This is a genomic window from Frankia sp. AgB1.9 (assembly GCF_016786355.1).
In the GTDB taxonomy this organism is placed as follows: domain Bacteria; phylum Actinomycetota; class Actinomycetes; order Frankiales; family Frankiaceae; genus Pseudofrankia.
This window is the reverse complement of the sequence record NZ_JADWYX010000033.1, coordinates 1-90,019: the sequence shown is the minus strand read 5'-3', so window position 1 is coordinate 90,019 and position 90,019 is coordinate 1. Positions and strand designations below refer to the sequence as shown.

78 protein-coding genes are annotated in these 90,019 nt (G+C 72.0%); 29 read left to right on the top strand and 49 right to left on the bottom strand.

Features of this window, described 5'->3' with window-relative positions; all coding sequences use genetic code 11:
* Positions 1–141 precede the first annotated feature (141 nt).
* From I6A60_RS15460 to I6A60_RS15430, 7 genes are all read right to left on the bottom strand, one after another.
* Entirely contained in the window at positions 142–1,593 is a 1,452-nt protein-coding gene (locus I6A60_RS15460) for a DHA2 family efflux MFS transporter permease subunit (protein WP_203021786.1), read from the bottom strand.
* A 198-nt stretch (positions 1,594–1,791) separates the two neighbouring features.
* Positions 1,792–2,421: a TetR/AcrR family transcriptional regulator gene (locus I6A60_RS15455; RefSeq protein WP_203021787.1), complete on the bottom strand. Its 630-nt coding sequence runs from the start codon at positions 2,419–2,421 to the stop codon at positions 1,792–1,794.
* A 67-nt stretch (positions 2,422–2,488) separates the two neighbouring features.
* Positions 2,489–4,012 carry a hypothetical protein gene (locus I6A60_RS15450; protein WP_203021788.1) on the bottom strand — a complete coding sequence of 508 codons (1,524 nt, stop codon included), beginning with the start codon at positions 4,010–4,012 and terminating at the stop codon, positions 2,489–2,491.
* A gap of 77 nt (positions 4,013–4,089) precedes the next feature.
* On the bottom strand, positions 4,090–4,518 hold the full coding sequence (locus I6A60_RS15445) for a hypothetical protein (RefSeq protein WP_203021789.1): 429 nt from the start codon (positions 4,516–4,518) through the stop codon (positions 4,090–4,092).
* Between the two features lie 239 nt (positions 4,519–4,757).
* On the bottom strand, positions 4,758–5,018 hold the full coding sequence (locus tag I6A60_RS15440; protein ID WP_203021790.1) for a hypothetical protein: 261 nt from the start codon (positions 5,016–5,018) through the stop codon (positions 4,758–4,760).
* Between the two features lie 329 nt (positions 5,019–5,347).
* Positions 5,348–6,172: an SDR family oxidoreductase gene (locus I6A60_RS15435; protein ID WP_203021791.1), complete on the bottom strand. Its 825-nt coding sequence runs from the start codon at positions 6,170–6,172 to the stop codon at positions 5,348–5,350.
* Positions 6,173–6,327: 155 nt separating this feature from the next.
* Positions 6,328–7,443 (bottom strand): S9 family peptidase, encoded by a 1,116-nt coding sequence (locus I6A60_RS15430; protein ID WP_203055642.1) that lies wholly within the window; start codon positions 7,441–7,443, stop codon positions 6,328–6,330.
* Between the two features lie 113 nt (positions 7,444–7,556).
* Here I6A60_RS15430 and I6A60_RS15425 point away from each other — a divergent pair, with 113 nt between their 5' ends.
* A complete protein-coding gene (locus tag I6A60_RS15425; protein ID WP_203024737.1) occupies positions 7,557–7,961 on the top strand; it encodes a helix-turn-helix domain-containing protein in 405 nt (134 codons plus the stop codon).
* 22 nt (positions 7,962–7,983) lie between these two features.
* On the opposite strand, the gene I6A60_RS15420 is transcribed toward I6A60_RS15425, so the two are convergent.
* The 8 genes from I6A60_RS15420 to I6A60_RS15385 all read right to left on the bottom strand — a co-directional run bounded on the left by I6A60_RS15420 (position 7,984) and on the right by I6A60_RS15385 (position 25,756).
* Entirely contained in the window at positions 7,984–9,234 is a 1,251-nt protein-coding gene (locus I6A60_RS15420; RefSeq protein ID WP_203024738.1) for an RNA polymerase sigma factor, read from the bottom strand.
* On the bottom strand, positions 9,231–9,554 hold the full coding sequence (locus tag I6A60_RS15415; protein ID WP_203024739.1) for a YciI family protein: 324 nt from the start codon (positions 9,552–9,554) through the stop codon (positions 9,231–9,233). Before I6A60_RS15415 ends, I6A60_RS15420 begins: the two co-directional genes overlap by 4 nt.
* Before the next feature lie 180 nt (positions 9,555–9,734).
* The gene (locus tag I6A60_RS15410) at positions 9,735–11,633 is read right to left on the bottom strand and encodes an ABC transporter ATP-binding protein (protein ID WP_203024740.1); all 1,899 of its coding nucleotides are present in this window, start codon (positions 11,631–11,633) and stop codon (positions 9,735–9,737) included.
* Positions 11,630–12,814, bottom strand: coding sequence for a nucleotide disphospho-sugar-binding domain-containing protein (locus tag I6A60_RS15405; RefSeq protein ID WP_203055641.1), 1,185 nt, complete (start codon positions 12,812–12,814; stop codon positions 11,630–11,632). Before I6A60_RS15405 ends, I6A60_RS15410 begins: the two co-directional genes overlap by 4 nt.
* Positions 12,811–13,626, bottom strand: coding sequence for an alpha/beta fold hydrolase (locus I6A60_RS15400; protein ID WP_203024742.1), 816 nt, complete (start codon positions 13,624–13,626; stop codon positions 12,811–12,813). Before I6A60_RS15400 ends, I6A60_RS15405 begins: the two co-directional genes overlap by 4 nt.
* Positions 13,627–13,628: 2 nt before the next feature.
* A complete protein-coding gene (locus I6A60_RS15395) occupies positions 13,629–13,937 on the bottom strand; it encodes an acyl carrier protein (protein ID WP_203024743.1) in 309 nt (102 codons plus the stop codon).
* Positions 13,934–18,406, bottom strand: coding sequence for a type I polyketide synthase (locus I6A60_RS15390; protein ID WP_203024744.1), 4,473 nt, complete (start codon positions 18,404–18,406; stop codon positions 13,934–13,936). The genes I6A60_RS15395 and I6A60_RS15390 overlap by 4 nt, the downstream gene beginning before the upstream one ends.
* 3 nt (positions 18,407–18,409) lie before the next feature.
* Positions 18,410–25,756, bottom strand: coding sequence for a type I polyketide synthase (locus tag I6A60_RS15385; protein ID WP_203055640.1), 7,347 nt, complete (start codon positions 25,754–25,756; stop codon positions 18,410–18,412).
* Between the two features lie 1,487 nt (positions 25,757–27,243).
* Here I6A60_RS15385 and I6A60_RS15380 point away from each other — a divergent pair.
* Positions 27,244–28,890: a GMC oxidoreductase gene (locus I6A60_RS15380; RefSeq protein ID WP_203024747.1), complete on the top strand. Its 1,647-nt coding sequence runs from the start codon at positions 27,244–27,246 to the stop codon at positions 28,888–28,890.
* A 143-nt stretch (positions 28,891–29,033) separates the two neighbouring features.
* On the opposite strand, the gene I6A60_RS15375 is transcribed toward I6A60_RS15380, so the two are convergent.
* From I6A60_RS15375 to I6A60_RS15365, 3 genes are all read right to left on the bottom strand, one after another.
* Entirely contained in the window at positions 29,034–29,516 is a 483-nt protein-coding gene (locus tag I6A60_RS15375; protein WP_203024748.1) for a potassium channel family protein, read from the bottom strand.
* A 71-nt stretch (positions 29,517–29,587) separates the two neighbouring features.
* The gene (locus I6A60_RS15370) at positions 29,588–30,268 is read right to left on the bottom strand and encodes a class I SAM-dependent methyltransferase (protein ID WP_307873694.1); all 681 of its coding nucleotides are present in this window, start codon (positions 30,266–30,268) and stop codon (positions 29,588–29,590) included.
* A 154-nt stretch (positions 30,269–30,422) separates the two neighbouring features.
* Positions 30,423–31,772 (bottom strand): 4Fe-4S binding protein, encoded by a 1,350-nt coding sequence (locus I6A60_RS15365; RefSeq protein ID WP_203024750.1) that lies wholly within the window; start codon positions 31,770–31,772, stop codon positions 30,423–30,425.
* A gap of 54 nt (positions 31,773–31,826) precedes the next feature.
* On the opposite strand from I6A60_RS15365, the gene I6A60_RS15360 reads away from it, so the two are divergent.
* Positions 31,827–32,513, top strand: coding sequence for a helix-turn-helix domain-containing protein (locus I6A60_RS15360; protein ID WP_203024751.1), 687 nt, complete (start codon positions 31,827–31,829; stop codon positions 32,511–32,513).
* 68 nt (positions 32,514–32,581) lie between these two features.
* Here I6A60_RS15360 and I6A60_RS15355 read toward each other — a convergent pair whose 3' ends face one another.
* Positions 32,582–33,196 carry a TetR/AcrR family transcriptional regulator gene (locus tag I6A60_RS15355; RefSeq protein WP_203024752.1) on the bottom strand — a complete coding sequence of 205 codons (615 nt, stop codon included), beginning with the start codon at positions 33,194–33,196 and terminating at the stop codon, positions 32,582–32,584.
* Between the two features lie 90 nt (positions 33,197–33,286).
* On the opposite strand from I6A60_RS15355, the gene I6A60_RS15350 reads away from it, so the two are divergent.
* The 4 genes from I6A60_RS15350 (at position 33,287) to I6A60_RS44020 (ending at position 36,685) form a co-directional block, all read left to right on the top strand.
* The gene (locus tag I6A60_RS15350) at positions 33,287–33,625 is read left to right on the top strand and encodes a hypothetical protein (RefSeq protein WP_203024753.1); all 339 of its coding nucleotides are present in this window, start codon (positions 33,287–33,289) and stop codon (positions 33,623–33,625) included.
* 229 nt (positions 33,626–33,854) lie between these two features.
* Positions 33,855–34,322: a hypothetical protein gene (locus I6A60_RS15345; protein WP_203024754.1), complete on the top strand. Its 468-nt coding sequence runs from the start codon at positions 33,855–33,857 to the stop codon at positions 34,320–34,322.
* Positions 34,323–34,427: 105 nt separating this feature from the next.
* On the top strand, positions 34,428–35,177 hold the full coding sequence (locus I6A60_RS15340; protein WP_307873693.1) for a hemerythrin domain-containing protein: 750 nt from the start codon (positions 34,428–34,430) through the stop codon (positions 35,175–35,177).
* 152 nt (positions 35,178–35,329) lie between these two features.
* Positions 35,330–36,685, top strand: a complete 1,356-nt coding sequence (locus I6A60_RS44020; protein WP_374113360.1) for an OmpA family protein — start codon at positions 35,330–35,332, stop codon at positions 36,683–36,685.
* 38 nt (positions 36,686–36,723) lie between these two features.
* Here I6A60_RS44020 and I6A60_RS15330 read toward each other — a convergent pair whose 3' ends face one another.
* Both I6A60_RS15330 and I6A60_RS15325 read right to left on the bottom strand, forming a co-directional pair.
* Entirely contained in the window at positions 36,724–37,563 is an 840-nt protein-coding gene (locus I6A60_RS15330) for a DNA-formamidopyrimidine glycosylase family protein (protein ID WP_203024756.1), read from the bottom strand.
* 79 nt (positions 37,564–37,642) lie between these two features.
* Positions 37,643–39,085 (bottom strand): MFS transporter, encoded by a 1,443-nt coding sequence (locus tag I6A60_RS15325; RefSeq protein ID WP_238435493.1) that lies wholly within the window; start codon positions 39,083–39,085, stop codon positions 37,643–37,645.
* 60 nt (positions 39,086–39,145) lie between these two features.
* Here I6A60_RS15325 and I6A60_RS15320 point away from each other — a divergent pair, with 60 nt between their 5' ends.
* Entirely contained in the window at positions 39,146–39,826 is a 681-nt protein-coding gene (locus I6A60_RS15320; RefSeq protein WP_203024757.1) for a TetR/AcrR family transcriptional regulator, read from the top strand.
* A gap of 55 nt (positions 39,827–39,881) precedes the next feature.
* On the opposite strand, the gene I6A60_RS15315 is transcribed toward I6A60_RS15320, so the two are convergent.
* The 3 genes from I6A60_RS15315 to I6A60_RS15305 form a co-directional block, all read right to left on the bottom strand.
* Entirely contained in the window at positions 39,882–40,448 is a 567-nt protein-coding gene (locus I6A60_RS15315; protein WP_203024758.1) for a DUF5698 domain-containing protein, read from the bottom strand.
* Positions 40,445–40,798, bottom strand: coding sequence for a hypothetical protein (locus I6A60_RS15310; protein WP_203024759.1), 354 nt, complete (start codon positions 40,796–40,798; stop codon positions 40,445–40,447). Before I6A60_RS15310 ends, I6A60_RS15315 begins: the two co-directional genes overlap by 4 nt.
* 63 nt (positions 40,799–40,861) lie before the next feature.
* A complete protein-coding gene (locus tag I6A60_RS15305) occupies positions 40,862–41,707 on the bottom strand; it encodes a class I SAM-dependent methyltransferase (protein ID WP_203042279.1) in 846 nt (281 codons plus the stop codon).
* Positions 41,708–41,921: 214 nt separating this feature from the next.
* Here I6A60_RS15305 and I6A60_RS15300 point away from each other — a divergent pair, with 214 nt between their 5' ends.
* The gene (locus I6A60_RS15300; protein ID WP_203023144.1) at positions 41,922–42,734 is read left to right on the top strand and encodes a helix-turn-helix domain-containing protein; all 813 of its coding nucleotides are present in this window, start codon (positions 41,922–41,924) and stop codon (positions 42,732–42,734) included.
* Here the strand turns inward: I6A60_RS15300 and I6A60_RS15295 are convergent.
* Genes I6A60_RS15295 through I6A60_RS15280 form a run of 4 tightly spaced genes read right to left on the bottom strand, consistent with a single transcriptional unit; the run spans position 42,645 to position 46,557 of the window.
* Positions 42,645–43,553 (bottom strand): bile acid:sodium symporter family protein, encoded by a 909-nt coding sequence (locus I6A60_RS15295; protein WP_203023145.1) that lies wholly within the window; start codon positions 43,551–43,553, stop codon positions 42,645–42,647. The genes I6A60_RS15300 and I6A60_RS15295 overlap by 90 nt on opposite strands.
* A 58-nt stretch (positions 43,554–43,611) precedes the next feature.
* Entirely contained in the window at positions 43,612–44,946 is a 1,335-nt protein-coding gene (locus I6A60_RS15290) for a Dyp-type peroxidase (RefSeq protein WP_203023146.1), read from the bottom strand.
* 20 nt (positions 44,947–44,966) lie between these two features.
* On the bottom strand, positions 44,967–45,980 hold the full coding sequence (locus I6A60_RS15285) for a hypothetical protein (RefSeq protein ID WP_203023147.1): 1,014 nt from the start codon (positions 45,978–45,980) through the stop codon (positions 44,967–44,969).
* 43 nt (positions 45,981–46,023) lie between these two features.
* Complete coding sequence (locus I6A60_RS15280; protein WP_203023148.1) at positions 46,024–46,557, bottom strand: hypothetical protein; 534 nt, start codon at positions 46,555–46,557, stop codon at positions 46,024–46,026.
* 270 nt (positions 46,558–46,827) lie between these two features.
* On the opposite strand from I6A60_RS15280, the gene I6A60_RS15275 reads away from it, so the two are divergent.
* The gene (locus I6A60_RS15275) at positions 46,828–47,391 is read left to right on the top strand and encodes a dihydrofolate reductase family protein (RefSeq protein WP_203023149.1); all 564 of its coding nucleotides are present in this window, start codon (positions 46,828–46,830) and stop codon (positions 47,389–47,391) included.
* 27 nt (positions 47,392–47,418) lie between these two features.
* Here the strand turns inward: I6A60_RS15275 and I6A60_RS15270 are convergent, their stop codons facing one another.
* Positions 47,419–47,991: a TetR/AcrR family transcriptional regulator gene (locus I6A60_RS15270; RefSeq protein WP_203023150.1), complete on the bottom strand. Its 573-nt coding sequence runs from the start codon at positions 47,989–47,991 to the stop codon at positions 47,419–47,421.
* 94 nt (positions 47,992–48,085) lie between these two features.
* Between I6A60_RS15270 and I6A60_RS15265 the strand changes: the two genes are divergently transcribed.
* The 4 genes from I6A60_RS15265 (at position 48,086) to I6A60_RS15250 (ending at position 51,608) form a co-directional block, all read left to right on the top strand.
* Complete coding sequence (locus I6A60_RS15265; protein ID WP_203023181.1) at positions 48,086–49,045, top strand: NADP-dependent oxidoreductase; 960 nt, start codon at positions 48,086–48,088, stop codon at positions 49,043–49,045.
* A gap of 204 nt (positions 49,046–49,249) precedes the next feature.
* Positions 49,250–50,821: a S9 family peptidase gene (locus I6A60_RS15260; RefSeq protein ID WP_203023182.1), complete on the top strand. Its 1,572-nt coding sequence runs from the start codon at positions 49,250–49,252 to the stop codon at positions 50,819–50,821.
* A gap of 258 nt (positions 50,822–51,079) precedes the next feature.
* A complete protein-coding gene (locus I6A60_RS15255; protein ID WP_203023151.1) occupies positions 51,080–51,256 on the top strand; it encodes a hypothetical protein in 177 nt (58 codons plus the stop codon).
* Positions 51,257–51,329: 73 nt separating this feature from the next.
* Entirely contained in the window at positions 51,330–51,608 is a 279-nt protein-coding gene (locus tag I6A60_RS15250) for a hypothetical protein (RefSeq protein ID WP_203023152.1), read from the top strand.
* 14 nt (positions 51,609–51,622) lie between these two features.
* On the opposite strand, the gene I6A60_RS15245 is transcribed toward I6A60_RS15250, so the two are convergent.
* Entirely contained in the window at positions 51,623–52,375 is a 753-nt protein-coding gene (locus I6A60_RS15245; RefSeq protein ID WP_203023153.1) for a helix-turn-helix transcriptional regulator, read from the bottom strand.
* Positions 52,376–52,429: 54 nt separating this feature from the next.
* Between I6A60_RS15245 and I6A60_RS15240 the strand changes: the two genes are divergently transcribed.
* A complete protein-coding gene (locus I6A60_RS15240; protein ID WP_307873692.1) occupies positions 52,430–52,813 on the top strand; it encodes a VOC family protein in 384 nt (127 codons plus the stop codon).
* 2 nt (positions 52,814–52,815) lie between these two features.
* Positions 52,816–53,403, top strand: a complete 588-nt coding sequence (locus I6A60_RS15235; protein ID WP_203023155.1) for a class I SAM-dependent methyltransferase — start codon at positions 52,816–52,818, stop codon at positions 53,401–53,403.
* Positions 53,404–53,438: 35 nt separating this feature from the next.
* On the opposite strand, the gene I6A60_RS15230 is transcribed toward I6A60_RS15235, so the two are convergent.
* Positions 53,439–53,741, bottom strand: a complete 303-nt coding sequence (locus I6A60_RS15230; RefSeq protein ID WP_374113359.1) for a hypothetical protein — start codon at positions 53,739–53,741, stop codon at positions 53,439–53,441.
* A gap of 234 nt (positions 53,742–53,975) precedes the next feature.
* Positions 53,976–54,842 carry an SMP-30/gluconolactonase/LRE family protein gene (locus tag I6A60_RS15225; protein WP_203023157.1) on the bottom strand — a complete coding sequence of 289 codons (867 nt, stop codon included), beginning with the start codon at positions 54,840–54,842 and terminating at the stop codon, positions 53,976–53,978.
* 180 nt (positions 54,843–55,022) lie between these two features.
* On the opposite strand from I6A60_RS15225, the gene I6A60_RS15220 reads away from it, so the two are divergent.
* From I6A60_RS15220 to I6A60_RS15205, 4 genes are all read left to right on the top strand, one after another.
* Positions 55,023–55,793: a YoaK family protein gene (locus I6A60_RS15220; protein WP_203023158.1), complete on the top strand. Its 771-nt coding sequence runs from the start codon at positions 55,023–55,025 to the stop codon at positions 55,791–55,793.
* A gap of 130 nt (positions 55,794–55,923) precedes the next feature.
* Positions 55,924–56,538 (top strand): TMEM175 family protein, encoded by a 615-nt coding sequence (locus I6A60_RS15215; RefSeq protein WP_203023159.1) that lies wholly within the window; start codon positions 55,924–55,926, stop codon positions 56,536–56,538.
* Positions 56,539–56,541: 3 nt separating this feature from the next.
* On the top strand, positions 56,542–56,991 hold the full coding sequence (locus tag I6A60_RS15210) for a helix-turn-helix transcriptional regulator (RefSeq protein WP_203023160.1): 450 nt from the start codon (positions 56,542–56,544) through the stop codon (positions 56,989–56,991).
* Positions 56,992–57,060: 69 nt separating this feature from the next.
* Positions 57,061–57,489: a VOC family protein gene (locus I6A60_RS15205; protein WP_203023161.1), complete on the top strand. Its 429-nt coding sequence runs from the start codon at positions 57,061–57,063 to the stop codon at positions 57,487–57,489.
* Here the strand turns inward: I6A60_RS15205 and I6A60_RS15200 are convergent.
* A complete protein-coding gene (locus I6A60_RS15200; protein WP_203042277.1) occupies positions 57,399–58,643 on the bottom strand; it encodes a DMT family transporter in 1,245 nt (414 codons plus the stop codon). The two genes, I6A60_RS15205 and I6A60_RS15200, sit on opposite strands and share 91 nt — an antisense overlap.
* Positions 58,644–58,732: 89 nt before the next feature.
* Here I6A60_RS15200 and I6A60_RS15195 point away from each other — a divergent pair, with 89 nt between their 5' ends.
* Entirely contained in the window at positions 58,733–59,284 is a 552-nt protein-coding gene (locus I6A60_RS15195; RefSeq protein ID WP_203023163.1) for a CGNR zinc finger domain-containing protein, read from the top strand.
* Between the two features lie 82 nt (positions 59,285–59,366).
* Positions 59,367–60,350 (top strand): DMT family transporter, encoded by a 984-nt coding sequence (locus tag I6A60_RS15190; protein WP_203023164.1) that lies wholly within the window; start codon positions 59,367–59,369, stop codon positions 60,348–60,350.
* Positions 60,351–60,354: 4 nt separating this feature from the next.
* Here the strand turns inward: I6A60_RS15190 and I6A60_RS15185 are convergent, their stop codons facing one another.
* The 7 genes from I6A60_RS15185 to I6A60_RS15155 all read right to left on the bottom strand — a co-directional run bounded on the left by I6A60_RS15185 (position 60,355) and on the right by I6A60_RS15155 (position 67,695).
* Positions 60,355–62,040, bottom strand: a complete 1,686-nt coding sequence (locus tag I6A60_RS15185) for an AMP-binding protein (RefSeq protein WP_203042276.1) — start codon at positions 62,038–62,040, stop codon at positions 60,355–60,357.
* Positions 62,041–62,149: 109 nt separating this feature from the next.
* Positions 62,150–62,413 (bottom strand): DUF2277 domain-containing protein, encoded by a 264-nt coding sequence (locus I6A60_RS15180; protein ID WP_203023166.1) that lies wholly within the window; start codon positions 62,411–62,413, stop codon positions 62,150–62,152.
* A 44-nt stretch (positions 62,414–62,457) separates the two neighbouring features.
* Positions 62,458–63,327, bottom strand: coding sequence for a PIG-L deacetylase family protein (locus tag I6A60_RS15175; protein ID WP_203023167.1), 870 nt, complete (start codon positions 63,325–63,327; stop codon positions 62,458–62,460).
* A 74-nt stretch (positions 63,328–63,401) separates the two neighbouring features.
* Positions 63,402–64,196 carry an SAM-dependent methyltransferase gene (locus tag I6A60_RS15170; RefSeq protein ID WP_307873691.1) on the bottom strand — a complete coding sequence of 265 codons (795 nt, stop codon included), beginning with the start codon at positions 64,194–64,196 and terminating at the stop codon, positions 63,402–63,404.
* A gap of 102 nt (positions 64,197–64,298) precedes the next feature.
* On the bottom strand, positions 64,299–65,096 hold the full coding sequence (locus tag I6A60_RS15165) for an acetoacetate decarboxylase family protein (protein WP_203023168.1): 798 nt from the start codon (positions 65,094–65,096) through the stop codon (positions 64,299–64,301).
* Positions 65,097–65,146: 50 nt separating this feature from the next.
* Complete coding sequence (locus I6A60_RS15160; protein ID WP_203023169.1) at positions 65,147–66,403, bottom strand: amidohydrolase family protein; 1,257 nt, start codon at positions 66,401–66,403, stop codon at positions 65,147–65,149.
* Positions 66,400–67,695, bottom strand: coding sequence for an amidohydrolase family protein (locus I6A60_RS15155; protein WP_203023170.1), 1,296 nt, complete (start codon positions 67,693–67,695; stop codon positions 66,400–66,402). The genes I6A60_RS15160 and I6A60_RS15155 overlap by 4 nt, the downstream gene beginning before the upstream one ends.
* A gap of 133 nt (positions 67,696–67,828) precedes the next feature.
* On the opposite strand from I6A60_RS15155, the gene I6A60_RS15150 reads away from it, so the two are divergent.
* The 3 genes from I6A60_RS15150 (at position 67,829) to I6A60_RS15140 (ending at position 69,824) form a co-directional block, all read left to right on the top strand.
* Positions 67,829–68,755 (top strand): helix-turn-helix domain-containing protein, encoded by a 927-nt coding sequence (locus I6A60_RS15150; RefSeq protein ID WP_203023171.1) that lies wholly within the window; start codon positions 67,829–67,831, stop codon positions 68,753–68,755.
* A 428-nt stretch (positions 68,756–69,183) separates the two neighbouring features.
* Positions 69,184–69,441, top strand: coding sequence for a type II toxin-antitoxin system prevent-host-death family antitoxin (locus I6A60_RS44015; protein WP_203023184.1), 258 nt, complete (start codon positions 69,184–69,186; stop codon positions 69,439–69,441).
* Complete coding sequence (locus I6A60_RS15140; protein WP_203023172.1) at positions 69,426–69,824, top strand: PIN domain-containing protein; 399 nt, start codon at positions 69,426–69,428, stop codon at positions 69,822–69,824. Before I6A60_RS44015 ends, I6A60_RS15140 begins: the two co-directional genes overlap by 16 nt.
* 57 nt (positions 69,825–69,881) lie before the next feature.
* Here the strand turns inward: I6A60_RS15140 and I6A60_RS15135 are convergent, their stop codons facing one another.
* Positions 69,882–70,184: a hypothetical protein gene (locus tag I6A60_RS15135; RefSeq protein ID WP_238435491.1), complete on the bottom strand. Its 303-nt coding sequence runs from the start codon at positions 70,182–70,184 to the stop codon at positions 69,882–69,884.
* Positions 70,185–70,194: 10 nt separating this feature from the next.
* Positions 70,195–70,785, bottom strand: coding sequence for an NUDIX hydrolase (locus tag I6A60_RS15130; RefSeq protein ID WP_203023173.1), 591 nt, complete (start codon positions 70,783–70,785; stop codon positions 70,195–70,197).
* Positions 70,786–71,322: 537 nt separating this feature from the next.
* Between I6A60_RS15130 and I6A60_RS15125 the strand changes: the two genes are divergently transcribed.
* On the top strand, positions 71,323–76,341 hold the full coding sequence (locus tag I6A60_RS15125) for a diguanylate cyclase (RefSeq protein WP_238435495.1): 5,019 nt from the start codon (positions 71,323–71,325) through the stop codon (positions 76,339–76,341).
* A gap of 13 nt (positions 76,342–76,354) precedes the next feature.
* Here I6A60_RS15125 and I6A60_RS15120 read toward each other — a convergent pair whose 3' ends face one another.
* From I6A60_RS15120 to I6A60_RS15100, 5 genes are all read right to left on the bottom strand, one after another.
* Positions 76,355–77,506 (bottom strand): acyl-CoA dehydrogenase family protein, encoded by a 1,152-nt coding sequence (locus I6A60_RS15120; protein WP_203023175.1) that lies wholly within the window; start codon positions 77,504–77,506, stop codon positions 76,355–76,357.
* A 91-nt stretch (positions 77,507–77,597) separates the two neighbouring features.
* A complete protein-coding gene (locus I6A60_RS15115; RefSeq protein ID WP_203055639.1) occupies positions 77,598–79,709 on the bottom strand; it encodes an acetyl-CoA carboxylase biotin carboxylase subunit in 2,112 nt (703 codons plus the stop codon).
* Positions 79,710–79,744: 35 nt separating this feature from the next.
* Positions 79,745–81,394 (bottom strand): carboxyl transferase domain-containing protein, encoded by a 1,650-nt coding sequence (locus tag I6A60_RS15110; RefSeq protein ID WP_203023177.1) that lies wholly within the window; start codon positions 81,392–81,394, stop codon positions 79,745–79,747.
* A 177-nt stretch (positions 81,395–81,571) separates the two neighbouring features.
* Positions 81,572–81,883, bottom strand: coding sequence for a MazF family transcriptional regulator (locus I6A60_RS15105; protein ID WP_203023178.1), 312 nt, complete (start codon positions 81,881–81,883; stop codon positions 81,572–81,574).
* The gene (locus I6A60_RS15100) at positions 81,880–82,140 is read right to left on the bottom strand and encodes a pilus assembly protein HicB (protein ID WP_203023179.1); all 261 of its coding nucleotides are present in this window, start codon (positions 82,138–82,140) and stop codon (positions 81,880–81,882) included. The genes I6A60_RS15105 and I6A60_RS15100 overlap by 4 nt, the downstream gene beginning before the upstream one ends.
* Before the next feature lie 397 nt (positions 82,141–82,537).
* Between I6A60_RS15100 and I6A60_RS15095 the strand changes: the two genes are divergently transcribed.
* Entirely contained in the window at positions 82,538–84,298 is a 1,761-nt protein-coding gene (locus tag I6A60_RS15095; protein ID WP_203023180.1) for a proline--tRNA ligase, read from the top strand.
* 229 nt (positions 84,299–84,527) lie between these two features.
* Here I6A60_RS15095 and I6A60_RS15090 read toward each other — a convergent pair whose 3' ends face one another.
* A complete protein-coding gene (locus I6A60_RS15090; RefSeq protein ID WP_203011892.1) occupies positions 84,528–85,406 on the bottom strand; it encodes an acyl-CoA thioesterase domain-containing protein in 879 nt (292 codons plus the stop codon).
* Between the two features lie 68 nt (positions 85,407–85,474).
* On the bottom strand, positions 85,475–86,236 hold the full coding sequence (locus tag I6A60_RS15085; RefSeq protein WP_203011891.1) for a crotonase/enoyl-CoA hydratase family protein: 762 nt from the start codon (positions 86,234–86,236) through the stop codon (positions 85,475–85,477).
* A gap of 377 nt (positions 86,237–86,613) precedes the next feature.
* Between I6A60_RS15085 and I6A60_RS15080 the strand changes: the two genes are divergently transcribed.
* On the top strand, positions 86,614–87,639 hold the full coding sequence (locus I6A60_RS15080; RefSeq protein ID WP_203011890.1) for an MBL fold metallo-hydrolase: 1,026 nt from the start codon (positions 86,614–86,616) through the stop codon (positions 87,637–87,639).
* A 60-nt stretch (positions 87,640–87,699) separates the two neighbouring features.
* The gene (locus I6A60_RS15075; RefSeq protein WP_203055638.1) at positions 87,700–89,859 is read left to right on the top strand and encodes an acyl-CoA dehydrogenase; all 2,160 of its coding nucleotides are present in this window, start codon (positions 87,700–87,702) and stop codon (positions 89,857–89,859) included.
* Positions 89,860–90,019 lie beyond the last annotated feature (160 nt).

Sequence of the window (90,019 nt, the reverse complement as noted above, 5' to 3'; positions counted from 1 at the left end):
CAAACCGGGCCCCCCGGGGGGCGGCCGCGACCCCCCCCCCCCCCCCCGCCCCGGGACTGCCGGGGGGGCGAGGCTGAGTCCGCGTTCTTCCGGGCGGGCCGCCCGTCGAGATGGTCGAACGGTGCTCTGGTGGCGGAACGGTCAGGAGCTGGCGGGCTCCAGATCAATCCGGAGTGCCGGTTCGGTGGCGGGGGCGTCGACGGACTCGGTGGTCGGCCGGCGGCGGGGGACGAGCAGGGAGCCGAGTGCTCCGGCGGCGGTCACGGCGGCGCCGACGACGAGGGCGGCGCGCAGTCCGTGGGTGAAGTCGACCGCGTTGGTGTAGCCGCCGGCCGCGGCGAAGACCGAGGCGAGGACCGCGATGCCGAACACCCCGCCGGCCTCGCGGACGGCGTTGTTGGTCCCGGACGCCACCCCCTCGTACTCGGGAGGTACCGAGCCCATGACCACGTTGGCGACGGGGATGAAGAACAGGGCCATCCCGATCCCGGCGATGATGAAGGAGGGCACCAGTGTCAGGAATGTCGCGTCGGGGGCGATAACGGCGCGCATCCACAGCAGACCGCCGGTCATCAGAGTCAGCCCGGTGATCATGAGTGGCCGCCCGCCGATGCGGTCGGACAGCGGGCCGGCGATCGGGGCCACGATCAGCGGCATGACCGTCCAGGGCAGGGTGCGCAGTCCGGCACCGAGCGGCGAGTAGCCCATGACGTTCTGCAGGTACTGGGAGAGCAGGAAGATCGAGCCGAACATGCCGAAGGAGAAGAAGACCGAGACGGCGTTGACGGCGGCGAACCCGCGGCGGCGGAACAGGCTGACCGGCAGCATCGGCCGTCCGCCGGATCGCTCGGACCGGATCTCCCAGGCGACGAAGGCGGCCAGCCCGACCGCGCCGGCCACGATCGCGCCGAGGACGCCGGCGCTGGTCCAGCCGTGGTCCTGGCCGCGGACGAGGCCGAGCACGACTCCGAACAGACCGAGGCTGACCAGGACGGTGCCGGGAGTGTCCAGCCGGCTGGAGGCCTCGCGGCTCTCGGTGAGCCGGGCGAACGCCAGCGGGATCGCGGCGAGGCCGAGGGGGACGTTCAGCCAGAAGATCCACTGCCAGGCGGCGCCCTCGGTGATGGCTCCGCCGACGAGCGGTCCGAGGGCGATGGCCAGGCCGGAAACGCCGCCCCAGATACCCAGGGCAGCCCCGCGGCGTTCGGCGGGAACCGCCGCCGACAGCAGGGTCATCGACAACGGCAGCACGATCGCCCCGCCCACGCCCTGTACGGCCCGGGCGGCGATGAGCACGCCGACGTCAGGGGCCAGCGCGGCGCAGGCACTGGCCACGGTGAAGATGGCCAGGCCGGCGGCGAAGACGCGACGCCGGCCGAGTCGGTCACCCAGCGCCGCGGCGGGCAGCAGCAGGACGGCGAAGGACAGGGTGTACGCGTTCACGGTCCATTCCAGCCCGGCCAGGCTGGCGTGCAGGTGTTCCCGGATCGACGGCAGCGCCATCGTGACCACCAGGTTGTCCAGGGAGGTCATGAACGCGGCGATGCACGTGATGATGATGGTCCAGGTGAGCCGGTTCCGGTCGGTGGCCATCTGAGTCCTTCCGAGGTAGTGACTGACCACTTCCTTGCATGGGCAAAAAACTGGCCGTGCGACCCCTCAGAACTCTCCGTCGAGACGGAGCGAACTGTCGCGGTCGGCACGAGCCGTCGGCCAGCCGAGCACCACGAAAGTAGTGACTGGCCACTTCCTAGTCGGGGCAAAAAAAGAGGATCTCAGGCGCCGACGGGATCAACCATCGGCATCGTGATCAGCTTCGGTGGCCGGGCCGCCGAAGCCGCGCGCGACGGCCTCCTTGCTCGCCTTGATGCCCGAGCTGTTCTCGTCGGAAGGGCAGATCAGCTGGGCCCAACGCTCGTCCACAGCGGGAAGGTCCATGGCGGCCGTGACGTTGCAGAGCATCCCCATGGCGAAGAACGCGCGTAGGACGTCCGGGTCCACCCCGGCCAGGCGTTCGACGGTGTACCACAGATCGCGGAAGCCCCGCCGGGTCACGGCCCGGATGTCCAGGTCGGCGCAGGCCGCGTAGGCCTGCATCTGCATCAGCAGGTAGCTGGGCTCGGCGAGCAGGCCGTTGTAGGCATTGGCCATGGCGGTCAGAGCCTCCTCGCCGGACAGCTCTCCCGCCGCGCTCTCGAAGGCCGCTACCGTCCGGGCGAAGGTCTCCTTCACCGCGGCCAGGAACAGGCCCTTCTTCGAGCCGAACAACCGGAACAGATAGGGCTGGGAAATCCCGACCGCCGCGGCGATCGTCTCGGTCGACGTGCCCTCCAGCCCGCCCCGGGCGAACTCGGAGACGGCCGCCGCGAGGACGGACACGCGACGCTCGTCCGCCGTCTGTCTCGTCCCTGTCGCAGCCATGGCTCGAAGGTAGTGGCCAATCACTTCCTCGTCAAGGCCGTCAATCGCCGACGTCCCGTGGGTCCGCCTACTCGTGGGGCAGCGCGGCCCCGACGGCACCGGCGGCAAGGTCATCGTTGGGCGTCGCGCTACCACCGGCGAGCCGCAGCCTCGTCAGGAGCGCCACCGCGACTCCTACCACCCGGCGGCCGATGCGGATGAGCAGGTAGAGCATCCCGGCCGCCGGCATCGCGACCAACAGCGTGCTGACGGCCCCGGCGAGCGCCCTGATCAGATCTCCGTTGGCCAGGGCTCGGCTCGCCTGGCCGAACTCGCCGCTTACCGCCGAGGCTGTCCGGGGCAGCACGAAGGGCGCGTAGACCACCAGCATGACGAGGTTCACGACAATTACCGGCGCCGCGCACAGCGCCCAGGCGGTCACCATGAGCTGGGCTCGTCTGGTCAGACCGGCCATCCGCGGATCCTGCGCCGGTCCGGCGGATGGCCGGGTTCGCCGCCGGAACGGGATCGCGAGCGCCGCCCCGCGCAGGGCCGACCGCACGGCTGGACCCATCCGGTCGAACAGGTCGGGCACCCCGACGAGGTCGCTGACGATGTAGTAGCCGTCCAGCCGGACGAAGGGCGCGAGCTGCCGAAAGGCGTCCAGGTGGACGAGGACCGCGGCCGTCACGAGCACCTCGGCCCGGGTGACGGCGAACGTCCCCACCAAGAGCAGCGCGAAGATCCCGTTGAAGTAGATGCCCCCCAGGTCGGTGCGCAGCCGCCCCCAGCGGCGCAACCGGTAGGAGTCGGTGACGTCGGTGAAGAAGGCCGGCCAGACGAGGTACATGCCGACACCGATCACACCCGGCCGCGCGCCGCCGTAGCGGCAGGCCGCCGCGTGACCGCATTCGTGAAACAGCGCGCTGACGAGCGTTACGCCGACCAGCGTCAGGATCATCGACGGGGTGGCCAGCACCGCGGCGGCGCTGTCACGCGCGCTGTGCCGGCCGAACAGCCAGACATCGCCGGCCACCAGGCCGCCCAGTAGTACGGCCATGGCCGCCGGACGGAACAGCACCGCGAGCGCCCCGCTGATCCGGTACACGACCGACGCGGGCAGCAGGGTCCGCCGGCCGGTGAGCTGGAGGAGCGACCTCGCCCGTGGCGCGGGCGTGACGCCGTTCGGGGCGGCGATCAGGCCGAGGGGCATGAGCCGGTGGGCCAGCAGGTACGCGATGTCGGCGCCGCTGACCTGGCGGGCGCAGCGGTCCCCGGCGTGCTCGGCGATCGCGGCGACGTCGCGGCTGCCGTCCGCCGCTTCGAGAACGCGCGCGAGCAGCTCGGTGAGCGCCACCACCTGACCGTCGGCGCGACGCGCCAGGAAGACCGGACGCGCGAGGCCCGATCCGGCGAACTCGCCGAGCAGTGCCAGGCCGTCGGCTCGGGTCGGCCGGGAGGGCAGCTCGCCCCCGCTCGACTCGGCGGGGCCCGGGTCGACGTCGACCGACGCGTCGTCCAGCTGCTGGCCGGGTATCAGGGTGCCCTGCGACTGCCGGGTGGGACCGGGGGCCGGGCGGGCCGGCGTCCGCGGGCGCGCGGGCTCGGTCATCGAACGTCCTCTCGGCGCCTGGGTTATCTACCCGGCCGGCCGCGCCCGGATCCGGTGCCTGTCCGGCTAGGCAGAACTCACATTCCGAACAACCGGCGGAGAAAATCCATCCACTGGCCGCCGTCCGCGGACGAGCCGGCTCCGGGGACATCCTTGCCGGCGGCGCTGTCCGCGAGACCGTCGCCGGCGTGGTGCCCGACGCCGAGGCTTTCCGGGCTCGACCCCTGGACGATGAAGTTGAATGTCGGCATGAAAGTGATCACGACCGGCATGTAGCCGCCGCTGACCTGCGGCTGCGAAACGGAGTTGACGACCGCGTTGTTTGACGCGGGCGAGCCGATGGGGATGTTGCTCGACGTAGGTGAGTCGACCACGGCATTGGTGGGGGTGAACCCGTATCTGTTGGTCCCGATCGCGGCGAGGGTGGTCCGATCGGGAAGCAGCTCCGCGCGCTCCTCGGACAGCTCCATCTGATCGCCCCACCGACTCACGCCCGCGTCACTCATCTTGCGTCTCCCCCGTACAGTGCCTCCACGAATACCCTTGAGCGGAGACGCTAGTCGCACCGGGAAGCTATTCAAAACATTTTCGCGGGCGTGTCGTCGCCGCGAGAAAAAGGATCAGGATCATTCAATGCGCCGCGGGGCGCGATGAATTCGGCCGGCCGGCAGTCGAAGATCGACGGGAGAGACGGCTCGGATGAAGGGGATGCCCGCGCGTGCAGGCGGAACCGCCTGCGCGGCGGTCACCACTGGTTGAGGAAGGTATCGCCGCTGGCGATGGAGTTGATGAACGCTCCGTAGTTGCCGACCGTCTGCACCATCGAGCTGTTACCGGTGACGACGTTGTTGCTGCCCGGCGAGTTGACCGGAGAGTTGTTCCCGGTACCCACGGACTGTCCGTTCTGGAACAACATCAACGTAATGCGTTCAGGTAGCAGCTCGACATACTCGGCCGCCAGCTCGGCGAAATCCATTCCCGAGTGGCAAGTCTCCGTCAGATCCATTACCCCACCATCCCTCGTTCTGTCCCCGGGCGGAACCCGCGATGAAGCACCGCGGGTTCCGCCCGGTTGCACGCGACGGTTTGTGACGCACGTACATCGGCGCGGCGGCGCGGCTCCACCACGTGCGCTCCCTAACAGACCGGACTTCGCCACCCGCGGCGGCCAGCCGGCATATCTGCACCCTAGGGCCGCCCACGACCGGCCGCAATGCGATGTTGAACGTCGCCATATGCCGGTCCCGTACGTGTTTCGGGCCGCCGTCGAGTTCGGTGGACAGTCGTGACTGGCGGAGATTCTCGGTTATGGCACGGGCTCGTCCGGTCTGGCCGTCAGGTGTTGGTGGAGCCGGCCGGATCGTCCGCGCGGCTGACGGAGAAGCCCCGGCTCATCGCGAGTACGGCGTCGCGGCGGGGGGCCCCACCGAACGGAGAGCCGCCGGTGGGGGCGGGGCTGCCGAAGATCCAGGTAGGCCCGTCGGCGAGGTGGTCGATCGCCTCGCGCGCGACATCGGCGGGATCGGCCGTCTCGCCGTAGGGCTCGCCCTTGGCGTCGAAGACCCGGCGCATCGACGGGGTGTCGGTCTTGCCGAGCACGAGGCCCAGGACGTCGACCCCGCTGGAGCGCCATTCCGCCCACAGCGCCTCGGCGAGGATGAGGTCGAAGGCCTTGGTGGCGCCGTAGGTGGCGAGCGTGGCGCCACCCGCCCAGGCCGCGCCCGAGGTCACGAGCACCACGCCACCGCGCCCGCGGGCCACCATCGGCCCGCCGAAGCGGTAGGCCGCTTCGAGCACGCTGTCGCAGTTGCGGTGGACCAGGGCCAGATGGGTGGCGAGGTCCTTGTCGAGGAAGGGCGTGCTGAAGTCGTCGCCGCCGGCGTTGTAGACGAAGAGGCCGACCTCGACGTCGGCGGTCGCCTCCGCGAGCTCCGCCAGCGCGCCCGGGGCGCTGAGGTCGAGGGCCAGCGTGCGGACCTCGACGCCGTGCTTCGCGCGGATCTCCGCGGCGAACGCCGCCAGTACGGGGACTCGCCGCGCCACCAGCACGACGTTCAGTCCCCGGGAAGCCAGCTCGTGGGCGAACGCGGCCCCGACGCCGTCGGACCCGCCGGCCACGACACCCCACGGCCCGTAGGTGATCGCCGTTCCTGTAGCCACCTGTACTCCTCGTCTCGCAGGATCTGGATCTCCGACGGGCTGGGCCCGTGCTGAGGTTACAGAAGAGACTGTCCTAGAACTTTATAGAACAGCACGTCCTGGAAAGTGGAGTCGGCCGAGACCTCGCGCACCGCGCCCCCGTCGGCGCGGACCCGTCATCGCCCGGTTCTCGCCTGTTCGGCCAGCCAGTCGGCGGTGCGGTCCAGCCACTGCCAGCGGGTGTTGCCGAGCAGGTGGTCGCCGTCCGGAACGAGCAGTAGCTCTCCGGCGGGCGCGGTGGTGGCGATGTGCCGGGCCTGGGCCGGTGACGGGAGTTCGTCCGCGCCGCCGGAGACGACGAGCAGGGGCTGGTGGATGGCGGCGAGCAGGCCTGGCTGCGCGAGCGCGGCGACCACGCCCTGGGCGTGGTCCGCGCTGCCGCATCGGATCGTCAGGGTGTCGACGGCGAACGGGGGCAGTGTGTCCCACGCCGGCATCGGATAGGGCCCGCTGACCGTCGCGACCGCGCGGATGCGGGGATCGGCGGCCGCTGACCGCATCGCGTACAACCCGCCGAGACTGAGACCGATGAGCACGACCCGGGCGGGATCGATCACTCCGCCGGCGGTCAGACGGTCGATCACCGCGCTGGTGACCTGCTCGTAGGCCGGCTGGGGCGGCTCGTCCGCGAGCGCGCCCTGGCCGGGCCCGTCGATGGCGGCGACGGCGACACCGCGGTCGAGCAGGGCGTCGGCGAGGTCGAGGAACTCGGCACGCCCGGAGTCGAGACCCGGGACGATGACGGCCACCGGCGGCAGGGCGTTGGCAGTGCCTGCCGGCAGGCCGTTGACAGTGCCTGCCGCCAGGCCGTTGACGTTGCCTGCCGGCAGTCGCAGCTCACCTTCGAACCGTGGCCCGTCCGTTCCCGGCGCCAGGTCGTGCACCGGTCCCCACAGCGCGGCGTAACGGCGCAGCGCGTCGACCGCCTGCCGGTCCGCGGCGACGGCCGCCTTCAGATCGGGGTTGGGCAGCGTGTGCGCGAGGTGGGCCGCCGCTGCCGCCGCCCGCCACGCCTGGCGGGCGGTGGCGGGGCGCCGAGCCCGCTCGGCGGCCTCGGCGGTCCCGGCGTCCTGCTCCGCGGCCGCGACGAAGGCGGGCAGCCAGTCCCGCAGCGTGGCGAGACCGGCGGTGAGGCTGTCATAGCGGAACGGGTCGACGCCGGCCCCGATCGCTCGGGACCGGCAGACCGCCGCGGTCGTGGCGACGTCCGCGTCATCGACGAACCAGGACATGGTTGGCGCACTCCTCGCAGGTGGGTCCTTCGAGATTGGCGCAGCTAGGCTCGTTCCGACAGTAGGCAGCAAATGGTGCCGTAGGAACCTTTTCGAAACCAATGAGGAGACCGATGGTCTCGGCTGCGGCCTCGGCGGACGGACGCTACGACGTCCTCGCCGCCGCCTGCCCGACCCGCCAGATCGTCGACCGCATCGGAGACAGGTGGAGCCTGCTGGTGCTCTACGCACTGGAGGGTGGCACGCTGCGGTTCCAGGAACTGCGCCGAACCGTCGACGGCATCAGCCAGAAGATGCTCACCCAGACGGTCCGCGGCCTCGAACGGGACGGCCTGGTCGAACGCACCGTCCACGCGGTCATCCCACCCCGAGTCGACTACTGCCTGACCCCGCTCGGACGCGGCCTGTCCTCGCGGATCGCCGAGCTGCGGATCTGGGCCTACACCCACATCGACGAGGTGAACGACGCTCGCACCGCCTTCGACGAGCGCGTCGGGCAGCCGCCACCTCGTCGGTGACCGCCACCAGCCGGTCACCAGGTCAGGGGCGCTGCCCGAGCTGGTCGCGGCGGCGTCTCAGGGAGGCGGTCTCGGCGGTGTTGCCGGCCAGCTCGATAGCTCTGTCGTAGGCGCCGCGGGACTCCTGGCTCTGGCCCAGTCGGCGCAGCAGGTCGGCGCGGGCCGCGTGGTAGGCGTGGTAGCCGGCCAGCTTGCCTTCGAGGCGGTCGACGGCCGCCAGCGCCACCCGCGGGCCGTCGAGCTCCGCGACCGCGACGGCTCGGTTGAGGGCGACGACCGGCGAGGGATCCAGGCGGACGAGCTGGTCATACAGGGCCACGACCTGCGACCAGTCGGTGTCGCGCATGTCGCGGGCGCTGGTGTGCACGGCGTTGATCGCCGCCAGGATCTGGTAGCGGCCCGGAGCGACCCCGGCTGCGGCGGCCACGAGGCGCTCGCGCACCAGCCGATGACCCTCGGCGATCAGCGCCGCGTCCCAGGCCCCGCGATCCTGCTCGTCAAGGGTGACCAGCTCGCCGCTCGCCGAGAACCGGGCGTCGCGGCGGGCCTCGGTCAGCAGCATCAGCGCCAGCAGACCGGCCACCTCGCCGTCGGCCGGCAGGAGGGCGCGGATCAGCCGAGCGAGCCGGATGGCCTCGGCGGTCAGGTCCTGGCGCACGGGATCGGTGCCGGCGCCGGTCGCCAGGTAGCCCTCGTTGAAGACGAAGTAGAGGACGGCCAGCACGCCGGAGACACGAGTGGGGAGATCCGCTGCGGCCGGTGCCCGGTAGGGAATCCGAGCCGCCTTGATCTTGGCCTTCGCACGGGTGATCCGCTGTCCCATGGCGGTCTCCCCGACCAGGAAGGCGCGGGCGATCTCGGGCACGGTCAGGCCGGCGACCAGGCGCAGCGTCAGCGCCACCCGGGCCTCGATCGCGAGCGCCGGGTGACAGCAGGTGAAGATCAGTCTGAGCCGGTCGTCGTCGACGGCACCGAGCGGCTCGGGTGGGTCGTCGTCGTACAACAGCGCAGCCTCCTGCTGCTTGACGTCGCGCTTGCTCTCGCGCCGAATCCGGTCGATGGCCCTGCGGCTCCCGGTCGTGGTCAGCCAGGCGCCGGGATTGGGCGGCACGCCGTCGGCCGGCCAGCGCTCGACGGCGGTCGCGAACGCCTCGGCCGCCGCCTCCTCGGCGAGGTCGAGGTCACCGAAACGCCTGGTCAGGGCGGCGATCACCCGGGCCCACTCCTCGCGATGGGCCCGGGCGATCGCCTCCGGGACGAAGGCTCGGTTCACAGGAACGGCCGGACCTCGACCTTCCGGTTGCAGGCCTTCGACCCCGCGGTCGCCAGCCTGAGCGCCACGTCGAGATCGGCGGCCTCGATGATCCAGAAGCCGGCGAGGAACTCCTTCGTCTCCACGAAGGGCCCGTCGGCGATCAGCGCCTCGTCGCCCCGGTTGTCGATCACGGTGGCGGTGTCGGGCCCGCCGAGGCCGCCGGCGAAGACCCAGTGGCCGTCGGCGACCAGCCCTGCGTTGAACACGTCGATCGCGGCCTCCTCGTCAGGCGAGGCCAGGACGCTGTCGTCAAAGATCACGGAAACCAGGTACTGCATCTCGGATCACTCCCGTGTCGCGCGGCGCCCCTCGTGGGCGGCCTCTCACCACTACTACGAACGCCTCCGCCCCGATCCGACACAGGCTCCCGAAGTCTTTCCCCGCGGGACGGCGATGAACATGCCAGCGGTTTCGGCGCCACGTTGGACGAGCAGGCGCCGGCGCCACGGCTCACGTCGTCAGGGGCTGGCGGCGAGGAGCTGGTTGGTCGCGAGCTCGCGATAGGTGGGGTCGGCGTCGAGCAGCTCGCTGTGGGTGCCGACGGCCCGCACCCGGCCCGCCTCCAGGACGACGATCTGACGCGCGTTGACGACCGTCGACAACCGGTGGGCGACGACGATCACCGTGGTGGTCTTGGCCGCCGTCTCCAGGGTGGTGCGCAGCGCGGCCTCGTTGACCGCGTCCAGCGCCGAGGTCGCCTCGTCGAGCAGGAGCAGCCGGGGCCGGCGCAGGAATGCCCGGCCGATCGCGATGCGCTGGCGCTGGCCACCGGACAGGGTGCCGCCACGATGGCCGATCCAACCGTCGAGCCCGCCCGGCAGGGTCTGGACCAGGTCTTCCAGCCGCGCGAGGGCCACGACCTCCCAGAGCCGCTCGTCGGTGACCTCGGACAGGCCGAGCGTGAGGTTGTCGCGCAGCGTGCCGGCGAGCACGGGTGAGTCCTGTTCGACGTAGCCGATCGCCCGGCGCAGCTCGGCGAGCGGCCAGTCGCGGACGTCCCGGCCGTCGAGGAGCACCCGGCCCGAGGTGACCTCGTGGAAGCGTTCGAGGAGGGCGAACAGGCTCGACTTGCCCGCACCGGACGGTCCGACGACGGCGGTCGTGCCGCCCGGCGGAACGGTGAACGTCACGCCCTGGTGCACCAGCGGCAGGTCGGGCCGGTAGCCGAACACGACGTGTTCGAAGGCCACGGTCGCGCTGAGACCGGCCCGGCCTGGGTCGGCGCGCGGACGAACGGTCCCGTTCCCGCCGCTCGGGAAGGGCCCGTGACCGCGTTCGCCGAACCGGGTTCTCGTCCTGGCCGCCAGGGCGGCGAGGGCCCGACCGTCCACCGTGCCGACGGTCGCCGCCGCGGTCGCGGGCTCGGGCTCGGCGGCGAGCCTCAGCACCTCCTGGATGCGTTCGGCCGCGGCTCCGCCGACCTTGAGCTGGCCCCAGGCGCCGACCAGCGTCGTGACGGGCTGGGTCAGGAAGAACATGTACAGCAGGTAGGCGATCAGGTCGGCGAGCGGCAGCCGTCCGGCGGCGACCCGGGCACCGCCGACGCCGAGCACGGCGAGGAACGAGGTCTGCATCAGCAGGCCCGCGGACGCTCCGCTGGCCGCCTGCCAGCCGGCGACGCGCAGGCCGCGCCGCCACGCGGTGTCGGCCGCGTCGGTCAGCAGGCCGATCTCGTGGGCTTCGGCTCCGGCCGCCTTGACGGTCTGGAAGGCCCCGAGGTCGCGGTCGAGCAGCATGGCCAGGTAGGCCACGGCTTCCTGCGCCTTGCCGGTGGCCGCCCCGATCCTGGCCGCGGCCCACCGCACCGAGACGCTCATCGTCACGACAGCGCTCAGCGTGACCGCGAGCAGCACGTAGTCGATCAGGCCCATCAGGACGAGCGAACCGAGCAGGGCGAGCACCGCGGTGACGGAGGCGACCATCGCCTGGGTCGTCACCTGGCGCAGCAGGGTCGTGTCGGCGACCAGCCGGGACAGGAGGTCCGCGGGCGGGATCCGATCGGCGACCGCCGGGCGCATCCGCAGGATGCGGGTCACCAGCAGCCGGCGCACCGTGCGGACGAGGGACTCGCCGACCGACTCGACGAAGAAGTAGCCGACACCCCCGACCGCGGTCCCGAGCACGACGGCCCCGGCCAGGATGAGCAGCAGCGCGCCGGTCGGCTGGTGTCGGGCGAGACGGTTCAGGATGCGCTGCGCGACGATCGGCTGGGACAGCGACAGCGCAGTGCCCGCGAGCGTCAGCACGCTGCCGAGCGCCAGCCTGGCCCGGAAGCCGGCGGTGTACCAGAGGATCAGCCGCAGCCGGTTGTGTGGCCGGTGCCGGGGAGCTGGACCGGCGAGCTCGCTCGCGCTCATCCGCGCCGGCCGGTTTCCCTGACGACTCTCTCGACGTGGTCCGCGGCGGCGACCGCGCCGCCCGCGGCCCGCAGCGAGGCACCGACGGCTTCGGCGGCCTGGCGGTAGCGGGCCCGGCCCAGGACGTCGATGAGCGCGCCGGCGACGAGGTCGGCCGTCGCACGGCCGAAGTGCAGCCGGATCCCCGCACCGGCGTCGGCCACCTGCTGGGCGACGATCGGCTGGTCGGCGCGGATCGGCGCGACGACCAGCGGCACGTCGTGCGCGAGTGCCTCGCACACCGTGTTGTGCCCGCCGTGGCACACGACGGCGGCCGCGTGCGACAGGAGGCGAATCATCGGCAGGCGCGGTCGGACGAGCACGTTGTCCGGGACCGCCGTCAGCGCTCCCGACGGGTCGGCGACCGCAGCCTGCGCGCCGCGCAGCTGACCCACCGCGTCCACGCAGGTCCGCAGGAAGGACCCGCCGACGGGACCGTTGACGGTACCCAGGGTCACGACGACGAGTGCCGCCGCCGGGTCCAGCCAGGCCCAGGGGAACTGGTCGTCCGGCCCGGCCGCCGGCCGGCGCAGCGCGGGGCCCACCCAGGCGGTCGGCGGGCCGGACACCTGCGCCGGCCCGGCGAGTGCCTCCGTGGTGAAGGCCAGAACGAGAAACGGGGAGCGTTCGAGCGCCGCGGGCGTCAGCGTCGCGGGCCGCGGGCAGCGCCGGGCGATCAGGCCCGCGAACAGGTCGTCCAGCCAGCGCCGGACCCTGGGCGTCGCGGCGAACGGGTCCCGCAACGAGCCGGAGGTGCTGGCCGAGGTGACCCAGGGAATCCCCAGCCGGGCGGCGGCGAGGGGGCCGGCCAGCGCCTGCATGTCGCAGATCAGGAGGTCGGCGTCGACGCGCTTGGCCGCGTCGGCGACCGACTCGTGGGTGGCCTCGGCGAGCGGGACGAGGAAGTCCTCCCAGAGGAACTGGGCGGCCGCGTAGCCGCGAAGCCCGAGGCCTCGGTCGGCGCCGAGCGGCGGGCCGAGGGCGGGATGCACCTCGGCCTCCGGTCCGGCGAGTGCGCGGATCAGCGACGGTTCACCCGACCAGGCGACGCGGTGGCCCCGGGCCCGCAGCTCGTCGGCCACCGCGACCAGCGGCGTGATGTGCCCGGTGAGCGGCGGGACGACGAGCAGGAAGCTGCTCATGCCTGCCCTCCCGGCGCCACCGCGATGGTGTGGTGCGAGAAGATCCAGTCGAGGAGCAGCTCCCGGACCTGCCGATGGGCCTCGACGAGCACCGAGTGGTCCTGGTCCGGGATCACGACGGTCCGGCAGTCGGGCAGCAGGCTCTCGAGGAGATAGGGATCGTCGGCCTGGAACCCGTCGCTGCCGATGATGCTCAGCACCGGGACGGTGATCTGGCTGAGGTCGGTCAGGTCGAGCATCGGCCCGGTCGGGATCTCCTCGACCATCGAGGTCGCCTCCAGCCGCCGGTAGGCCTGCCGGGAGAGCCGGGCGTGATGGTCACCGAACTGCACCGCGATCCACTGGTAGGCCTCGTCGGTGGACAGCTCGCGCTTGGTGTTCGCCAACACCTCGCCCACCCGCGCCGCCCACGTCTCGGTCGGCGGCTCGGACTCGATGCAGACCAGGCTGGCGACCATCTCGGGGTACGCGGCGGCGAACCCGAAGGCGATCGTGCCCCCGAAGCTGTTGCCGATCAGGTGCACCGGCGCCCGGACGCCGAGCGCACCGAGAAGCCCGTCGAGGTCGGCCACGAAGTCGCCGACCTGGTAGCCGCTGGCGGGTCGGGCGCTGTTGCCGTGGCCCCGCAGGTCGTAGAACAGCAGGTCGACGCCGGCGGCGGCCAGCGGGGCGGCCAGGGTCAGGTAGAAGCTCGCGAGGCTGTCGGTCCCGAGACCGTGGATGCACACGAGCGTCGGTGCCGGGTCGTCCGACCCCCGGCCTGACGTGTGCAGGTAGTGGATGTCTGCGCCGTTGACGTGGATGGTCGGCATGCTCAGTCGACGGCCGTCGCGACATCGAGGCGGGACACGACGTAGTCGACGACCTGGCCGACGCGCAGGCCGATGACGTCCGCGAGCTCCTTGTCGGAGAGGAACTCCGCCATGCTCACCTGGTCCCCGTACCGCGCCGCGAGCATCACCCCGAGGGTGACCAGGTCGATGCTCTCCAGCTCCAGCTCGCTGTGGAACAGCGTGTCCATCGTGACGTTCACGGGCGGTGACCCGTACTTCTGGACGATCTCGTTGATCAGGTTGTTGGTCTCGGTCAGGACGGCGCTGGTCTGGTCGTCGTCTGCGGTCATGCTTCGATTCCTCTCGGTTCCAGCTGGTGTTGGTCGTGGCGGTAGCTGTCCGGCGCGGTGGGTTCGGTCCGCGCCGGCAGCGGCCGGGCGACCGCCGCCGCGCGATCCGGCTGGCTCGCGACGTGGATCTCGAACGGTGGCAGCGCATAGCCGTGGGCACCGGAGACCACCACGGGGCCCGCGACGTCGCGTCGGTGTGCCCCGGCCGGCCGGTCGGCGGTGCCGAACGGGTCCGACACCCGCAGCTGGGCCGGGAAGATCGCCTGACGGTGCGGCCCCCAGAGCTGGGCGCGGACGGCGTCCTTCACGGCGATCCGCCGCAGCAGCCATTCACGCCGCAGCGTCGGGGGAGTGGCGTCGTACTGCGCGCGTTCCGTCGCGCCGAGGTAGCGGCTGAGCACCATCTCGCGGACGGCGAGGTCGGACCACCGCTCGGTCGCCACCATCCAGCCGTCGGCGCGGCGCTCGGCGAACGGATGCAGCTCCGGCCAGCGGAACGCCTCGTCGAGCTGGACGGGCAGGTCGAAACGGCGGTTGACCCAGCCGTAGACGACGGCCCAGACCTGGTTGCCCTCGACGAGCTGCAGGTACGCCTCGACCCACTGGTCGTCGAACTGCCGCACCCAGGCGTGGCACGTGACTGGGCTACCGGGCGCCGGGTCGGGACCGAGGAACTCGATGCCACCGATCCGCACCGGGAACATCACGTAGCGGTCCGTCTCGCGCAGGCGCACCCAGTAGCCGAGCAGCTGGCCGGCGGCGTCGAGGAGCGCCCCTGGCGTCCGGGAGGCCGTGAGCACGGCGCGGACGTGCGCGGGCCCGTGGCCGAGGAGGCTGGTCACGCCCTGGAAGGCGGGACCGTGGAACATCCACCGTTCGCGGTAGAGGTCGCGGCCGGTCATGGCCGGCGGCTGCTCGGCTTCGGTGTCGACCGGCCAGCGTGGCGGGCGCCCGGCGGGGTAGGCGTCCGCCACCCGGACCAGGCCGCTGGCGTAACCGGCGAAGGTGACCCGGTAGCGGTCCGGCCCCTCCGGCCGCACGGTGACAGCCACGTCGGTGGCCGGTTCCGCCGTCAGCCAGTGGTCGAAACGCACGTCGTGGACGCCGACGGCGATCCGGCCGCAGGCCGCCCGGGCGTAGTCGGCCATCAGCGCGACGGTGGTCGTCGCGGCCACCACCGGCCGTCGGTCGGCGAGGTCCGGCCAGTCCGGCGGCTGGGGTGTCAGGGCATGGTCGAGCAGATACGGCATGGCCGCCGTCGAGACGTGCAGCGTCGCCGACCAGCCCGTCCCGCCAGGCTCCGCCCGCAGCTCCAGGCCGGGGGGCTTCGAGACCGCCGCCGCGTGGATCACGTCGGTGGTCGTCGCCTGGGTGGCCGGCTCCCGCTCGTGGCGGTGGGCCTGGCCGGGCGAGGCCAACAGGGTCGCGGCCGTGTCGGCGGTCTCGGTCAACAGTGCGACGAGCTCCTGGGCGAGCGGGTCCTGGGCCGCCGTGGCGACGAGCGGATGATCGCCGGACAACGGCCAGCTCGGGCCCTGCTCGGCCCTCGGACGCCCGGCGACGGTGCCGGGAGTCCGGAGGCCGCTGCCGGTCAGGTCCAGCCGGGGAAGACTCGCCGGGTCGAGGACGATGGAGGCCGCGCCCAGGTCGAGCCGCACGGGAGACTCGCGCTGAGCGGGCTCCGCGGCTGTCGTGTGGCCGGTATCAAGGCCGCCGCCAGACACACCGGGAGCGTCGAGCACGGCGAAGTCCGGGTCGGCGTTCTCGACCCAGAGCGCGACGGCCAGCCGGCGCAGCTGGCCGAGCCCGTCGCGGTGCGCCGAGTTCGCCGCGATGGTCAGATGGGGTGCGTCCTCCAGCACGCCGTCGATGAGGCCGCCGAGCCGGCCCGGCCCGACCTGGATGAACACCCGGGTGCCGGCGGCGTACATCGCCTGGATGGTCTGGCGGAAGAGCACCGGTTCGACCAGGTGGCGGACGAACAGCTCGCGGACCTCGGCCAGGCCGGCCGGGTAGGGCGTGGCCGTGGTCGCCGACCACAGCGGGACCTGGGCGGGGCGGCGCAGCTGGAGCCGGTCGGTCCTGGCCCGCAGCGCCGCGAGGTGGGGCCGCAGCATCGGCGTGTGGAAGCCGGACCGGAACGGCATGATCTGCACGACGATGTTCTTGCGGCGCAGCGCGGCCGCCAGGTCGGCTACCGCGGCGGGCGGGCCGCAGACGACGGTGCTCGACGGCGCGTTGTCGTGGGACAGGACGATGCCCGGGTGGCCGCGCAGGTACTCCCTGGCCTGGTCGGCCGAGCAGGCCAGCGAGGCGTACTCGACGTCGGGGACGGCGCCCTCGTAGGGGTCGGCGGCGAAGATGTCGGCGTCGACGGCGTCGTCGTCGAACATGCCGGCGGCGAACATCGCGCTCCATTCGCCGATGCTGTGCCCGGCCAGTGCGTCCGGCTCGATGCGCAGCCGGCGCAGCACCCGGTCCAGGACGCGGCTGACCAGCAGCACGCTCGTGCCGTGGCGGCCGAGGTCGGCGTTGGACAGGTCGGCGCTCAGGGCGATGCCGAAGTGCTGGACGACGTCGTCGAGCTGGGGGGAGAACTCGGCCTCCAACCCCGGGAACACGAACGCGGTGCGCCCGGGTGCCGGCCCGGCGAGCAGCGGTTGGGCGCTCGCCCAGACCTCGCCGCGGCCTCGCCACGCCTCCCAGGCACCCAGGCGCATCCCGCCGACGGCGTGGCGCGCGGCGGCCAGCCGTCGTCCGGTGGGGTTCACCAGGCCGAGCCGCGCGCCGACGGCGGCGTCCGCGGGCGGTCCGGTCGCGGGGTTGCGCAGCGCGGCGTCGTCGACCTCCAGCAGGACGCCCAGCTCGTCCGGGGTCGACGCCGCGAGGCGCAGCACCAGCTCGGGTTCGGCGGCGGCCGCCACTGGTGCGCTTCGGTGCTCGGCCGTGGCAGGCACCACCTCGTCTGGTGAGGCGAGCGACGTGGCCGCCTTCCCCGGTCTTTGGGGGGCGAGCACCGCGCGGGTCGCCGCGGTGGCCGGTGGAGCCTCCTCCAGCAGCACGTGGGCGTTGGTGCCGCCGAAGCCGAACGCGTTGACGCCGGCCCGGCGCGGGCCGCTGGACTCCCAGGGGACGGCGGCCGGCAACAGCCGGAACCGGGTCTCGGCGACCGTGGGATGGGGGTCCTCGCAGTTCACCGCGGGCAGCAGTACCCGGTTGTGCAGCGCCAGGGCGGCCTTGACCAGGCCCGCGACGCCGGCGGCCGCCATCGTGTGGCCGATCATCGCCTTGACCGAGCCGAGCGCGCCGGTGTCGGCCGGGTCGCCGGAGCCTGGGCCGAAGACCCGGGCGAGGGTCGTCAGCTCGGCCGTGTCGCCGGACGGCGTCGCCGTGCCGTGGGCCTCGATCAGGCCGACGGCGCCGGGTGTGCGTGGGTCGAGTCCTGCGGCGTGCCAGGCGCGTTCGATCGCGGCCTGCTGACCGTCCGGGTCCGGGCTGATCAGGCCGCCCGCCCGGCCGTCGCTGGACACGCCGGTCCCGCGGATCACCGCGTAGATCCGGTTTCCGTCGCGCCGCGCGTCCGCCAGGCGTTTCAGGACGACGACGCCGGTGCCCTCGCCGATCAGGAGGCCGTCGGCGTTCCGGTCGAACGGCCGGCTGCGCTGCGACTTCGACAGCGCGCGGATCTGGGCGAACACGCTCCAGAGGGTGATGTCGTGGCAGTGGTGGACCCCGCCGGCCAGCACCGCGTCACAACGGCCCGAGGCGAGCTCGGTCACCGCGCTGTCGACGGCGATCAGCGAGGAGGCGCAGGCCGCGTCGACGGTGAACGCGGGTCCGCCGAGGTCGAGGCGCCCCGCGATCCGGGCCGCGGCCAGATTCGGCACGACGCCCATGGCCGCGTCGGGTGTCTCGGGGCCGAGCTGGTCGGTGAAGGCGGTCCGGACCTTCTCGAGGTCGTCGGAGCCGAGTCCAGGGAGCAGCGTCCCGAGGGTCTCGACCAGCTGGCGGGCGGTGCGCAGCCGCTGGTCGAGACGCGCGAGACCCGGACCGAGGTAGCCGCCGCGGCCGAGGATCACACCGACCCGGCGGGGGTCTCCCAGCGCGGCGGCGCCCCCGGCGTCGTCGATCGCGGCGGCGGCGACGCGCAGCGCGAGGAGCTGGTCCGGTTCGATGCTGGGCACGTCGCGGGGCGGGATGCCGAAACGCAACGGGTCGATCCAGGCGAGCTCGTCGACGAACCCGCCGCGCCGGCAGTAGATCCGGTCGGCGCGGGCGGGCCCCGAGGCGCCGAGCGGGTCGTAGAACGCCGGGTCCCAACGGCCGGGCGGCACCTCGGTGATCGCGTCGGAGCCGCTGATCAGGTTCTGCCAGTACGTCGCCAGGTCGGGTGCCCCGGGCAGGAGCACCGCCATGCCGACGATGGCGACCGGCGCGGGGCGCCAGCCCGCGGTGGAGTGGGTGGTCATCGGCTACCAGCCGGCTGCCGTGTAGACGACGCCACGCAGGTCCCTGGGTCCCCAGGCGAGCTCGCGCAGCAGGCAGTGGTGGCCTTCCTCCGGGTCGATCAGGTCGACCCCGCGCCGGGCGAAGTCCCACTCCAGGCTGGCGCTGACCATGCCGGGGTGGCTCTCGTCCGGTGCCCACGGGCCCCAGTGCGCGGTCAGGGCCCGAGATCCGGTCCGTCGGGCCCAGTCCGCGCCGAGGGTCTCCAGTGCGTCGTTCGCCGCGGCGTAGTCGCTCTGCCCACGGCTACCGAGGACGCCGGCGATGCTGCCGAAGAACACCAGGGTGTGGGGCGGTGTGGGCAGCTCGTCGAGGGCCGCGAGCATGGCCCGCGCCCCGGCCACCTTCGTGTCGAACACGCGGCGGAAGGACTCCAGGTCCTTGTCGGCGACGAGGCGGTCCTCGATGACACCGGCCGCGTAGACGACGGCGTCGATCCTGCCGTGCAGGGCGAACACCTGCTTGACGAAGTGGTGGACCGCCTCGGTGTCCAGCACGTCGAGCGAGTGGTAGCGCGCGTCGCCACCGCGGGCCGCGACGGCGTCCAGCGTGGCACGGATCTCCCGCTGGGCGAGGACCCGCTCCACGGCGCGGCTCGCGTCGCGCGGGGTCGTGTCGCCGAGCGCCTGGACGGCGCCGAGGAGGGCCCTGCGGTCGAGGGCGCCCGCCAGCCGGGGGTCCTCGTCGCCGCCGGTATCGGGGGTGCGGCCGGCCAGTTCGAGGTGGCAACGCGCGGCGCCGGCCAGCAGGACGCTGAATCCGGCGGTGATCCCGCGGGCCCCGCCGACCACGACGACGACGGAGTCCCGGCCCAGGCCGAGGGCCGCGGCTTCGGCGGCCCCGTCGCCGGCCGGACCAGCCCCTGCCGTCGCGAGCGGGCCGGTGGGAGTGGCGGTCAGCTCCTCGGTCAGGCGGGCGCCGTCGCGGTGGACGACGACGACGGGTCCGCCCGGAGGTTCGGCCAGCTCGGCCGTGACCAGGTCGGCCAGGGTGGAGCCTGCCTGAGCGTCGGTCTCCACCAGCTTGATCAAGGTGTCGGGATACTCGCGGCCCAGGGTGCGGAACAGGCCTCGCAGGCCGGCGGCCGACGGGGCGTCGGGCGGTGTGACCGCCAGCAGCCAGCGAGGTCCGCCGCGCAGTACCGCGCGCACCGCGCCGAACGCCTCGGGCAGGTCCGGGGTGTCGCTACCGGCCGCGGCGGCCAGGTAGATGCCGCCGGTGAGGTCCGACTGCTCGACCTGTGCCAGCTCGTCGACCAGGTGGAAGCGCGCCTCGGCGCCGAGTTCCGCGAGCCGGCGCAGCACCGCTTCGCGGCCCGGAACGTTGACCGTGCGGCCGATCACCGCCCAGGTTGTGCCCGTCAGGTCGACCTCGCGGGTGGCGAGTGGGCTGTGCCGTCGGGCGAGGATGAACCGCTTCGGGCTGTGGCCACGGGCGCCCTGGGTCTGCCGGGCCCGGCCGGCCAGGACCTCCGCCGTGCCGGCCGGGACCTCCGGGACGGAAAGTTCGCTCGGTGGGGTGGGACGGGGCTGGCCGCCGCCGGTGTGTTCGCCGAGCCAGCGGACGATGCCCCGGACCGTCCGCAGGCGGCTGAGCTCGTCGACGCCGCCTGCGTCGGTCAGCTCGAACCGGTCGACGAGGAGGCCGGCGAGCTCGGTGCGTTTCAGCGAGTTGACCGACAGGTCGGTCTCGAGGTCCAGGTCGGCGTCGATCATGTCGGTCGGGTAGCCCGTGCTCTCGGCGATGAGGTCGAGCACCTGCGTCGTCACGTCTACCGGCGCCTGGGACGGCGGCGCTGCCGTGGCGCCGATAGACGTGGCGCCGATAGACGTGGCGCCGATAGACGTGGCGCCGGTGGACGTGACGCCAGTGGGCGCGTCGGCAGGGAGTGCGGCGGCGAACGGTGGGCCGGCGAGCAGGTCGGCGGGAAGGCCGCCGTGGGCGGCGGCGCCGGCCCGCTCGGCCAGCAGGACGTCGGCGGCCGGCTGGCGTGCTGTCACGACCGGCGCCGCGACCTGGTCGCGCCCGGCGCCCAGGTAGGACAGCAGCACGTCGCGCTGCGCGGCCAGGTTGTCCCGCGAGGTTCGCAGGAACTCGCTGACCAGCGCCTCCCGGTTCGCGGGCTGGGTCTGACCCGCGACCTGGTCGAACGAGGGCCAACCGGCCGGCGCGGCACCCGTGGCGACAGGCTGGTCGGCCCTGAGCGCGACCGAAGGGCTTTGGCGCGGCGCCGGGACGCCGTCCGGGTTCCCGGCCACCGTCGCGGCTGTCTGGCGTATCCGCCTGGCCGACGGAAGGCCTCCGGACAGCGGCTCGCCGTCCGCGCGGCAGATGCTGCGCCCGTCCACGCTCCACCGCGGTGGCGCGATCGGCACCGACGACGCGTGGTCGACGGCGTCGCGGCCGTCGAGCAGCCAGCCGGTGCCGAGCGGCACCCCGGCCACGAGGAGGGCCGCGACCGCGTCCAGGAAGCCGGTCAGCCCGCCGCGTCGGCCGTCGCACGCGACCGCCCGATGCGGCCGGTCGCCGAGGATGGCATCGACCAGGCCGGTCAGCACCCGGCCGGGGCCGGCCTCGACGAAGACCCGCGCGCCGGCCGCGTACATCGCCTCGATCTGCTCGACGAACCGCACCGGAGCCGCCACCTGCGCGGCGAGCTCGGCGCGCACGGCGTCGCCTCGGTCGGCGGCGCCGTCCGTCGCCGCGTACGGGGAGGCGGTGCGGTTCGCCCAGACCGGCAGCCGTGGCATGGTCAGCCGGGCGGCGGCGAGGGCCCGGGCGAACGAGACGCCGGCGTCGGCGATCAACGGGCTGTGGAACGCGCAGGCCACGGACAGCGGGACGGAACTGTGGCCGGCGTCCCGCAGCAGCCGGACCGCCGTCTCGACCGCGACCGTCGGCCCCGAGATCACGATCTGGTCCGGCGCGTTGTGGTTGGCGATCACGACCGGGCCGTTGACCCGCGGATCGGCCAGGATTCGGTCCGCGTCCGACGGCGTCGCGCGCACCGCCGCCATCGCGCCCTGGTCCGGGCGGGGGTCGCCGCTCGCGGGTGGGTCGGGGGGAGTGATCGCCGCGACGATCGCCTCGCCGCGGAGGCGGGAGAGCTCCAACAGGGTCTCCGGAGCGAAGGCACCCGCGGCGCACAGCGCGACGAGCTCGCCGTAGCTGTGGCCGGCGACCATGTCCGGGGCGAGTCCGAGCCGCGACAGCAGGTGGAACATGCCGAGGCCGGCGATTCCGAGCACCGGCTGCGCGACCCGGGTGTCCCGAAGCGGCACGTCGGCCGGCTCGGCGTCGTCCGACGCGGACCCGCCTTCGAACGTCGACGGCGGGAAGAGCGCGTCCTGCCAGCGTTCGCCGAGCCGCAGGTACTCCCGCAGCTCGGGGAAGGCGACGAACAGCTCGGCCAGCATGCTCGGCCGTTGGCTGCCCTGCCCCGGGAACAGCACCGCCACATCGCCCGTGACGGCGGCGATGTCCGGGCTGGTCTCCGACGCGGGGCCGTCGACGACGAACAGCCCCGCCCGTGGGTCGATGTCGCCGTCGACGGCCCGGGTCAGCAGGTGGGCCAGATCGTCGAGGTCCCGGGCGACGACCGCGAGCTGGACGGGTCCCCTCGGGGGCCGGGCCCGCCGGGCGTTGGTCGCGGCGAGGTCGCGCAGCGGCCACGGCCGGCCCGCGGCGTCGTTCGCGATCAGCAGCGCCCGCAGCTCGGCGACCGCGGCCAACGCGGCGGCGCGAGTGGCGCCGCGGAAGACGAACAGCTCCGCCGGCCACCGGTCGAGCGCGTGCCGGCCGTCGACGGCGCCGGCATGACCGGCGAGGACGGCATGGTAGTTCGCTCCGCCGAAGCCGAACGCGCTGACGCCGGCGACGCGCTCGGCGGCGGGCCGCGACCACGGCCGCGCGGTCGCGGCGAACACGAACGGGCTGACGTCGGGTTCCCAGGCCGGGTTCGGGGTCTGGACATGCAGCGTCGGTGGCAGGACGCCGTGGTGCAGCGCCAGTGAGGCCTTGACCAGGGCCGCGAGGCCGGCGGCGGTCTTCGTGTGGCCGATCTGGGACTTGACCGACCCGAGCGCGCAGCCACCGTGGCGGGCACCGGCCTCGGTGAACACCCTGGTCAGAGCGCCGAGCTCGGTGCGGTCGCCGACGACGGTGCCGGTGCCGTGTGCCTCGAGGAGGCCGACCTCGGCCGGTGAGACGCCGGCGTTGCGGTAGGCGCGTTCGAGCGCGAGCTCCTGGCCCTCCGGCCGAGGGGCGGTCAGCCCCAGGGACCGGCCGTCGCTGGCCGAGCCCAGGCCCTTGATCACGGCGTAGACCCGGTCGCCGTCGCGTTCGGCGTCGGCGAGCCGTTTGAGGACGACGCAGGCGACGCCCTCGCCGAGGGTCGTCCCGTCCGCGTCGGCGGCGAAGGGACGGGCCCGCCCGGTCGGCGACAGTGCGCCGACCGAGGAGAAGAGCAGGTAGTCCAGGACGCCGTTGTGCAGGTCGGCCCCGCCGCAGAGCATCACGTCGGCGCTGCCGAACCGCAGCTCCTTGCACGCCAGGTCCAACGCGGCCAGCGACGAGGCGCAGGCCGCGTCCACGACATAGGCCGGCCCACCGAGGTCGAGCCGGTTGGAGATCCGGCTGGCGACGATGTTGCCGAGAATCCCGGTGAAGGTCTCGGGCGTGATCCGGGGCAGCACGTCGTCCAGCTCAGGCGGCACCTGGCCGTAGTAGGCCGGCAGCAGCGCCCGCAGGGTGATCGCGGCGGACAGGTCGCTGTTCGGTTCGGTGCCGAAGACCACGCCGGTGCGGCTGTGGTCGACGCGGTCGGGGGCGAGACGGGCGTCCTCCAGCGCGCGTCGGGCCGTTTCGAGCGCGAGTGCCTGGACCGGTTCGATGCTGGACAGCGCGGCCGGCGGGATGCCATAGCGCAGCGGGTCGAACGGGATGCGGTCCAGGAAGCCGCCCCACGTCGAGCGGGACTTCTCCCCGGTCGGGCCGCTGCCGTCCTCGGCGTAGACGCCGACGTCCCAGCGCTCGGGCGGCACCGGCGAGATGGCGTCCCGGCCGGCGACGACGTTGGCCCAGAAGGTGGCCAGGTCCGAGGCACCGGGCAGCACGCACGCCATGCCGACGACGGCGATGTCCAGCGGCGTGGTCTCCGCCGCGGGCGGGGTGGCGCGCGGGCCGTCGCCGTCGCTTCGCCGCTGGGGCTGGTCGCGCAGGTGACGGCGCGCGTCCTCGGTGACGCTGTCATGCAGCTGGCGGACCGTCGTGGTCGCCGAGCGCAGCACGGCGACCTGGCCGGCCATGAACAGGCCCTCGGCACGCTGTCGTTCCTGGTCGACCGCGGTCAGCTCGTCCCCACGTCGTTCCAGCCCCTTGCTGGCCACGCGCAGGCGGCCGACGTTGAGCTGTTCGAGCGTCTCCCAGGCCTGCTCGTCGGGGACGCCACGGGCGCGCAGGTCGTCGCGGGCGGCATGGAACCGGTCGACGAAGGGGCTCGCCAGGCAGCGGGTGACGTGCCCCGGCGCGGTCTGGAGCAGGGCTGTCTGGTCGGCGGCGACCGCCTGGCGCTGGAACTCCTCCTGAATGGCGCCGTGCTCGACGGCCTCGCGGGTGAACAGGTAGGCGGTCCCCATCAACAGGCCGACGCCGACGCCGCGAGCGGCCAGTGGGCTCGCCAACGCCGCGACCATCGCCGCCGAGCGGGCATCGTGCACGCCACCGGCGAAAAGGACCTGGAGACCGCCGGCGCCCGATGGGCCATCCCCGTCTCCGTCGGCGGAGGTGCCCTGTGTGGTCCTGGCAAGGTGGTCGAGCAGCACGTCGAGCTGCGCCTCCCACAGCGGGAAACTCGCGCGCGGGCCGGTGTGGCCACCGCATTCGGAGCCCTCGAAGACGAATCGCCGGGCACCGGCGTCGAGAAACTGGCGCAGCAACGTCGGCGACGGCACGTGCAGGAACGTCGGGATGCCGACCCGTTCGAGGTCCGCCGCCTGCGAGGGCCGGCCACCGGCGACGATCACGCAGGACGGTCGGATCTCGCGCACGACCGCCAGTTGGGCGGCGCGAAGTTCCTCAGGGGCGAAGCCGAGCAGGCCGACGCCCCACGGTCGCTCACCCACCAGGTCCCGGGTCTCGACCATCAGCTTCCGGGACTGCGCCGCGTCGGCCAGGGCCAGCGCGAGAAACGGCAGCGCGCCGTCGTCGGCGACACCGCGCGCGAAGCCGGCCTGGTCACTGACCCGCGTCATCGGTCCCTGCGCGATCGGCCGCGTGGTTCCCCACGAGGCGCACAAGGCCGAGTCGTCGGCGAGCAGGGCGTCGGCGGCCGCGAGCACCGCCGGGTCCGCCGCGGCGTCCAGAGCGGCGCGGATCGCCTGCACCGCGCGCGCCGTGGTCCCGAACCGAGCGGCGAACCCGGCGGCGAGAAAGGCGTCCTGTCCGACGGGGAGCAACTGACGCTCGGGATCCCGCGCGCCCAACGCGGTGGCGCCCAACGCTGCGGCGACCGCCGCCGCCGGCCAGGCCTCGACGTCCTCGCCCGCCCGGCGCGTGGCCGGGGACTGGTAGACCCGATATCCGCTGGCCACCACCGTCTCCGAGCCGTCCAGCCGCCGCAGCGTCGCGCCGGTCGCCTCGGTCACGGTGGCCTCGGGGAGCAGGCCGAGCTGGACGTCGAGAACGACTCCGGCGGCGCCGCCCGTCACCGCGGCGACCGCCGTGTGCACGCCGATCCCGCCCCAGCACCAGACAGGGACGACGGCCCCGTCGTCGGCGCGCTGCCCGTCGTCGGCGAGCAACCGCTGCAGCAGGACGAACGAGCTGAGCTCGCCGACCCGTCCGCCGGTCTCGGCGCCCCGGGCCAGCAGGCCGTCGGCGCCGGCGGCGACGGCGAGCGCGGCCTCGGCCGCGCTGGTCACCTCGGCCAGCACGCGGGCGTCGGGCAGGGCGTCCAGGATTCGGCGGGCGGCACCCCGCGCCAGCGTGGCACCGGCGAGCAGGACGGTGTCGACGTCGGCGCGGTGGCGGGCCAGCTCGTCGGGGTCCACCGCGTCCAGGTGCGAGACGCGCACGCCGAACGGCGACCGGGTGAGCCGCGCCGTGCGGCGCAGCGCCGGCGCGACGTTCGCGGGGTCCGCCCCCAGATCCAGTACGCCGAGGGCGCCGGCGCCGCTGATCGCCGCGACCAGCCGGGGGTCCGGCTCACCCAGCGGGCTCACCCCGATGACCTCGTCGCGCCGTCCGGCTGGGCGGCGCGGCCTTGCCTGCGCGTCGACCTCGACGGCCGCGTCCCGCGTGGTGCTGTCCTTCACAGATCACTTCCCGAGGTGTCCATGGGGGCCGGTCGTGCCGGCTGGAAACGAGCGATGGCAGCGGCGATCCGGCAGGTCATCGAGTTCTCGACCGGCCGCATCGACGCGGGCGCCGGACGGGAGATCAGGGATGCGCGGGCAGCCCGAGGTGGGCGCGGCATCCGGCGCGGTGCTCGCCACCTGAACGTCGATCGAGGTGATTGATTGATGTCGCGGATCGCGGCGTGCTGTCATCCGCCGTCGCGGCGGCGGACTCACGGGTGGGGCGCCAGCCCACAAAACCCGAATCGCGGATCGCCCGCGCCAGTAGACATCGCTCTGGCGGCGGGATCGCGTCATGAAGTTATCAGTGCCAAGAAGACCGACGAACCGCGTCAGTTAGTGGGCGCCAGACGCCACCCCGTGTCTGCGCCGAATGCGTTGACTGGCCCGACGTAGGCACCGCGAGTCATAGACCATCCGACGTGAAAGGCGCCTGCCCCAGAAATCTTCCTGGAAACAACCCGCCGTGGCCGTCGTAGTTCCTGACCCTCGAAACCTCTCACCGCCAACCGTTTCCCCCGGTGAGGACAGACAGTATGGGAAGGGGCATCCCGGCGCAAGTAAGTGCTTACTGACGTAGCGCTCATGGGCGGGCCGGATGATCGCGCCCAACGGGCCGGCGATCGATCACCTTCTGAAGTTGACTCCTCGCCTTTGGTTCCCACGTGGCGCGCCGCACTGCCGCTACCAGCGCGGATCTGGGCTGGGCGCTCAACTCCAGTCCCAGGTCGCTGTCGCTGTCGGGCTGGCGGGCGCCCCTCGCTGACGTCCCTCTTGTCCTGGTGTGTCCGCCGAAATATGAGTGGGCACTCATTAATTTTGGGCGAATGCACAGACTCCTGACGAGTGTGCGGGCTGGGCGGGCGCCCAATGTTTGGGCGTTCGCTCAGGCTGGGCGAACGCCCAGGATCTGAGCGACCGCAAGAAAATAATCGCTTTCACATAGTGGACTCGTCGACATTCTCATTGGGCACTCCACGCGTCCGACAAGGGCGCTTCCACCGGCGTCCGCATCTCTTGACCGTGTCGTCGGAGGGGTGTTATCCATAACGGCGGAAGGTCGCTGGGCACACCTCACGCCGGACGGCCGCGCCACGTCCCGGACCGAAAAAGGAACACGGGACCCTGGTGCCCGACAGTCTTGTCGGAAGCGCCGTAGACGTTCGCTCTGCCAGGTGGCTGACGCACCGGCTGGAATTGGCCGTGCCGGTCGCCGGAGCCGACGCGCTCGGGCGCGCCTCCAGGCATCAACGCCGATGAGCGCACCGTCGGGTAGTCCGACGGCTCAGGTGCTTCTCGGATGCGCGGAACGCGGGTGGACCGCCGCGCACGACTCGTCTTCGGCCGCCGTCCGGGACTTCGCGCGCTTCGTGGCACGGACCCGCGCGCATGGTGCCGGCCCAGCGAACCTGAACACCGCCACGCACGAGAGTGGGAGGCAGAGCATGTCCGATGAGGTAACTCCGGAGTTATCCGAGCCGGCCGAGCCCGCGGCACCGGGCGGCTTCAACCGCCGGAAGTTCATCGGTGGGGCCGCGGCGGGCGCCGGTGTGGCCGCGTTCGGCGGGCTGGTGGGCAGCGCGACGCCGGCGCGCGCGGCGACGGTGCCGACGACGCAGGTGACCGCCAGGGCCGTAGTGGTCGGGACGGGGTTCGGCGGTGGGGTGACGGCGCTGCGGCTCGGCCAGGCCGGCGTCCCGACGTTGGTGCTGGAGCGGGGCCTGCGGTGGCCGACCGGGCCGAACTCGAACACCTTCGCGACGCTGGCCAACCTCGACAACCGGTCGGCGTGGCTGTCGCCGTACGCACCCCTGCCGGGCGCTCCGGCCGTCCCGCTCTGGGCGCCCTACACGGGCGTTCTCGAGGTCATCAACGGCAACAACATGACCGTCAACTGCGGGGCCTGCGTCGGCGGCGGATCGATCATGTACCACGGGATGACGCTGCAACCGAGCCTGACCGAGTTCGTGCGGTCGATGCCGCTGGCGGCCGGTCTCTACAGCGAGCTGAACTCGAAGTGGTACCCGACGGTCGCGTCGATGCTCGGGGTCTCCACCATCCCCGCCGACATCCTCGCCACCAGCCCGTACGCCTCCTCCAGGATCTTCCAGAACTTCGCCCCGCAGGCCGGCCTGCAGTACTTCAAGGTGCCGCTCCCGATCGACTGGAGCTTCGTGCGCGGTGAGCTGGCCGGGACGTACAACGCGGCCTACACCAACAGCGACATCGCCTTCGGCGTCAACAACGGCGGGAAACACTCGATCGACGTCACCTACCTCGCCGCCGCCGAGGCCACCGGCAAGGTGACGGTCCAGACGCTGCACATCGTCCGTGACATCGCCCTGACCGCTGGCAAGTGGACGCTGTCCGTCGACCGCATCGACACCGCCGGCAACGTCCAGGAACACAAGACGATCACCGCGAACGCCGTGTTCCTCAACGCCGGCTCGCCGGGCACGACCCGGCTGCTCGTCAAGGCCAAGGGCAAGCAACTCATCCCGAACCTGCCCGCCGCGATCGGCACCCAGTGGGGCAACAACGGCGACCGCATCTACGAGTGGATCGGGATGTCGCAGGACCCGGGCAGCGTCCAGGGTGGCCCCGCCTGCGTCGGTGGAAGCGACCCGCTCAGCCCGATCCCGTTGAAAATCATCCATGCGGGCGCGCCGCCCGCCGCCCTCCAGGGCCAGCGCGTGATGACCGTCGTCGGCTTCGGCATCGTCCCCGGAGCGGGAACCTGGGCCTACGACGCGACGACGGACGACGCCGTCCTGACCTGGCCGACCGGTGCCGACTCCGCCCTCCAGTCGCTGATCGCCACGAAGGTGAACAACCTCGCCAAGGCCGGCGGCGGCAGCATGATCGACACCAATGCCAGCCAGAACTCGACCTGGCACGCGTTGGGCGGCGTCCCGATGGGCTCGGCGGTCGACCTCTACGGCCGTGTCCTGGGCCAACGCGGCCTCTACGTCCTCGACGGCGCCCGCATCCCCGGCTCCACCGGCGCCTGCAACCCCTCCATGACCATCGCCGCCCTCGCCGAACACAGCATGGCCCGAATCGTCACCCAGGACATCGGACCCGTCTTCTAACCAATCCGGCTCGACGAGGCAGGCCACGCGGAGAGGCCCAGTCCCACCTCAGGTCGTCCAAAGGTGCGCACGGACGACCTGAGGCGGGACTCGGTGGAGCCGGTGACGTCCCACGCCGGAGCTCGGACAGCCGGCTGGCCCGGTTAGACGGGTGGGGGAGGCTCGTCGGCGCCCGCGTCGAGGGCACGCTCGATGCGGCGCAGTCGGGCGTCGATCGTTCGGAGCAGGGCGGCGGTGTCCGGGCTCGGCGGTTCCTCGCCGGCCGTGAGGTGGGTGAGGGTCGCCGCCGGTGCTCGTTCGACCTGAGCGCGCCGGACGAAGCTGGACGTGACCCAGGCAGTCACGATGGCGAGGAACGCGATCGACTCCAGCATGATCAGCGAACCGATGAACCGGCCCACCGCCGTCCTCGGCACCACGTCTCCGTAGCCGACCGTCGTCACGGTCTGCAGCGCCCACCACATGCCAACCCCGATGTTGGGGAAGCTTCGCGCGTCAAGGAGCCGGATGGCGACCCCGCCGACCAGGACCGTCAGGGTGGTGGCGGCGACCATGACCCGCATCGCCCGCCGCGCCGACAGCGGTTGGGACGAGTAGCGCCGCAGGATCCTTTTCAGGACCTGCATCCTCGTCCCCCTCCCGTCGGTCTGGGCGCTGGCTCCCGGCCATCTTGCCTCTCGCCGCGTGCGGCGGTGGCTCAGCGCAGGCGGCGGGCGCGGAGAACCTCGTCGTCGGCATGATGCGCGCCTGCGCCGCCGTCCGGGGCGATGCGTGGCCGCTCCTCGTGGAGCTCCACCGTCCAGTCCTCGTCGAGGAGGGCGGCGACCATGGCGGGCCAGACGTAGTCGGCCGGGTCGAAGCCGTCGTCGTGCCGATGCTGGTTCTCCATGCCGGCGTGGTGCACGAGCAGCAGCACGCCGCCGGGAGCGACCGCGGCGAGCAACGCCCGCTCGGCCGCGGCGTCAGGCGTGCGCGACAAGGCCGGGTACTGGGCGGAGACCAGGTCGAAGGACGCGGGCGTCAGCGTCGCGTGGGCCAGCTCGGCGTGCACCCAGCGCACGGTGACACCGGCGTCGGTCGCGTGCCGGGCCGCCCGGGCCAGCGCGACACCCGAGACCTCGAGGGCGGTCACGTCCCAGCCGCGGCCCGCGAGCCACACCGCGTCCGCGCCCTCGCCGCAGCCGACGTCCAGCACCCGCCCCGGCGTGAGCCCGGCGACCTCGGCCACCAGCGCGCCGTTGGCCTGGCCGCTCCAGAGCTGCTCCCGCTCGGCGTACCGCTGATCCCAGTTGGCCGCCACCTCTGGATCACCGGCGTACCGGCCGGTGGCCAGGAGCAGGGGAGAAGCAGGCGGTGCTGCCACGATGTCGTCGGTCACCGGGCCATCGTTGCCCATAACGCACCTGACTCACCAGTCCTGTTTGCTATCCGGCAACCCGCAACACGACCGCCGAAGGACGAGGCCGCGGGCGTGAGACGCAGGCGGGGCGGTCGGCGCGGAGCCGGTCGTCCAACTCGTCGTGGCCGACGGGTCAGTCGAGGCAGGCGAGCAGGCCCTGGAGCGCTGCCGGGTCGCCGGTGACGAGGTAGCTCTTCGGAGCGGTGTACTCGGGACGGCCCGCGATCGGGCTGTGCAGGATCCTGATGTAGTCAGGCGCGTCGCAGACCACGGTCGCGTCGACGGGTGCGTTGTCGAGCGGCCCCGTCGTGAGCTTCCCCTTGTCGAGGCTGGCCAGCAGCGTCCCGTCAGGGAAGTGGAACGCGACTCGGAGCTTTTCCGGCCGCGTGGCGTTCGCGGTGAACATGTGTCGCAGCCCGAGGGCGAAGTTGGCGACGGTCGAGACGTCAGGCTTGAAGTCGAGGTAACGCACCCGTTTGACGGGGTTGCGCGTGGCCGTCAGCTCCGCGTGGGTGCCTGACTGCACGTAGACCGGTTCGGGGCGCCCGCGAAGCGGAAGCAGGACGTCGTTGCGAAAGCGCGCCTTGTCGGCGAGGTAGGGGCCGATCACGTCTTCGCCGGCCGGGCAGACCGCCATGCAGTAGGCGGACTTGTAGGCCGGCTCGAACGCCAGGGACTGCAGCATCGACTGGGTCTCGTCGTCCCGGAACTTCGCGCGGTAGGCGCTCGCGTCGCCGGCGGCCACGGCCTCGACCCAGTCGGCGGCGCTGAACGGGAACTCACGGTAGTTGTGCCCGAGGCAGGCGAAGAAGTCGAACTCGCCGACGTTGCTGATCGCCCCGACCGGGCAGGCCGCGACACAGAGATTGCAGCCCAGGCATGGGTTGTAGTCCAGCGGCTGGTTGTAGGCGTCGATCTCGGCGTCGATCAGGACCGTGTCGAGCAGCAGGAAGTTCCCGAACTTCGGATGGATGACGTTGCGGTTGATGCCCATATGGCCCATGCCCGCCTCGACGGCCACGACCTTCTGCGCGATGCCCCAGGTGACCTCGCCGGGTGGGGCCTGCACGTCCATCGGGAAGCCGATGTTGGTCGACACCGCGCGGACACCGGCCTCGGCCAGGAGCGTGCAGATGGTCGCCGCCGCGCCTTCGAGCTTCTCCCCGGTGCGGTGCCAGGCGTTGTTCGCCGTCGCGCGCGAGGTCGACCGGATCGCGTCCCGGTTGGAGATCCCGACCAGGCAGATCAGTGCCTTGGTGGCGGGGAAGAGCCGGCGGGCGTTGGCGGACTCCCCGCCCAGGCCGGCCCGGTCGACGTCGACGAAACCGACGTCGTCGGCGCCGGCGCGCAGGCACAGCTCGCGCAGCCATTCGGCCCCGACCCGGCCGCGCGGCCGCTGGACGGTCAACGAGGCCTCGTACGCCCGCCGGGCGTTCTCGGCTTCGTGAGTGCCTCGGAAGATCCGTCGAGTCTTGTTCGCCATGCCGAGAAAAGTATCATAAAGATAGTATCTTCACGACAGGATTAGACTCGACGAGTGCCGACCACGCCGCGCTCCGGATACGCGCACTTCTGCATGCTCGCGAAGGCCCTCGAGCGGTTGGGGGATCGCTGGGCCCTGCTCGTCGTGCGTGACCTGCTGACCGGCCCTAAGCGCTTCACCGACCTGATGGACCGGCTCGGCGGCATCACCCCGCGGACCCTGACGCAACGACTGCGCGATCTTGAGTCGGACGGCCTCGTCCTGGTCGACCGGGAGCCTGGCCGCCGCGAGGTCTGGTACAGCCTCACGCCGGTCGGGCTGGACCTCGCGCCCGCGCTGGAGGAACTGTCGCTCTGGGGTCTGCGCCATCTCGCCGCGCCTCCCGCGCCCGGTGAACCGGCCCATCCGGAGCACCTGCTCAACGGCGTGCGCCTGTTCCTGGACCGCTGGGCGCTCGATGTGGGCCCGGTCAGCTGGGTCTTTCGGACGCTCGACCACGACGACGTCTACACCATCACCGGGCGGGACGGTCGCTGGACGCTGACGAGCGGCGCGGGCCCGAACCCGGATGTCGAGCTGATCGGCGACAGGCGGGACCTGGCCGCCTACTTCGCCACCCTCCATCCGGCGCGCACCGTCGGTCATCCAGGCGTCCGCGTCCAGGGCAGCGACCGGGAGATCGGCAGGTTCCTCGACGCCATCGCCGCCTTCCCCCGGCTGCCGCCGGTCGCGGCCCCCTGACCCGTCCGGATCCCTGACCTTGGGGTTCCCTGACCTTCAGGATTGCTGACCTTCGGGATTGCTGACCTTCAGGATTCCCGTGCCAGCGTGGCGTCGCCGGGATCGGCGAGCGCCGCCGCGACGATGATCCGCGCCACCCAGCGGCTGACCAGGTCGGCCTCGCCGTCGGTCAGCCCGGCGACGTCGACCAGCGAGAGCCGTGCCTCGATGCCGACCGTCAGTGCCAGCGCCGCCGTGACTCGCCGAAACGCCGTCGGCGACAGCTGGGCCCGCACGGGCTCGAGAACCTGTTCGATCCACGCCATGCGGCGTAGGCCACGGCGCGGACCGTCGGCGTCTCGCGGCGCGTCGAGCGTGGTCCGCACGAGGGTGCGCAGCGACTGCTCGTTGCGAAGCGTCATCTCGTTGACCGTGGAGACGAGCTCGTCGACGCGGTCGAGCGGGTCGGTCGCGGTGATCCGGCTGGTGATCTCGCCGGCCGTCAGCTCCAGCGCCGCGTCGGCGAGCAGCTGGTCGGCGGTCGGGAAGTAGCGGTAGGCCGTCCGCCGGCTGACCAGGGCCTCGTCGGCGACCTGCGCGACGGTCGGCGTGACGCCCTGGGTGAGCAGGCGGCCGGCGGCTTGGAGCAGCGCCGCCCGGGTGCGACGCCGCTGGTTGGACAGGGCGGGGCTCTCAGCTGCCATGCCAAAATGCTACACGTTTGCCATCATGACACACGTGTGCCATCTTGGATCCGGTCCTGACTGACCCCCAATCCCTGGAGACGACAAGTCATGAGCGCATCCGCCACCGTCGGCCACCGGCCCGCCACCCCGAACCCGGGGGACTCGCCCAGCTACCTCGTGGTCCGCCAGACCGTGGCCGACATCCCGCCGTGGTTCGAGAACTTCTCGGCAAGCACGCCGGCCCGCCGGGCCGCCGGTGGCGGCGACCCCATCGTCCTGATCGAGGACGAGGAGGCCGGCCAGGTGATGGTGATCATCCCGTTCTCCTCCGCGGAAGCGGCCGCGGCGTGGCGCTCCCGCCTGGGAGTTCAGCAGCAGACCGCCGCGGCGGGCGTGCGCACCGACTCCGTCGAGGTCCGCGTGCTCCGGTCGCTCAGCGGCGACTGACCTCCCCGCGGCTGCCGGCTGAGTCCGGTGGCCGACACCTAAATACTGTCATGGCAATACTATATCTGCGATAGTATTTTCCACTGAACAGGCCTACACGCCTCGGTTCATCCAGGGCATCGCTCGGCTGGTGCACCGCAGTTGTTCCGACCTATCGCGATGGCCGGCGGGCGGGCGCCAGTCGAAGGCCGTGTCCATTCTTTTCTCTTGAGAAGGGAGATTCACCGTCATGAAGGCGCGTCACATCATTGTCGCGGCGGCGCTCTGCGTGTCCCTAGCCGCCTGCGGCGGCTCGTCGTCAACGACGGTGCGGGATTCGGGCTATTCCTCGGCCGGGCCAGGCACCCCGACATCGGCCCTGGGCGGTCTGTCGTCCACCGATTCCGCTCCTGTTTCCGTCGACGGCAGCGTCGCGGAGTTCTGCGCCGGCGCTCGAAAAATCGGCCTCGAGCAGAAGCTCAACCTCAGTGACGGGTCGGCGGGGATCGACCCCTCGCTGCTTCCGGATCTGGACGCGCTGGCGGCGCGCGCGCCAGCGGAGATCGCGCCCGACTTCACCCTGTTCGTCAAGCTCGAACACGCCCTTCTCGGCGCCACACCTGACCCCGCCACCCTCGAGGAGGTCGATTCGCCCGCGACCGAAGCCCGGCTCGTGAACGTGTCGAACTATCTCCAGCAGCATTGCGACGTGGGCTAGCGCCGTGACCGCCAAGGTCGGCCCATCGCCTTGATCGCGGTTTTGGCCCCGGAATGGTCGTGACGGGCGCGTTTCTACGACCACCCCAGGGCTTAAACGGCGATCATGAAAAACCCGACCATGAGGCCCTCCGATGGCTCGGTGTCACTCTGCCCGGGAATCCCAGAAAAGAGACGCAAAATGGCGGTCAACACTCATGATATGGTGGTCGTGCATCGTGCTTTCAGGCGCGAGTTCGGCCTGCTACCGAGAATGGTCACCGGCGTCTTCGCCGACGACGGTCGGCGGGTACGGATTGTGCACGACCACGCCCGTGAGATGGTGTCGGCACTGCACCATCACCACCAGGGCGAGGACGAGCTGCTCTGGCCAAAGCTGCACGAGCGCGCCCCATCTCAGGCCGGCCCGCTGCGGCGCATGGAAACTGACCACGCCCAGATCAGCGCCCTGCTGGACGCCGTCGAACTGGCCCTGCCCGCGTGGGCACAGGCACCGACGACGAGCGCCACCGTCGAGCTGGCGGCGCTCTTCGACGAGATCTCGTCCCAGCTCGCCGCCCACCTGGCCGAAGAGGAAGAACAGCTGCTTCCGGTCGCGGCCGAACGGCTGAGCCCGCCGGAATGGGCCGAGCTCGGCCGGCGCGGCATGGCGTCGATGCCCCGGTCACGCTCACTGGTCTTTCTCGCCCACATTCTGGAGGAGGCCAGCCCCGACGAGGCGCGGGTATTCCTCGGCCACCTCCCGCCGCCCGTGCGCGTCCTCTACCGCCTGGTCGGAAAGCCCAGGCATCGGCGCGAGACCGCGCACCAGCGGGCGGGAATCGACGTGGCCCTGGCGAGCCGAGGCACCCGGTGAGGGCCACCCCCAGTCGAAGGGGCGTCGTCGCGACAGTCGTCGCGCTGCTTGCTCTCGCGTCGGCGGGATGCGCTGGTTCCGACGCAGGTAGCGGCGTAGGGCCGCCCGCACGGGCCGCGACGTCGACAGCTGGGCCGACACCCATCCGCGCCGTGCCACCGCACACGGCCGCGCAGGACGCCTCGGTGTCCACCGGGGTGCGGGTCGCCGCGCGCGACCTGCGGCTGGTCCGGCTTGGTACGACCGACCTCGCGTTGCAGTTCGAGTTCGCCAATCAGGGCACGGAGAGCATCAGCCCAGCCGACCTCGGCACGGATCCACTCACCCATGTGATCGCGTTCCTCGTCGACCTGCCGCGCGGCACTGGATATGCCACCCAGCGCACCCCACAGGCCAACCCGGAAATCGACGGCTCCGGTCCTGACGAGCCCCGCGCGAGCGCGACCACGGAGAAGGACATCGCGGCCGGCCAGACCGAGACGGTCACCCTGGTCTTTCCGGCCCCGCCGACCGAGGCCACCTCGATGCTGGTGCTGGTCGACGGATTCACCCCGGTCGAGGTGCCGATCCAGGCCCAGGGTTCGGTGGTGCTCAAGGACGACCCCGTCCTACACGTTCCGAGCGCGCCGCCGGATGAGCTGGACCCACCGGTCGCGCCGCTGGTCTGCGCGACCGAAACAGACCCGGCCGCGGCCGCCCCAGCCCAGACGTCGTTCCGCCTGCCCAGCGACGTCCTGTTCGCCTTCGGCAGCTCCGCCCTGTCCCCGTCCGCGGCCCACGCGATCGACGCGCTGGCTCACCAGATCACGGCCACCGCCGGCACCGTCACGATCGCCGGATACACCGACTCCATCGGCACCGACGCCGACAACCAGAAACTGTCGCAGGCACGGTCGTCCGCCGTGCAACAGGCGATATCCGCGACGCTCGGCCCGGACTTCACCTACCAGGCCGTGGGCTTCGGCGAGACCAGTCCGGTCGCGCCCAACACCCATCAGGACGGCAGCGACAACCCCGACGGCCGCGCGCAGAACCGGCGGGTCGAGCTGACGGTCGACGCCGCGGCGGGCGACACGTCGCAGCCGCCACCCGCCAGTGAGGCGCCCAATGTCTCACTCGACGGGTCCCCGCTCGCCCCCGCGGTGCAAAGCGTCACGGCCCGTTCCGGATTCACCCTCGCCCAGGTCGCGATTCACAACTCCGGCACCGCCGACAAGGATCTGGGCTACTACAACGACCCGAACCGCATCGGCCCGGACGGCATCCGCGCCGACGACGGCGGCGAGCTGAGTCTCGCGACGGAAACCGGCGGCCGGCTGCGGCCCTGCGCGTTCACGCCGTCCTGGTGGGGACTGCTCGCCAACGGCACCGGCGCCGACACTGTTCCCGCCGGCGGCACCCTCGTCCAGTGGGCTTTGTTCGGACCGCTGCCCGCGAACGAGAAATCGGTCGACGTCGTGGTCGGCGGCTACGCCAGGGCGCTTCCGGCGCGAGTGGCATCCGGCTGACGAAGGCGTGCTTGCGGCCCGCACCGAGAGGATTGCGCCTACCCGCGTGGCCTCGACGAATAGCTCGCCGAGCCCACCGGGGCGGGCCCGCGTTGGCAGCGCGGACACCAATAGGTGACGCGGCCTTCCTCGGGCGCGTCGGATGGAGCCTGCTCGGCCACCCGAATGGCCGTACCGCACCGACGGCACGGCCGGCGGCCACGGCCGTACACCCAGAGCTGCTCGCCCGGCCGGGCCGACCCGGTCGTCACCCGCACGGATCGTTCCGCGTTGAGCACGATCAGCTGGCGGGCTCGATCGACGAAGGTGTCGAGTTCGGGAACGTCGCCGACCCGGGTCCACGGTGAGACTCCCGCGATGAAACACGCCTCGATCCGATAGACGTTTCCGAGGCCCGCCAGCACGGTCTGATCCAGCAGGACCGAGCCGATTTCTCGTTCCGGATGGGCCAGCGCGTTGGCCGTCACCCGGGCGAGGTCCCAGTCCGGACCGAGCACGTCAGGGCCGAGCTGGCCCACGACCTTCGATTCGTCCCCGGTCCGCAGGATGTCGAGCACGGGCAGCCGATAGCCGACCGCGACGTGCCGGACATTGCCGAGCACCACCCGGATCTGCCAGCCGGGACCGCCACGCCAGGGCTCGCCGGCGGCAAAGGTGCGCCAGGAGCCTTCCATCCGGAGGTGGGAATGCACCGTGATGCCGCCGGAACAACGCATCAGCAGGTGCTTGCCGCGAGGCACCACCTCGAGCACCGTGCTGCCCGCCAGGTCGGCGGTCGCGTACCGCGGCACCCGGAAGTCGCTGACGGACAGGACCTGACCGGCCAGCGCGTGGTGCAGCCGGCGGGCTGCCTGCAGGACGGTGTCTCCTTCAGGCACCGGCGGCTCCCTCGAACGATTCCGTCTTCCGATTCTTACCCGGCCGGCCGAACGAACCACGGCCCCCGGTGGTCTCGGCTCAGTGCTCCAGCGCCGCGGCTTTGCGGGGGAGAAGGGGAACAGCGGCGAGGCAGACGACGCACAGCCCGAGGACGACCGCGACGCCGCGGATGACCGCGTGGGTCTGGCCGGTGGCCACCGCGGCGAAGTAGATCGAGGTGACGGTCGCCGATCCGATGCCGGCCGCCAGCTGCTGGACCGCGCTGATCGACCCGCTGGCTGCGCCGGCCTCGTCGTGGTCGATGTCGCCGAGGGCCGTATCGAAGATCGAACTGAAGCAGGTCCCGGCGCCGAGGCCGATCACGAGGGTGGCCAGGGCGAGCTGCCACCAGGTGGCATTGAGCCCGGCGGAGGCGACCACCCACAGCATGAGGGCTGCTCCGGCGGCGGTGAGCAGCAGTCCGGCGAGGACAAGGGTTCGTCCGAGTCTGGTGATCAGGGCCATGCAGGAGCCGGCGGCGATGATGATCCCGATGGTCAGCGGCAGGAGGGCCAGTGAGGTCCGGCTGGGGGAGTAGCCCAGGCCGAGCTGGAAGAAGAGCGAGATCACGTACATCAGGCCGTTGAACGCGGCGAAGACGAGCAGGCCGACGACGAGCCCGGAGACGAAGCCGCGGCTGCGGAACAGCGTGGGCTTGATGAGCGGTTCGGCCGTGGTCGCCTGGCGGACCGCGAAGGCTCCGAAAAGGCAGAGGCCCACCGAGAGTGACGCGATCGGGATCGTGTGCCAGCCGTCCGACGAGCCGGTGATCAGGCCGTACAGCACTCCGAACATCGCGATGACCAGCAGGAGCGCTCCGAGCAGGTCGATGCGGGCCGACGGGTCGGGCTCCAGGTGTGGCAGCACCCGCGCCGCCAGGATGAGGCCAGCGCCGCCCAGCACGATGTTGATCAGGAACATGGACCGCCAGCCCAGTCCGAACAGGTTGGCGTCGATGAGGAAGCCAGCGAGGATCGGACCGCCTACCGCGAAGATCCCGAGCATCGGGCCGAACGCGCCGAATGCCTTGGCGAGGGTGTCGCGCGGGAAGGTCTTCGTCATGATCGCCATTCCCTGTGGGATCAGCAGTGCCCCGAAGGCCCCTTGGCCGGCGCGCGCGACGACCAGCATCGCCGGGTCGAGCGCGAGGCCCGCGACCGCCGACGCCACGACGAAGCCGGCCATGCCGACGAGGAGCATCCGGCGCTGCCCGAGCCGGTCACCGAGGCGGCCCCCCAGCACGAGCAGTGAGCCGAGGGCTAGCGCGTAGGAGGCGCCGAGCCATTTCACCAGGGCGGACCCGCCGCCGAGGTCGCGCACGATCGAGGGCGCAGCCACGTTGGTGATCGTCGCGTCGATCAGGTCGAGGGCGTCGGCGAGCAGGACGACGAGAAGGATCGGCCAGACGCGGTGCCGCGCGGCGGTCAAGGCGGTCGGAACGGCGGGGGTGGCCGGAACGGCGGGGGAGGCGAGATCGGTCATGGGTTCGAGAGTAACGAACATGTTCGTTACGAACAAGTTCGTTCCCGCTAGGATGACGTCATGCCAGGCACCCCCCGCAGCCGCCGCGAGCGTCCCGCCAAGCCCGCGCTGACCCGGGACGGGATCGTGGACGCCGCGATGAAGGTGCTGGAGCGCGATGGCTTCGAGAAGCTGACGCTGCGCCGGCTGGCCGCCGATCTCGACACCGGGCCGGCATCGCTTTACGTCTACGTGGCCGGCAACACCGAGCTGTATTCGCTGCTGCTGGGCCGGCTTCTCGCCGATCTGGACGTCTCCTGGGACGGGCGAGACGACTGGCGGGTACGACTACGAACGGTGCTCATCGACTACGTCGACCTGTTGATGAGCCAGCCCGGTCTCGCGCGGTCCGCTGTCACCACCTGGCCGAGAGGACCGCACTACCTCGACCTCGTCGAGCTCGTCATCAGGCTGCTCGTCGCCGGCGGCGTGCCGGAACCCAGGGCCGCCTGGGGCGTCGACATCCTGCTGCAGCAGGCCACCGCGATGGCCGCCGAGTTCGGCACCCGGGCCGAACCGGACCAGGGCCAGCAGCTCGACGACCTGACGGCGGAGTTCGCCGGCGCCGACAGCCGGCGCCACCCCATCCTCAGCAGGCTCGGCGCCGCCGCCCTGGTGGGCGGAGACCACGAGGCCCGCCGCACCTGGGCGATCGACACCCTCATCGAGGGCCTGACCGCCACCCCCCGTCCCGGAGAGTGACCGGCCCGCACCTGGCGCCGGTCACCCCCGGCCCAGCAGGATCGCTGTTTTCGCCCTAGGCCTGGCCGACGGTGACGGTCGTGAGACGTCGCCGGGGGGTCGGCCGGGTGCTGAAACGCTCGGCCGGGCGGGGGCGGCTAGGGCCGGACTGGACCTTTTCCGTGGTCCAGAACGCCTGCGGGGCCAGTTCGGTGACGTCGGCGAGCAGTGCGCCGCAGGATCGAGGATCGACCACGATCTGCAGGAGATGCACGTTGCCGGTCGCGGAGTGACCTTCGTACGACGTCACCGGCCAGCCTCGGTCCTGGAGCTGACCGTCGAGCCGGGGCTGGCGGGTGAGGACGTTGACGCTGACCGCCTCCGGGGTGAACCGGGTCCCGACGATCACCCCGATCAGGACGCCGCCGCCGACCCCGAGGGCGTAGGCGGCGACCGTCAGGGGGTCCCGGACATAGGCGACGACCTGCGCGATGGCGGTGATCTGCAGGATGGCGCCGACGACTCCCAGCACGGTCGGGAAACCCTTGGCGCCGCGGCCGGTGAGGATCACCCGCCATTGCCACAGGCCGACCTCGGTGACCACCAGCACCATGATGACGAGCGGCCGCAACGCGCCGGTCATGGCCTGGACTCCAGCCGCTGGGCACCGGCCTCGGCGCTCGGGACCGACGGGGTTCTCGGCCGCCCGATCGGCTGGATCATGAGGTGGTCGGCGGGGTACGACGGGGTCACCGGGCCAGCCGTTCCGGCGCCTGGCGGTGTCTGCTCCAGGACCGACTCGGTCCGGGGCCGTGGCGTCTCGTCGGCCGGCTGTCGACCGCTTCGCTGGCGCAGGATGCCGGCCAGGGCCGCGAGCCGGCCCGGTCCGACCCGGGCCTCGCGGGCGAGTCGGTGGCGCGCGGCCCGCCGCCGCTCCTCGGCGGCATGCTCATGGGCCAGGCGCAGGGCGATCTCGGTGTGCAGGGGAAACATGATGGTCCTTCGATGAGGTCGTTCGGGCGGCCCCGCGTGGGGGCCGCCCGTCCAGCCGGCGCCTCAGGCGTCGGCGCTGCGCAGCGTGATGATCGTTTCCAGGTAGGTGGAGGGCAGCGCGACGGTCTGGCCGTCGGGGTTGCGGCTCCACCGGCGGGCGAGGCCGGCCAGGTCGGCGGCGAGCGCGGTCCGGCCGGCGTCGTCGAGCGCCTCGAACGCCTTGAGAGTCGGGCCGTACCAGGCGCGGAAAGTCCCGGCGAAGTCCTCGGGCGAGGCGAACCGGAACACGCAGGTCCGCTCGACCGACCTGATCTCGGCGGCGGCGGGCCCGAACAGCTCGGCCAGATGGTCCGCGGTGCCCCACAGCAGCGGGGACGCGACGCCCTTCGGCGCCGGCACGTGGCTGGAGATCGTCCGGAACATCTCGCCGATGAAACCCTCCGGCGTCCAGGAGGCTAGGCCGATCACGCCGCCGGGCCGGGTCACCCGGATCATCTCGTCGGCGGTCCGGGCGTGGTCGGGCGCGAACATCGCCCCGAAGACCGAGAGGACGGCGTCGAACGACTCCGCCGGGAACGGGAGAGCCTCCGCGTCGCCGGTCTGGAAGTCGACCGCGAGTGCCTCGGCCGCGGCCCGCTCGCGCGCCCGGGCCAGCAGCTCGGGCACGTAGTCGACGCCGATGACCCGGGCGTCGGAGCGGGCCGCGGCGATCGCCGCGTTGCCGGCGCCGCAGGCGACATCCAGCACGCTCCAGCCGGGGCGCAGGTCGGCGGCGTCGACCAGCAGCTCGCTCTGCAGCACGATCCGGCTGCCGATCACGGAGTAGTCGCCGCTGGACCAGGTCTTCTGCTGCTTCGCCTTCACGGCGGCCAGATCCGGACCGGACGTCGTTGTCGGGCTGACGGTCATCGCATATCTCCTTCGTAGGGCCGGCTCGGGCTGGCTCGGGCCGGGTTGGTGGTTCCGCGAGCTGGCCGTGTTCCTGACTGGGCCTGAAACGACATTCCGCCGGGAGCAGGCCGGCCAACTAGTCGCGTTCCTGTACTTGGGGTGTCGCTCGGCCGTCAGGTCCGGTGGACGACTGTGCGGCCAGACGCCCGGCCTGGCGTGATGCGATGGCCGGGTGCCGATCCACTCCGATTACTGCCCCATCGCGCGTGGCGTGGAGATCCTCGGCGACCGGTGGACGCCGCTGGTGATCCGCGAGCTCATGGTCGGCGCCGAGGGATTCAACGACATCCACCGTGGCCTGCCCCGGATGAGTCGTACCCTGCTGGCACAGCGCCTGCGCGCGTTGGAACGCCACGGTTTGGTCCGCCGGGAGGCCGCCGAACGCGGCCGTCCTGGCCGGTACGTGCTGACCGAGGCCGGCTGGTCGATCACGCCGATCATCTGGGCGATGGGGCAGTGGGCCGCCGAGTGGGTCTTCGACGACCCGGAGGACGAGGACTGCGACGGGCTGTCGCTGATCTGGCGCCTGCACCAGCACGCGGTCGCCGACCGGCTGCCACCGCGGCGAACCCTCGTGCACATCACGTTGACCGGCCCCGGCAGCGCCGAGGGCTGGCTCGACGTCGAACGCCCGGGGATGACCGTCTGCTCGGAGGAACCACGCGGGGACGTGCATCTGCGGGTGACCGCGAGCACCCGTGAGATGCACCGATGGCTGCTCGGGCGCACGCCGTTCCGCGCTCTGCTCGACGCCGGCTCCGCCGAGATGCACGGCCCGGCCCCGCTGGCCCGCGACTTCCCGACCTGGTTCGACACCGCCTTCTTCGCCGCCGGGTTCGAGCGCGGCGGCCGCCGTGGGACCGGCGACCAGCGTGACGATCACGTCGCAGAGCGGTCACGCACCGGGCTGGGGACCGTCGTGGGAGTGCCGGTTGGCGGCGGTGGCGGTGGTTCGCCGGCCGTGAAGCACGGCGGCGATTGGTAGGGCCGCGGCGAGGCCGCTGAGCAGGACGGCGGCGAGCCCGCCGAGTATGGCGGGTTCGTTGTGGAAGGCGAGGCCGATCGCGGCCAGGGCCGGCCCTGCGTTGCGAACGGCGGTGACGCCTCCGAGGGTGGTTCGGCGCGCGGGCGGACCAGTGGCCAGCAGCGTGCCGGCGGCGAACGCGGCGGCCGAGAGGACGAACCCGGCGAGCAGGGTGCGTGAGCCGAGCAGCGCGACGACGTCCTGCCAGTTGCCGACCAGCATGCCGACCAGGACGAGCAGAAACGTCACGTTCGAGATCATGGTGGCCGTGGGGTGCCAGGACCGCGCCGTGGAGGTCGCGTACTGGCGCAGTAGCAGGCCGACCGCGAACGGGACGAGCTGTAGGAGAGCGACCGTCCGGACCAGCGTGCGGACGTCGAGGGAGACGCCGGTGCCGAGGTCGGCGGTCGTGAGGATGATGTTGACGGTCGGCGCGAAGGTGAGGCTGCCGGCCGTGGCGAGCAGCACCTGGGTTGCCGCGCCCGCGGGGACGTCACCGGCCTGGACCATGGCGAGTTTCGCCCCGAACGGTCCGCCCGGGGAGGAGCTGACCAGGACGAGCGCGATGAACGGCGCCTCTGGGAGGCCGAGCAGCTCACCGATGCCCCAGCCGAGCAGCGGAACGATGATCATGTTGGCGAGCAGGGCCAGTAGCAGCAGCGGAATGTCGGTGACGATGGCGCGCAGCGCCGGCACGGTGGCCCCGAGACCGGCGGCGAACATGGTCGCAGCGATGAAGACCACTGTGATGGCATTGAAGAGCAGATGCAGGGCGTCCATGAGGCTCCCCACCCGGGTGGCGCGGCGGTCGCGGAGTGGCGGGCCGCGTGCCGCGCTGTCAGTCGGTCAGGTCGCCCAGCCAGCGCAGTGCGTTCAGGCCTGGTAGGAAGCAGTACTCGCCGCCGCGGGTCACGACGAACCGAGGCAGCCCGGACAGGCGTCGGCGCACTGGTCGTCGGGGGATCGTGCCGGTGCCGGTGCCGTCGTGGTTTCCGGTGACGGGGTCACGGGCGTCGTTCGCGCCGAAGAAGACACCGTCGTTCATCCACTGGGTCTGGACGAACTCGAACTGGCGCCCCAGATGGGCGCCGACGAACGTGAACATCAGGCCGCGGTCGGTCCCGTCGTCCTCGAGGACTCCGTCCGGTAGCGGTGGGCCGTAGACACCGCCGCGCCTGATCATGCGGTGCAGCCGTGGCTCGCCGGCCACCGTGGCGTCGCGAGGATTTGCCCGGCGGATGTGGCAGCCGCCGGGAGTGGTGAATCCCGCGGGATCATCGCGCTGGTAAAGGAAGGCGTTGCGGCGGTCCGGGTCGGCGCCGAGGGCGGGGTCGTCGTGGTGCGGGCTGAGCGCGAGAGGAGCGCCGCTTCGCCACCGGCCCATGATCTTCGCGGCCAGGAGCTCCTCGTCGTCGGGGCTGGTGGCGTTGTCGCGCAGGTAGCGGCGGAACGCGCCGACCCGTTGGTGAAGTTTGCGGATGGCGACATAGCTGCCGTTGTGTCCGAGCTCGGCTGGCTGCGGGGACTGGACGCCGCCGAGCTCGTCGGGATAGCCGAGCACGAACTCGCCGGCTTTCGACGGCTCCTGCAGTGGGTTCGACCCGGCGATGCCGCTGCCCTCGATGCCGGGCTGGCTGATGCCGTCGCGATAGCCGAAATGCTCCACCTCGGTGGGCAGGGTGTGACAGTCCTGTCGCCAGATCGCGGTGACGCCGGCCAGTTGTTCGTAGGCGGGCCGGGCGCGGTCGATGGCCGCCTCCAGCTGGGTGGCGTCCGGCGCGACCGCCAGGAGCACGACATGGACGGCGGACGTGCCCAGCGGGGCATCCCAGTTCTCGGGGCCGCTCTCCCCGACGTCGCCGAGCGCCTTGGCCCGGGCGGCCATGCCCTGGCGGAACTCCCAGGCAAAGGTTTCCAGCGCGGGTTCCGGAACGCCGAGCGCCCGCAGCCCGTGGCAGGTCAGCGCGACGCTGACCCAGGTACTCCCGAGGGGGCTGACCGGCTCGGCGGCCGAGGTGACCACCGCGCTCGCGCGGCGCATGAGTTCCCGGCCGTGCGCCGGGTCGTCGACCCGGAAAGCGAGGTAGGTCGCCGCGTAGGGGGTCGGCCGGGGGCTGAGGACCGCGCGTTGAATGTCGTCGAGTTGCAGTGCGATCGGCGTTTTTCCGCTCATCGTCTCCGCTCCTCTCGCCGTTACGCGGAGACGAGGTTGCGCCAGAAGCGACGTAGGCTTTCGTCGCCGCCGAACAACGAGCTGAAGACTGTGGAATCGGCCAGCAGCACATCCCCGGCCCGATCGCCGGCCGGTGGCATCCACAGGAACGTGTTGAACTCGGTCGCACCGGCCTCGATGAACGGATGCGGCTGCCTCGTGTCGATCGGCTGGCTGGCCAGGACGTGGACGACGCCCGGCTGGTCGGTCGTGACGGCGTAGTGCGGCAGATGCTGGTGGAAATTGAAGTGGCTCACGCCGTCCAGCCATCCCTTGGGGTCGAGGTCCCGGGCCGTGGACAACGGGGCGGGCTGCTTGCCGTCGCGGACGGCGGGGCGAAGCCCGTAGCGGTTCTCGACGGGCACCCCGAGACCTCGCATCAGGCTTCGGACGTAGCCGGCGAACCGCTGTTGGCGGGGAACCAGGAGATCCCCGTGATGGCGGTACTCGATGTCCCGCACGGCGAGGTCGTCGGAGGCGCCGACGTCGTGGTGGGGTCCGAGGATCAGGCAGGCGTCCTCGCGGCTCAGGAAATGTCGCAGCGCCGCGATCTCCCCCTGCTCGGCCTCCTGCCCGGTGACCGTGTGGTCCAGCCCGAACACGAAAAGGGTGTCGGTGTCCGCCAGCACGCGCTCGTCCAGCACGGTCCGGAATCCCGCGTGATCGACCCGCTGATACAGCGGCACGGCATACCCGGTGACCTCCTTCACATATTCCTGGAAGGGCACCCAGGCCCAGAAGAACAGCTCCAGCGCCCCCGCGATGCCCTGCTGGAACTGGAATGGGTCCGACCACCGCGGTTCCTCGTAGGCCGGCCACGCCACCCGCCGGACCTCGGTCATCGTGGAAAAACGGTTGTCGAGTTCGGTTGGGTTCCGGCCCGCCTCGGCCGGGTAGCTCCACGACACGTAGATACTGACCCGTCGCCGGCCTGGAGCGTAGGCGCGGCGGGCATGGTTCTGGTTGTAGGTGCGGGCCGTGCGCGGTTCGCTCATCGCGGTCTCCGATAGGCCTGTCCTGAGGCGACAGTGGAGAGGATCACTGCATCTGGTCGAGCATCTCGGACAGCGCGCTCTTGACCCGCAGCGCCTTCTTGATCTCGTCGGCCGTCACGTACGGGTACTCGCCGTACTCGATGAAGCTCGGGCAGTGGTGTGCGCGCACGAAACGAACGAAGGCCTCGGGGTTCGTCCGCCAGTCCTCGGGGAATCCTTCGAGGTTCTCGAAGGTCGTATCCACTCCTGCCCTGCTGAAAAGCGCGACCGCGTCCTCGGTGTACTTGTCGAAGTCGGTGTCGAAGATTCCCTGGTACATGAAACGCGTGTCGTCGTCGAAGAGCACCCAGCGTAGGTAGTGGAGCTTCAGCGGCGCGAGAAGATGAGGATTTCCGGCGAGTGCGCCGGCGAGGGTGCGGCCGTGCGCTCGTATCGCCTCGGCCCGGCCGGGCTTTACCCTGGCGATGATGGTGAACCCGTAGCATGCCGGCGTCTTCGGGAAGATGGGGCCGTATTTCCCCTGCTCCAGCTGGTCGGTTTCCTTGGGAATGGCGACCGCCTGCGGCCTTATCTCCATCTGGGCTCCTCTGCCGCCACGCACAGAAAACCACTGCATACTCACACGCGACGCGGTGGCCCGCCCGTCGGGCACGTCGCCCCGCCCGCCCGCGCTCCGAGCATGAGACCGCACGGGCCTGCGCCGGCGGTTCGACTTCTGCTGCTCGGGACCCACAGCACACGATCGACTACTCTGCCGACTCTTGCCGACAGTCTGCGCCTCCTTGACAAATTTTTTTGTCGGCGACACGATGGGGACATCCTGGACGACGAGCAGAGGAGAACCCCGATGCGCACACTGATCGTGACCGCCTTCGTTTCCGTCGACGGCGTCATGGAGGCACCAGGCGGCGAGTCCGGCTACCGGAACACCGGCTGGACCTTCAAGGACATCGACTTCGACCCCGCCGCCTACGAGATCAAGGGCCGGGAGCAGGAGGAGACCACCGCGCTGCTGCTGGGACGCGCCAGCTACGAGGCGTTCGCCCCCGTCTGGCCCACCATGACCGAGTTCGCCGGCTACAACGCGATGCCGCGCTACGTCGTCTCCACCACCCTCACCGAGGACGACGCGCGCTGGCCCGCGACGATCCTGCGGTCCGTCGACGAGGTGGCCGCGCTGAAGGAGACCGAGGGCGGCCCGATCGCCGTCCACGGCAGCGCCACTCTGGGAAAGAGCCTGGCCGACACCGGGCTGGTCGACCGCTACCACCTGCTGGTGTTCCCCGTGCTCCTCGGCGCCGGCCAGCGGCTGTTCAGCGCGGCCGACAAGGACAAGACCATGCTCAAGCTCGTCGAGTCCGAGGCCTACCCCAACGGCATCCAGAAGCAGATCCTCGACGTCGTCCGTTAGCCGCGCCTTCGCGGCTGGATGAGCACCTCAGGGCGTAGGCCGCAGACCGTCCATCAGGAGGTTCAGCAGGCGGCTTGCCCTGGCGGCGTCGGGCCGGGGGGCCACGGTGAAGATGCCGATGAGGCTGGCAGCGATGTCTTCGGCGGTGACATCGGTGCGGAGCTCGCCCGTCGCACGGCCGGCGTCGAGGATGGCGTCGATGGCTGCGAGCAGCTCGGCCCTGGTCTGGGCATGGGCGATCTCGCCCGAGTCGATCATCGCGAGCAGCGTGTCGAGCATGCCGTTCTTGGTCGCGATCCAGTCCCCGAACAGGTCCATCCAGCGTCGCAGCGCCGCGGGCGGGGGAAGTTGGGTGAGCAGTTCGCGCGCGCCGGCGGTGAGCCGCGCGACCTGATCGCGGTAGACCGCGTCGACGAGAGACTCGCGGGTGGGGAAGTGCCGGTAGAGCGTGGCGATGCCGACTCCGGCTTCGCGGGCGATCGCGCGCATGGACGGCTCGGTGCCGTCGGCGGAGACGAACACGCGGGTCGCTGCTTCGAGGAGTTGGCCGCGGTTGCGCGTCGCGTCCGCACGCAGTACGCGGCTGTCTGACTCTGTCAAAACGGAACACGCTCCGATTGTGTTACGGTGCCTTGCGCAAGCGGAGCATAGTCCGTTTTGGTTCCGTCCTTCGCCGCCAAGGAGACGGGTGAGCATGCAAGAACCGAACGTCAACACGTCGGCGACTACGAGCCGAGCGGTCCGGCTCGAGTCATTCGGCGGCCGTGAGGTCCTGAACCTGCGCGAGGTACCCGCGCCGCAGGCCGCCTCCGGACAGATCCGCGTGCGGGTCACCGCGGCTGGACTGAACCCGATGGACTGGATCATCACCTCCGACGCGGACACCGCCGCTCGATTCGGCCTGACCCTGCCGTCCGGATTCGGAACTGACTACGCAGGGGTCGTGGACCAGGCCGGTGACGGCGTCACCGAGTTCGCCCTCGGCGACCGAGTGTTCGGCGGCGCGCTCTCCCGCGCGGTCGCCGACTACGTCGTGATCGACGTGACAGGGACCATCGCGGCGGGCGGCGACGCGCACCGGACCCCCGACGGAGTCGACGACCGCACCGCCGCGACCCTTGCCATAGCGGGGTGCACGGCCGCGGCCGCCCTCGCCGTCGTCAACCCGGGCCCGGGCGACACGGTGCTCATCGGCGGCGCGGGCGGCGGGGTCGGCGTGTTCGCCGTCCAGCTCGCTCGCCTCGCGGGCGCACGAGTGATCGGGACGGGATCGGCGACGTCGGCCGATGCCCTGCGCGCCCTCGGGGCCGAGCCGGTCGCCTATGGCGACGGCCTGGCCGACCGGGTCCGTGCCTTGGCTCCCGCGGGCGTCACCGCGGCGATCGACCTGTACGGCACGGAGACGCTGCAGGTGGCACGGGAACTTGGCGTGCCCGACGAGCGCATCACCACCATCGCCGCACAGGTCGACGGGATCACACCGGCGAACGGCGCCAACGCCGCCCCCGGCGCCATCGAGGAGATCGCTGGCCTGGTCGCGGCGGGTCAGCTCCGTGTGCCCATCGCGGCACGATTCCCGGTGGAGGAGATCCGCGCGGCGGTCGAGCTCCAGGCCGGCCGGCACGTCCACGGCAAGATCGTCATCGACCTCTAGCCATACCGGCACAGCCCACCACCGCAGACCTTCGCGGCGGTCCTCGACCGTCACCGCGCTTACCACTTCTGATCGACAACGGGCCCAACGGCCAGTGGCATGAGTGTGGGCTGCGGCGTTAACCTCACCGGGCTTCATTTCTCATGTAGTCCGGCGTTTCGGCTGGTTCCGGCCGTCTGCGCGCGGGTGCCGGCAGGGGTGCGGATGATGATGAACCGCTGGCGGCTTCCGGTGTTGATCTCCGGGGCGATCGTCGCGTTGCTGGCCCTGTGCTCCTGCGGCGGTGGCGGCACATCGGACCGGCCGGCGGCGCGGGCCGCGGCCGGAGTCGCGCCGGCCGTCGCGGGCACGGGCCCGGCGGTCGAGGCCCGGTCCACGACGGTGACGTCGTTCGACGGCACCAGGATCGTGACGCACTTCTTCCCGGCCGTCGGGCTGCGGGCCGGCGGGCGCGCCCCCACCGTGCTGGACGGCCCCGGCTGGGGACAGCCAGGCGAGACCGACGCGAAGGCCGCCACCGGCAGCATCGCGCCGCTGGTGGCCGCCGGTTACAACGTCGTGACCTGGGACCCGCGTGGTTTCGGTGGGTCCGGCGGCACCGCGCACACCGACTACACGCCGTTCGAGGGCCGCGACCTGACCGCGCTCGTCACCTGGCTCGCCCGGCAGCCAGAGGCGCAGCTCGACGCGACCGGCGATCCCCGCGTCGGCATGGTCGGCGGAAGCTACGGCGGGGGCATCCAGTTCATCGCCGCGGCGTCGGACCGACGCGTCGACGCCATCGTCCCGGCGATCGCCTGGCATTCCCTGACCGAGAGCCTCTACCCGGACACCGTCAACAAGGCCGGTTGGGACGGCCTGCTCTGCCAGATCGGCCAGAGCGGCAAGAACCGCCTCGACTCGCATGTCCTCGACTCCTGCCAGGCGAGCCGCACCAACACCCCCCTCTCGCCGGACACGCTGGCCTGGTTCGCCGACCACGGCCCCGACCTGCTGCTGGCGAAGATCCACGTGCCGACGCTGATCCTCCAGGGCACCGTGGACACGCTCTTCCCGCTGGCGCAGGGCATCAAGAACTACCAGGCGCTGCACGGCAAGGTTCCGGTGAAGATGGCCTGGTTCTGCGGCGGGCACGGGGAATGCCTGACCAACCCAGGCCCGGCCGACCACACCGAGCAGCTCACGCTCAGCTGGCTGGACCGGTACCTCAAACAGCGGACCGGCACGGCTACCGGCCCGGGGTTCGAGTACGTCGACGACACCGGCACCTGGTACGGACTCGCCAGCTACCCGCCCGCGAGCGCCGGGTCCCTCACCGCGACCGGGCAGGGCACCCTCACCCTCGACCCGAGCGTGACGACCGGGTCCGCGACCGCCGCCGGTCCGGCCGCCGCCGGAACGGCCGTGGAGTCAGCGATCCCACCGCCGGCCGCCGCCGGCGAGATCCTCGGCGCGCCGAAGCTGACCGTCACCTACCAGGGCACCGCGGACCCGGCCGACACCGTCGCGTACGCCCAGCTCGTCGATACCGACCGGCACCTCGTGGTCGGCAACCAGGCCACCCCCGTCAAGCTGCGCCTGGACGGACAGCAGCACAGCGTGACCGTCACGATGGCCGCGGTCGCCTGGCACGTAGCGCCGGACAGCCATCTGATCCTGCAGGTAGTAGCTGGATCAGCGCTGTTCGCGCCGCAGGTGTCGCACGGCACCGTGCAGCTGTCGGTATCGCTGGCCGCCCCGTTGGCAAAGGCCGGCACGCCCATCCCCGCGTCCTGACCGGTCTCCGGAGGCGGCCTGCTTCGGGCACTACACGACGAACCCGAGTTCGGGCCTGGCCAGGGGGCGCATCGAACAAGACGACCTCGTCCCGAGACCAGCAAGATCGCTGTTTTGGCCCTCGGGTGGCTGTAACCGCCGCGATTTTGTGACCATTCGAGGGCCAAAACAGCGATCAAACGAACGGGCGACCATGCCGGACCCGGCGCTGGTGCCACGCGCGCGACAATGCCGGTGGGACGAGCATCCGGAGGGGCCATGGCTCTCATTGCGTATGACGACGTCGCCGCGTCGGCCTTTCGAGCCTCCCGCCACGTGCCGGACGGAGGCCTGGCTGGGTGGAAGGCCGCCGTCGGACGGCACCTGGCGCGACGGCGCGGGATGCGTGCGCTGGACGTGGGAGCGGGCACCGGCGCCCTGCTCGTCTTCTCCTGATTTCGCGTGCCGACGGAAGGACCCTCTTGACCCGCGACGACGGCCTGCCCCGCTTCACGTTCGGTCTCGCGTCGTGACCAAGGAGAAGGCGCGACCCGAGTCGGACGACTTCGGCGGGATGAGCCGCGGCGGCGCGGCGTTCCTGGTGGCCGTCGTGGCCCTGGGACACCCGTGGCAGGCCCTCCGGGAACTGTTCACAGCTCTCCGGCGACTGGCCCGACGAACGTCACGGCTCGCCATGGCCCCTGCCGCGCTGGTAGCCGCCGTTCTGTGGTCACGCCAAAGAGACCGGCGCCCCACCTTCGAGGACTACCTCCATGGCGGCCGGGAGGAAAGCGGTCCTCCCGGCTGACGGTCGTGAGGCGACTATCCGTTGAGGAAATGGCGCGGGGTCTGGCCGAGCTCCTGCTTGAAGGCGGCGACGTAGGCGGACGGCGTGGCGTAGCCGGCTTCGACGGCGGCCTGGGTGACGGAGCCGCCCGCCGCGAGGGTGTCGAGCGAGCTCAGGATGCGGGCTCTGCGGCGCCAGGCGCCGAGGCTCAGGCCGGTCTCGGCACCGAACGCGCGTTCCAGGGTGCGGCGGCTGGCCCCGACCCGGTGGGCGAGGGGCGTCAGCTCGGCGGCGGGGTCGGCGAGCAGCGCCGTGGCCAGGTCGGACGCACGCGGGTCGGCGGGCCACGGGAGCCAGACGGAGGCCTCCGGCAGCCCGCGCAGCTGATCGACGAGCACGGTCAGCAGCGCCGCCTGAACCGGGTCGCCGAGGTCGAGGGGGCAGCGTCGGACCGCGTGCAGCAGCAACTCTCGGCCGAATCGTTCGGGGACCGCGACCGCCTGAGCCCTGGGCGGGGCGACGCCGAGGGGAGTGGCGAAGTACAGGTTGCGGACGGCGGCGGGTGAGCGGTTGCGCACCGTGGCCTGAGCGCCGTCCGGGATCCACAGGGCCCGGTGCGGCGGGATGAACCAGGAGCCGGCCGGCGTGGAGATCGTCATGGCGCCGGAGGCGGTGTAGAGGAGCTGGTCCCAGCCGGCCTGGATCGGTAGCGCCGCCACGCCGGGGGGATGGGTGACCGCGTAGCCCCGCACGGCTGGTTCGGCCCGGTCATGGCGGGAAATCGACATAACTTGTCGGAGTCTAGGTGTCGCGACACCGTGGCGCGGTGCCAGCATGAGGCCGTGCCGACAAACCTTTCCCATTTCGCGATCAACGCCGATGACGTTCCGGCCAGCCGCGCCTTCTACGAGACGGTGTTCGGCTGGCGGTTCACCGCCTGGGGGCCGCCGGGTTTCTACAAGATTCAGACTGGCCCGGATGATGAGCCCGGTGTCCAGGGAGCACTCCAGCAACGACGAGCACTGGTGCCGGGGCAGGTCACGACGGGCCTTGAATGCACGTTCGCCGTCGAGGATGTCGATGCGGTCGCGCGAGCGGTTCGCGCCGCAGGCGGAACAATCCTGATGGACCGGTTCACCATCAGCGGAGTCGGGCATCTGATCTTCTTTGGCGATCCAGCGGGCAACGCGGTCGGCGCGATGCAGTACGACCCGGAGGCCGAATAACGATGAATGCGGAACATCTGGCGCTCTGCTCCAGCGCGGAATGGGCGGAAACCGTACGACGCTGGATCATTCCCTGGGTGCTGGACGGGGTCGACCTCGGTGACGACGTGCTGGAGGTCGGTCCGGGACCCGGGCTGACCACCGACGTGCTGCGCACCCTGACCGGGAGGCTGACCGCGGTGGAGGTGGACCGGGACCTCGCGGACGCGCTCGCCGGCAGACTGGCGGGGGGAAACGTCGACGTGGTGTCCGCCGACGCGACCGCCACCGGGCTTCCTGGCGGCCGGTTCAGCGCGGCGGTGTGCCTCACGATGCTGCACCACGTTCCGACCGTCGAGCGGCAGGACGCCCTGTTCGCCGAGGTCCGGCGCCTCCTTCGTCCCGGCGGCCTGTTCGTCGGCGAGGACAGCCTCGACAGCCCCGACTTCCGGACCCTCCACCACGACGATGTCTGCGTCCCGATCGCCCCGGCGGAGCTCGCCGGGCGACTGGCATCGGCTGGTTTCGTCGACGTCGAGGTGGAGGTCAACGAGTTCGCCGTCCGCTTCCGTGCGCGACGGTCAGTCGACGGACAATCGCTGGAGCACTGAGTTCGTTCTCTTCGGGGGCCGGGGTATCGCGCCTTTCAGGCGTGCGCGGCGGTGATCCCGTCTGCCGTGGCCGCGCCCCCCGCGGGCTCGGGGCGCTGCCGGCCGGCGCGCTGCCGGCGGCGGGCCAGGAGCACGTCCGCGAGCGCGTCCGCGCGCTCCATGTCGTCGAGAGTCGCGCGCGTCCGCCCGTCGACCGCGATGATGGCGGCGAGCAGCTCGGCGGACAGTCTCGTCCGGGCCGCCAGCCGCGCCACGCTCGGTGGCAGAGTGGCGGGAGCTGGAGCCTCCGGCGGGCGCGAGTCGGTGTCGATCCGCGCCGGGATCCGCTGGTACGGCACGAGCCGACCTTCGCGAACGACGCGAACGTGAGTGCGAGAGCGGGCCCCGAGGAGATCGAACATACATTCGATCCTGGCGGCTGGCGGATCACCCTGTCAAGTAGCCCCGGCGCAGGTCGCGATGACCGTCGGGCAGCCGGCCCGCCGCGCCGGGGCGGTCCGGATTCCGACATCACAGCGCCGGCACAGCCCGGTCGCAAGGGCCTCGCAACGGCCGTGTGTGCTGGTTGTGGCTCAGCAGGCGAAGTGCAGCGGCAGGCCAGGCCAGGGCCATGGGAAGGTGTAGAGAATGCCGCGGCCCGCCGAGCAGAGGAACGCCGTGTCACCGGCGGGGCCGCCGAAACAGATGTTCGTCACGAACGGGTCGTACTCCGGGGTCACGAACTCCCGCAGGACCTCGCCCTGTGGGCTGAGGACCGTGATGCCCGACTTCCCGAGGTTCGCGACGCACACGTTGCCGGCGCCGTCGATCGCGAGGCCGTCCCAGTGGTGCTCGCCGCCGGTGGAGAACAGCTCGGTCTTCGCGGCGAGAGTGCCCGGCGCCGTCACGTTCCAGGCGAGAACGCGGCCCGAATAGGTCTCCGAGACATAGAGCCTCGTGCCGTCGGGAGAAAGGCCCATACCGTTGGGGTAGGAAAGGTCTTTCTCGGCGACTTCGATCGTCCCGTCAATGGGGTCCGCGTAGTATAAGGCGCCGTGGGTGGTGTCGACGAGATAGCAGGAGCCGGTCGCGTCGAAAACGATGTCGTTGAGATTTCCGATACGGTTTCCGTCGACGTGGGTGAACACCACCTCCACGTCGCCGGTCGCCAGGTCGACCCGCTGGACGTAGCCGCCCTCGTTGCCTTCGGCGTGGTCGACGGGAAACCGTATGCCGTCCTTGGTGGTGAAGGCCAGGCCACCGTCGTTGCAGACGTAGATCGCTCCGTCCGGGCCGGCGGCCGCGCCGTTGGGACCGCCGCCGCAGTGCAGCGGCGTGACCGTGCCATCCGCCGCGACGCGGGTTAACGCGCCGCCCTCGATCTCGACGACGAGGACCGAGCCGTCCGCGAGGGCGATCGGCCCCTCGGGGAAACGCAGCCCGCTTGCTAAGACCTTCATTCCTGAACCTCCGGCTCGGTTCGACGGCAATGCCGAGGTCCGATCCTCGCATCGCCCGGCGCCAGGTGTCGGCCGGCCGAGAGACGCGGCCCTCGCCGGCCCGACAGGTCCACGGGTCGGATCCGTGCTCTCGTAGGGGAGTCCGGCGCTCGAGGGCCGGGCCTCGCTGGAGGGGGCCGGATGCGACAGAACCTGGTGGACGCGTGGCGCACGGTCGTGCCAGCGCGGGACGACCCGTCCGGTCCGCTGCCAGCGCTGCTGGTGGTCCTGACCTTCGTGACCGGGCTGGTCGACGCGTTCAGCTACCTGGAGCTGCGGCATGTCTTCGTGGCGAACATGACCGGCAACGTCGTCTTTCTCGCGTTCTCGCTCGGCGGATCACGCGAGTTCGTCTGGTGGGCCTCGCTGCTCGCGTTCAGCGCGTTCGTGGCGGGCGCCCTGGCGGGCGGCCGGATCGCGCACCTCCACGGCACGCACCGCGGCCGCCAGCTGCTCCTGGCGGTCAGCGTCCAGACGGTTCTCGTCGTGGTCGCGTTCGTCCTCGACGTCGTCCTGGCTCGCCCGTACTCGGACGGGGCGGCGACAGCGATGATCAGCCTGCTCGCCGTCGGCATGGGTATTCAGAACGCGACGGTCCTTATGTTGGACGTCCCCGGCCTGACGACAACCGTGATGACCCGGACGATCACCGGGATCATGGCGGACTCGGCCAACGGGCACGGGAGGCGCCAGATCGGCCGGCGGGCCCTCTCGGTCGTCTGCCTGTTCATCGGCGCGTTGTCCGGCGCGATGCTGATCGAGCACGGGCGCGGGGAATGGGAGCTACTGGTCGCGATCGGCCTGCTGCTCGTGGTCGTCGCCACGGGGGTCCGGGTCCGCACCTCCACCGCCGCGTGGACGCGAAAGCCAGCTGAGGCGGCGGCGACAGGTAGCGGGCCCTCACCCGTCTGATCCGAGCTCGGTCCTGACCAGGGCCCTTGCTGAGCGTCCAGCGCGCGGGATGCTCTTATAGCGATATGCGGACACCTGGGAGCGGGGCGGCGGCGGGCCCGAAGATCGGCGGCCCCGGGACGGTCGGCCGGTGAGAACGAGCCGCCTGGAGGCCTTCAGCGATGGCGTGCTGGCCATCATCATCACGATCATGGTCCTGGAGCTGAAGGTCCCGGAGGGGCACACCTTCGCGGACCTTCGGCACACCGCGGGCAAGGCCCTGCTCAGCTACGTGCTCAGCTTCGTCTATGTCGGAATCTATTGGAACAATCATCACCACATGTTCCAGCTGGTCCGCCAGGTCACCGGCGGAGTCCTCTGGGCGAACCTCGGGCTGCTGTTCTGGCTCTCGCTTCTCCCGTTCACCACGGCGTGGATGGACGAGACCGACTACGCCCGCACCCCGGTCGTCATCTACGGCGTGAACCTGCTGGCCGCGGCGGTCGCCTATTTCGTCCTGCAACGTGTGATCATCCGGGGTCAGGGTCCTGAATCCCAGCTCAGACAGGCTGTCGGCCGCGATCTCAAAGGCAAGCTGTCACCGCTGTTCTACTCCGCAGGCATCCTGTCCGCGCTTTTCGTCGGCACCCACGACAAGCTGGGCGTGGTGCTCGCGATCGGCTTCTATGTTCTCGTCGCCCTGAGCTGGATCGTCCCGGACCGCCGCATCGACCGCGCCGTCCGCGACTTCGGCTCCCCGGACTGAACCGTGGTGCCCCTGGAGCTGTTGCCGCATCTGCGGCGGGTGCGGGACCACATCGACCGGCACTACCGGGAACCGCTGGACCTCGACGAGCTGGCCAGGGTCGCGGCGGTGTCGAAGTACCACCTGGTCCGCTGCTTCGAGGCCACCTACGACGAGACCCCGATCCGCTACCTCACCCGCCGACGGATCGAGCGCGCCCAGGATCTGCTGCGCCACGCCAACCTGACCGTCACCGAGATCTGCATGATGGTCGGCTTCGCCAGCCTCGGCTCGTTCTCCGCGCGCTTCACACAGCTCGTAGGAGAGAGCCCGACCGCCTACCGGGACCGTTGGGCCACCCGCGGCGCCCCGCACGTCCCCGGTTGTTACCTGTTCATGCGCGGCTCCATGGACCTGCGCGGCACCGCCGGCGGCACCCCGGCCGGCGGTGCTGCCGGCGGCCCCGCGCTATGACCTGCGGGTTCGCGGACCCGCGCAATCTCGGAGAAGACCAGGCCCGCGCGGCCGGCCTAGGCTGAACTCATGATCACGAACATCTCGCTGGTGACCGTCTACTGCCTCGACCAGGAGAAGGCCCGCGACTTCTACGTCAACGCGCTCGGCTTCGAGGTCCGCACCGACGTGACCATGGGGGAGGGCTTCCGCTGGCTGGAGGTCGGCCATCCGAGCCAGCCGGAGCTGACGATCACCCTGATGGTCCCCGGCCCGCCACTCGACGCGGAGGCCGCCGACTTCTACCGCCGCCAGCTCGGCAAGGGCCAGCTCGGCGGCCTCGGCCTCAAGGTCGACGACTGCCGGAAGACCTTCGAGGAGCTGAGCGCCAAGGGCGTCGAGTTCGTCCAGGAGCCGTCCGACCGTCCCTACGGGGTCGAGGCGGTCATCCGCGACGTCTCCGGCAACTGGCTGGTCCTGGTCGAGCCCAAGGCGTTCAGCCCGTCCGATTTCGCCTGACCAGAGCGGCCGGCGCCGTCCGCCAGCCCCCGGACCGAGCGCGGCCCGCGGATCGAGCCGGCATACGCCCGCCGGGCACGGGCGGCCGCGCGCCGGGCGGCCGCGCGCCGGGCGGCCGCGACGTGGGCTGCCCGGCGCCGGTCGTGCCGCGGGTGCCCGCCGGGGCTGGCTGCCAGCCCGGTGGCGACGGCCTCCGGGTGCTCGTCGGCCGCGATGGTCGATTCGCCGGACCTGACGGTCATGACGCCGGCCAGGACGAGGAGGCCGCCGATCAGCTGGATCGGTCGAGGTAGCTCGCCGAGCAGCAGCCAGGCGAACGCGAGCGCCGAGAGCACCTCGAAAAGCGAGACGAACGACGCCAGGCGCGGCCCGAGCAGCCGGCTGGCGGCGATCCCGGCCCAGTAGGCGAGCGCGCAGGTCACCAGCCCGAGAAGCGTGATCGGCAGCCACCACGGCATCGTCGTGCCCTGATAGGTCACCGGTGCCGTCGACACCGCCATGGGCACGACGCCGACGGCCCCGGCGGTCAGCAGCCCGAGAGCGCCGACGACCAGTCCGCCGGCCGCCAGGACGATCGGTGGCAGCCCGGTGTCGTCGGCCGCCGACAGGACGAAGTAGATCGCCGCGCCGACCATCGCTCCGGCCGCCCACAGCACCCCGATGAGGCTGACCTGCGCGCCGGCGATCAGGTCGAGAACCCCGACCAGCCCGAGCGCGCACAGTACGGCGCCCAGGACGGTGCGCAGACCCGGCCGCTGGCCATGCCGGGCCCACAGCCACAGCACCACGGCCACCGGCGAGGTGTACTCCAACAACAGCGCGGACGAGACCTCCATGTGCGTGACCGCGTTGAAGTAGCACAGCTGGCACCCGGCGACCGCGACAAGCCCGTAGGCGACGATCAGCCCGGCGTTGCGCCGGAGCAGCCACCAGCGCCGCCGCAGCGCGACCAGGGCCGGTCCCAGCAGCGCCAGGGCGGCCAGCGACACCCGTGCCGTGACCGCCGCTCCGGCCGTCCAGCCGGAGTCCAGGAGGCCGCGCGCAAGCGCCCCCGACAGCCCGAACGACCCGGCCGCCAGCAGCGCCAGCGCCGTCCCCGCGGCGGGCCCACGGGTCAGACCTGAGCCCTGGGTCGTACCCGTCTCGCCACCCACGCGCCGCCGCCTTTGTGTCGTGTGTTTGTGTCATGTGTCAAGGACCCCGTGGCTCGTGACGGTATGGGGCGGAAGTGTAATATGTCAACATGCTGTTCGCTCATGACACCGAGGCGTCGCTGCTTGCCGCGGTGTGGCTGGTCAACTCAGCCGAACCGCCGGGCACGCTGGAGACCTTCGAACAGCTCGACGACTTCTTCGACGAGTTCCACTACACGGGCCGGCGGGACCACGACGAGGCCGAGCTCGCGGCGGTCCGGGCCCTGCGGGCCGACCTGCGCCGGCTGCTCACCAGCGACCGCGACGACGCCGCCGAGCTGGTCAACCGGCTGCTCGCCGACGCCCACGCCGTCCCGTTGCTCGTTCGCCACGGCGGCTTCGACTGGCACGTGCACGCCATCTCCCCCGACGCGCCGTTCACCGACCGGATCATGGTCGAGACCGCGATGGCGATGGTCGACATGATCCGCTCCGACGAGCTGTCCCGGCTGGCCGTCTGTGCCGCCGACGGTTGCGACGGCCTGGTCATCGACCTCTCTCGCAACCGCTCCCGCCGGTTCTGCTCCACCACCTGCGGCAACCGCGAGGCCGTTGCCGCCTACCGCGCCCGCCGCTCCACCCAGAAGACGTCCGGCTCGTAGCTCCCGCGCGACCCCGACCACCGGGTCGGCGCGAAGGAGCGGATGAGGTGATCGATGTGGCTCGGTCGACAGGAGGTCGCTGGTGAGCCGGCGGGGTTGGTTGTTGTTCGCCGCGATGGGTGTGATCTGGGGGATTCCCTATCTCCTGATCAAGGTCGCGGTCGAGGACGTGTCGGGGCCGGTCGTCGTGCTCGCGCGTACGGCTGTCGGGGCGGTGGTGCTGCTGCCGGTGGCGCTGCGCGACCGGGCCGGGCTGGCGCAGGTACGCCGGCACTGGAAGCCGATCGTGGCGTTCGCGTGCATCGAGATCGTCGGCCCGTGGATTCTGCTGTCGGACGCCGAGCGGCGGTTGTCCAGCTCGTTGACCGGTCTGCTGATCGCGGCGACGCCCGTCGTCGCCGTGCTGCTGAACCGACTCGCCGGTGGCGCTGAGCCGGTGACCCGGGTTCGGTGGCTGGGGCTCGCGGTCGGTACCGGCGGCGTGACCGTGCTCGCGGTTCCCGGGATCAGCCATGTGGGTGTCTGGCCGGTTGCCGAGGTGCTGATCTGCGCGGTCTGCTACACGATCGCCCCGATGATCGCGGCCAGGAAGCTCGGTGACGTCCCGCCGCTACCGATGACGACCGCGTGTGTGTCGCTCGCGGCGCTCGTCTACGTCGGTCCCGCGATCGCGACCTGGCCGCACGCCATGCCCAGCGGCCGGGTGCTGGGCGCGCTCGTCGGCCTCGGCCTGGTCTGCACCGCCACGGCGTTCGTCCTGTTCTTCGCGCTCATCCGCGAGGTCGGCAGCGCCCGCTCGGTCGTCATCACCTACGTCAACCCTGCCGTCGCGGTCGCCGCCGGCGCGGTGATCCTCGGCGAGCCCCTGACCTGGACCATCGGCGCCGGCTTCGCCCTGGTCCTCGCCGGCTCCGTCCTGGCTACGTCCACCCGCGGCCAGGCGGCCTCCGCCGAGCCGGTCGTCGTGGCCCCGGACCCCGCGGTGGCGCTGGCGCCCGCCCCGGCGGCCGCCGGCGGCTCCGGTGCGCGCGGCTGGGTGCTGCCGCGGCGCAGGCCGGCCCGGTAGCGCGTCAGCCGGCCGAGTTCGCGGGCCGCCGGGCGAAGCGGGCTCGGAGGTCGACCTTGCGGATCTTGCCACTGGCGTTGCGCGGGAGGAGGTCGACGAGCTGGATGGCGGTCGGCTTCTTGTAGGAGGCGAGACGGTCCTTGGTCCAGGCCAGGATCTCGTCGAGGGTCGGTGGGTCGGCCGGGTCGGCGGGCTCGATGACCGCGAGCGGGGTCTCGACCCAGCGGGGGTGGGGGACGCCGATGAGCGCCACGTCGCGGACCTTGGGATGGCCGGCGATCGCGCTCTCCACCTCGGCGCAGTAGATGTTCTCGCCGCCCGAGATGATCATGTCCTTCTTGCGGTCCACCACGTAGAGGAAGCCCTCGTCGTCCTCGCGGACGAGGTCGCCGGAATGGAACCAGCCGCCGGCGTAGGCCGCCGCGGTCGCCTCGGGGTCGCGCCAGTAGCCCGCCATCAGCCCGGGACCGCGGTAGACGATCTCCCCGACCTCGCCGCGCGGGACGTCACGCATCTCCTCGTCGACGATCCGGACCGCGACCGTCGACACCGGTTTCCCGATCGAACCGAGCTTGCGCGGCGCGTCCACGCCGTCGAGAACACAGGTGACGGGAGACATCTCGGTCTGGCCGAAAACGGCGATGTTGGCGACCGCGGGGAACGTCGACGCCATGGCCTCCAACGTGGACGCCGGCGCCGGTGACGCGCCCCAGGACATCGAGCGCAGCGCCAGGTCGAGGTCGCGAACCCCCGGCACCGCGCAGACCGCCTGCCACTGCGTCGGCACCAGGAACGCGCTGGTCACCCGTTCGGTGGCGATCAGCCGGATGACCGCCTCGGGGTCGAAAGCCCCGGTCGGCGCGATGACCGCCCGGCCGCCCGTCAGCATCGCCGGCGCCAGCGCCCCGACACCCGCGATGTGGAACAGTGGCGCGGCCACCAGGACCGCCATGTCCGGGCCGGACAGCTGGTAGGAGCGCAGCGCGGTGATCGCCTGCATCAGCAGGTTGAGATGCGTCAGCATGGCGCCCTTGGGATGGCCGGTCGTCCCCGACGTGTACATCAGCAGGAACGTGTCCGTCTCCTGGACCTGGGCGTACGGGAAGCGCCCGCCGGCGACACCCGCGGCCCCCGCAGCGTCCGGCAGTTCCGGCTCCGCCGCGACGGCCGCCTCGAAGTCCTCGGCTCCTGTTCCGGCGCGGGTCGGGTCGCCGCCGACCACCAGGCACACCTCGACAGGCACCTGCTCGCGGGCCGCCGCGGCCACCGGCGCGGTCGCCGCGTCGACGACGAGGGCCGTGGCCGCGCTGTTGTCCAGGATCCAGGCGACCTCGGCCCCGACCAGGCGGAAGTTCACCGGCACCGCGATCGCCCCAGCCCAAATGGCCCCGAGCAACGCCGTGACGTGCTCGACGTGGTTGAGCATCAGTGTCGCGACCCGGTCACCCGGCCTGACCCCGCGCCGGGTCAACGCCGAGGCCACCCGCGACGCCCGGTCGGCCAGCTCGCTCCAGGTGACGGTCCGCCCGTCGAACCGCAGGGCGGCCTGGTCGGGCACCTGCTGGGCGTGCCGGACGAGCTGCGTCACCCAGGTATAGGCCCGCGCCGCCGCCAGCGCCGGGTCCGGCGCCCACCGCTCGTCGCCCGAGCCCGCGTCCGCCGCGAAGGACCGACCGGTCGTCGCCACCATCGCCGTGGCCTCCCGTCCGCCGCGCCAGGTGTGGCGCCCATCACACAGGCTCCACGATCGCACGCGAGACGCGCCAGCGTCCGCCGTCCCGGTCCTTTCGGACCGGGCGTCAGAGCCCGAGCCGGGCGCGGACCTCCGGGCGGCGCAGGGGCGGGACTGTGGCGGGTGGCTGGCGCCGGGCCGGCAGCGCCTTCAGCAGCCGGTGGATTGACGCCGTTACCTCGGCCGCCGCCGTGTCGAACGCCTCGGCCGCGCCCGGTGGTGGCTGCCGCAGACCGCTGACCTTGCGGACGAACTGCAACGCCGCCGCGGCGATCTCCTCGTCGGTCGCCGGCGGTTCCAGCCCGCGCAGCTCCGTGATGTTCCTGCACATAAGCCCACGGTAGGCCCGGCCACCGACAGCCCAGGCCGGGCGCCTCACCCGCCGCGCGGCGACGCCGGGTCGACCGGCGGGAAGACGTCGAGGAACGCGGCGCCGGTGGCGGCCGGGTCGTTGAAGTACTCGCGACCGCCGAGCAGGGCGAACAGCGGGACGGGCAGCTGGACGGCCGCGCGACGCAGCCTGGCGGGCGCGGACCGGCCGGTGAGCTGGGAGGCGTGGACGGCGAGCGAGGCGCGTTTCGCTCGGGCGTGGCGACGGACGTCGACCCGGTAAGCGATCTCCCGGCGCGGCGTGAACATCGGCGGGTTCGGCGAGTAGGCCGGGTCTGGTTCGCTGGCCGGCGGCCCAACCGGCTGCCGACCCGAGGCCGCGCCGCGGGGCCGGGCCGGTCGCAGGGATGCGCCGAGCCGGCCGAGGCGCATGGCCCGCTCGACGGGCTCGCGGGGGAGGGTCGCCTCCAGCACCCGCACGCCGCCGGCCAGCGTGGCCGCGCGGGCACCGACCTGGTGGACGCGGACATGGTCGCGATGCCCGTAGCCGCCCTGGGCGTCGTAGCTGATCAGGACCTCGGCCGCCTCGGCCCGCAGCAGGGCGGCCAGCTTCCCGGCCGCCTCGTCGAGGTCGACCCGGGCGAACCGCCGCCGGTCTGCCGGGTCCGGGTAGAGCAGCGGCCCGTGCCCGCTGTCGGCGTAGCCCAGGTACTCGACCCGCGCGACGCCCAGCACCGTGGCGCTCGCGGCGAGCTCCGCCAGCCGAGCCCCGGCCGCCGGCCCATCGCCCATGTCCCCGTCCGTGGCGACCACGATGATCACGCGGTGGCCGGCCGCGGCCAGCAGGGCCAGCGTTCCTCCGGTCCAGAGCGCCTCGTCGTCCGGATGGGCGTGGAACGAGACCACCGTCGCCATGGCGCCGATCCTGCCAGGCGGCCGGGCCCGTCCGGCCGCCGGCCGGGTGGTGTCAGGGCTCCGGCCGGGTGGTGTCAGGGCTTACGGGCGATCGCGGACCAGAGCGGCATCGGGGTCGTGTCGGCGCCGGGTTCGGGCCGCCACTGGGAGGTCGACACCACTCCGGGCTCCAGGATCTCCAGGCCGTCCAGGAAACCGGTGACCTCCGCGCGGGTCCGCCAGAAGACCTTGATGGGGGAGTTGTCGAGCTGCTCGGCGACCCCCTCGTGCTCCGAGCGCAGGTCGAGCGTGATGTGGGTGAGGGCGACGTAGCTGCCGGACGGCACGGCGTCGACCAGCGCGCGGACGAGCTGACCGGGCTTGTCGCCGTCGGAGATGGAGTGCAGGATCGCGATCAGCATGATCGCGACCGGCTGGCTGAGGTCGAGGGTCGCCGCGGCGGCCTCGATGATCTTCTCGGGCTCGCGCGCGTCGGCCTGCAGGTAGGCGGTCGTGCCGGCGACGCTGGCGGTCAGCAGCGCCCTGGCATGGACCAGAACGATCGGGTCGTTGTCGACGTAAACGACGCGGCTCTCGGGCGCGACCCGCTGGGCAACCTCGTGGGTGTTGTCCGAGGACGGAAGCCCGGTGCCGATGTCGAGGAACTGCCGGATGCCAGCCTCGCCGGCCAGGAAGGTCACCGCACGGCGCAGGAACGCCCGGTTCGCCCGGACGCTGAGGCGGACGGCAGGATCGGCGGCCAGCACCCGTTCGGCCAGCGCCCGGTCGGCGGCGAAGTTGTTCTTGCCGCCGAGCCAGTAGTCGTACACCCGGGCGATGTGCGGAATCTCCGTGCTCAGCCCGTCCGGTGCCTGCCGTTCCTCTGCCACTGTCCGCCCACCCCGTCGGTCGGTGCCTGCCTGACCCGGTACACCTGGTCACCCACGCGTACCGGGTCACATTCGCAGAGCACCGGGCAAGCGGGAACAGACCTACTCCTCTCCGACAGGGGAAAGGTTGTCGTAACGCTGGTGCGCGAACGGGATGACGTCCTCCTGCGGCAGACGGCGCACGATCGCGCCTGTCTGGAGGCTGGAGCGCTCGGCGATCTCGATGCCGACGAGGCGCCGGACCGGCAGATCCGCGACCGGGTCGAACCGGGACTCGCGCAGGATGACCTCGCCGTCGACCTTGAACAGTGCGCGGGTCTTCTCCCGGCGCTGGACGTGCACCAGCCCGGGGTCGTCGTCGAAGCCCTTGCCGTCGGGGGCCGGCTGGAACTTCAGGTAGAAGCTGGTCCGGACCCGGTCGGCGGGTAGCGGCAGCTCCTCGACGAGTATCCCGGCGATCTCGACATAGGTGACGCCAAGCCGGGTGAACGAGCCGGTCAGCCGGCTGCCGACCGCGAGGCCGCCGGAAAGGTCCAGGCGGACGTCGGCGATCTTCTTCGGTTCGCCGAACGTCTCCCGACCGCCGACGACGGACTGTTCGGTCGACATCGGCATCGTCAGCGCGTAGTCGCCGGCGATCCCGTCGTGAGTCGCGCCCACGGCGAACGTGCCGGCGCCGAACGGCGGCAGGTCGCGGATGTCGACCCGCGCGATCGTCACTCGGACGTGCTCGGGGACGGAGGCCACGAGCGGCGGGGGTAAGACGGCCGCGACGAGGGCGGGGTCGGTCTCGTAGATCGCGACCAGCGAGGTCGCCCAGGTGTCGACGGAGGTCGCCTCGACCTCACGGTTGCGCAGCTGCTCGGGGGTACGGGCGCCATATCGGATGCGGGTCGCCACGGCGTCTCCTCCTGGGGAGCGTGATGGTCCTGGGAACGGAACGGGGTGGATCAGCTCGCGGGGGCGCCGTAGCCGATCAGGGCTGGGCACTTCTCCGCCTCCGCCGGCAGGGACGCGGGCTTCAGCGGCTCGGCGATCTCGGCGACGGTCGGGCCGAACCGGTCGGCGACCGGCCGCAGCGCGTCGAGGTCGAAGCCGTACGTCGCGGCGGCGTTCGTCGCCAGCATCCGCTCGACGTCGACCGGGTCGACGCCCGCGAACGCGGCCCGCAGCGCCTCCCGCGAGAACGGGTGGCTGCCCTCCCGGTGCGGGTAGTCGCTGCCCCACATGATCTTGCCGAAGCCGACCCGGCTGGCGGCCGGCAGCTCGTGGCCCCGGATGAAGCTCGCGCCGATCGACACCTGGCGGGCGAAGAACTCGCTCGGCTTCAGCGACATCCGCCCGACGAGCTGCTGGCCCCAGATGGCCTCCTGCGAGCCGGACCGGTCGGTCCCCATCCGGTCGAAGAAGTAGTCGAGCCGGGCCAGCTCCTCCGGGATCCAGGCGGTGCCCTGCTCGGCCAGGATCAGCCGTAGTCCCGGATGCCGCTCGAACACCCCGCCGACCAGCAGGTGGGAGAACGCCCGGTGGGCCCACCAGGTGACCTCCAGCAGGAGGATCACCTTGTCCTCGGCGCGCTCGCCGGCCGGCGGGGCGGCCGAGCCGGCGTGGTGGTTGACCGGCAGGTCCAACTCGGCGCAGACCGCCCACAGCGGCTCGTAGTACTCGGGGTCGTAGAGCGCCGGCACCCCCGACCCGGGCGGGGCCCCCGGCAGCAGCACCCCGCCGGTCAGCCCGTTCTCCTTGGCCCACCGCACCTCGGCGACCGCCGCGGCCACGTCGTGCAGCATGATCTGGGCGATCCCGGCGCGCCGGCCAGGCGCGGCCGCGCAGAAGTCGGCCAGCCACCGGTTGTGTGCCCGCAGGCCGGCCCAGCGCCGGTCCAGGTCGCCGGAGTTCGGCGCCGGCGGCTGCTCCACCAGGGAGCTGTTCGGGTAGAACGGCGGCACGGTGTTCGGGTAGATCACCTCGGCGACGATGCCGTCGGCCTCCAGGTCGGCCAGCCGCCGCGACGAGTCCCAGTTTCGCGGGCCCAGGTCGCCTTCCAGGTCCGAGTACGGGTTGACGTAGTCGCGGGACCAGGCGTCGAAGTCGTCGAGGTAACGCTTCTCCAGGTAGGGGCGGTAGTCGAGAATGCTGCCGCCGCCGTGGCAGTCGGCGGAGATGACGACGTACCGGTCGTCGGGCGCTGGACCGTTCCCGCTCATTCGGCGACCCCCATCGGCAGGTCGTCGCCGGTCAGCCAGTGCCGGCCCGCGGATTTCGCGCGGGCCCAGCTGGCGATATTGGCGTCGTCGTCGTTCTGGCCGAGGCTTTCCGGGGTGACCGCGAGCCGGTCGGCGATGGGCCGCAGCTCGTCGAGGTCGAACCCGAAGACCTCGGCCGCGGCCGCGCCGAGCATGCGGCGGGTCTCGTCGACCGGCACGTCGTGGAAGGTCTTCCTCAGCCATTCGCGCGATCGAGGCCAGGTGCCCTCGGGGTGCGGGAAGTCGTTTCCCCAGAGCATGTTGTCGACGCCGATCTCGTAGCGCATCCCGATCTCGCGCCGCTTTGTGTTCGACGAGCAGATGAAGATGTTCCGGTCGAAGTAGTCGCTCGGGGCCATCGTCAGGTCGCCGAGGGAGCCGAGCTTCTCCGCGCCCTTCGAACCGAGGTACAGCCGGTCCCAGAACCACAGCAGGTTCGCCACCCACCAGCAGCCCGCCTCGGCGACGCCGAACCGCAGCCGGGGGAATCGTTCGAACACGCCCGACCAGAGCAGGAACCACATCGGGCGGGCCGGCCACCAGGTCACCTCGGTGACGTAAATGCCGAGGTGGTCGCCGTAGCTCTCCTTGTCCGCCGGGCCGGAATGGGTGAGCACCGGCAGCTCCAGGTCCTGGCACAGCTCCCAGACCGGGTCGTAGCGCCGGTCGTGGTACGGGGCCTGGTTCATCCACATCGCCGGGATCATCACCGCCCGCAGGCCCGACTCGTAGGCCCGGCGGATCTCGGCCAGCACGTCGTCCAGCGGCGCGGTGATCTGCACCAGCGCGACCCCGCGGCGGCGTTGTGGCGAGTCGGCGCACAGCTCTGAGAGCCAGCGGTTGTGCGCCCGGGCACCGGCCAGGCCGAGTACCGGGTCGAGGTCACCGGAAAGCCCGAGCCCGGTGCCGAACGGCGCGCAGGTGCGGCTTTCGACGGCGTCCGCGTCCGGGAAGATGATCTCGGCGCAGATACCGTCGGCGTCCATCTCCTTGTTGCGCCGCTCCGCCTCCCAGCCGCCCTCCAGCCGCTCCGCGTTCTCGGTGAACCATTTCTGCGCGAACTTCTCGTCGGTCACGCCCCTGCGGCGGATTTCCTCGACCGCGGCCGGTCGGCCGGCGAGGAACTCGTCGAACGCCGGGTGGAACTCCTTCTCCAGATAGTCCCGGTACTGCTCGGTGGGTAATCCCGCGTGGGAGTCGGACGAGATGACGACGTACGCGCTGGTGTCTGGCGTGCTTTCGGGGTTGGGCATGGGGATGTCCCTCCGGCTCGGCCGGCCGCATCGGCGTGACGACGGGCCCTGTCCGCCGCCCGATCAGGGAACCTCTTTGCACCAGGCATGTCAATATTCGCACTATGCAAAAGACGCGGCTAGAGTGCGGACCATGTCGTCCCGTCCGTCGCCGCAGACCGACCGGGTCGTCGCGGTCGTGGAAATGCTCGCCGGCGCCGCGGGTGGGCTGAGCCAGTCGGAGATCGCGCGGCGGCTCGGCGCGACGCCGGCGACCTGCTACCCGACACTCGCCGCCCTGGAACGCGCCGGCTGGCTGCGACGCCACCCGACCCGGCGCACCTACGCGCTGGGCCCCGGCCTGATCGCCGCCGGCCAGGCCGCCGCCGCGGGCACCGACGCGCTCGCCGCCGGGCGGGCGCTGATGGCCGACCTGCACCGCCGCCTCGGCCTGTCCGTCGTCGCCCTCGTCCCGGCCGCCGAGTACGCGACCGTCGCGCACCTCGTCGTCGACCCACACGGCCCGCGCCCGGTCGCGACGCTGCGGGTCGGCGACCGCATCCCGTTCCACCCGCCGCTCGGCGCCACCTTCATGGCCTGGCAGCCGGACGCCGTCGTCGACGCCTGGCTGGACCGGGCCGCGCACGACGATGCAGGGCAGGACGACGCCGACCGCGCGCAGTACCGCGACGAGATCCTTCCGGTCATCCGGGCCTGCGGCTACTCCGTCGAGCTCGCGGCTTCTCTTGACGAGCGCATCCGCCGCCAGGTCGGCGCCGCGGCCGCCGCCAACCTGCGCGCCCAGCTCCCCGCCCTCCTCCGGGACCTGGCCGCCCACCTCCCGCACCCCACCGACTTCGTCGCCGGCGACCTGGATCCAGCCGCCACCTACCGTGTCGACTCCGTGTCGGCCCCCGTGTTCGACGCCCACGGCGAGGTCACCCTGCTCCTGTCGCTGCGCGGCTTCGCGGCTGACATCACCGGCGCCGAGGCCGACCGCGTCGGCGCCGCCCTGCGTGCCGCCACCACAGCCCTCACCGCCGACATCGCCGGCCGGGCGCCCGCCGCGCAGCCGGTCTGAGCCGCGGGGGCGTCATCCGACCCCCGACCCGGGCTCCCGGGCTCGCCTGCGCAGATGATCCCCATCTGGTACTGTCTGACCAGACAGGGTCTTAGTCGACACGGTCTGACCCGGCAGGTTCCGAGTCGTGGACGGCGCCTGCGGACCGTGAATGGGAAACAGTTTGTCCCGTACCGATGAACTGGGGGATGGCGATGACTGGCTCTGACCGGCTCGGGCGGCGCTCTGGGCCGGACGCGAGATGGCGGATCCGGTGTGCCGCCGCACTGTTGCGCGAGGCGGTCCCTGACCTTCCATGCTCCGATGCGCAGAACAAATGTGGCATTGCCGGTCGGATGCCGTCGGCGTTCCTTGATGAACTGCTAACCGTTCTCGACGATCAAGGCCGTACCGGCGGCGAATCTGATTGTCAGATTACACTCGCTCTCATGAGAACGATGACGGCCACTGAGGCTTCGCGAAGGTTCTCCGACCTGCTTGACGCAGTCGAAGCCGGTGAGACCATCACGATCACGCGTGGGAACCGTCGGATCGCCGAGATCGGGCCGGCGCGTCGCCGGACCGGGGCAGATCTGCGGGCTGCCCTCGCGGGTACCACCCCTCCGGACGACGCGTTTGAAGAGACCATCGCCGCGGCGGTCGACTCACTCCTACCTTATGAAGGTGATCCATGGGCCGGCGCCTGATCCTCGATACGAACCTGCTGGTCGCCTTCGAGCGGGGAACTGTCGATCAGTTCGCATGGGACGATGACGAAGTAGCGGTCGCCGCAGTCACGGTGGCGGAATATCGGGTCGGCATCGAGCTGGCCGACAGTGCAGAACGGGCGGCGCACCGGTCCCGGTCGTTGGCGGCCATTACATCGGCTCTGGACGTGCTTGCCTACACGAACGGCACCGCCGCGCATCACGCACGGCTGATGGCCTGGTCGCGCAAGAGTGGCCGACCGCGGGGGAAACATGACCTGATCGTTGCCGCGCACGCTGCCGAGACTGGCCGAACCATCGTCAGCTGGGACGCAAAGGCCCGATTTGCCGACCTCCCGGGGGTGAACGCCGCCGAATCGTAGATTCATGCGTTCCCGGAAGCGAAGCGCCCGGAGGTCCTACCCAGGCGGCGAGTGACGTCAGCGGGGGCCAATCGAGTGCGTGGCCCGCGGGCCGGACGCCCGCGTCGGGTCCGCGCCCGTCAACCTGACCAGGCCTTTGGTGTCGCCCAGGTCGCAGACGGCGTAGAGGGCGAAAGTTCGGTTGCCGGCGGTGCGCTGAGCCCAGCCGAGGACGTCCGCGACGTCGGTGTCGGTGATCTCGAACTCGGTGGCGGTCGGCGCGGCGTTCGAGTGCGCGGGTCGGGTCCAGAAGTGGACGCGGTACGACGGCTGGTCGATCTCCCAGCCGACGTCCCGGACGTCGATACGGCGCACTCGCACGATCCGCAGGCTAACGGCGAATGTCGCCCGATCCGCCCAACCGCGCGGTGTCGGGCAGGGCGAGCCCCTCGGGCGGGCGTGCGCACAGCAGGGCCCACGCCGCGAGCGTGTTCACGTCCTGGATGGTCCCCGCGGCGAGAAGCTCCGCCCATTCGTCGAATCCGACGTGCCGGGCGACCAGGTCCTGTTCCTCGACCAACAGCTCGCGCGGCCCCGCGGACAGCTCGGACGCGACCCAGACCTGGCACCCCTGCGTGGAGTACCCATAGGCCGCGAAGAGCCGCCCGACGTGGTCGAGACGCCCCGCACGCAGCCCGGTCTCCTCGCGCAGCTCCGCCGCCGCCAGCTCGCGTGGGTCGACGTCCGGCTGGTCCTCCCAGGATCCCTGCGGGAACTCCCAGAACCGGCCACCGACCGGATAGCGGTACTGCTCCACCAGCCACAGCCCGTCGACGTCCACGGGCACAACCAGCGCGAAGTCGGGCTTTTCGACGACGCCGTAGCTGCCCGAGCTGCCGTCGGCGCGGACGATCGCGTCCTCGCGCACCCGCATCCACCGGTTCTCGTACACGACCCGGCTGCCCCGAACCTCGATCGTCACCGCACCACCCCGACGCTCGCCCTCCGGTCAGACCCTAGCGCCGGTCCCAATACGGTTGGCTACGGTCGCGCCAGCTCATGATTGCGTTCCGACGCTCGCGGGGTTGTAGCTGGGGGCATCTGTACGGAAGACGCAAATAGGGGAAGAGACGCCAGTCCCTTCCCCGCTGTCGATCAGCGCGCTGAGGGGCTGCCGGCGTCGAGTGATCGCTGGCTGAGTATGAAAACGCGGCGGGGACCAACCAGTTCCCCTGCCCAGTCAGTGATCAAGGCGGTCTCACGCCCCAATGAGGCGCCTTGATCACTGACTGCGCAGACAAAACGGCGCGCGATACCCCAATTCCTCCCTTTTGTCCCTGCGCAGTTCTCGATCAAGATGCAGTGGATTGCCCAGCCGAGCCGGATGATCGGCGTCTGCGCAGGCAAGTCCGAGCGGGGGCGCCTGACCGGGCCCCGCGGCGCCAGGAGGTTGGCGGCGCCGCAGTGACGGGCAGGCTGGAGGGATGAACTGTGCGTGGCGTGGGCTGAGGCCCGGCGGATGGGAGGCATAGCGCCGGGCCGTGATCCGCCGTCCACACCGGCGCGGGCAGCAGCGCCACGGGGCACGGCGCGGACCGTACTGCTCCCTGAGACCGTGCTGCTCCACGAGACGGAGCGCACCCGGATCTCCCGCCTCGTCCTCCCGACAGGACCGGTGATCCGCAAGGAGCCGCTCGGGCCGGACGCGCCGGGGCGGCTGCGGCATGAGCGGGAGATCCTCGACCGCCTGGCCGGCCTGCCGGGGATCTCGCAGCTGGCGCGGGACGGCTCTCAGGCGCCGCCGGACGCGATCCTGTTGGTGGACGTCGGCGGGGCTCCACTGTCCGAACGGACCCTGCCGCTGGACCCGGCCGAGCTGCTCACGCTGGCCGAGCGGCTGGCTCAGACCCTGGCGGGGATGCACCGCAGGGGAGTGGTGCACCGGGACGTGAACCCGACGAACGTCATCGTGACGACGGACCCGAGCACCGCGAGGCGACGTACCGCGGATGGCCTCGCCGCCGGAGACACGCCTTACCTGATCGACTTCGCGCTCGCGGGGGTCGTCGAGGCCTCCGAGGTCCGGTCAGCTCCGCCGATGTTCTCGGGGCACCGCGAGATCGTCGGCACCGTGCCGTATCTGGCGCCGGAGCTGACCGGCCGGACCGGGCGCCCGGTCGACCAGCGGGCCGACCTGTACGCCCTCGGCGCGACGCTGTACGAGCTGGCGACCGGCGCCCCGCCGTTCGGCTCAGGCGACCCGGTGCGCGTCCTGCACGACCATCGCACTCGGGCGCCTACGCCGCCGTCGGCGCTGAACCCGAAGGTGTCGCCCGAGCTGTCCGGCATTCTCCTGCACCTGCTGGAGAAGGAGCCCGACGACCGGTACCAGAGCGCGGACGGGCTGGAGCACGATCTGGCCGAGCTGCGCAGTGGCGGCCGGGTGGCTCGTCCGGGCCGGCATGACGTCCCGGCGCGGCCACTGACGCCGTCCCGCCTGGTCGGGCGCGACGAGGAGATCGGCGACCTGCGTCAGGCGTTCGACGACGTCATGGCGGGCCGGTGCAGCGGGGTGCTGCTCAGTGGCGTCTCCGGCGTCGGCAAGACGTCGTTGGCCGACGAGCTGCGCCCGATCGTCGCCGCGCACGGCGGCTGGTTCGTCGCCGGCAAGTTCGACCAGTACCGCCGAGACCAGGAGTACGACGGTGTGCGCAACGCGTTCCGGGGGCTGAGCCGGCTGCTGCTGGCCGAGCCCGAGGCCGCGTTGACGCAGCTGCGGGACCGGCTGCTGACCCGGCTGGGCGCCACCGCCGGGCTCGCCGCCGCCGTCGTGCCCGAGCTGGGCGCCCTGCTGAGCGTGCGCGCGCAGGCAGGCGACCCGATGACCACGCAGGCACGCGCGGAGGGCTGCGCCCTCGGGGTCCTGCGCGCCGTGGCGCGCCTGGACCGGCCGCTGGTGTTCTTCGTCGACGACCTGCAGTGGGCCGGCCGGACACCGCTGGGCCTGGTCGACCAGGTGTTCAGCGGCGCGGAGACGATCGAGGGACTGCTGCTGGTCTGTGCCTACCGAGAGGACGCCCTGGACCCGCCGCATCCGCTGACGCCGTTGCTGGCCGCCTGGGAGGCGCAGCGGGTGCGACCGCGGCGGCTGCGGCTGGGCGGGCTGGCGCCGGCCGGCCAGGCCGCGATGCTGACCGACCTGCTGAACCTGCCGCCGGCGTCCGCCGTCGAGCTGGCCCAGCTCGTCGCGACGTCCACTCGCGGCAACCCCTACGCCACGGTCGAGCTGATCAACGCGCTGCGCCACGACGGGATGCTGTCCGCGGACGACGGAACCTGGCGGTGGGATCGGGCCGCGCTACGCCGCCGCCGCTCGGAGCTGTTCGACGTCGACGCGCTGCTGACCGCTCACGTCGCGACGCTGCCCCCCGCCACTCGCGAGCTGCTGGTGGCGATGGCCTGCCTTGCCGGCGAGATGCGACTTGACCTGCTGGCGGTCGCGGTCGGCCTGCCGCCCGACGACGTCCGCCGGAGGCTCGCCCCCGCGCTGGCCGGCGGCCTGGTGGTGCCAGCGGCCGAGGACAGAAAGAGCGTCCGCTTCTACCACGACCGGGTGCGCGAGTCGGTGCTCGGCGGCGTGTCCGGGCCTGCGCGGCGCGACACGGAGCTCGCGCTGGCCAGGCGGCTGGCCCGCCGGCCCGAGTTCGTCGACGCGGCGGCGCAGCAGTACCTGCGGGTGGCCGACGCGGTGCACGAAGCCGACGAGCGACGGAGGATGGGTGAGCTGTTCCGGCAGGCGGCCGTCGAGGCGGTCGTGTTGGGCGACTACCTGCTGGCCGAACGGTTCCTGACCGCCGCGGTGCCGCTGGCCGACCCGGCCGACGTGGAGGGCCTGATCGGGCTGCGCACCGAGCGGCACGCCGCCCTGTACTGCCAGGGCCGGCTGGAGGAGGCCGACGCCGAGTTCCAGGCGATCTGCCGGCTCAGCGCCTGTCCGGCCCAGCGCTCGGCCGCCACCGCCGTGCAGGTCATGAGCCTCACCAACCGCAGCCGCGGCCGGGAGGCGATGTCCCTCGGGCTCGGCCAGCTGCGTCGCCTCGGCGTGGCCGTCCCGGATCCCGCCCACCTCGACGAGGAGATCGACCGCGGGTTCGCCGAGATCTACCGCTGGATCGACCAGACCGACGAGTCCGCCGACGTGCGCGGGTCGGGCGACGGCGACGACGCGTGGCAGCGCGCGGTCGGGATCGTCAACCGGCTGATGCCCACGGCCTTCTTCTACGACCAGCCGATGATGGTCTGGCTGGCCGTGAACGTACTGCGGATCTGGGCGCGGGACGGGCCGGACCCGAGGCTGCTGGTACCAGCCGGCCACATCGCCGGGGCGCTGATCACGCGTCGAGCTGACTACGAGACCGCCGGCCGGGTGATGCGACGGATTCTCGACGTCGCGCGGGCCGGTGCCGACGAGGCGGAAGGCTGGGAGGCGGAGCTCTGGGACGCCCGTTTCCTCTACGCCGTGAGCGCCGGGCACTGGTTCGACGCGCTGGAGGACAACCTGGCCGAGGCTCGGCGGGTGCTGGCGGGCCTGATCCGGGTCGGGCACCTGCAGAACGCCTGCTGGAACTACTTCGGGCTGCTTTACAACCTGCTGGACTGCGCGCCGGCACTCGAGGACTTCGCGGCGCAGGTCGACGAGGCCCTCGCCCTCGCCGCGCGGACGGGCAACCCCCACGCCGAGGAGACGTTCCAGTCGTGCCGGCAGCTGGCCAGCGTGCTGCGCGGCGAGGTCGCCGAGTCGACGGTCGACGAGCTGACCCGGGAGACCCTGCTGGCGGGCAACCCGCAGGCCGTCGCCCACATGCACATCGCCCGGGCGATCGCCGCCGCCATCCTCGACCAGCCCGCCGACCTGGCCCGGCACACCGCGGCGGCGCTCCCGTTCTGCTCCACCACCGGGTCCAACTACTCGATGGCGATCGCCCGGGTGCTGCGTGCCCTGGCGCTGGCGGCGCGGGCCAGGGCGACGGAGGCCGGCGAGCGGGACGCCGCGCTGGTGGAGCTCGCGGACCTGGTGGCCTGGCTGACCGCCCGGGCCGCCGACGCGCCGGCCAACTTCCAGCACCTGCTGCGCCTGGTCGAGGCGGAGCGGGCCTGGGCCGGGGGCGACTTCCAGCAGGCCGCGTACACGTTCGACCTGGCCCAGCATGACAGCCAGGCGCGGTGCCGACCCTGGCACCAGGCCCTGATCCTCGAACGCTCCGCGCGGTTCTACCTGGCCCACGGCATGTACGAGGCGGGCCGATCGCTGCTCGCCGCCGCCCGGCACCGCTACGGGCAGTGGGGCGCGACCGCGAAGGCCAGCCAGCTCGACTGGGTGAACCCGACGCTGTGCCCCGAGCCGGCCGGTGCGCAGCTGGCCGGCGGGCCGGACGAGGAGGTGATGGGCCGGCGCTCCACCCTCGCGACGGGCACCATCGACCTGCTCGGCGTCGTCGCCGCCTCCCAGGCGCTCAGCTCCGAGACCGGCATCGCGGGCCTGCGGGCCCGGGTCGAGCGCATCCTGTCGGAGATGACCGGCGCGACCGGCGTCCACCTGCTGCTGCGCGACGAGGACCGGCACCGCTGGTCGGTGCCGGACGGCGCCGGCACCGTGGTCCCACTGGAGGCGGCCGGCCGGCGCGGCCTGGTCCCGTCCTCGGTCGTCCGGTACGCCGAGCGGACCCACGAGCCGGTCGCCGTCGCCGACGCCACCCAGGACGACCGGTTCCGCCGCGACCCCTACTTCGCCGGCCTCGACCGCTGCTCCCTGTCCGCGGTGCCGATCCTCATCCGCGGCGAGCTGCGGGCCATGCTGCTGCTGGAGAACCGGATGATCCGCGGCGCGTTCTCGACCGAGCGCCTGGAGGGGATCATGCTGATCGCCGGCCAGCTGACGGTCTCGCTGGACAACGCGCTCGTCTACGCGTCGCTGGAGCGCAAGGTGACCGAACGGACCCGCCAGCTCGCCGCCGCCAACCAGCGGCTCGAACAGCTCTCGGTCACCGACCCGCTGACCGGCCTGGCCAACCGCCGCCGGCTGGAGGACGTCCTCGGCTCCGAATGGGGCCGGTCCGAGCAGCAGCGCACCCCGCTGGGCCTCGCCATGATCGACGTCGATCACTTCAAGGGCTACAACGACCGCTTCGGCCACACCGCCGGGGACCGGTGCCTGCAGCGAGTGGCCGCCTGCCTGCTGGCGAACGTGCGCGACACCGAGCTGGCCGCCCGCTATGGCGGCGAGGAGTTCGCGATCGTGATGCCGGACGCGGACCGGGACACCGCGACCCGGCTGGCCGGGCGGCTGTGCCACGCCGTCGCAGAGCTCGCCGAGCCGCACCCGTCGGCCCAGGAGGCCATCGTCACCGTGAGCGTCGGAGCCGCGTCCGTCGTCCCGGGCCCCGACGGCTCGGTGGCGAAGCTCGTCGACCTCGCCGACGCGGCCCTCTACCAGGCCAAGCGGGACGGCCGGGGCCGCGTCAGCGTGGCGGATCCGTGACCGCCGGGCGGCGTCAGAGCCCGAGGTGGCGGGCGATGAGCATCTTCTGGACCTCGGAGGTGCCCTCGCCGATCTCCAGGATCTTCGCGTCGCGCCAGTGCCTGGCGACCGGATACTCGTTCATGAACCCGTAGCCGCCGAAGATCTGCGTCGCCTCGCGCGCGTTCGTGACGGCGGCCTCCGAGGAGAACAGCTTCGCGATCGCGGCCTCCTTCTTGAACGGCAGGCCGGCGAGCATCCGGGCGGCGGCGTCGTAGTAGGCCGTCCTGGCGACGTGCGCCCGCGCCTCCATCTCGGCGATCTTGAACTGGATCGCCTGGTACTTCCCGATCGGGACGCCGAACGCCTCGCGCTCCTTGGCGTACTTCACCGACTCGTCGACGCACGCCTGCGCGAGGCCGACCGACAGGGCCGAGATCGCGATCCGGCCCTCGTCCAGGATGCGCAGGAAGTTCGCGTAGCCGCGTCCCTCCTCGCCGAGCAGGTTCGCCGCCGGCACCCGCGCGTCGACGAAGCTCAGTGGGTGGGTGTCCGAGGCGTGCCAGCCGACCTTCGAGTACGGCGGCTCGGCGGTGAAGCCGGGCGTCGGCACCGGGACGATGATCGTGGAGATCGCCGGCTTGCCGGCCGCCGAACGGCCCGTGACGGCGGTGACGGTGACGACCTTGGTGATGTCGGTGCCCGAGTTGGTGATGAACGCCTTCGAGCCGTTGATCACCCACTCGTCGCCGTCGAGCTTCGCCGTGGTCCGCGTCCCGCCCGCGTCCGAGCCCGCGCCCGGCTCGGTCAGCCCGAACGCGCCGAGCGCCTTGCCGCTGGCCAGCAGTGGCAGCCACTCCTTGCGCTGCTCCTCGGAGCCGAACCGGTAGATCGGCATCGCGCCGAGCCCGACCCCGGCCTCCAGCGTGATCGCGACCGACGAGTCGGCCCGGGCCAGCTCCTCGATCGCCAGGCACAGCAGGAAGTAGTCACCGCCCTGGCCGCCCCACTCCTCGGGGAACGGCAGCCCGAACAGCCCGAGGTCGGCCATCTGGTCGATGACCGCGTAGGGGAACGTCTTCGTCTCGTCGTGATGGGCGGCGACCGGCGCGACGACCTCCCGAGCGAACTCCTCGACGGTCCTGCGCAGCGCCTCCTGCTCGTCCGTGAGCCGGGTGTCAGGCATCGGTCCGCTCCTCCGTGCTTTTCGGCAGTGCTTGTCGGTGAGTGCTTGTCGGTGGTGTCGCGCCGTTCTCGGGCGGTCAGTTCTCGGCTGGTCAGGTCGCGTCGGCGGCCGGCTCGACGACGGCGAGCAGCGCGTCCAGGGCGACCCGGGCGCCGACGGCGACCAGCACGTCCTTCACCAGTCCGGCGACCGGTGCCGTGATCGCGTGCTCCATCTTCATCGCCTCCACGACCGCGAGCCGCTGGCCGGCGGCGACGGAGTCCCCGGCCGCGACGTCGACCGCGATCACGGTGCCTGGCATCGGGCTGCGCGCCTGCCCGTCGCCGGCCGCGGCCGCCACGGAGCCCGGCTCGCGGACCCACTCGCCGAGCGGCCAGGCGGCGCCGCCGGCACCGCCCCACAGCGCGCCGTCCGGGCCGTCGGCGAGCCGCCAGCGCGACGTGACGCCGTCCAGGGTGACGAGCAGCTCGGTACCGGCGGGGCCCTCGACGCGGCTGGCGGCCGCGGCGATCGGCGCCCGCCCGTCGATCCGCACCGCCGCCGCCGCGGGTGTGCCCCGTACCTCGACGCGGGGCCGGGCGCCGGCACCCAGGTCGAGTGTCCAGCGCAGCCAGGTGTCCTCGCCGACCCGCCAGCCGGACGGCACGTCCCACGGGTCGACGACCGGACCGGCCGGCTCCAGCCGCAGCAGCTGGGCCAGCGCGTAGACGGCGAGCGCGTCCGCCGTCGGCCCGACCCCGCCGCCTTCGGCCGCGCTTGCCTGGGTCGAGGTGTCTTGGGTCGAGGTTCCTTGGGCCGAGGTGTTCTCGGCCGAGCCCTGCGGCGCCGGGGCGGCCGTCAGCTCGGCGAGATGACGCTCCACCAGGCCGGTGTCCAGCCGGCCGGCGCGCACGTCCCGGTTCGCGAGCAGCGTCCGCAGGAAGCCGATGTTCGTCGTGACGCCGAGCAGCACGGTGTGCGCGAGCGCCGCGTCCAGGCGGCGCAGCGCGCCGGCCCGCTCCGGGGCCCAGGCGATCACCTTCGACAGCATCGGGTCGTAGTCCGAGCCGACGACCGTGCCGGCGGCGACGCCCGAGTCGACCCGGACCCCCTCACCCGCCGGCTCGGTCAGGGCGAGGATCTCGCCGCCGGTCGGCAGGAAGCCGCGGCCCGGGTCCTCCGCGTAGACGCGGGCCTCGACCGCGTGCCCGGTCAGCGTCACGTCCTGCTGGCGTACCCGCAGCGGCTCGCCGGCGGCGACCCGCAGCTGCTCGGCGACCAGGTCGAGGCCGGTGACGAGCTCGGTCACCGGGTGCTCGACCTGCAGGCGGGTGTTCATCTCCAGGAAGTAGAAGGTCTCCGGCTCGTCGCCCGCGACGATGAACTCGACGGTCCCGGCGCCGACGTAGCCGACCGCGGCCGCCGCGGTGACGGCGGCCTGGCCGATCCGCTCCCGCACGGCCGCGCCGTCGGGGAGCGCCGTGAGCAGCGCCGACGGCGCCTCTTCGATGATCTTCTGGTGGCGTCGCTGCAACGAGCACTCGCGCTCACCGAGGTGGATGACGTTGCCGTGGGCGTCGGCGAGGACCTGGACCTCGATGTGGCGCGGACTGTCGACGTAGCGCTCCAGGAAGAGCGTGTCGTCGCCGAACGCGTTGGCGGCCTCCCGGCGGGCCGAGGCCACCGCGTCGGCCATCTCGGCCGCCACGCGCACGATCCGCATGCCCTTGCCGCCGCCACCGGCGGACGGCTTGAGCAGCACCGGGAACCCGATCTCCTCGGCCGCCTCGGCCAGCGCCGCCGCGTCCAGGCCGGGCTCGGCCCGGCCGGGCACGACCGGCACCCCGGCCGCCACCATCGCCTTCTTTGCGGTGATCTTGTCGCCCATCACCTCGACGGCGTGCGCCGGCGGCCCGACGAAGACGATCCCCTGCTCGGCGCAGGCCGCCGCGAACGCCGCGTTCTCCGACAGGAAGCCGTAGCCGGGGTGGATCGCCTGCGCCCCCGTCGCCCAGGCGGCGGCGAGCACGGCGGTCGTGTTCAGGTACGACTCGCGGGCGGGCGCCGGCCCGATCCGGACCGCGACGTCCGCCTCCCGAACGTGCCGGGCGCCGGCGTCCGCGTCCGAGTAGACCGCGACCGACCGGATTCCCAGCTCCCGCAGGGTCCGGATGACCCGGACGGCGATCTCCCCCCGGTTCGCGACGAGCACGGTGTCGAACATCGAGTGCGTTTCTCCTCCTGCTTACTTCCGGCTGCTTACATTCGGAAGACGCCGTAGCCACGATCTTCGATCGGGGCGTTGGCGGCGACGGAAAGGGCGAGCCCGACGACGGTCCGGGTGTCGGCCGGGTCGATGACGCCGTCGTCCCAGAGCCGGGCGGTCGAGTGGTATGGGCTGCCCTGGGCGTCGTACTGCTCGCGGATCGGCCGGCGGAACGACTCCTCGGCGTCCACCGGCCAGTCCTGGCCCTTCGCCTCCAACTGGTCACGGCGGATCGTGGCCAGCACGGCCGCGGCCTGGTCGCCGCCCATCACCGAGATCCGGGCGTTCGGCCACATCCACAGGAACCGGGGCGAGTACGCCCGCCCGCACATCGAGTAGTTGCCCGCGCCGAACGAACCGCCGATCACCACGGTGAACTTCGAGACCCGGGCACAGGCGACGGCCATCACCATCTTCGCCCCGTGCTTGGCGATCCCGCCGGCCTCGTACTCCCGGCCGACCATGAACCCGGTGATGTTCTGCAGGAACAGCAGTGGAATCGACCGGGCGTCGCACAGTTCGATGAAGTGCGCACCCTTGAGCGCGGACTCGGAGAACAGCACCCCGTTGTTCGCGATGATCCCGACCGGATGCCCGTGGATGTGGGCCGTCCCGCAGACGAGCGTCGAGCCGTACTCCGCCTTGAACTCCGCGAACCGACTCCCGTCGACCAGCCTCGCGATCACCTCGCGGACGTCATACGGGATCTTCGCGTCGGTCGGCACGGCGGCGTAGAGCGTCTCCGGGTCGACGGCCGGCGGCTCGGTCGGGACGACGTCCCACGGCCGGGCCGCGCGCGGCCCAAGGGCGCCGACGATCTGGCGGACGATCCGCAGCGCGTCCGCGTCGTCCTCGGCCAGATGGTCGGTCACACCGGACGTCCGTGAGTGCAGCAGGCCGCCACCCAGCTCCTCGGCGGAGACGACCTCGCCGGTCGCGGCCTTCACCAGCGGCGGGCCGCCGAGGAAGATCGTGCCCTGGTCGCGGACGATCACGGCCTCGTCGCTCATCGCCGGTACGTACGCGCCGCCGGCCGTGCACGAGCCGAGCACGGCCGCGATCTGCGGGATGTCGCGGCGCGACATGGTCGCCTGGTTGAAGAAGATCCGGCCGAAGTGCTCCCGGTCCGGGAAGACGTCGTCCTGCAGCGGCAGGAAGGCCCCGCCCGAGTCGACCAGGTAGACGCAGGGCAGCCGGTTGTGCAGGGCCACCTCCTGCGCGCGCAGGTGCTTCTTGACCGTCATCGGGTAGTACGTGCCGCCCTTGACGGTGGCGTCGTTGGCGACGATCACGCACTCCCGGCCGGCGACCCGCCCGATCCCGGTGATGATCCCGGCCCCCGGCGCGTCACCGTCGTACATCCCGTCGGCGGCGAGCGGCGACAGCTCCAGGAACGGGCTGCCCCGGTCGAGCAGCCCGTCGACCCGGTCGCGGGGGAGCAGCTTGCCGCGCTCGACATGCCGGCGCACAGCCGACTCCGGGCCGCTACGCGCCCCGTCGAGCTTGGCTCGCAGCTGGGCGACCAGCTCCGCATGCCGGGCCGCGTTCGCCTTGCCCTCCGCCGAGTCCGCGTCGACGCTGCTCGTGAGCACCGTCCCAGCCGCCGGCCCAAACGGGTGAGACAGGTTAGTGGCCGCTAACATGCGGCCAGGTTAGCGCCCATTAACCACCCGCGCCAGTGCTGCGAGCCGCAAGCGCCTACGTCACACCACCTCCCGCCCCTGCCAAGATCGCGCGCGAGCCCCGCGGGGCGAGGCTTCCGGCGACCTCCGCGAGCCGCGGCCCCTCGCAGGTCGCGGCCGCGAGCGCGATGGGGCAGCTCACCGGTCGGGAGTAGCGAGGATCTTGAAGAGCATGTTGTTGACGTCGGTCAGCGTCTGGACATCGACGTGGCGTTCACAGGTGGTCAGGGAGGCCTTGAGGACAAAGGTCACGAGACCCATCACCGCCCACAGGTCCTCACCGAGGGACACGCAGAACCCTTCGGCGGTCGCGTTTCCCACAACCAGCGCGACGAGCACAGTCGGCTCGTCGGCGATCTCGTTGTAGACGGTGGAACTGATGACCAACACCCGCTGCGAGGTCGGCCCCCCGCTCGTCGCCCAGATCTCACCCCGTCGCGGTGGCGTCACTCGGCGGGGACCGCGACGTTCGGGAGCCCCGCGTCGGCGAGTGCGCGCTGGTTGGTCGCGGCGAAGGCAAGAGCGGAGGCCGACACCGATGGGTCGGCTCGCACCCAGGCGCCGTGGGCCGCGCAGCGTCGCCGCATGTCCTCGGCGTCCAAAACGCCTTCGATCCAGGCGTTCATCGAGGTCTGCGCGGATTCCGAATACCGCTTCACGGTCTCGTAGGCCTCGTCTGACAGCCGGAGCGTGATCACGCGAGCCATGCGCCGCATGCTAGCACTCATTGACAGCATGACCCGCCTGCAAGGGCCGGGAGGTTGTCGAGAGATGGGTGGCGATGGCGCTTGAGCTGTCTGAGTGGGCAGTGTCATAGCCATCGGTCTATGAGGGCCGGCTGAGTTCGGCGCCGGGGCCGAGGGTTGGCCGGGTACCGTTGAAGAACCGCGAGTGTGCGTCAAGCCGCCAGCGGTGTTGAGACAGGGAGATCTTCAGTGCGGGTTGTCAGGGTGGAGCGCCGACCGCTGTAGCCGGGCCGTCCTGCGTGGGTGGCCCGGCGGCGACGTCTGGCGACGCGTCGGGTGACGACGCGCGCAGTCCGGTGGCCACCCTCGAAGCGTCGTCCGTCGATGGCGCCTCACCGCAACGATGGAGTCTCCTCCCATGCCCGCTCAGGCTTCTATTTCCCGCGTTGACCTCCTTTCGCGCACGTTCATCCGGACGCTGCGCGAAGACCCGGCGGACGCGGAGACCGCCAACCACCGGCTGCTGGTGCGCGGCGGTTATGTCCGCAAGGCTGCCTCCGGGATCTACAGCTACCTGCCGCTCGGGCTTCGGGTGCTGCGCCGGATCGAGGCGGTCGTGCGGCAGGAGATGGCCGCCGCCGGCTGCCAGGAGCTGCTCATGCCGGCGCTGATGCCCCGCGAGCTGTGGGAACGCAGCGGCCGGTGGGCCGACTACGGCGACCTGATGTTCCGCGTGATCGACCGCAAGGGCACGGAGTTCTGCCTCGGCCCGACGCACGAGGAGCTGGTTACCAGCCTGGTCGCGAACGAGCTCGGCGGTCACCGGGACCTGCCGTTGCGCGTCTTCCAGATCCAGACGAAATACCGGGACGAGCTGCGACCCCGGTCCGGGCTGGTCCGTTCCCGGGATTTCGTCATGAAGGACGCGTACACCTTCCACGCCGACGAGGATTCGCTGCGCGAGACCTATCGGGAGATGTACGCCGCCTACGAAAGGGTCTTCACCCGGTGCGGCCTTCGGTTCCGGGCCGTCGAGGCGCAGGCGGGCGAGATGGGCGGTGGCCGCAACCAGGAGTTCATGGCGCCGACCGAGATAGGCGAGGACCTCGTCGCGTTCGCCCCGAATGGCACGTACGCGGCCAACCTGGAGACGGCCTCGGCTGCTGTGCCGACGCCGGTCGAGCCCGGCACCCAGCCGCTCACCCGGGTCCACACGCCCGGTGCGCAGACCGTCGACGATGTCGCCGCGTTTCTGGGAACGCCGCCCGGCCAGGTCCTCAAATGCCTGTTGTACAAGGTTCCCGCGGCTCGGGGCAGTGAGGCGGCTAAGGGCAGCGAGGTCTTGGCCGTGCTGTGCCCCGGCGACCGGGAGGTCAACGAGCTGAAGCTGACCCGGGTGCTCGGAGCGACGCCGGCCCTGCTGGACGCGGCCGACTTCGAAGCACACCTGGGCCTGGTACGTGGGTATGTCGGGCCGCACGGCCTCGCGTCACGGGTCAGCCGGATTCTCGCGGACCATCATGTCGCGGCCGGGCGGGACTGGACCATCGGCGCGAACGAGCCCGGCTACCACCTCACCGGCGCCAACCTGGGCCGGGACTTCGAGGCGGACCTGGTCGCCGACGTGGTCAACGTCCGCGCCGGTGACCCGTCGCCGGACGGCTCTGGTCCGCTGACGCTTGAGCGAGCGGTCGAGATCGGTCATATCTTCCAGCTCGGCGCGAGATATTCGGTGCCGCTGGGGGCGACGTTCCTCGACGCGACCGGTGTCGAGCGCCCGGCGCTGATGGGCTGCTACGGGATCGGGATCAGCCGGTTGATGTCCGTCGTGATCGAGCAGCACCACGACGAGCACGGCATCCGCTGGCCGGCGGAGCTCGCGCCCTATGACGTCCAGGTGATCCCGCTCGGCCGCAGGATCGACGAGGACTCGGTCCGCTCCGTCGCGGACACGCTTGCCGGGGTCGGTCTGGAGGTGCTCGTGGACGACCGGTCCGGCGCGTCGGCCGGCGTCAAGTTCGCCGACGCGGACCTCGTCGGCGCCCCGTTCCAGGTCGTCCTCGGCCGCCGCGCCGCCGAGGGCATCGCCGAGCTACGCACCCGCGACCGCTCCACCGCCACCGAGGTCGCCCTGGCCGAGCTGACCAACGTCATCGACGAAATCCGAACCGCGAGCTGAACCATCCCGGCGGCATTCGGGACCGCCGGTGGTGGGCGAACCCGCGACGGTCTAGCGCCGCCTTCCGCGTGGCCTTGATCGCGGTTTGGGCCCTGGGGTGGTCGTGACGAGGACGTTTCCACGACCGCCCCAGGGCCCAAACGGCGATCAAGGCCCGGCGCGGCGGCGCGGCGGCGCGGCGGCGCGGCGGCGCGCGCGGCGATCCGGCCAGATGGTCCTGGCCGGCTGGTCAGCTGTTGCGGGGGAAGCGGTTTGGGTCGGCGCGGCCCGGGTTCGCGAGGGCGGTGATGGTGCAGGAGCCGAGCAGGCCGGCGGCGTCGTGGATCGTCGCCCGGCCGAAGGAGATGCCGTCGGCGCCGAACTGGTCCTCGGCGAGAACCCCGAGGAACTCCCCGACGGGCTCCCGGACCAGCGTCAGCGTCCAGTCGGTGTTGATGTGCTGGATGCCGCCGGTGCCCTGATGGGTCATCGGGCTGGTCATGTCGGCCAGCATCGCGGCCCGGACCACCCCGGTCATCGGCCGGTCCTCGACGATCAGGCTCAGCTCCCGCACCCACATGCCGCCGCGCTGGACGATCCGGTGCGGGCCGAGCGGGGTGTCGGGTGGCACCACGCCGGGCAGCATCGGCCGGCCGTCGATCCGGGGGTTGATCGGGTTCGGGTTCGGGTTCGGGGAGGCGGGGTCGGGCGCCTGCCAGACGCCACGGTCGGGCTGCCAGATCTCCCCAGGCGGGTTGGACCCCGGCCGCAGGAAGACGGCGGTCGCCCGGCCGAACAGGGACCCGTCGTGCTCAAGCAGCACGTCAGCCACGCGGATCCGCCCGCCCTCGCGGACCGCGCGGGTCGTGAGGGACACCGGCGCGAACGGGAGGGTGCGGAACATGTCGCAGGTCAGCCGGGCCAGCCGGTAGCCCGGTCGCGCCTGCTCCCGCTCGACGACGTGCGCCACCAGGCCGCCGAGGATCCGGCCGCTGATCGAGTTCGGCGCCCAGACGCCGGCGGCGACGTCGTTCGGCAGGTAGGTGCCGTCGTCGGCGGCCCGGAAATAGGCCGTCCGAGCGGCCGGCGGGGCGGCCGATGGCAGGGGAGTGGGCTCTGTGGTCGTCATGGCGTGCGCTCCACGCTAGTTGAGGCCAGGCCGGCGGGCGGAGGACAGCGGTCGCCGTGAGACGCGGCTCATTCACCGGTCCAGACGGGAGCGCGCTTCTCGGTGAACGCGAGGGAGCCCTCGATCGCGTCCTTCGAGCGCATGGCCGCCTCGAAGATCGGTGCCTGCAGCTCGACCCACCGGTCGGTCGGCCAGTCCGCCGAGGCGGTGACGATCGCCTTGGTGCGTTCGACCGCCTTGGGAGCGTTGGCCGCGATCTCGGTGGCCAGTGCCTTCGCGGCCTCCAGCGCTCCGCCTGGCGGCGTGAGTGTGTTGACCAGCCCGTACCGGTGCGCGTCCACGGCGGAGAGGAAACCCCCGGTGAGACAGAGCTGCACCGCGACGTTGTACGGGATGCGCCGCGGCAGCCGGTAGAGGCCGCCGCCGCCGGCGATGAGCCCGCGTTTCGGCTCCGGCAGGCCGAACGACGCGTCGTCGGCCGCGGTGATCAGGTCGCAGGCGAGCGCGATCTCGAAGCCACCGGCCAGCGCGTAGCCCTCGACGGCGGCGATCACCGGCTTGCGCGGCGGCTCGCCGGTGATCCCGGCCAGGCCCTTGGGCAGCATCGGGCTCTCGCCGCGGACGAACGCGCGCAGATCCATGCCCGAGCAGAACGTCCCGCCCGCGCCGGTGAGGACCGCGACGGTCAGATCGGCGCGGGCGTCGAACTCGTCGAGTGCCGCCCCGACACCCACGCTGAGCGCCCGGGTGATCGCGTTCCTGGCCCGCGGCCGGTTGAACGTGATCGTCATGATCCCGCCACCGGTCTCGACGAGCACCTCGTCGGACATTCCCCTCCTCATCGGGGTTGGCGGGCACGGTCGGGTTGGCGGGCACGGTAGGGCTGGCAGGTCGGTGCCGGCCGGCTCAGCACGCGCACTTCCGTCGTACCGCCGGCCTGCCGCTCGCCGCAACCAGTTGGCCCGCTACGAGTCGATTCGGACCGATTCGCGCTGGTCAACGTTGCGGAGGGTAGTACTCCGGTTCTCTAGCCCCGGGAGATTTCGCGAGAGTACGGTGCAGATTAGTTACCAAGGATCAACAATCAACCGGCCGGGGCTCCCGCACCAGCGGGCGCCCGCCGGCGCGGGGCGCGCCGGAGCCAGGGCAGGGCTCGGGGGCGAGCCGGGCCAGGCGGCCGGTCCGCCGTGACCGCCCGGAGGACCGGATGACCTCGCTGACCCAGCCACCGAGTGTGGAGCTGCCGCCGGTCGAACGGCTGCGGCCGGGCCTGTGGAGCATCCCGGTACCGCTGCCGTCCCTCGGTCTGCGCCACGTCTTCGTCTACCTGTTCGAGACCGACAACGGTGGCTACATCGTCGACGCCGGCTGGGACACGGAGGAGGCCTACGACGCACTGAGCGCCGGCCTCGCGCTCGCCGGCTACCGGGTCAGCGACATCCGCGGCGTCCTGGCGACGCACATGCACCACGACCACTACGGCCTGGCCGACCGGGTGCGGACCGAGTCCGGCGCCTGGGTCGCGCTGCACCCGGCCGACGAGGCAGCGCTGCGGTTCTTCACCGGCGAGCCGGCCGACCTGCTCGCCGGCATGAACCGGCTGCTCACCCGGGGTGGCGTCCCCGCCGCCGACATCGCCGCGATGACCGCGGCCCTGCCGCCCCGGTCCGCCATCGCCAAGCCCGCGCTGCCGGACGTGCTGATCGAGGACGGCGAGCGCCCGGACGTCCCGGGCTGGGACCTGCGCGCCATCTGGACGCCCGGTCACTCGCCCGGCCACCTGTGCTTCTGGGAGCCGGCCAACCGGCTGCTGCTCGCCGGCGACCACGTGCTGCCCCGGATCACGCCGAACATCCCGTTCGCCGCGGCCGAGAGCGCCGACCCGCTGGGTGACTTCCTGCGTTCGCTGGACAAGGTCGAGCAGTACCCGGCCGACGAGGTGCTGCCGGCGCACGAGTACCGCATCCCGGACCTGTCCCGGCGGCTCGCTGAGCTGCGTGGCCACCACGAGCAGCGGTTCCGTGAGATCGTGACGGCGATCCGCGGCGGAGCGGTCACGGCCTGGGAGATCTGCCAGCGGATGACCTGGTCACGCCCGTGGCACGAGGTCGAGGGATTCATGAAGCGCGCCGCGCTGGCCGAGGGTATGGCTCACCTGCGCGCACTGCAGAAGCGTGGCGTCCTGCGCGAGCTCGACGGTGAGCCGCCCAGCTGGCAGCTGGTCGGCGAATGAGCGAGCGCCGAGCCGCCGGCTAGAACTATGTTCTAGCTCGACAAGCCGGGAGGTCTGGTCATGGCGATCGCCATCAGCGAGGAGCACCGCGAGCTGGCCCGCACGACGCGGGCGTTCCTCACGTCGCACGAGGCACGCGCCGCCGGTCGCGCGTTACTCGAAGCGGACGACGAGCCGTTGCCCGCGTTCTGGAAGCCGTTCGCCGACCTGGGGCTGCTCGGCGTCCACCTGCCGGAGGAGCACGGCGGTGGCGGGGCCGGGCTGAACGAGCTGGTCGTCGTCGTCGAGGAGCTCGGCCGGGCCGTCGCGCCCGGGCCGTTCGTGCCCACCGTCGCCGCCTCGGCCGTCCTCGCGGCCGCCGGCTCGCCCGACCAGCTGGCCCGCCTGCTGCCCGGCCTCGCCGCCGGCGACACCACCGCGGCCGTCGGCCTGCTCGGCGACCTCGCCCTCGCCGGCGGGACCGTCTCCGGCGACGCGGGCGTGGTGCTCGGCGGCGGGCTCGCGTCGCTGTTCGTCCTGGTCGCGGGGGAGGACGTCGTCGTCGTGCCGGCGACCGCCACCGGCCTGACCGTCACAGTCCCGCAGGCCCTGGACCCGGGCCGCCGTTCCGCTCGCCTGACCCTCGACGGCGTCACCCCGACGGAGGTCCTCCCCGGGGCCGCCGCGACCGCGCTCGCGCTGGCTCGGGTGGTCTACGGCGCGGAGGCCGTCGGCGGCGCGCTGGAGACGGCCGAGGTCGCCACCGCCTACGCCAAGGTCCGCGAGCAGTTCGGCCGGCCGATCGGCTCGTTCCAGGCGATCAAGCACCACCTGGCGAACATGCTGGTGGCCGCCGAGCTCGCGACCGCCGCGGTGTGGGACGCCGCTCGCGCCGCCACCGACGGCGCGAGCGCGCAGGAGCTGTCGCTGGCCGCCGCGAGCGCCGCGGCCCTCGCGCTGCCCGCGTTCGCCGGCAACGCCTCGCTCAGCACCCAGGTCCACGGCGGCATCGGCTTCACCTGGGAGCACGACGCCCATCTGCTGCTACGCCGCGCGACGACGCTGACGGCGGTGCTCGGCCCGCGCGCCGCGGCCGCCGACCTGACCAGGCTGTCCGCCGCCGGCGGCGTCCGGGCCGCGTCGCTGGACCTGCCGGACGAGGTCGAGGCCGCCCGCGCCGGGGTCCGCGCGCTGGCCCAGGAGCTCGCCGCGCTGCCAGAGCAGGAGCAGCTCGAACGGCTCATCGACACCGGCTACGTCCAGCCGCACTGGCCGAAGCCGTGGGGCATCGAGGCGCCGGCCGGCCTGCAGCTCGTCATCGACGAGGAGTTCGCCGCGGCGGGCGTGCGACGCCCGAACTACGGCATCACCAGCTGGAACATCCTCACCCTCGTCCAGCACGGCACCCCCGACCAGATCTCCCGGTACGTCCGCAGGGCGCTGACCCGGGAGGAGATCTGGTGCCAGCTGTTCTCCGAGCCCGCCGCCGGCTCCGACGCGGCCGCCGTGCGCACCCGAGCCGAGAAGGTGGACGGCGGCTGGGTCATCAACGGCCAGAAGGTCTGGACCAGCGGTGCCCAGTACTGCCGGCGCGGCCTGGCGACCGTGCGCACCGACTTCTCCGCCGCCAAGCACGCCGGCGTCACCGTGATGATCATCGACATGAGCGCCCCCGGCGTCGAGGTCCGCCCGCTGCGCCAGACCACCGGCGACAGCGGCTTCAACGAGGTCTTCCTGACCGACGTGTTCGTGCCGGACGCGGACGTCGTCGGCGAGCCCAACCAGGGCTGGAAGGTCGCCCGCGCCACCCTCGGCAACGAGCGGGTCAGCATCGGCGGCGGGGTCGGCGCGCCCGCGCCCGGCGACCCCATCGAGCTCTACAAGGCCCAGCCCGACGCGTTCCCCGGCGCGGCGGAGTGGGTGGGACAGTTCCTCGCCACCGGCCTCGCGCTGCGCCAGCTCAACCTTCGCTCCGCGGTGCGGGCCGTGTCCGGCGGCGAGCCGGGCCCGGAGGGCAACATCACCAAGCTGGCCCTGGCCGAGCACATCGGTGATGCCGCCTACCTCGCCCTCGCGTTCGCCGGGCCGGACGCCGCGTTCCTGGAAGGCCCCGGCACGATGGCCGGCCGCTCGGCGCTGTCCTGGCGCGCCATGACGATCGCCGGCGGCACGTCCGAGATCACCCGTAACCAGATCGCCGAACGCATCCTCGGCCTGCCCCGCGACCCGCTGCTGAAGTAGGCACGCCCCCCGCCGGCGCCGCGGCCGGTGCCCCCCCCGCCCCCGCCCCCGGCGGGCGGGGGGGGGCGGGGGGGGGGGGGGGGGGCGCCGACGGTCGGCGGCGCCGCGGCGAGGCCGCCAGATCGACGGGCGAACAGATGGCACTGCCGGGCGACAACGA

Coding starts and splice junctions, on each gene's coding strand:
- I6A60_RS15460 (WP_203021786.1), bottom strand. CDS start 1,593: ATGGCCACCGACCGGAACCGGCTCACCTGGACCATCATCATCACGTGC.
- I6A60_RS15455 (WP_203021787.1), bottom strand. CDS start 2,421: ATGGCTGCGACAGGGACGAGACAGACGGCGGACGAGCGTCGCGTGTCC.
- I6A60_RS15450 (WP_203021788.1), bottom strand. CDS start 4,012: ATGACCGAGCCCGCGCGCCCGCGGACGCCGGCCCGCCCGGCCCCCGGT.
- I6A60_RS15445 (WP_203021789.1), bottom strand. CDS start 4,518: ATGAGTGACGCGGGCGTGAGTCGGTGGGGCGATCAGATGGAGCTGTCC.
- I6A60_RS15440 (WP_203021790.1), bottom strand. CDS start 5,018: ATGGATCTGACGGAGACTTGCCACTCGGGAATGGATTTCGCCGAGCTG.
- I6A60_RS15430 (WP_203055642.1), bottom strand. CDS start 7,443: ATGTCCTGGTTCGTCGATGACGCGGACGTCGCCACGACCGCGGCGGTC.
- I6A60_RS15425 (WP_203024737.1), top strand. CDS start 7,557: ATGGTCTCGGCTGCGGCCTCGGCGGACGGACGCTACGACGTCCTCGCC.
- I6A60_RS15415 (WP_203024739.1), bottom strand. CDS start 9,554: ATGCAGTACCTGGTTTCCGTGATCTTTGACGACAGCGTCCTGGCCTCG.
- I6A60_RS15410 (WP_203024740.1), bottom strand. CDS start 11,633: ATGAGCGCGAGCGAGCTCGCCGGTCCAGCTCCCCGGCACCGGCCACAC.
- I6A60_RS15405 (WP_203055641.1), bottom strand. CDS start 12,814: ATGAGCAGCTTCCTGCTCGTCGTCCCGCCGCTCACCGGGCACATCACG.
- I6A60_RS15400 (WP_203024742.1), bottom strand. CDS start 13,626: ATGCCGACCATCCACGTCAACGGCGCAGACATCCACTACCTGCACACG.
- I6A60_RS15395 (WP_203024743.1), bottom strand. CDS start 13,937: ATGACCGCAGACGACGACCAGACCAGCGCCGTCCTGACCGAGACCAAC.
- I6A60_RS15390 (WP_203024744.1), bottom strand. CDS start 18,406: ATGACCACCCACTCCACCGCGGGCTGGCGCCCCGCGCCGGTCGCCATC.
- I6A60_RS15380 (WP_203024747.1), top strand. CDS start 27,244: ATGTCCGATGAGGTAACTCCGGAGTTATCCGAGCCGGCCGAGCCCGCG.
- I6A60_RS15375 (WP_203024748.1), bottom strand. CDS start 29,516: ATGCAGGTCCTGAAAAGGATCCTGCGGCGCTACTCGTCCCAACCGCTG.
- I6A60_RS15365 (WP_203024750.1), bottom strand. CDS start 31,772: ATGGCGAACAAGACTCGACGGATCTTCCGAGGCACTCACGAAGCCGAG.
- I6A60_RS15355 (WP_203024752.1), bottom strand. CDS start 33,196: ATGGCAGCTGAGAGCCCCGCCCTGTCCAACCAGCGGCGTCGCACCCGG.
- I6A60_RS15350 (WP_203024753.1), top strand. CDS start 33,287: ATGAGCGCATCCGCCACCGTCGGCCACCGGCCCGCCACCCCGAACCCG.
- I6A60_RS15345 (WP_203024754.1), top strand. CDS start 33,855: ATGAAGGCGCGTCACATCATTGTCGCGGCGGCGCTCTGCGTGTCCCTA.
- I6A60_RS15340 (WP_307873693.1), top strand. CDS start 34,428: ATGAAAAACCCGACCATGAGGCCCTCCGATGGCTCGGTGTCACTCTGC.
- I6A60_RS15325 (WP_238435493.1), bottom strand. CDS start 39,085: ATGACCGATCTCGCCTCCCCCGCCGTTCCGGCCACCCCCGCCGTTCCG.
- I6A60_RS15320 (WP_203024757.1), top strand. CDS start 39,146: ATGCCAGGCACCCCCCGCAGCCGCCGCGAGCGTCCCGCCAAGCCCGCG.
- I6A60_RS15315 (WP_203024758.1), bottom strand. CDS start 40,448: ATGACCGGCGCGTTGCGGCCGCTCGTCATCATGGTGCTGGTGGTCACC.
- I6A60_RS15310 (WP_203024759.1), bottom strand. CDS start 40,798: ATGTTTCCCCTGCACACCGAGATCGCCCTGCGCCTGGCCCATGAGCAT.
- I6A60_RS15305 (WP_203042279.1), bottom strand. CDS start 41,707: ATGACCGTCAGCCCGACAACGACGTCCGGTCCGGATCTGGCCGCCGTG.
- I6A60_RS15295 (WP_203023145.1), bottom strand. CDS start 43,553: ATGGACGCCCTGCATCTGCTCTTCAATGCCATCACAGTGGTCTTCATC.
- I6A60_RS15290 (WP_203023146.1), bottom strand. CDS start 44,946: ATGAGCGGAAAAACGCCGATCGCACTGCAACTCGACGACATTCAACGC.
- I6A60_RS15285 (WP_203023147.1), bottom strand. CDS start 45,980: ATGAGCGAACCGCGCACGGCCCGCACCTACAACCAGAACCATGCCCGC.
- I6A60_RS15280 (WP_203023148.1), bottom strand. CDS start 46,557: ATGGAGATAAGGCCGCAGGCGGTCGCCATTCCCAAGGAAACCGACCAG.
- I6A60_RS15275 (WP_203023149.1), top strand. CDS start 46,828: ATGCGCACACTGATCGTGACCGCCTTCGTTTCCGTCGACGGCGTCATG.
- I6A60_RS15265 (WP_203023181.1), top strand. CDS start 48,086: ATGCAAGAACCGAACGTCAACACGTCGGCGACTACGAGCCGAGCGGTC.
- I6A60_RS15260 (WP_203023182.1), top strand. CDS start 49,250: ATGATGATGAACCGCTGGCGGCTTCCGGTGTTGATCTCCGGGGCGATC.
- I6A60_RS15255 (WP_203023151.1), top strand. CDS start 51,080: ATGGCTCTCATTGCGTATGACGACGTCGCCGCGTCGGCCTTTCGAGCC.
- I6A60_RS15245 (WP_203023153.1), bottom strand. CDS start 52,375: ATGTCGATTTCCCGCCATGACCGGGCCGAACCAGCCGTGCGGGGCTAC.
- I6A60_RS15235 (WP_203023155.1), top strand. CDS start 52,816: ATGAATGCGGAACATCTGGCGCTCTGCTCCAGCGCGGAATGGGCGGAA.
- I6A60_RS15225 (WP_203023157.1), bottom strand. CDS start 54,842: ATGAAGGTCTTAGCAAGCGGGCTGCGTTTCCCCGAGGGGCCGATCGCC.
- I6A60_RS15220 (WP_203023158.1), top strand. CDS start 55,023: ATGCGACAGAACCTGGTGGACGCGTGGCGCACGGTCGTGCCAGCGCGG.
- I6A60_RS15205 (WP_203023161.1), top strand. CDS start 57,061: ATGATCACGAACATCTCGCTGGTGACCGTCTACTGCCTCGACCAGGAG.
- I6A60_RS15195 (WP_203023163.1), top strand. CDS start 58,733: ATGCTGTTCGCTCATGACACCGAGGCGTCGCTGCTTGCCGCGGTGTGG.
- I6A60_RS15185 (WP_203042276.1), bottom strand. CDS start 62,040: ATGGTGGCGACGACCGGTCGGTCCTTCGCGGCGGACGCGGGCTCGGGC.
- I6A60_RS15180 (WP_203023166.1), bottom strand. CDS start 62,413: ATGTGCAGGAACATCACGGAGCTGCGCGGGCTGGAACCGCCGGCGACC.
- I6A60_RS15175 (WP_203023167.1), bottom strand. CDS start 63,327: ATGGCGACGGTGGTCTCGTTCCACGCCCATCCGGACGACGAGGCGCTC.
- I6A60_RS15160 (WP_203023169.1), bottom strand. CDS start 66,403: ATGAGCGGGAACGGTCCAGCGCCCGACGACCGGTACGTCGTCATCTCC.
- I6A60_RS15155 (WP_203023170.1), bottom strand. CDS start 67,695: ATGCCCAACCCCGAAAGCACGCCAGACACCAGCGCGTACGTCGTCATC.
- I6A60_RS15150 (WP_203023171.1), top strand. CDS start 67,829: ATGTCGTCCCGTCCGTCGCCGCAGACCGACCGGGTCGTCGCGGTCGTG.
- I6A60_RS44015 (WP_203023184.1), top strand. CDS start 69,184: ATGAGAACGATGACGGCCACTGAGGCTTCGCGAAGGTTCTCCGACCTG.
- I6A60_RS15140 (WP_203023172.1), top strand. CDS start 69,426: ATGGGCCGGCGCCTGATCCTCGATACGAACCTGCTGGTCGCCTTCGAG.
- I6A60_RS15125 (WP_238435495.1), top strand. CDS start 71,323: ATGGGAGGCATAGCGCCGGGCCGTGATCCGCCGTCCACACCGGCGCGG.
- I6A60_RS15120 (WP_203023175.1), bottom strand. CDS start 77,506: ATGCCTGACACCCGGCTCACGGACGAGCAGGAGGCGCTGCGCAGGACC.
- I6A60_RS15115 (WP_203055639.1), bottom strand. CDS start 79,709: ATGTTCGACACCGTGCTCGTCGCGAACCGGGGGGAGATCGCCGTCCGG.
- I6A60_RS15110 (WP_203023177.1), bottom strand. CDS start 81,394: ATGTTAGCGGCCACTAACCTGTCTCACCCGTTTGGGCCGGCGGCTGGG.
- I6A60_RS15100 (WP_203023179.1), bottom strand. CDS start 82,140: ATGGCTCGCGTGATCACGCTCCGGCTGTCAGACGAGGCCTACGAGACC.
- I6A60_RS15095 (WP_203023180.1), top strand. CDS start 82,538: ATGCCCGCTCAGGCTTCTATTTCCCGCGTTGACCTCCTTTCGCGCACG.
- I6A60_RS15090 (WP_203011892.1), bottom strand. CDS start 85,406: ATGACGACCACAGAGCCCACTCCCCTGCCATCGGCCGCCCCGCCGGCC.
- I6A60_RS15085 (WP_203011891.1), bottom strand. CDS start 86,236: ATGTCCGACGAGGTGCTCGTCGAGACCGGTGGCGGGATCATGACGATC.
- I6A60_RS15080 (WP_203011890.1), top strand. CDS start 86,614: ATGACCTCGCTGACCCAGCCACCGAGTGTGGAGCTGCCGCCGGTCGAA.
- I6A60_RS15075 (WP_203055638.1), top strand. CDS start 87,700: ATGGCGATCGCCATCAGCGAGGAGCACCGCGAGCTGGCCCGCACGACG.